Source organism: Sarcina sp. DSM 11001 (genome assembly GCF_900101015.1).
Classification (GTDB): domain Bacteria; phylum Bacillota; class Clostridia; order Lachnospirales; family Lachnospiraceae; genus CAG-791.
In genome coordinates, this window is sequence record NZ_FNFZ01000017.1 from 5254 (window position 1) to 105477 (window position 100224).

The 100224-nt window shown below is 51.5% G+C and carries 73 protein-coding genes and 1 tRNA gene; 68 read left to right on the forward strand and 6 right to left on the reverse strand.

The genetic code is table 11. The features are described from left to right. The coding region (locus tag BLT02_RS17180; RefSeq protein ID WP_175453774.1) for a hypothetical protein at nt 1-208 on the reverse strand (208 nt) is incomplete at its 3' end. Nucleotides 209-613: 405 nt separating this feature from the next. Here BLT02_RS17180 and treR point away from each other — a divergent pair. The 24 genes from treR to BLT02_RS10170 all read left to right on the forward strand — a co-directional run bounded on the left by treR (nt 614) and on the right by BLT02_RS10170 (nt 33655). After that, nucleotides 614-1339, forward strand: a complete 726-nt coding sequence (treR, locus tag BLT02_RS10050; protein WP_092994640.1) for a trehalose operon repressor — start codon at nt 614-616, stop codon at nt 1337-1339. Between the two features lie 684 nt (nt 1340-2023). After that, entirely contained in the window at nt 2024-3979 is a 1956-nt protein-coding gene (treP, locus tag BLT02_RS10055) for a PTS system trehalose-specific EIIBC component (protein ID WP_092994643.1), read from the forward strand. A 239-nt stretch (nt 3980-4218) separates the two neighbouring features. Continuing rightward, on the forward strand, nt 4219-5871 hold the full coding sequence (gene treC, locus BLT02_RS10060; RefSeq protein ID WP_092994646.1) for an alpha,alpha-phosphotrehalase: 1653 nt from the start codon (nt 4219-4221) through the stop codon (nt 5869-5871). Nucleotides 5872-6463: 592 nt separating this feature from the next. Next, the gene (locus BLT02_RS10065; protein WP_092994649.1) at nt 6464-8023 is read left to right on the forward strand and encodes a glycosyltransferase; all 1560 of its coding nucleotides are present in this window, start codon (nt 6464-6466) and stop codon (nt 8021-8023) included. Between the two features lie 189 nt (nt 8024-8212). After that, nucleotides 8213-9544, forward strand: a complete 1332-nt coding sequence (locus BLT02_RS10070; protein ID WP_139187543.1) for a glycosyltransferase — start codon at nt 8213-8215, stop codon at nt 9542-9544. A gap of 158 nt (nt 9545-9702) precedes the next feature. Beyond that, entirely contained in the window at nt 9703-11022 is a 1320-nt protein-coding gene (locus tag BLT02_RS10075; protein WP_092994654.1) for a glycosyltransferase family 2 protein, read from the forward strand. A gap of 246 nt (nt 11023-11268) precedes the next feature. Next, the gene (locus tag BLT02_RS10080) at nt 11269-11910 is read left to right on the forward strand and encodes a hypothetical protein (protein ID WP_092994657.1); all 642 of its coding nucleotides are present in this window, start codon (nt 11269-11271) and stop codon (nt 11908-11910) included. A gap of 209 nt (nt 11911-12119) precedes the next feature. Continuing rightward, nucleotides 12120-12965 carry a flavin reductase family protein gene (locus tag BLT02_RS10085; protein WP_092994660.1) on the forward strand — a complete coding sequence of 282 codons (846 nt, stop codon included), beginning with the start codon at nt 12120-12122 and terminating at the stop codon, nt 12963-12965. After that, on the forward strand, nt 12966-14264 hold the full coding sequence (locus BLT02_RS10090; protein ID WP_092994663.1) for a UDP-N-acetylglucosamine 1-carboxyvinyltransferase: 1299 nt from the start codon (nt 12966-12968) through the stop codon (nt 14262-14264). Between the two features lie 142 nt (nt 14265-14406). Further along, the gene (locus BLT02_RS10095; RefSeq protein WP_092994666.1) at nt 14407-15168 is read left to right on the forward strand and encodes an ECF transporter S component; all 762 of its coding nucleotides are present in this window, start codon (nt 14407-14409) and stop codon (nt 15166-15168) included. A gap of 91 nt (nt 15169-15259) precedes the next feature. Then, nucleotides 15260-15688 carry a ribose 5-phosphate isomerase B gene (gene rpiB / locus BLT02_RS10100; protein WP_092994669.1) on the forward strand — a complete coding sequence of 143 codons (429 nt, stop codon included), beginning with the start codon at nt 15260-15262 and terminating at the stop codon, nt 15686-15688. Between the two features lie 173 nt (nt 15689-15861). Continuing rightward, the gene (tsaE, locus tag BLT02_RS10105; protein ID WP_092994672.1) at nt 15862-16290 is read left to right on the forward strand and encodes a tRNA (adenosine(37)-N6)-threonylcarbamoyltransferase complex ATPase subunit type 1 TsaE; all 429 of its coding nucleotides are present in this window, start codon (nt 15862-15864) and stop codon (nt 16288-16290) included. Nucleotides 16291-16760: 470 nt separating this feature from the next. Beyond that, on the forward strand, nt 16761-17561 hold the full coding sequence (locus BLT02_RS10115) for a hypothetical protein (protein WP_092994678.1): 801 nt from the start codon (nt 16761-16763) through the stop codon (nt 17559-17561). Between the two features lie 323 nt (nt 17562-17884). Then, nucleotides 17885-18679 carry a tRNA (adenosine(37)-N6)-threonylcarbamoyltransferase complex dimerization subunit type 1 TsaB gene (gene tsaB, locus BLT02_RS10120; protein ID WP_092994681.1) on the forward strand — a complete coding sequence of 265 codons (795 nt, stop codon included), beginning with the start codon at nt 17885-17887 and terminating at the stop codon, nt 18677-18679. A gap of 35 nt (nt 18680-18714) precedes the next feature. Further along, nucleotides 18715-19299, forward strand: a complete 585-nt coding sequence (rimI, locus tag BLT02_RS10125; RefSeq protein WP_092994684.1) for a ribosomal protein S18-alanine N-acetyltransferase — start codon at nt 18715-18717, stop codon at nt 19297-19299. A 528-nt stretch (nt 19300-19827) separates the two neighbouring features. Further along, nucleotides 19828-20319 (forward strand): NADH-quinone oxidoreductase subunit NuoE family protein, encoded by a 492-nt coding sequence (locus BLT02_RS10130; protein WP_092994687.1) that lies wholly within the window; start codon nt 19828-19830, stop codon nt 20317-20319. A gap of 96 nt (nt 20320-20415) precedes the next feature. Continuing rightward, complete coding sequence (gene nuoF, locus BLT02_RS10135) at nt 20416-22218, forward strand: NADH-quinone oxidoreductase subunit NuoF (RefSeq protein ID WP_242869770.1); 1803 nt, start codon at nt 20416-20418, stop codon at nt 22216-22218. A gap of 14 nt (nt 22219-22232) precedes the next feature. Then, on the forward strand, nt 22233-23975 hold the full coding sequence (locus BLT02_RS10140) for an NADH-dependent [FeFe] hydrogenase, group A6 (RefSeq protein WP_092994690.1): 1743 nt from the start codon (nt 22233-22235) through the stop codon (nt 23973-23975). Nucleotides 23976-24447: 472 nt separating this feature from the next. Then, on the forward strand, nt 24448-25368 hold the full coding sequence (locus BLT02_RS10145; RefSeq protein ID WP_092994693.1) for a ribonuclease Z: 921 nt from the start codon (nt 24448-24450) through the stop codon (nt 25366-25368). An 87-nt stretch (nt 25369-25455) separates the two neighbouring features. Beyond that, nucleotides 25456-26481, forward strand: coding sequence for a tRNA (adenosine(37)-N6)-threonylcarbamoyltransferase complex transferase subunit TsaD (gene tsaD, locus BLT02_RS10150; RefSeq protein WP_092994832.1), 1026 nt, complete (start codon nt 25456-25458; stop codon nt 26479-26481). An 86-nt stretch (nt 26482-26567) separates the two neighbouring features. Further along, a complete protein-coding gene (ispD, locus tag BLT02_RS10155; protein WP_242869768.1) occupies nt 26568-27302 on the forward strand; it encodes a 2-C-methyl-D-erythritol 4-phosphate cytidylyltransferase in 735 nt (244 codons plus the stop codon). Nucleotides 27303-27547: 245 nt separating this feature from the next. Then, nucleotides 27548-31225 (forward strand): DNA polymerase III subunit alpha, encoded by a 3678-nt coding sequence (locus tag BLT02_RS10160; RefSeq protein WP_092994696.1) that lies wholly within the window; start codon nt 27548-27550, stop codon nt 31223-31225. Nucleotides 31226-31579: 354 nt separating this feature from the next. Beyond that, complete coding sequence (gene pfkA / locus BLT02_RS10165; protein WP_092994699.1) at nt 31580-32554, forward strand: 6-phosphofructokinase; 975 nt, start codon at nt 31580-31582, stop codon at nt 32552-32554. A gap of 306 nt (nt 32555-32860) precedes the next feature. Continuing rightward, a complete protein-coding gene (locus tag BLT02_RS10170) occupies nt 32861-33655 on the forward strand; it encodes a TrmH family RNA methyltransferase (protein WP_092994838.1) in 795 nt (264 codons plus the stop codon). Between the two features lie 31 nt (nt 33656-33686). Here BLT02_RS10170 and BLT02_RS10175 read toward each other — a convergent pair whose 3' ends face one another. Continuing rightward, nucleotides 33687-34670, reverse strand: a complete 984-nt coding sequence (locus BLT02_RS10175; protein WP_092994702.1) for a C40 family peptidase — start codon at nt 34668-34670, stop codon at nt 33687-33689. 443 nt (nt 34671-35113) lie between these two features. On the opposite strand from BLT02_RS10175, the gene BLT02_RS10185 reads away from it, so the two are divergent. From BLT02_RS10185 to BLT02_RS10260, 15 genes are all read left to right on the forward strand, one after another. Beyond that, a complete protein-coding gene (locus BLT02_RS10185; RefSeq protein WP_242869771.1) occupies nt 35114-35557 on the forward strand; it encodes an NfeD family protein in 444 nt (147 codons plus the stop codon). A 183-nt stretch (nt 35558-35740) separates the two neighbouring features. Then, nucleotides 35741-36787 (forward strand): SPFH domain-containing protein, encoded by a 1047-nt coding sequence (locus BLT02_RS10190; protein ID WP_092994708.1) that lies wholly within the window; start codon nt 35741-35743, stop codon nt 36785-36787. A gap of 451 nt (nt 36788-37238) precedes the next feature. Next, nucleotides 37239-38726 (forward strand): glycoside hydrolase family 32 protein, encoded by a 1488-nt coding sequence (locus BLT02_RS10195; protein WP_092994711.1) that lies wholly within the window; start codon nt 37239-37241, stop codon nt 38724-38726. A 290-nt stretch (nt 38727-39016) separates the two neighbouring features. Continuing rightward, nucleotides 39017-39700, forward strand: coding sequence for a dTMP kinase (locus BLT02_RS10205; RefSeq protein ID WP_092994717.1), 684 nt, complete (start codon nt 39017-39019; stop codon nt 39698-39700). Between the two features lie 224 nt (nt 39701-39924). Beyond that, nucleotides 39925-40797 carry an amino acid ABC transporter substrate-binding protein gene (locus tag BLT02_RS10210; RefSeq protein ID WP_092994720.1) on the forward strand — a complete coding sequence of 291 codons (873 nt, stop codon included), beginning with the start codon at nt 39925-39927 and terminating at the stop codon, nt 40795-40797. A gap of 179 nt (nt 40798-40976) precedes the next feature. Then, a complete protein-coding gene (locus BLT02_RS10215; protein WP_175453775.1) occupies nt 40977-41627 on the forward strand; it encodes an amino acid ABC transporter permease in 651 nt (216 codons plus the stop codon). A gap of 15 nt (nt 41628-41642) precedes the next feature. Beyond that, nucleotides 41643-42422 (forward strand): amino acid ABC transporter ATP-binding protein, encoded by a 780-nt coding sequence (locus tag BLT02_RS10220; RefSeq protein ID WP_092994726.1) that lies wholly within the window; start codon nt 41643-41645, stop codon nt 42420-42422. Nucleotides 42423-42605: 183 nt separating this feature from the next. Continuing rightward, nucleotides 42606-43382, forward strand: coding sequence for a hypothetical protein (locus tag BLT02_RS10225; protein WP_092994729.1), 777 nt, complete (start codon nt 42606-42608; stop codon nt 43380-43382). 625 nt (nt 43383-44007) lie between these two features. Further along, nucleotides 44008-44586, forward strand: coding sequence for a glycerol-3-phosphate responsive antiterminator (locus BLT02_RS10230; RefSeq protein ID WP_092994844.1), 579 nt, complete (start codon nt 44008-44010; stop codon nt 44584-44586). A gap of 222 nt (nt 44587-44808) precedes the next feature. After that, entirely contained in the window at nt 44809-46308 is a 1500-nt protein-coding gene (glpK, locus tag BLT02_RS10235) for a glycerol kinase GlpK (RefSeq protein WP_092994732.1), read from the forward strand. A gap of 99 nt (nt 46309-46407) precedes the next feature. Further along, nucleotides 46408-47118 (forward strand): MIP/aquaporin family protein, encoded by a 711-nt coding sequence (locus BLT02_RS10240; protein ID WP_092994735.1) that lies wholly within the window; start codon nt 46408-46410, stop codon nt 47116-47118. 302 nt (nt 47119-47420) lie between these two features. After that, on the forward strand, nt 47421-48878 hold the full coding sequence (locus tag BLT02_RS10245; protein ID WP_092994738.1) for an NAD(P)/FAD-dependent oxidoreductase: 1458 nt from the start codon (nt 47421-47423) through the stop codon (nt 48876-48878). 5 nt (nt 48879-48883) lie between these two features. Next, a complete protein-coding gene (locus BLT02_RS10250; RefSeq protein ID WP_092994847.1) occupies nt 48884-50152 on the forward strand; it encodes an NAD(P)/FAD-dependent oxidoreductase in 1269 nt (422 codons plus the stop codon). Nucleotides 50153-50170: 18 nt separating this feature from the next. Beyond that, nucleotides 50171-50536 (forward strand): DUF1667 domain-containing protein, encoded by a 366-nt coding sequence (locus tag BLT02_RS10255; RefSeq protein ID WP_092994740.1) that lies wholly within the window; start codon nt 50171-50173, stop codon nt 50534-50536. Nucleotides 50537-50657: 121 nt separating this feature from the next. Further along, nucleotides 50658-50939, forward strand: coding sequence for a hypothetical protein (locus BLT02_RS10260; protein WP_092994743.1), 282 nt, complete (start codon nt 50658-50660; stop codon nt 50937-50939). 167 nt (nt 50940-51106) lie between these two features. Here the strand turns inward: BLT02_RS10260 and BLT02_RS10265 are convergent, their stop codons facing one another. Next, a complete protein-coding gene (locus tag BLT02_RS10265) occupies nt 51107-51991 on the reverse strand; it encodes a diacylglycerol/lipid kinase family protein (protein ID WP_092994746.1) in 885 nt (294 codons plus the stop codon). A gap of 366 nt (nt 51992-52357) precedes the next feature. Here BLT02_RS10265 and BLT02_RS10270 point away from each other — a divergent pair, with 366 nt between their 5' ends. Beyond that, nucleotides 52358-52603 carry an AbrB/MazE/SpoVT family DNA-binding domain-containing protein gene (locus tag BLT02_RS10270; RefSeq protein WP_092994850.1) on the forward strand — a complete coding sequence of 82 codons (246 nt, stop codon included), beginning with the start codon at nt 52358-52360 and terminating at the stop codon, nt 52601-52603. A gap of 454 nt (nt 52604-53057) precedes the next feature. On the opposite strand, the gene BLT02_RS17885 is transcribed toward BLT02_RS10270, so the two are convergent. The 3 genes from BLT02_RS17885 to BLT02_RS10290 all read right to left on the reverse strand — a co-directional run bounded on the left by BLT02_RS17885 (nt 53058) and on the right by BLT02_RS10290 (nt 60206). Beyond that, nucleotides 53058-54452, reverse strand: coding sequence for a class I SAM-dependent rRNA methyltransferase (locus tag BLT02_RS17885; RefSeq protein ID WP_242869769.1), 1395 nt, complete (start codon nt 54450-54452; stop codon nt 53058-53060). Nucleotides 54453-54633: 181 nt separating this feature from the next. Continuing rightward, nucleotides 54634-55920 (reverse strand): 4Fe-4S dicluster domain-containing protein, encoded by a 1287-nt coding sequence (locus tag BLT02_RS10285; RefSeq protein ID WP_092994752.1) that lies wholly within the window; start codon nt 55918-55920, stop codon nt 54634-54636. A 65-nt stretch (nt 55921-55985) separates the two neighbouring features. Continuing rightward, nucleotides 55986-60206: an SNF2-related protein gene (locus BLT02_RS10290; RefSeq protein ID WP_092994755.1), complete on the reverse strand. Its 4221-nt coding sequence runs from the start codon at nt 60204-60206 to the stop codon at nt 55986-55988. A 546-nt stretch (nt 60207-60752) separates the two neighbouring features. Here BLT02_RS10290 and BLT02_RS10295 point away from each other — a divergent pair. The 28 genes from BLT02_RS10295 to BLT02_RS10425 form a co-directional block, all read left to right on the forward strand. Further along, the gene (locus BLT02_RS10295) at nt 60753-61610 is read left to right on the forward strand and encodes a DegV family protein (protein ID WP_175453777.1); all 858 of its coding nucleotides are present in this window, start codon (nt 60753-60755) and stop codon (nt 61608-61610) included. Between the two features lie 437 nt (nt 61611-62047). Then, nucleotides 62048-63079 carry a branched-chain amino acid aminotransferase gene (locus BLT02_RS10300; RefSeq protein WP_092994762.1) on the forward strand — a complete coding sequence of 344 codons (1032 nt, stop codon included), beginning with the start codon at nt 62048-62050 and terminating at the stop codon, nt 63077-63079. Between the two features lie 328 nt (nt 63080-63407). Continuing rightward, nucleotides 63408-65162, forward strand: a complete 1755-nt coding sequence (iorA, locus tag BLT02_RS10305) for an indolepyruvate ferredoxin oxidoreductase subunit alpha (RefSeq protein ID WP_092994765.1) — start codon at nt 63408-63410, stop codon at nt 65160-65162. A gap of 159 nt (nt 65163-65321) precedes the next feature. After that, complete coding sequence (locus BLT02_RS10310; RefSeq protein WP_092994853.1) at nt 65322-65891, forward strand: indolepyruvate oxidoreductase subunit beta; 570 nt, start codon at nt 65322-65324, stop codon at nt 65889-65891. A 292-nt stretch (nt 65892-66183) separates the two neighbouring features. Beyond that, the gene (locus BLT02_RS10315) at nt 66184-68001 is read left to right on the forward strand and encodes an MATE family efflux transporter (RefSeq protein ID WP_092994768.1); all 1818 of its coding nucleotides are present in this window, start codon (nt 66184-66186) and stop codon (nt 67999-68001) included. A gap of 135 nt (nt 68002-68136) precedes the next feature. After that, nucleotides 68137-69114, forward strand: coding sequence for a LicD family protein (locus BLT02_RS10320; RefSeq protein WP_175453778.1), 978 nt, complete (start codon nt 68137-68139; stop codon nt 69112-69114). Then, entirely contained in the window at nt 69111-69815 is a 705-nt protein-coding gene (locus tag BLT02_RS10325) for an aspartate/glutamate racemase family protein (protein ID WP_092994774.1), read from the forward strand. The genes BLT02_RS10320 and BLT02_RS10325 overlap by 4 nt, the downstream gene beginning before the upstream one ends. Before the next feature lie 20 nt (nt 69816-69835). Continuing rightward, nucleotides 69836-70567, forward strand: coding sequence for a phosphocholine cytidylyltransferase family protein (locus BLT02_RS10330; protein WP_175453779.1), 732 nt, complete (start codon nt 69836-69838; stop codon nt 70565-70567). A gap of 202 nt (nt 70568-70769) precedes the next feature. Next, on the forward strand, nt 70770-73304 hold the full coding sequence (locus tag BLT02_RS10335; RefSeq protein WP_175453780.1) for a CotH kinase family protein: 2535 nt from the start codon (nt 70770-70772) through the stop codon (nt 73302-73304). A 27-nt stretch (nt 73305-73331) separates the two neighbouring features. Further along, complete coding sequence (locus tag BLT02_RS17185) at nt 73332-73490, forward strand: hypothetical protein (protein ID WP_175453781.1); 159 nt, start codon at nt 73332-73334, stop codon at nt 73488-73490. A 210-nt stretch (nt 73491-73700) separates the two neighbouring features. Beyond that, nucleotides 73701-73991, forward strand: a complete 291-nt coding sequence (rpsF, locus tag BLT02_RS10340) for a 30S ribosomal protein S6 (protein ID WP_092994784.1) — start codon at nt 73701-73703, stop codon at nt 73989-73991. Between the two features lie 19 nt (nt 73992-74010). After that, complete coding sequence (locus BLT02_RS10345) at nt 74011-74625, forward strand: single-stranded DNA-binding protein (RefSeq protein ID WP_092994787.1); 615 nt, start codon at nt 74011-74013, stop codon at nt 74623-74625. A 57-nt stretch (nt 74626-74682) separates the two neighbouring features. Then, nucleotides 74683-74946, forward strand: coding sequence for a 30S ribosomal protein S18 (rpsR, locus tag BLT02_RS10350; protein ID WP_092994790.1), 264 nt, complete (start codon nt 74683-74685; stop codon nt 74944-74946). A 186-nt stretch (nt 74947-75132) separates the two neighbouring features. Beyond that, nucleotides 75133-75215 (forward strand) — tRNA-Leu (locus BLT02_RS10355). 351 nt (nt 75216-75566) lie between these two features. Continuing rightward, nucleotides 75567-76664, forward strand: coding sequence for an MBG domain-containing protein (locus BLT02_RS10360; protein ID WP_175453782.1), 1098 nt, complete (start codon nt 75567-75569; stop codon nt 76662-76664). A 157-nt stretch (nt 76665-76821) separates the two neighbouring features. Continuing rightward, nucleotides 76822-77931 carry a hypothetical protein gene (locus BLT02_RS10365; RefSeq protein ID WP_092994793.1) on the forward strand — a complete coding sequence of 370 codons (1110 nt, stop codon included), beginning with the start codon at nt 76822-76824 and terminating at the stop codon, nt 77929-77931. Nucleotides 77932-78806: 875 nt separating this feature from the next. Next, the gene (locus tag BLT02_RS10370; protein ID WP_092994795.1) at nt 78807-82952 is read left to right on the forward strand and encodes an MBG domain-containing protein; all 4146 of its coding nucleotides are present in this window, start codon (nt 78807-78809) and stop codon (nt 82950-82952) included. A gap of 90 nt (nt 82953-83042) precedes the next feature. Further along, complete coding sequence (locus BLT02_RS10375; protein WP_092994798.1) at nt 83043-84152, forward strand: hypothetical protein; 1110 nt, start codon at nt 83043-83045, stop codon at nt 84150-84152. A 528-nt stretch (nt 84153-84680) separates the two neighbouring features. After that, nucleotides 84681-85004 (forward strand): hypothetical protein, encoded by a 324-nt coding sequence (locus BLT02_RS10380; RefSeq protein WP_175453783.1) that lies wholly within the window; start codon nt 84681-84683, stop codon nt 85002-85004. A gap of 383 nt (nt 85005-85387) precedes the next feature. Then, the gene (locus tag BLT02_RS10385; RefSeq protein WP_092994803.1) at nt 85388-85774 is read left to right on the forward strand and encodes a hypothetical protein; all 387 of its coding nucleotides are present in this window, start codon (nt 85388-85390) and stop codon (nt 85772-85774) included. Nucleotides 85775-85795: 21 nt separating this feature from the next. Then, nucleotides 85796-86806 carry a Panacea domain-containing protein gene (locus tag BLT02_RS10390; RefSeq protein ID WP_092994806.1) on the forward strand — a complete coding sequence of 337 codons (1011 nt, stop codon included), beginning with the start codon at nt 85796-85798 and terminating at the stop codon, nt 86804-86806. A gap of 423 nt (nt 86807-87229) precedes the next feature. Then, complete coding sequence (locus BLT02_RS10395) at nt 87230-87577, forward strand: hypothetical protein (protein ID WP_092994809.1); 348 nt, start codon at nt 87230-87232, stop codon at nt 87575-87577. Nucleotides 87578-87928: 351 nt separating this feature from the next. After that, nucleotides 87929-89365 (forward strand): competence protein CoiA family protein, encoded by a 1437-nt coding sequence (locus BLT02_RS10400; protein WP_139187551.1) that lies wholly within the window; start codon nt 87929-87931, stop codon nt 89363-89365. Further along, nucleotides 89362-90975, forward strand: a complete 1614-nt coding sequence (locus BLT02_RS10405) for a coiled-coil domain-containing protein (protein WP_092994816.1) — start codon at nt 89362-89364, stop codon at nt 90973-90975. Before BLT02_RS10400 ends, BLT02_RS10405 begins: the two co-directional genes overlap by 4 nt. Next, nucleotides 90975-91994: a hypothetical protein gene (locus BLT02_RS10410; RefSeq protein WP_092994819.1), complete on the forward strand. Its 1020-nt coding sequence runs from the start codon at nt 90975-90977 to the stop codon at nt 91992-91994. The genes BLT02_RS10405 and BLT02_RS10410 overlap by 1 nt, the downstream gene beginning before the upstream one ends. Further along, nucleotides 91987-97179: a DEAD/DEAH box helicase gene (locus BLT02_RS10415; protein ID WP_092994823.1), complete on the forward strand. Its 5193-nt coding sequence runs from the start codon at nt 91987-91989 to the stop codon at nt 97177-97179. The genes BLT02_RS10410 and BLT02_RS10415 overlap by 8 nt, the downstream gene beginning before the upstream one ends. Nucleotides 97180-97310: 131 nt before the next feature. Next, nucleotides 97311-98183 carry a DNA adenine methylase gene (locus BLT02_RS10420; protein WP_092994826.1) on the forward strand — a complete coding sequence of 291 codons (873 nt, stop codon included), beginning with the start codon at nt 97311-97313 and terminating at the stop codon, nt 98181-98183. Nucleotides 98184-98914: 731 nt separating this feature from the next. After that, nucleotides 98915-100224, forward strand: a 1310-nt coding sequence (locus BLT02_RS10425; protein ID WP_175453784.1) for a leucine-rich repeat domain-containing protein, incomplete at its 3' end; no start/stop codon positions are given.

The following is a 100224-nucleotide window of genomic DNA, read 5'->3' on the forward strand; positions in this document are numbered from 1 at the left end:
CAAGGCCGTCCACCCCGGAAGTCTGCTCCTCTGCAAGGCCGTCCTCTCCGGAAGCCTGCTCTTCTGCAAGGCCGTCCTCCCCGGAAGTCTGCACCGGAACATCCTTCGGCTCTGCAGCTGTGGGTGTCATCGGCATAGAGCCCGTCAGGACCATTAGACACAGAAGCACTGCAAACGTATGGATCCATTTACTTGTTTTCCTTCTCATACCTGTCTCCTCCTGTTACCTGTTTTGTTAAACCCGGGAGATCCCCCAGGTTTTGAGATGGTCTGTAACATAGACTTTAGCATAAAGATTCTTTATCAAAAAGGCTATAAATGACTGAAAAAAGAGATAAAGTTTCTTTATTACAAAAAGTAATAAATGAGTAAAAAAAGAGATGAAGTTTCTTTATCACGAATGTGATAAATGAGTAAAAAAGAATGGTATGAAGGATCTTATCACAAAAGTATTTGACTTATTTGTTTGAACAATTTATGATAAATTTGTAAATAATAGACATTTTATACAATCACATAATACAATAGCTACCAGGAAACGAAGCATGCTTTTCAGAGTACCCATCTAAACATCAGGGTCTTAACTTGAACATAATCAACCGGAGGTATACAGGTGCCCGCAAAGAAATACAGTACGATTTATGAAGACTTGAAGAATAAAATTGAAAAGGGCGTCTATAAAATGCAGTCCTGTCTTCCGACAGAGTACGCGCTTGTAGAAATGTACGGATGCTCCAGAAATACCATCCGCAGGGCGGTTCAGGAACTGTCCGGGATCGGTTATGTTCAAAGTATTCACGGCAAGGGGGTTGTGGTCATTTATCAAAACACTGCCCGGTCGGATTTTTCTATCGGGGTGATCGAAAGCCTCAAAGAAGCTGCCGGCCGCAACGGTGTGGAATATCACACGAAGGTGCTTGTTTTTTCCGAATTCGTTGTTGATGAACATCTTCACCGGCGCCTGGGGTTTGCAGTTGGGGAAGAGGTCTTTTATCTTCAGCGAGTCAGGTACTTCGATAACATCCCTGTGATCCTCGATAACAACTGGTTTTTAAAATCAGTTGTCCCGGGACTCACAGAGGAGATCGCCGCGGATTCCGTTTACGCCTATATGGAAGATGAACTCGGTCAGACGATCGTCACAGCCAGACGCACCATTTCAATAGAAAAAGCGTCAGAGATCGATCATCAACATCTTGATCTGGGGGATTATGACTGTCTGGCTGTTGTCAGTTCCCAGACCTTTAATGCAGACGGCATCATGTTTGAGTATACAGAATCCCGGCATCGGCCGGATCGTTTTAAATTCTCGACCATAGCAGTCCGGCAGAAAAGCTGATGACCACAGCTGTCAGTGCAGACATCAGGGTGTTCTGTAAAGCCCCTGGCAGGAAACTTACAGGTTTATTCCACAAAATTAATGCATATCAGACCATACTACTTATCAGACATAATACTCATCAGATCATAATACATATAAGACCATAGCACATATCAGACCATAATATTCATCAGACCATAATACATATCAGACCGTTACTCCCGCAGGTTGGACGCAAGGCATGTCCGCCCGCGGGAGTTTTTGGATCCTTACGCATTGAATAGTGCCTGCTCCGGGACTATATGCTTCAGGATTGCAGTTCACTGATCAGGGTGGAAGAACCTGTTTTTGTTTGTAAGCGCAAAACCCTGCGTGTCTTTTTGTTCAAACAAATAGAAAATAGCTGTTGACAAATTTGTTTAAACAAGATATTCTGTGAGTACAGTAAATATGTTCAAACAACTGACCTGCATGCATCGGAAAAGGTGCGGGAACAAGAACACCGGCAACAACAAAGCAACAGCTCCATCAGCACCAATGACATCCAAAGTCAGAACATCCCGGGAAGCAATTGTCAAAAGCAACTGTCAAAAGTAACTGTCAAAAGTAACTGTCAAAAGCAATTGTCAAAAGCAACTGTCAATAGGAGTAACTATCAATAATGTAAAGGAAGGTAAAGGGGTTTAAGTACGGAGGTAGAAAATGGGAAAATATGCAGAAGATTGTAAAGAACTTCTGGAATATGTGGGCGGAAAGGAAAATGTAGCTGCTGTCGCCCACTGTATGACCAGAATGCGTTTTGTCCTGAATGATCCCGGCAAGGCGGACATCAAAAAGATTGAGGGCATGAAGGTCGTCAAGGGTACCTTCACACAGTCCGGCCAGTTCCAGGTCATCATTGGCAACACGGTATCCGATTTTTATAATGATTTCACAGAGGTCTCAGGGATCTCCGGTGTCTCCAAGGACGCCGTCAAGCAGGCATCAAAACAGAATCAGAATCCGCTGCAGCGTCTGGCGACGGTACTTGCGGAGATCTTTACACCACTCCTGCCCGCGATCATCACCGGAGGTCTGATCCTGGGCTTCAGAAACTGTATCGACAGTCTCTATGTTTTCCAGGGCGGCCACACCCTGGTCGAGCTCTCCCAGTTCTGGGCAGGCATTGACCATTTCCTCTGGCTGATCGGTGAAGCTGTCTTCCACGTCGGTATCCCGGTCGGTATCTGCTGGTCCATCACCAAAAAGATGGGCACCACGGAAATGCTGGGCCTGGTCCTTGGTATGACCCTGGTCTCCGGCCAGCTCCTGAACGCCTACGCAGTGGCGACAACAGCGGCTGCGGATATCCCCAAGTGGAACTTCGGTTTTGCCCAGGTCAATATGATCGGCTATCAGGCGCAGGTCATTCCCGCCATGCTGGCGGCCTTCACCCTGGTTTATCTGGAAAAGTTTTTCCGGAAAATCATTCCCCCTGTGGTATCGATGATCTTTGTGCCCTTCTTCAGCCTGACCCTCGCTGTCATGGCGGCGCACTTCATCCTCGGTCCCATCGGCTGGAAGATCGGTTCTGTTATTTCCTCTGTCGTGTACGCAGGCATCACCGGACCTCTGAAGGTCCTCTTCGCCGCGATCTTCGGCTTTGTGTATGCCCCTTTGGTCATCACTGGTCTCCACCACATGACCAATGCCATTGACCTGCAGCTGATCGCTGACTTCGGCGGCACAATGCTCTGGCCCATGATCGCCCTTTCCAATATCGCGCAGGGTTCCGCCGTTCTGGGTATGATCTTCCTGCAGAAAAAGAACGCGGAAGCACAGGAAGTCAACGTCCCTTCCTGCATCTCCTGCTACCTGGGCGTCACAGAGCCCGCTATCTTCGGTATCAACCTCAAGTACATGTTCCCCTTCGTCTGCGGTATGACAGGCTCCGCGATCGCGGGCATGTTCTCCGTCCTGACCGGCTGCATGGCCTCCAGTATCGGTGTCGGCGGCCTGCCCGGCATTCTCTCCATGAAACCGCAGTTCTGGGGCTTCTACGCGATCGCCATGCTGATCGCGGTCTGTGTTCCCTTTATCCTGACTACAGTCCTCGGCAAGGCGCGCGGCATTGACAAAGAGGTCGTTCTTTCGGATGATGATATTATTGCCGCTAAAGAGAGCGGCAGTGACTCCGCAGCGGAACTTGAGACAGTCAGCGGCCCCGTCGAGATGGGCGCTTTCCTTTCCGGAAAAACTGTTGACATCCATGATGTGCCGGATCAGGTCTTTGCTTCCGGCGCCCTCGGCGAAGGAATCGCCATTGATCCCGTGGACAATGTCCTTGTTTCTCCTGCAGACGCAGTCGTGACTACCACCATGCCCGGCTCCAACCATGCAGTCGGACTTCGCATCGCGAACGGCGCCGAGATCCTCCTCCACATCGGTCTGGATACAGTCGCCATGGACGGGGACGGCTTCACCTGCCATGTAAAAGAGGGCCAGATCGTCCGCAGAGGCGACAGGCTGATCAGCTTTGATGTGGACAAGATCAAAAAAGCCGGCCATCCTCTCGTCACCATGATGGTCGTGACCGATGACAACGGCAACGAAAAACTCTCCCTTGAAAACGGAAAAGAAGTCAAAGCCGGTGTAGACAGCATTGCAGTGATCGGGTAATTGACGGCAACTGTGATCGGGTAATTGACGGCAAGATCTGGTTCTTCCGTAAACGTCAGCAGCTTTTCTTTTGGGATCACTGATCCCGGGAAAGATAACTGCAAAATACTGCTGTTTGCGAAAGATTCCGGGATTTCCACAGAGATTTTGTCAAAGAACTATGCCAAAGTGATGTGTGGATCCCCGGCCGGCGCGTGGCGCTGACCCCGGATCCACATCACATACATCAGGAGGTGAAAATGAGCGATTTCAGAAACAGTACTGTTTATCAGATTTACATTAAATCCTTCTGTGATTCGAACGGAGACGGGATCGGCGATATCAACGGAATCCGCTCAAAGCTTGATTATCTGCAGGATCTGGGGGTCGATTATCTCTGGATCACACCCTTTTTCCTGTCGCCCATGAATGACAACGGCTATGACATAGCGGATTACCTGGCCATCAATCCGATGTTCGGAACGATGGAGGATGCGGAAGCCCTGATCCGGGAGGCGGGCGAGCACGGGATCCAGCTGATGTTCGATATGGTTTTCAATCATACCTCGACAAGCCATGAATGGTTTCAGAAGGCTCTCGCCGGCGATCCGGCCTATATGGATTACTATATTTTCAGGGATCCCGTGGACGGACATGCGCCCACAAACTGGGTCTCCAAATTCGGAGGCAATGCCTGGGAATATGTCCCCTCTCTCGGTAAATATTATCTCCACCTGTTTGATGTCTCCCAGGCCGATCTCAACTGGGAAAACCCGGCTGTCCGGGAGGAGCTCAAAAACGTGATCCGCTTCTGGAAGAAAAAGGGCGTGTCCGGATTCCGCTTTGACGTGGTCAATCTGATCTCCAAGCCGGATGTCTTTGAAGACGACTACGAGGGAGACGGCAGACGGTTTTATACGGACGGTCCCAGGATCCACCAGTACCTCAAGGAACTGGCGGGCGACACCGGGATTGCCGGCTGCATGACGGTCGGTGAGATGTCCTCTACATCCCTGGACAACTGTGTCCGCTATGCAAACCCTGAGGAAAAAGAACTCAAAATGGTCTTCAGCTTCCATCATCTGAAGGTCGATTACAAAAACGGCGAGAAATGGGCCCTGATGGAGCCTGATTTCAACGCCCTTCGGAACCTTTTTGTCAAATGGCAGGAGGGAATGCAGGAGGGCCATGCCTGGAACGCCGTCTTCTGGTGCAACCATGACCAGCCCCGCGCGGTCTCCCGGTTCGGGGATGACGGCAGGTACTGGAAAGAATCGGCCAAAATGCTGGCAGCCCTGATCCATCTGATGCGCGGGACACCCTATATTTATCAGGGCGAGGAAATCGGCATGACCAATGCCGGTTACACAGACATCTCCCAGTACCGGGACGTCGAGAGCACAAACTATTACCGCATCCTCATGGAGGAGGGCAAGAGCAGCGAGGAGGCCCTCCGGATCATCGGAGAGCGCAGCCGCGACAACGGCCGCACCCCCATGCAGTGGGACGGGACTGAGAACGCCGGCTTCGGCACCGGGACTCCCTGGCTCGGGATCCCCGCAAACCACACCACCATCAATGTCGAAACGGAGAAAAAAGATCCCGATTCCATTTACGCTTTCTATAAAAAGCTCGTCGCCCTCAGAAAGCAGTACGAGATCATCGCCGACGGCACCATCCGCTTTACAGATGCAGGCAACGACAATATCATCTCTTACGAGCGTGTCCTGAACGGACAGAAGCTCACCGTCCTGTGCAATCTGCGCGGTACAGAACAGGCTCCGGGCACTCCCTTTGAGGCTCCCGGAGGCAGGCTCCTGATCGGCAATTACGCAGACCGCGATGCTTCATCCGCCGTGGAAAAAATAACCGCCCTCCGGCCCTATGAGACCGTGGCGGTCCTGCAGGGGTGATCTGCAGCTATAATCAGTGAGCGGGGGATTTATTCTTCATCGCGCAATACTCGCGAGCGAGTCTTGAATTTTCATTAAACAGTCAAAACAGGCAGGCGCTGGACACGTCTGCCTGTTTGCGATTTATTGGCCTGATGTCACAAGTCACACCTGCACCAGCCTCGAGGTGTTTTCGCGCGCTCTTTGCGTGAAAACCCGAGTTAAACGGCATTAACACACTCGAAGAGTGTGCTGCGTGCAGCGAAAGCGCATTGGAATCGCCGAACGCAACGTTTCATGGTCCCACCCTGGTCAGGGTGTGACCAGAAACGCCTGATTTAGTGTACTTGGTATCAAACCGTTGTGGATTGTAAGAAAAAATGCTACTCTATTATAGGGGAAAAATACAGGGAAAACCCCGGCAGTTCAAGACTCGCCCGCGAGTCTTGTGCGTATCCCACGACTGAAGTCACGGGTATTGCGCGATGAAGAATAAAAAAATATAAAAAAATGAGACTGCCGCTTCCGGAGTCACCGGATTCGGTACAGGCGGACAAAAATCATAAGGCGGCCGGCAGCGGGTCCTTTCGCACCGGCAGGGAGTTGTTATTTCATGAAGGCAAAAACGTATCACGAGTGGTTTCTCTTTCATCAGAAGGAGCTTACGGCGGAGCTGTCCGCACAGAAACAGGAACCGGGGGCGGAGCTTACGACCGGGGTCGTGCGCTATTCGCATTTGAAGAATTATATACTCTCCGGAGAGGAAAAGCCGGATATTCTGGTTGCCTGCGATGACGACGGGGAGCTCTCGGAATATGCGCTGAGGATGATCCGTGATTTCTTTGCCCTGCACCCCAGGGTCAATATGGTGTATGGGGACGAGGACCAGATCTCCGGCGGCGCCCATGTCAGTCCCTGGTTTAAAGCGGACTGGTCCCCGGATACTTTTTTGTCGACCTTCTATTTCGGGAGCATTTTTGCGATCCGTTCCTCTGTCCTGGCTCTGCTCAACCCCGGCGAGAGGACTGCGCCGGAGTTCGAATCGGAATCTTCGATCCTGGAGGATGCAGTGGAGGAGCAGGAAGCGAGGCGGTCTGAGCCGGACACGGCTCTGCGCACATGGATCTATGGCAAGCTCTGCCTCAAGCTGGCCCAGGCTGACGGCGGTTTTTCCAGGCGCCGCGGCGAGGAGATGCCGATCGGACATATTCCGGAGATCCTGTTCCATGCGACGCACAAACCGGAGGCCTGGGACGCGAACCTGCTCAGGGAATCCCTGACCGGGCGGTTCAGTCAGGAGTCCGCGACGACCAGACTGATCAGCATCATCATCCCCAGCAAGGACAATCCGGAGATCCTCGAGCAGTGCGTCCGTTCTGTCATCGAGTACGCGCGCGTCCCCTATGAGATCATCATTGTGGACAACGGAAGCAATGCGGAGAACCGGGAGCGTATCCAGAGGTTTGTTGACGAGATCAATGAGGGGGATCTGACAGCGATCTATCTTTATAAGGAGATGCCGTTCAACATGGCCAGGCTCAACAATATCGGCGCGGCCTGCGCCAACGGCGAGATGCTCCTGTTCCTGCATGACGATGTCATGATCCGCAAGTCCGGATGGCTGTCCCACCTCTCCGAGAAAGCCAAGCTTCCCTATGTCGGAGCGGTCGGTATGAAGCTTTTGTATCCCAGCTCCAACATCATCCAGCATGCCGGAATCTTTTCCGTCGGGGGGGAACCGGTCTACAAGCTCCAGTACAGGAGCAACGAAGAGGTCTGGTATTACGGCTTTAACAAGGGCGTGCGCAATGTCCTTGCCATCTCGGGAGCCTGCGTGATGATCCGCAGGGAAGTGTTCCTCGAGGTCGGCGGATTCGATGAAGCAAATTTCCCCAACTGCTTTACCAACGTGGATTTCTGCTACCGCGTCTATGAAAAAGGCTATTACAATGTTGTCCGCAACAACATGTACCTGTATTACTATGACCCTGTCTCCAAGGAAAATCTGGAAACCCTGGAGGAGAGAGAAAAGCTCAGGCCGGTGGAACTGGAGAGCCTGAAAAAACTCCATCCTCTGCGGACCCAGACAGATCCGTTTTATCACCCTTATCTGACACAGGATGTGAAGGAAACGAAGTTCGTCCCTTCCCAGGAAACGGGTGAAGAGGAATGACCTGGTGAAGCGTTTTCCGGCACTGGCCGTGGAGGAAACGAAGTTTGTCCCTTCCCTGGAAACAGGCGGGGAAGAATAACCTGACGAGAATGACTTGATGAAGTGTTATCTGACGCAGGACGGAAAGGAAACGACAGTTATTCCTTTTCTGGAGCTGCGCGGCCTGAAATGACTTGACGAGGTGCAGCCGTGTCTCCGATTGGAATGATTCGAAATAAAATTACGTCAGCGGGAGCAAAGGGCGCGGAACAGATCCGTGCTGCTGCCGTACGCGCGACTGCCAGAAACGGAAAAGAGCCTTATGCCTATGAGGAGCCTTCGGAGGATGTCCTTTTGATGCAGGAAAATATCTCCGAGCGCCTGCGGGAGGGGGAGATCCCCTCCTCTGTTCTCGGGTCTTCTCTTTATTTGAAAAAAGACGCAAGACCGCCTCTCTTTTCTGTTTTTGTCGATGTGAAGGAACCGGACCTTCGACTGTTCAGAAGTACGCTGACTTCGGTGCTGGAGCAGACCTACGGTGAATATGAACTGTATATCATTGACAGGGGCATCTCCGACCAGGTGAGGGATGTGGTCGCCTGGTACCGGGAAAAAAGGATCCACTATCTGGATATTTCGGATGGATCCGGTTTTGCGGGCATATTTAACAGGGCGGCTTCCGAGGCGGCCGGGGATTATATCCTGCATCTGGAATGCGGCGATCTCCTGACGAAGGACGCTCTGTTTGAGACGGCCCTCGCGATCATGCAGACGGATGCGGAAATCCTCTACGCGGATGAAGACCGGCGCGACGCAAAGGGCAGACGGTTTTCAGATCCCTATTTTAAACCGGATTTCAGCCTGGACTATCTGTATGCGGCTGATTATATGTCCCGGATCATGGTCGTGCGCCGCTCCCTGTTTCTGGCGCTGCGCTTCCGCGAAGAATATGAGGATGCGCCGGAATATGATTTTGTCCTGCGCGCGCCCAAATCGGGTATCCACCATATTTCCCGGATCCTCTGTCATGTGTGGCAGAAGGGCGGACCCTTGCCGGAGTCATTGGACGCAAGAAAGAGGGCGCTGGAGGATTATTTCCGCCTGCGCGGTGTCAAGGCAAGTGTGCGGTCCACCAGAGGCAGGGATATCCTGGAGATTGAATATATTCCGGATATATTCACCTCCCGCAGGATGGTCGGCATTGTGGGCGGAAAGGTTCTCGACGAGAAACACAGGATCATAGGCGGCCTGCAGGATGAGCGGGGCAATGTCATGTTCGAAGGATGGGACGAAGCCGAAGAGGGCGCCCGTATGATGGCGCAGACCGCCCGGAACGCGTGGGCCGTGGATGTGCGCTGCATGAAGATCCGCCCGGAGCTGCAGGGACTGTACGAAGAGGTCTTTGGCTGTTCCTATGAAGGACATATCATGCACAGCTCGGAAAACCTCAATGCCCTGAGCCGGCAGTTCTGCGCCCGCGTGAGGGAGATGGGCTATTCCATCGTCTGGAGCCCTGTGCTCAAGCGGGTGGTCCGGTCCTGAAGGCTCCGATGAAGAACCTGGAAATAAGAATCTGAAAACGAAGAACTTGGGACTAAAAGAACCTGGGAATAAAGAACCTGGAAAAGAAGAGCCTGGAAATGAATGGCCTGAAAAAGAAGAACTGAAATAAAGCCCCGCAGAAGTGACGAAGGAAAACAATGTGTAAAAAAACTGTGACTGCAGTCCTTCCTGCAAGAAACTGCAGGCAGGACCTGAATAAATGCCTGAAGGCGCTGACAGCGGGAGAATATGTTCCTGAGATCATTGTGGTGGACGACGGCTCAAAGGACGGGACAGGGGAGATGGTCCGCAGAGACTGGCCCTCCGCTGTAGTTCTGACCCTGGGGGCGCACACGGGATACGCGCACGCCGCCAATTCCGGGCTGAGGCTTGTACGGACGGAATACGCCCTCTTGCTGCGGCCTGACCTGCAGCCCTCCCGCCGGTGTGTGAAACGCCTCCTGGATGCAGTGAGCGGTGAACCGGCCGGAGTGGATGGCCCCGGTATTTTCTGCGCGGTGCCTCAGGTGATCACAGATCCTGAAACTTATTGTAATCATCAAAAAACGATCCAAAAAGATATCCCCAAAACTATATCGAAAACTATATCGAAAACCAGCTCAAAAACTATCCCAAAAACCAGCCGTGAAACGATCCATGGAAATAATCGAAAAGGCACTGGCTGTAAAACTGCTGTCCGGAACAGACGGATCGGGAGTCCTCCTTTTATAAAACCGGCTTCCAGTCTGCCGTCAGCATGCGGCCGGCCGGCAGGCTGTCCCTCCCGTCCGGAGCCGACACTCGCTGTGCCGGACGGCTGTGCCCTGTATCGGATGGCGGTCCTGGAGCGGATCGGCTGGCTGGATGAGCGCCACTATGACGGTCTGGAAGCCTTTGACCTGAGTATGCGGGCGGCGCTGTACGGCTTTGACACTGTCCGGGTGCAGGGGGCTTATGTACGGCCTGCAGACGGAAGGGGACAGGATCAGGCGCGGGAAACTCTCCGCAGCAGGCTCGCCGCGGGCAACAGCCTGTTCACGTTTTATAAAAATATGCCCCGTCTGCAGCGGATCCTCGCCTTCCCTCTGGTAGCTTCCGTGCGGAGGACCCAGGAGGCTGCCTTATTGCACAGGAGCGGGAAAGACGGTTGGAAAGAAGGCCGGGGAAAAGGCGGGAACGAAGACTGGAAAGAAAACTGGAAAGAAGAGCACCGGATGGACATTGAGAGGGGCAGGATGCTCTGTACTCTGGAGAAGGAGCGCCGCGAAGCCTTTGAACAAGGCGCAGGCAGCTGGCCGGAAAACCTCTCCGAGGCTTCCTATCTCGCGATGGGAAAAGAGGCCGGGCGGATTTATCCGCTGTTTCTGGCGTATCGGGAACCGGCTTCTCCGGACAGGATCCCCCGGTATTTGCGGATCAGCCGGCTGCTTTTTCGCGATTATGTAAGGGATTATCTGTTATTTGATAATAAAGTCTGAAAATGGTCTGCACGTATGTTCTCAATTGATTAAGAGGACGGATGATGATATTATATGTGTATTCCCAGACTGAGGTACAACATATAGAGATATGGAGCAGCGCTGCTACAATTTTTGCTGTTTAAGTACAGCCTGTACATTGTAAGGCCGGCGCCGGGATAAATAAAATCACGTAAAAGCCCCGTATCCTGCGCCCTTGAAAGGGGCGCGTCAGTTTATGCATCAGTTTATAATGGAGGTCTGCAGATGCGCAACACAGTCCCTATCATGGATCTGAATAATCCCGATGAGCTGATCAGGGCAAACGGGGCCGCAGAGGCGGCTCACACGAACCGGCTCCGGGAGGAGGTAAGCGATTATACACAGATGATCGAGCAGCTCCGCGACCTGTATGACCGGAACAGTGAGCTGGTACAGAAGCTTCAGTTCATGAACAGGAGCCAGGCGGATGAGATGCGCCTCCTCCTGCAGGAAAACAACGACAGGATTTCGGAAAAGCTGGCTTCCCTGCAGGGACTGGATACGCAGGCCCTCCAGGACAGCGTGACCGCAGCCGTGAATTCCTCTGGGGATTCTGTCCGGGATGCGCTCGCCGAAGGCCTGCGCCAGACACAGGACCACGCTGCGCAGCTCAGTCAGCAGTCCGATGATTTTAACCATAAAGAGAACGTCAGGGTGTATAGGAACATTCAGGCATCGATGATCTCCGAGCTCGGGAAACAGACTGTTGAGCTCAAGGAACAGATCGATGCGCTGCAGACCCTTGTCAAGCCGGATCCCGCAGAGACACTGATGCGGAAGGTCACTTTTGGGCTCCTTGCCGCTGTGCTTGCGATCCAGCTTTTGGAGGGTGTCGGGCTTCTCAGCCTGTTCCTGAGCATGCGCTGAGGTTCTTTTTCATTTTTCTGTTTTCAGGCAGACTCAAAGTGATTTCAGTCCGCTTATAAATGCTGCTTAGTTTACAAGTGTTGCTTATAAGTGATTTCAGTCAGCTTATAAGTGGTTTCAGTCCGCTTTTTCAACTGTTTCAGCGCATTCTTGAAAAAGCAGTCCGGTTTTAAAAGCTGCGGGCAGAGCCCCGCTGAAATGAGAAAGGCATGGCAAGACAGTACTGGAGGCCCTCCAATCTGCTCTATCCGGTGCCGGCTGTTATGATCAGCTGCGCGGATGAAGAGGGGAGGAGCAACATCATGACAGCAGCCTGGGCCGGCACGATCTGCAGTGATCCGGTCATGGTTTCTGTCTCCATACGGCCCGAGAGATATTCCCACGGGATCATCTCCCGGACAAGGGAATTTGTCATCAATCTCACAACGGAGCAGCTCGCCTGCGCCGCGGATTTCTGCGGAGTCCGTTCCGGCAGGGATATTGATAAGTTTTCGCATCTGAAACTGACGAAAGTGCCGTCGCGCGCCGTGAGCGCGCCGTCCATCGGGGAGAGCCCGGTGTGTCTGGAGTGCGTTGTCACACAGATCGAAAATCTGGGGACCCATGATCTGTTTATCGCAAAGGTCGTGCAGGTCTCCGTGGATGAACAGTATCTCGATGAGAACGGCCGGCTGCGTCTCGATCAGGCAGGTCTGATCGCCTATGTGCACGGTGCCTACCTTTCCCTCGGGGATAAGCTCGGTACTTTCGGCTTCTCAGTTCGAAAACGCGCTCAGAGCAGGCTGGCGGAGATCAAGCAGACCGGAGAAAGACAAACCGCAGGAAAACAGACCTGGACAAAACGTATCGGGACAAAACGTATCGGGGCAAAGCGTGTCGGGGAAAAACAAACCGGGAATAAGCTTATCGGGGAAAAGCATCCCGGAGAGAAACAAACCCGGACAAAACGTACCGGAAAAAAATCATCTGCCGCGGGGCGGCAGACCACAAAAAAGAATACATCAGCGCACGGACGGAGCCGGAGGGCGCGCGGTGCGAAGATTGAAGGGGCTTAAATGGCACATTATATAGTTAAAGGGGGAAACTCCCTGAGCGGCGAAGTGGAGATCGCAGGAGCAAAGAATGCTGCGCTCGGTATACTGGCTGCTTCTGTCATGAGCAACGAAACGGTTACAATAGAAAACATTCCGGATGTGAGCGATATCCGCGCCATCCTCAGGGCGATCCAGACGATCGGCGCTCACGTGGAGCGGATCGACAGGCATACCTGCAGGATCAACGGATCCATGATCAGCAGAGACGCTGTCGTGGACAACGATTATGTCCGCAAGATCAGGGGGTCCTATTATCTGATCGGATCTCTTTTGGGCAAGCACAGGCGCGCTTCCGTGGCTCTGCCGGGAGGCTGCAATATCGGCCTGCGCCCGATCGACCAGCATATCAAGGGCTTCAGGGCCCTAGGGGCGGATGTCCGCCTGGCACCTCCCGGAATGGTGATCGCTGAGGCGGAGGTCCTGAGCGGAGCCCACATCTATATGGATGTCGTCTCCGTCGGTGCCACGATCAACATCATGATGGCTTCCGTCATGGCGGAGGGCACCACCATCATCGAGAATGCGGCCAAGGAGCCTCACGTTGTCGATACGGCGAACTTCCTCAACAGCATGGGCGCCAAGATCAAGGGAGCCGGAACGGATGTGATCCGCATCAAGGGCGTTCAGAATCTGCACGGAACCACTTATTCGATCATTCCCGACCAGATCGAAGCGGGCACCTTTATGTTTGCGGCAGCGGCGACCAAGGGGGATGTCGTGATCAAAAATGTCATTCCCAAGCATCTGGAGTCTCTCTCGGCCAAGCTCCTTGAGATCGGATGTCAGATCCACGAATCCGACGATGAGGTGCGCGTCGTCGCCACGAGACGGCTGGGGCCGACCAATGCCAAGACTCTCCCCTATCCGGGCTTTCCCACGGATATGCAGCCCCAGATCACTGTTCTTTTGGGCCTTTCCCGCGGGATCAGTATCGTCACGGAGAGCATTTTTGAGAACCGCTTTAAATATGTGGACGAGCTCACCAAGATGGGCGCTCACATCCAGGTGGAAAAAAACACTGCCATCATCGACGGCGTGGAAAAATATACCGGCGCGAACCTGAGCTCTCCCGACCTGCGCGCAGGCGCGGCCCTGGTGATCGCGGCGCTGTCCGCCGAGGGAATCTCGGAGATTTACGATATCAAGTATATTGAGCGCGGATACGAGGATTTCCCGGAAAAGCTCCGGAAGCTCGGCGCGGAGATAGAAGTAATCGATACGGAGCAGGAAAAGAGAAGGTTTCAGTTCAGAGTAGGATGACATTCAGCCCCGTGCTTTTGCAGGTACGGGGCTTTATGTTTATAAAAACAGCTCAGAGAGCTGGCTCCGCGGGAGCGTCTTGCAGAAAACAAGATTCTCCACGCGGGTCTTGAAAAAACAGTAAACGGTAAAGGAGTGTGAAATGGGAAACGGATTGATGAAAGCGGTAACAGAAAACGGCAGCTTCGTCGTGGTATGCCTGCTCGCGGTCGTAGGACTGATCCTGGTGGCGTATCTGTTTGAGAGGGCGGCCCGCGCCCGCAGCGGAGGCACCGAGAGGATCCTGGCAACGCGCAAGATCGTTATGATCGGTATGTTCTCTGCCCTGTCCGGCATCCTCTACTGCTTTGATTTTTCTCTCCCCGTGATCGCCCCTGAGTTTTACAAGCTGGACTTCTCTGAGCTCCCTGCCATGATCGCAGGTTTTGCCTTCGGACCTGTCGCGGGCGTACTGGTGGAATTCATCAAAGAACTGGTCAAGCTGGTGATTAAGGGCACCTCGACCGCCTTTGTCGGCGACCTGGCCAACTTCCTCATCGGCTGCATGCTGGTCCTGCCCGCCTCCATTATTTATCAGTTCAAAAAATCCAGAAAGACAGCGGTCATCGGCTGCGTGGCCGGAACCCTGGTCATGACCGTCTTTGGCACCTGGTTCAACGCGGTCTATCTGCTTCCGGCCTTCTCCAAGCTGTTCGGCCTGCCGCTCGACACGATCCTGGGCATGGGCAGTGCCATCAATCCTGCTGTCAAGGACCTGACGAGTTTTGTGGTCCTCATGGTAGCGCCCATCAATATCATCAAGGGCGTCGGCATTTCTGTCCTGACCATGCTGATCTATAAGAAAGTCAGCCCCATTATCAAATACGGACGCACCATGTCGGAAGGCGGCAGTGCCCGCGTCTGATCCGGGCTTGAGCAGAAGAAACGAAAGAACCATCGCGGGACGGCAGAGAAAACAGAAATAGGAACAAAGAAGGAAAAAGGAGGGAACGAACATGATCGCAATCGGATCCGACCACGGCGGCTTTGAATTGAAACAGAAAGTGATCGCTCACCTGAAGGAACAGGGAAAGGAAGTAAAGGATTTCGGGACCTACAGTCTGGATTCCTGTGACTATCCCGATTACGGCCGGGCTGTGGGAGAGGCAGTGGCCTCCGGCCAATGTGAGAAGGGGATCGTCATCTGCACGACCGGCATCGGCATTTCCATCACAGCCAACAAGGTCCCCGGCATTCGGTGCGCCCTCTGTCATAACACGACCACAGCCCGTCTGACCCGCGAACATAACGATGCCAACGTTCTTGCCATAGGCGCGGCCATGGTAGGTGAAATTGTCGCCATGGATATCGTGGACACTTTCTTTGCGACTGATTTTTCGTATGGAGAACGTCATCAGAGAAGGATCGACAAGATTGAGTGCTGAAGACCCGGGTCGGGATAAACAGTGATCACATGTCCCTGTGTGGCTGTACAGGCAGCTGCGCAGGGGCTTATTTATTCTTCATCGCGCAATACCCGTGACTTCAATAGTGGGATACGCGCGCAAAATAGGAAACTCGCTTTCAACTATAAAAATATAATTGTGGAGAAAAAGTATTGGAAAAAGTATTTGAGACCTATAGTCCAGAAGAGACCCTGGAGATTGGAAAACTCCTCGGGGAGAACGCCGCGCCGGGGGAGGTCTATGCCCTGATCGGCGACCTCGGCGCAGGAAAGACTGTCTTTACAAAGGGGTTCGCGCAGGGACTCGGTATCGAAGAGCCGGTGAACAGCCCTACCTTCACGATCCTGCAGATCTACGAGGAGGGACGGATCCCCCTCTACCATTTTGATGTATACAGGATCGAAGAGCCGGAAGAGATGGAGGAAGTCGGGTTCGATGAGTACATCGACGGGGACGGCGTCTGCCTGATCGAATGGGCGGGGCGGATCGGTGACCTGCTTCCGCCGGAGGTGATCGTGGTCCGCATAGAAAAGAATCTGGACAGAGGGCCTGACTACAGGAGGATCACGGTGAGGCGCTGAAGCCCGGGAGATACAAAAGACAGGGGACAGCTTCCCGGCAGTGAAGGCAGGGATCTGTCTCCTTTTTTATGTTACCCTTTTCAAAAAAATGCCTGCTTAAGAACGCAAAGCAGAATTCTTGTAAGGAAAACATATAAAACATATAAACTGTAAGGAAAACAGAAAAATTGTGGAAAATGTTAAAAATCTGCAGGAAATGACGGAAAAACCTGTGCAATAAGTACATTTTCTACAAAATTAATTGTTCCTTTATATCGGCCTTGATGTATAATAGTAGCAGAGCGTTTACAGTGGCAGGTAATTCATAAAAGCTTTGTATATGTTTTTGGAAGACTGTTGATGATTCCGGATTCTGCCAGAGCGATTTATGTGATTACTATTAGTAATGCCTGTGCGGCATTACGGTCGAAAGATCTGGATCGATCAGAGTACCGGAAACAAGTCAAAATAAAGTGAAAGGGGAAAACATCATGAAAAAAATCTGCCGAAGACTATTGAGCATTGTGCTTGTCCTGTGTATGTTGTCCTGCTTTGCTCCTTTGACAGCGGAAGCAAAGGATAAATATCATACCACGGTCCATACTCTCAAACAGAAAACGTGGGTAACGGTTAAGGGCGTACAGTTTCCCGACAACTACGAAGCAGAGTACCACGTTTATAAAATGTCTGTTCCCGCAGGCGGATATGTCAGGCTTTATATTAACGTTAATAAGGCCGTTAAAGCACACTTGAGGCCTGCCCTTTACAAGAAGGTTGTCCAAAATAAGATTTTCTTTAATACAGATAGGCTTATTGAGTTTAGCCAGGTAACCACTACTCATTATGTATCACTGGAAAAAGGAGATTATTATTTCTATGCTGCTGAAGGTACAAAAGTGAAGTGGGATTTCCAGAAGATGCCTCATCCGAATAATTACTGTAAGGCAAAAGCCGCTGTTCAGCCCTCCGGTAAAAACAAGGTCCTTTACTTTGACTATGGATATGAACATGCGCAGTGGTTTAAAGTGACGCTTAGTAAGGAGCAGAGGATATCCGCATTTATCAATGCTCTGGACAATGCTTACGAACCGGGAATGTTGATTCTTAACAACAAGCTCAGGATGGTAAAAACGTCAAGAATAGAAAATTATGGCGCCATTACTCTTCGAACAGGGCTTCTTCCCAAAGGAACCTATTATATCAGGGTCTCCCGCAGCGATAATTATTTCGAAGACGAGTCGGACACTCTTGACGATGGAAGGATTTATTCATTTACCTGGAAGAAATACTGATCAGGAATCTGACGGCTTTGGAGAAACAGCAGCTATGCACAGCAAAGCTGCTTTCAACCGCTGTGATCGAAAGAAATGAACTGCATATTTCGGGAAGTTATTAAGTGACACTGCCTGAGCGCTCGAAAGACAATACGGCCGGCTGCAAAAATGTGCAGCCGGCCGTTTTCTGTGTCCGGACGGCTCTTTGCAGGAGGGATCCGGACGGCTCTTTACAGGCAGATGATTGACATTGTAACAGGATGATGGTAGTTTGTATTGGCAGCTGTTCAGGTTAAACAGGAAGGAGACAGAGAGTTGTCCCTGTCTCCCGGGAGGATGCGTTGAAAATACTGGCCATAGAGGCATCGGGCCCCGTCGCAGGATGTGCAGTCCTGGAGGACGGTGTGCTGATCGCCGATTATAATGTACAATATAAAAAGAAGCATGCGCAGAGTCTGGTCCCCATGATGGACGAAGTGAAACGTATGCTGGAACTGGATCTGCAAAGTGTGGATGCCATTGCTGTCACAAAAGGACCGGGCTCTTTTACCGGTCTGCGGATCGGGGCGGCGACGGCAAAGGGAGCGGCCCTTGCCATGGACAGACCCATCATTCCGGTGCCCACGGTGGATTCCATCGCCTTTAATCTCTATGGGACAAAGGGACTGATCTGTCCCCTGATGGATGCCCGCAGGCAGCAGGTCTACACAGGGATCTATGAATGGGAAAATCTGAATATGAGGGCTTTTGAAAAAACGGAAATGCAGGAAGACCAGGCAGACAGATCGTCCGCGGAGAATCTGAAGCTGGCTGTCCTCCGTCCCCAGTGCGTTATCCCCGTATCCGAGGTCATTGAGGACCTGAACGCCCGGGGCAGAGAAGTGGTATTTCTGGGAGATGGTGTGCCTGTGAGCCGCGAAGCTCTCGCGGACAACATGAAGGTCCCGTATTCTTTTGCTCCTGCCCACCTCTCCCGCCAGAGGGCGGCGGCGGTCGCGGCCCTGGCATTTTCTTACTATGAAGACCAGGGGGCAGCCTGTATGGTTTCCGCGGATGACTTCCGGCCGGAGTATCTGCGCCTGGCCCAGGCGGAGCAGGAACACAGCGAGCGCAGGAATTTTTCCCTGCTGCTGTGAAAACGATAGTCAGAGAAAAATGGCGGGAGGAAAAAATGTCTGTCATTGTCCGCCGGATGCGGGAAGAGGATATCCCGCAGGCAGTCGAAATAGAAAAAGCCGCATTTACGAGACCCTGGTCAAAAAGTATCTTCAAGGCGACGCTCCTGCTGCCCTATGCCGCTTATTATGTCGCCGTGGAACAGGGAACTGTGGAACGGAAGACCGCGGAACAGAGGGCTATGGAAGAGGAGACCGAGGAACAGGGGGCTCTGAAAGAGGAGACCGCGGAGCAGAGGACGTTGGAACAGGGGGCTCTTGAACAGGGAGAAAACCAGGAACCCGATCAGGACAGGATCGTCGGGATCTGCGGCGTCAAGAAGATCTTTGAAGAAGGGGAGATCAGCAATGTCGCTGTACATCCGGACTGCCGCGGCAGAGGGATCAGCCGCCGGATGCTGGAAATGCTGATCCGGGAAGCCCGGGAGGACGGCGTGGAGAGCTTTACCCTGGAGGTTCGTGCGGGCAACCGCACTGCCATCCGGCTCTATGAGAGCTTTGGCTTTCGAACCGAAGGGGTCCGTCCCCGTTTTTATGATCATCCTGTAGAGGACGGGCTGATCATGTGGCTGAGGAAATAAAAACACAAACAGTTGTCAGAAAAACAGCCGGTGCAGCCGGACCCTGTCTGAGGTCCGCCGCGCCGGCTGTTTTTTTATTCTTCATCGTGTAATACCCGTGACTTTAGTTGTGGGATACGCGCGTAAAAAAGGAAAACCCGGTTCATCGCGTAATACCCGTGATTTCAGTCGTGGGATGCACGAGCAAAAAAGGAAACCCGCACGCGGAGTGCAAGACTCGCGGGCGAGTCTTGAATTCTATGCCGCGATGCGGTTGACTTACCGGCTTTTGGGGAAAAATGCCGGAAATGATGCAGTATATATCTGGTTTCTTGGATATGTATAAATATTAGATAGATATGCATAAAATGAATTGAGTTAAGGTGACGATATCTTTAATAAATTTTCGTCAATGTTGAATAATTAAATACGGCTAACAGGACTTTATAGGTTATAATTGACATATATACATTTTTTTCACTATGTGAATAAATGACCTGGAAGACAGAGTAACGGTTCACAAAGCAGTCGGAAAGGAGATGGTAATCGATGGCTACTATGGCTTTTCGGGGAACACCAAAACAGGAGAGGGAACTTCGGAAATTCATCCAGGCACACAAGGATCAGCCGGGCGCGATGATGCCCGTCCTCCAGGAGGCGCAGGGAGTCTATGGCTATCTGCCCATTGAGGTGCAGCAGATCATATCCGAGGAGATGGGCGTCCCGCTCTCACAGGTGTTCGGTGTCGCGACATTCTATTCCCAGTTTTCTTTGACGCCCAAGGGGGAGCACACGGTCAGTGTGTGCCTTGGAACGGCATGTTATGTCAAGGGAGCGGACAAGATCCTCTCCGCGATCGAAGACCGCCTGGGGATCAAGGCAGGAGAATGCACGCCGGACGGCTTCTTCTCCATTGAAAGCTGCCGCTGTCTGGGGGCCTGCGGGCTCGCGCCCGTTATGACTGTGGACGGAGAGGTGTACGGCAAGTGCACTCCTGAGTCGGCGGTGGAAATCATTAATTCCTATTATAAGGAGGTGTAAGCCATGACGATGACATTGGACAGGCTCACTGAGATCAAACAGAAAAACGAAGAGCTGGTCTTGGTCCGCAAGCTGGTCGCCGCCAAAGCGGAAGAGATGGCAAAGCACACGGCTTACCGCAAACAGATCCTGGTATGCGGCGGCACGGGCTGCACCTCTTCAGGCAGTAAGAAGGTTATCGACGCGCTCGAGAGCGAAATAAAGGAGAAGAACCTGACCGACGTCCTCGTGGTGAGGACCGGCTGTTTCGGTCTCTGCGCGCTGGGCCCGATCGTGATCGTGTATCCTGAGGGAGCATTCTACTCCCAGGCTACGCCGGAAGGCGCCAAGAGGATCATTGACGAGCACATCATCAAGGGCATGATCTGCAAGGATCTGCTGTATCCGGAGACGGTGCACACAGACGGCGAGATCCTTCCTCTTTCCAAGACCAATTTCTATGCAAAACAGATGCGTATCGCGCTCAAAAACTGCGGCGTCATCGACCCGGAGAACATCGAGGAGTACATCGCTCTGAACGGGTATCTCGCGCTGCATAAAGTCCTGACATCAATGAATCAGGACCAGGTCATCGATACAGTTCTTGCCTCCGGCCTGCGCGGCCGCGGCGGCGCGGGGTTCCCGACCGGCCGCAAATGGGCCTTCTGTAAATCGACCAAGGGCGATATCAAGTATGTCTGCTGCAATGCTGACGAGGGCGACCCCGGCGCATTCATGGACCGGTCCATCCTCGAGGGCGACCCCCATGCCGTCATCGAGGCCATGGCCATCGCCGGCTTCGCGATCGGCGCCAGCCAGGGCTATGTGTATGTCCGCGCCGAGTATCCGATCGCCGTACAGCGTCTGGAGATCGCCATCAAACAGGCGAGAGAGTACGGGTTCCTGGGCGAGAACATCTTTGGAACCGGATTTAATTTTGACATCGAGATCCGTCTCGGCGCGGGCGCCTTCGTCTGCGGCGAGGAAACGGCGCTGATGACATCCATCGAGGGCAAGCGCGGTGAGCCCCGCCCGAGGCCTCCGTTCCCGGCTGTTGAAGGCCTCTTCAAAAAGCCGACCGTCCTCAACAACGTCGAGACCTATGCCAACATTGCCCAGATCATCCTCAAGGGAGCGGACTGGTATTCTTCGATCGGTACCGAGACCTCCAAGGGCACCAAGGTGTTCGCCCTCGGCGGCAAGATCACGAACGTCGGCCTGGTGGAAGTCCCCATGGGCACAACGCTCCGCGAGATCATCGAAGAGATCGGCGGAGGCATTCCCAATGGCAAGAGGTTCAAGGCGGCGCAGACCGGCGGTCCTTCCGGCGGCTGTATTCCGTCTGTCCATATTGACACTCCGATCGACTATGAGAGCCTCTCAAAGATCGGCTCCATGATGGGGTCCGGCGGTCTGATCATCATGGATGAGGACACCTGCATGGTGGATATCGCGAAGTTCTATCTGGAGTTCACCTGTGAGGAATCCTGCGGCAAGTGCGTGCCCTGCCGGATCGGGACACACCGCCTCCTGCAGATGCTCGACGACATCACCAAGGGCAAAGCGACTCTGGAGGAACTCGACAGGATCGAGGAACTGGCAGAACACATGAAGGTATCCTGCCTCTGCGCGCTCGGCCAGACGGCTTCGAACCCTGTTGTATCCACTCTCCGCTATTTCCGTGAGGAATATATCGACCACATCGTCAATAAGAGATGTACGGCCAAGAAGTGCAAAGACCTGCTGCATTACAGGATCGATCCGGACAAGTGCAAGGGCTGCACGCTCTGCGCCCGGAACTGCCCGGTCAACGCGATCAGCGGCAAGGTCAAGGAGCCTCACCATATTGATGTCAACACCTGCATCAAGTGCGGCCTCTGCATGCAGAACTGTAAGTTCGGCGCTGTCTTTATGGAATAAGGAGGGATCAGAACATGAAAAAAATGATCAATCTCAAAATCAACGATGTTCCGGTCACTGTTCCGGAAGGCACCAGCGTCCTGCAGGCCGCCAGGTATGCAAACGTCGATATCCCTTCCCTCTGTTATCTGAAGGATATCAACTGCATCGGCGCCTGCCGTGTCTGCGTCGTTGAGATCAAAGGCAGGAAAGGCCTGACGGCAGCCTGCACATACCCGGTGGAGGAAGGCCTGGAGGTCCTGACAAACACGGCGATGGTCCGCAATTCCAGAAGGACTACCCTCGAACTCCTCATTTCCGCACACCGGAGAAAATGCCTCTCCTGCGGACGCAGTGATTCCTGCGAGCTGCAGGCTCTGGGCTTTGAATACGGCGCTAACGAAGACCACTTCAAGGGAGAGGATCCCAATTATCCTATCGACGATTCAACGGACTGCGTCATCCGTGACAACAACAAGTGCATCCAGTGCCTGCGCTGCGTTGCTGCCTGCAACGCCATTCAGCAGATCGGCGCGATCGGCCAGATCCGCCGCGGCTTTGATGTCCGTGTAGGCTCCCCCTTCGATCAGGGCCTGGCTACCACCAAGTGCGTGGGCTGCGGCCAGTGTATCGTCGTATGTCCCGTCGGTGCGCTGTATACCAAAAACAACACACAGGATGTCTGGAAAGCCATCAACGATCCCAGCAAACAGGTCGTCTTCTTCACGGCGCCGTCCGTCGCGGCGACCCTGGGCGAGAGCTTCGGCAATCCTCCGGGAACACACGTGGAGAGCAAGATGGTCCAGGCCATCCGTATGCTGGGCGACGTGAAGGTCTTCAACATGAACGTCACAGCGGACCTCACCATCATGGAGGAGGCAAACGAGCTCATCGAGCGTCTCACCTCCAAAAGGATGGACAAGCCTCCGCTCCCCATGTTCACCTCCTGCTGCCCCGCCTGGATCAGGTTCATGGAGTACAATTATCCTGAACTACTGCCCAACATTTCCTCCTGCAAATCTCCGCAGGGTATGTTCGGAGCGATCCTCAAGAGTTATTACTGCCAGAAAAACCACATCGATCCCAAGGATCTCTACGTGGTCAGCGTGATCCCCTGCACGGCGAAAAAATTCGAGGCCGGGCGCCCCGAGCTCGCCGTCAATGATATTCCGGATGTGGATATGGCCCTCACGACCAGAGAGCTCGCCCTTATGATCAAGGAAGCGGGCATCGCCTTTAACCGTCTTCCCGGAGAGGAATTTGACGATCCCTTCGGAATCGCCACCGGCGCAGGCAAGATCTTTGGCGCTACCGGCGGTGTCATGGAGGCGGCGCTCCGCACCGCGGCCCATATGCTCGACGGAACCAACGAGAAGATCGACTTCATGGATGTCCGCGGCGTGCCCGGCATCAAGGAAGCTACCTACCGCATCGCCGGAAAGGAAGTTGACGTCTGTGTCGCCAGCGGCCTCGGCAACGCCCGCAAGGTCGTGGAGATGGTCAAGAGCGGAGAGAAGAACTATCTCTTCATCGAGATCATGTCCTGCCCCGGCGGCTGCGTAAACGGCGGCGGCGCGCCTATCCAGAGAGACAGTGTGCGCAACAGCATCGACCTCAGAGCTGTCCGCGCTTCCGTCCTGTACAACTCCGACAGAGAGAACGAGCTGCGCTGCTCGCACGACAGCCCCGTCTGCCAGATGCTCTACGACGAGTTCCTGCATGAGCCCGGCAAGGGCAAAGCCCACAGCCTGCTCCACACCACCTACACAGCCAGGTAAGAGGAGTACGCCCCGCAGGGGCAGAGCCAGCAGCCCTTCTGTGCTGCTGATATGCCAGGGCACTGCTTTGCCCTGGTGTAAGGAGTACCCCCACATGGGGCGGAGTCAGCAACCCTTTCTGTGCTGCTGGTATGCCAGGGCACGGACTGTTTTGCCCTGATGTGAGGAGTACGCCTCTCTGGGGGCAGCTCCCTGCAGATTGAAAACTAACTACAGAATAAAAAAAGAACATCATAAAAAAAGAACGTCTTCGGCCCCTCTCCGGAGACGTTCTTTTTTCGGCCTGCCATTGATTGACAATCCTGGAGTATGATGATAGTTTAGGATTGCCATAATTCCCTGATCCGTGAACCATATGGAACATGGAGTCTGAACGCGGAGTCTGAACATGGACCCAAACATGGACCCGGACATGGACCCGGACATGGAGTTCCTCACGGATTCAGGACAGTAGTGAACGGAGTATGCTATAATGATAGATGTATGCCTTCTCGGAACAGGGGGGATGATGCCGCTTCCTTACCGGTACCTGACCTCCCTGATGTTAAGATATAATGGAAAGGGGATCCTAGTCGACTGCGGCGAAGGGACGCAGGTCGCGCTTCGCAAAAAAGGATGGAGCCCCAAGCCCGTCGATGTGATCCTGTTTACCCATTATCATGCCGACCATATCTCCGGACTTCCCGGTATGCTGCTGACGATGGGAAACGCGGAGCGCACGGAGCCGGTGCTGATGGCCGGGCCGAAAGGCCTCTCGCGCATTGTCAACAGCCTTCGTGTGATCGCCCCGGAGCTGCCCTTCGAGATTCAGTTTCTGGAGCTGTCAGAGCGGGAGCAGACCTTTGATCTGCCGGGGGAAAAGGATTTCCATATTCACGCCTTCCGCGTCAGCCATAATGTCCCCTGCTACGGCTTTGCCTTTGAACTGGACCGGGCAGGGCGCTTTGATGCCGCCCGCGCACAGGCTCAGGGAATCCCCCTGAAGCTGTGGAGCCGCCTGCAGAAAGGGGAGACCATAGAGACAGAAGAGGGCACCTATACACCGGATATGGTCCTGGGACCGCCCCGGAAAGGATTAAAACTCGTCTACTCCACGGACACCCGTCCCTGTGAGAGCATTGTCAAATATGCTTCCGGCGCGGACCTTCTGATCTGCGAGGGCATGTACGGAGAGCCGGATAAGGCGGAAAAAGCCCGCGAACATAAACATATGACCTTTACGGAAGCGGCCCGGATCGCCCGGAAGGCGGCTCCGAAGCAGATGTGGCTCACCCACTATAGCCCTTCGCTCATCCGACCTGAAGAATACATGGATCCAGTGAGGAGTATTTTTCCTGAGAGCATAGCCGCCAGAGACGGAAGGACGACGACCCTGGCCTTCGAGGAAAAATGATATTTCCCGCACAAAAAACCAGATTGCACAAAATACGATAATTCACAAAAAAGATAATACAGAAGAAGCTTTTAATACCATAAAATGATGAAGAAAAAAGACATTACAATTCTGGCTATAGAATCCAGCTGCGATGAGACTGCAGCCTCCGTCGTCGTGAACGGCAGGCAGGTCCTCTCCAATGTGATCTCCTCGCAGATCGATATCCATACCCTCTACGGAGGCGTCGTACCGGAGATCGCTTCGCGCAAGCATACTGAGCGCATCACGCAGGTTATCCGGCAGGGACTGGAGGAAGCGGGAAAGACGCTCCAGGACCTGGATGCCATCGCGGTCACCTACGGTCCGGGCCTGGTCGGCCCTCTCCTCATCGGCGTCTCCGCCGCCAAAGGACTGGCATTCGCGACCGGAACCCCGCTGATCGGAGTGCACCACATCGAGGGCCACATCTGCGCCAATTATATAGCGGATCCCGAACTGGAACCGCCCTTCGCCTGCCTGGTCGTTTCCGGCGGCCACACCCATCTGGTCCTGGTCCGTGATTACGGCGTGTATGAGATCCTGGGACGGACCCAGGATGACGCGGCGGGTGAAGCCTTTGACAAGGTTGCCCGCGAGATAGGCCTCGGATATCCCGGCGGACCCAAGATCGACAAGGCGTCGAGAGAAGGAGATCCTCACGCGATCACCTTCCCCCGCGGAAAGGTCACCGGATCCCGCTATGATTTCAGTTTCAGCGGCATGAAATCCGCGGTCCTCAATTATCTCAATACAAGCCGCATGAAGGGGATCCAGGTCAATGTCCCCGATGTTGCCGCCTCTTTCCAGCAGGCAGTCGTTGACGTTCTGGTCTCCCGCGCGGCAGACGCGGTCGAACAGTACGGCCTGCGCAAGCTTGCCCTGGCCGGCGGCGTCGCGGCCAATACAGCCTTGCGCGCCGGCATGAGACAGATGTGCGAAGAGAAGGGGGCAGCCTTTTTCTGCCCGCCCCCGATCCTGTGCACGGACAATGCCGCTATGATCGGAAGCGCGGCATACTTTGAGTATCTGAAGGGAAATATTTCCGGGCTTGACCTCAATGCTGTTCCCGGCCTGAGACTGGGGCAGAGGTAAGATAAGCTGAAGATAAGGTGAAAATAAGGAAAGCATCGGAAACCGAACGGTCATAACAGAAAGAAAACAGGCAGGAGGTCAGCGGTTTGAATTCAGAGATCAGATGTACCGCAGTCATGCTCGCGGCAGGCGTGGGACTGCGTATGGGAGGAGATGTCAGGAAACAGTTCATCATGCTGGGCGGAATGCCCATGTTCCTGCATTCGATCAGGACCATGCAGGAGAGCCCATTGATCAGCGACATTATTGTCATGGCGCACGGGGACGATGTGGAGACTGTCCGCAGCTATCTGAAGGAATACGGGTTTACAGAGAAGCTGCGCAAGATCGCCGTCGGAGGAAAGGAGAGAGTCCACTCTGTGGCGAACGGGCTGGAGACCATCGACTGGCCCTGCGACTATGTCTTTATCCATGACTGCGCCAGGCCTTTTCTGGATCAGGAGACCATCTACAGACTCTATGAGACGGTCCGGAAGACAGACGCCTGCGTCGCGGGCGTGCCGACCAAGGACACGGTCAAGATCGTGGACAGGGACTGCTGCGTCTCAAACACCCCCAGCAGGGACAGCGTCTGGATCGTGCAGACCCCGCAGGTGTTTTCTTATGAACTGATCCGGGATGCCCACCGCAAGGCACTGAGCAACGAGAGTTACCTGAAATCCAGGGGCATTATCCTGACCGATGACGCCATGGTGGCGGAGTACGCCGCGGACTGCCGCGCCCGGATGGTCATGTCGTCCTACCGCAATATCAAGATCACGACTCCTGAGGATCTCATCATCGGGGAAGCCTTCCTCAGAGAAAAAGAGGGCTGCCTTTGACGCGGCTCATGATTTTTACAGCAGATTTTTATGAAACTGTAGTTTTCATGAATTCAAGACTTGCGCGGAATTTTGCATTCCGCGTGCGGGTTTTCCCTTCGCGTGAGTATCCCATGACTGAAATCACGGGTATTGCGTGATGAAGAATAAAAACACATGAAATAAAGATACGTGGGCTGCCTGTCTTTTTTACAGGTTTTTTACAGATGAGTCTGCCCGCGTCTGTCCGTTTCAGAGAGGTGCCTATGTCTTTTGCACATCTTCACGTCCACACGGAGTATTCCCTTCTGGACGGTTCCAATAAAATCACGGAGTACGTCAGACGGGTGAAGGAGCTCGGAATGACGGCGGCTGCAATAACCGATCACGGCGTCATGTACGGCGTGATCGATTTTTATAAGGCGGCAAAAAAAGAGGGCATCAATCCGGTCATCGGATGCGAGGTCTATGTCGCCCCCGGCTCGCGCCATGACCGGGAGGCGAGCCATGGGGACGACCGGTATTATCATCTGATCCTGCTGGCGGAAAACAATACCGGCTACGCCAACCTGATGAAGATCGTCAGCCGGTCTTTCACAGAGGGCTTCTATTACAAGCCCCGTGTGGACCTGGACCTGCTGCGTGAGTTCCACGAGGGCATCATCGCCTCCTCCGCCTGTCTGGCGGGCGAGGTCGCGCGTGAGATCCTGCGGCAGAATCCGGAGGGGGCCCGCGAAGCGGCAAAGCGCTATCTGGAGATCTTTGGCGAAGGCAATTTTTTCCTGGAGCTGCAGGACCACGGCTATCCGGACCAGCAGACCGTCAATGCGGAACTGCTGCGCATGAGCAGGGAGCTGGGTATTCCCCTGATCGCCACTAATGACTGCCACTATACCTTTGCGGAGGACGCGGAAGCCCATGACATCCTCCTGTGTGTGCAGACGGGCAAAAAGCTTGCCGACGAGAACCGCATGCGGTACCCTGGCGGCCAGTTTTATGTCAAGAGCGAGGAGGAGATGCGCAGTCTCTTTTCCTATGCACCGGAAGCCCTGGAAAACACACAGCGCATCGCGGACCGCTGTCACGTGGAGATCGAGTTCGGAGTGACGAAGCTCCCGCATTTTGATGTGCCGGAAGGATATGACTCCTGGACCTATCTGAACAAGCTCTGCCGGGAAGGGATGGAAAAGCGCTATCCCGGTGTTTTTGACGAAGAGAAAAGAGAAGAAAACAGACACGAAAAAGAAAAAATAAATCCGGAAGAAGAAAAGACAAAAAAAGAAAACCTGGAAGATGGAGAAACGGGCAAGGATATAGAAAGCGTTCAGAAAATGCCCTCTGGTGCAGAAAATGATTCTGCCGCCCTCCGAGCCCGCCTGGAGTATGAGCTGAACACCATCCGCCAGATGGGCTACGTGGACTATTTTTTGATTGTCTGGGATTATATCAATTTTTCCCGTGAAAACGGGATCATGGTCGGTCCGGGCAGAGGGAGCGCGGCGGGCTCTATCGTGGCCTATTCTCTGGGGATCACCGACATCGATCCCATCCGCTACAACCTCCTGTTCGAGCGTTTTCTGAATCCCGAGCGCGTGTCCATGCCCGATATCGACGTGGACTTCGGCTTCGAGCGCCGCGGCGAGGTCATCGACTATGTCACCCGCAAATACGGCAAAGACCGCGTGATGCAGATCATCACCTTCGGAACCATGGCCGCCCGGGGTGTCATCCGGGACGTGGGCCGCGTTATGGACCTGCCCTACGGCTTTGTGGATTCTATAGCCAAGATGGTCCCTCAGGAGCTGAACATCACCCTGGAAAAGGCCCTGAAACAGAGCCCCGACCTGCGCGGTTCCTATGAAAAAGACGAGCGGGTCAAGAAGCTAATCGATATGAGCCTGCGCCTCGAGGGTCTTCCCAGACACGCCTCCGTCCACGCGGCGGGCGTCGTGATCTGCTCGGAGCCCGCGGAGGACCTGGTGCCCCTGGCCCGGGCCCAGGACGGGTCGACGACCACCCAGTTTCCCATGACGACCATCGAGGAGCTGGGCCTGCTCAAGATGGATTTCCTGGGGCTCAGGACCCTGACGGTCATTCAGAACGCCGTCGAAATGGCAAACCGGTCCATCGAGCAGGCCGGAGGGGCCTATCCTGCCTTCGAGCCCGCCCTCGGTCCCGGTCGTCCCCCCGTCAATCCCGTAGGCCCGGTGGTCTCCATGGACCTTCTCGACTACTCCGACCCTGCTGTCTACAGATACATCTCCACCGGCAGGACGGACGGCATCTTCCAGCTTGAATCCGGCGGTATGCAGAACTTCATGAAGGAACTGCGGCCGGGAAATTTTGAGGACGTCATCGCCGGGATCTCCCTCTACAGGCCGGGTCCCATGGACTTCATCCCCCAGTATATTGCCGGCAAGAACAACCGGAACTCGGTCCACTATGCCTGTCCGGAGCTGGAACCCATCCTGGAGCCGACCTACGGCTGTATCGTGTACCAGGAGCAGGTCATGCAGATCGTCCGGGACCTGGGCGGCTACACCCTGGGCCGGAGCGACCTGGTCCGCCGGGCCATGAGTAAAAAGAAACAGTCCGTCATGGAACAGGAGCGCAGGAACTTCGTCTACGGCAACCCCGAGGAGCACGTTCCCGGCTGCACGGCCCGCGGGATCGATGAAAAAGTCGCCTCCGGCATCTACGACACCATGATGGATTTTGCCAAATACGCCTTCAACAAGTCCCACGCCGCCTGCTACGCCGTCGTCGCCTACCAGACCGCCTGGCTCAAATATTATTATCCCATGGAATTTATGGCGGCTCTCATGACCTCTGTGATCGACCACCCCTCCAAGGTGGCCTCCTATATTCTTGCCTGCCGGTCCATGAAGATCCGGATCCTTCCGCCCGACATCAACGAGGGCGAGGCGGGCTTCTCCGTCTCTCCGGCCGGCATCCACTATGCCCTGACTGCCATCAAGGGCGTCGGCCGACCTGTCATTGAAGCCGTCCTGAAGGAGCGCCGCCTGCGCGGCCCCTTCCGCGACCTCAGGGACTTTCTCACCCGGATGGCCGGCCAGGAAAAGGATGTCAACCGCCGGACCGTGGAGAGCTTTATCAAGGCGGGCGCCCTGGACTGCCTGGGCGCCACCAGAAAGCAGATGATGAGCATCTACATGCGCATTCTGGACGACCTGCAGGCCTCCCGCAAACATGACATGGCAGGTCAGATGAGCCTTTTTGACATCGCCGACGAGGAGGACAAAAAGGACTTTGAGATCCGCATGCCCGATGTGGGCGAGTTCCCCGACGAGCTCAAATATTCTTTTGAAAAAGAGGTCCTGGGCATCTATGTCAGCGGCCACCCTCTCGAGTCCTTTGAGGGGCTGTGGAAAAGCCGGGTCACAGCCACCGCGGCGGATTTTGTCCTCGACGAAGAGACCGGCGAGACGAAGCTCACCGACCGGCAGAACGCCGTGATCGGAGGCATCCTCACGGAAAAGAAGATCAGGTATACCAAAAATGACCAGGTCATGGCCATTCTGACCCTCGAGGATCTGACAGGAACCGTGGAGGTCGTCGTCTTCCCCCGCGCCTACGAAGAGAGCGCCTCCGACCTGGACGAGGACCGGAAGATCTTTATCCGGGGGCGGGTCTCTCTCGAGGACGAAAAGGACGGGAAGCTGATCGCCGAAAAGGTCGTCGCCTTTGAAAACGTTCCCCGCAGACTCTGGCTGAGATTCCCCTCCTTTACAGACTGGAAGCAGCAGGAAAAAGATGTCCTCCGCATCGTCGCCGGCCATGGAGGCCGCGACCAGGTCGTCATCTACATTGAGGACCGCAAGGCAAGGAAAACCCTGCCGCCCGGCCAGGGCATCCGGGCTGACGAGACCACCGTCGGCCTCCTCCGCCGGACCTGCGGTGAACAGAATGTGGTGCTGCAGTAAGCGCGTGAAAACACCCCGAGGCTGGCGCAAGCGTTACATGTCCACGCCCTTCGAGGGGGCGTGGACAGTAACGTCACCCCGCACCGGGAGCGTGGATTATAATCTTTCTATTGCAATCATTTTGCTGATGTTCTAAAATCGAAATAGTACTGTTTGTATTTTAATACACACTATTTTTGATTCAAAAAAACGGCATGTGATCTCATTGACTCAGGATCTGCAGATGACTGATCCGGACATATTGCCTGCCTGGTCTTCCGATTACTGCGCAATCTGCCCGGTTAATATATCCACAGTTCCTTAGTTGAAGACTGATTTGAGAGTAGTCCCCATGTTTCAGCCAGGAGGGTATTTATGGAAGAAAAAAAAGAATTCAATGCAATCGGCGTGCTGACAAGCGGCGGCGACGCTCCGGGAATGAATGCAGCAATCCGTGCGGTTGTACGTGAAGCGCTGGCGAACAAGGTCAAGGTCAAGGGTATTATGAGGGGCTACAAGGGCCTGCTCAACGAAGAGATTTTTGAAATGAAATCCGTGGATGTGGCGAACATCATCCAGCGCGGAGGGACGATCCTGGGTACAGCCAGATGCCTTGAGTTCAAGGAGCTCGAGGTGCAGAAGCATGCCGCAGAGATCTGCCGCAAGCACGGAATCGACGGGATCGTCGTGATAGGCGGTGACGGGTCCTACCGCGGCGCGCAGGCTCTGGCCCGTCAGGGGATCAACACGATCGGCATCCCCGGTACGATCGACCTGGACATCACATGTACCGAATACACTATCGGATTCGACACGGCCGTCAACACAGCCATGGACGCGATCGACAAGGTCAAGGACACTTCCTCCTCCCATGAGCGCTGCTCCATCATCGAGGTCATGGGCCGTCACGCGGGCTATATCGCGCTCTGGTGCGGCATTGCCAACGGCGCGGAGGATATTCTGATCCCTGAGAAATATGACTATAATGAGCAGAAGATCGTCGACCATATCATCATGAACCGCCGGACAGGCAAAAAGCACCACCTGATCATCAATGCAGAGGGCATCGGCCACTCCACATCGATGGCGAAGCGCATCGAAGCCGCGACCGGTATTGAGACCCGCGCGACGATCCTGGGCTACATGCAGCGCGGCGGCGCCCCGACCTGCAAAGACCGGTATTACGCCTCCATCATGGGAGCCTATGCGACAGACATTCTCCTTCAGGGCAAGACCAACCGCGTCGTCTGCTACCGCGACGGCAAGTTTGTGGATCTGGACATCGAAGAAGCCCTGGCGATGACGAAGGAGTTCCCGGAGTACGAGTACAAGATCAGTTTGAATCTGTAAAATGCCATTCAATGACTGTTGCGCAGGAATATGCTTTTGCGCCGGAATACAGCCGGAATACATGGGAGAAATAATATTGAGAAATACTGTTTTCCATGGGCTTTACAGGAATCGATGAAGAAAAGAGCAGGGACGGGCGGAGGAGCCCGTCCCTGTTTTTTCGCGGGATCTGTGTTATGGCGACAGTATCATATGGTGACGGAGAAAGCCTGTCCCTGTTTTTGCACGGGATCTGCAGAAGCTGTAGAAGTAAGCTGTTGAAATAAGCTGTAGAAGCTATAAAGGAAAGGACGGTTGAGTCTTTATATGCCTGATAAAATTACATCTGTGTCAAACCCGCGGATCCGCCGGCTGGTCGAACTGCGGAAAAAGGCGAAATTGAGAAGGGAGACCGGGCTGTTCGTGATCGAAGGCGGCAGGCTGTGCTCGGACACGCCGGAAGAGTTTATTTCTGAGGTCTATGTGACTGAGGAATGGATGAAGAACGCCCCGGAGAAAGAGACGGCAGGCTTCCGGAACCGTCCGTATACAGTCGTGACGGAGGAAGTCATGGCAAAAGCCGCGGACACAGCGACACCGCAGGGGATCCTGTGTGCCGCCAGGATGCCTTCCTACAGTTTTGAAGAAATGATCAAGAAAAAGAACCCGCTGCTCCTGGTCCTGGAGGATCTTCAGGATCCCGGAAATCTGGGAACGATCTTCAGGACTGCCGAGGCCGCCGGGGCTGCGGGGATCCTGATGAGCCGCGCGACCGTGGACCTGTTCAATCCCAAAGTCGTGCGTGCGACAATGAGCGCTGTCTTCCGGATGCCCTTTGTGGTCAGGGATGACCTGTGCGCAGACCTGGCTGTCCTCCGCCGGGCGGGGATCCGGAGCTATGCGGCGCATCTGGGCGGGAAACGCGCCTATGACGAGGTTCCCTTGACCAGCGGTTGCGCTCTCCTGATCGGGAATGAGGGGAACGGCTTGTCGGAGAAACTCACGGAGGCGGCGGATGAAAAGATCATCATTCCCATGAAGGGCGGTGCGGAATCCCTCAATGCCGCCATGGCGGCAGGGATCCTTCTCTTTGAAGCCGCCAGACAGCGTCGGCATGCATAATCCCGGCTGTGTTTTTCGGATTTTCAGATTTTCAGAAGATCCTGCGGATGCAGGCGATGGGGCTGAACTCTGCATTAGAAATGATGGTGCCATCGTCAGGATTTGCCGCATGTACGACCTTGCCATTGCCAATATAGATACCCACATGCCCCTTGTAGAACACCAGGTCGCCGGGGAGCGCCTCATCGATGGAGTCCACGGCATAGCCCTCCTCCCGCTGGGACAGGTCATAGTGGTACAGGTCCACTCCGAACTGCTGATAGATGGCCCGTGTGAAACCGGAGCAGTCCGCGCCCTTGGACAGACTTTCGCTGCCCCAGATATAAGGCAGGCCGACGTACTGTACGGCGAGATCCGCCACCGCCTGGCCGGTATTCCAGGTCTGGGTATCGGAGCCGTCCGCACTCTGTCCGGCCTCTCCGCTGTCAGACCCTGGAGTCCAGTTGACCCAGTTGCCGTACTGGTCATAGTAGCCGCCCGCATAGCTGGTGACATCATAAGCGATCCAGTTGCCGTAATCGTCATAATAGCCCGGTGTGGAACTGCCGTAAGAAGCGCTGTCGTCCGTGTTTCCTTCTGAGCCGTAATCAGAGGAAGAATAATCAGAGGAGCCATAATCAGAATTGGAATAATCGGAATTGGAATAATCGGAGGAAGAATAATCGGAGGAGCCGTAATCAGAGGAAGTATAATCTGAGGAGGAATAATCAACGGCTGTATAGTCAGAAGAGACATACTCACCGCTGACATATCCGGTATAGCCGTCATAATTTACCAGGAGCCAGCCGGAACCATCGTCGGAGACGACGCAGACATTGTAGCCGCAGGGGATGCTTGTTAAGATATCGCCGTAAGGGGCGGTTCTCAGGTTGAGGCCGTCACTGCATATGACCGTGAGTGTTTCACCCGGCTGGGCGGCGAAGGCGGGTATTGATGAAAGAAATACCATAGCAGCTGTCAGACAGGCGGTGACAATGATCCGTAACGTGTTCTTTTCCGTAAAAATGGTTCCCATAAAAAACTCCTTTTTTTTCGACAACAGATCACAGATCCCGTCCGATATTCATCTTGGACAGCAGATCATATGTCTGTTCCGATATTATAATAGATTTTGCTTTAAAAGACTGTTTTTGTCAAACAGAAGTTCCATTTTTCTGACATTTATTCAGCTTTATCCAGCTCTGAGAAGGTCTGAAACTGCCTGACCGATAGATGTAAAGAAGAGCAGGCAAATATACGGATGGGAAAATCGGGCAGGGTCATCGCAGGAGAGCCTGGGATCAGGCTGTCAGAGGAGGCTTTGTGAAGCAGTAAATCACGCTGAACATAAAATTGCATAAAAATCATATTAACGAATTCTTAACGATTTTCGTGACGCTTGACTGCCTGTTTTGGGGGTGCTACTATCTAAAGAACCGTAAACCTTAGAAACTGTAAACTGCAGAGAAATGTGAGGTGATGGTATTGAATGCTGTATACACATGGCTGCTGCTGACAGCAGTACTTCTCGGGATCGAAGCTCTCACTGCAGGGCTCACGACGATCTGGTTTGCAGGCGGGGCGGCCGCGGCGCTGATCTGCACGTTTCTGGGCGGTCCGGTATGGCTGCAGACAGGTGTTTTTGCCGCCGTTTCTCTGGTCCTGTTGCTGCTGACGAGGCCGCTTGCCCTCAAATATATGAAAAAGGGAAGCGGACAGACAAGCCTGGACCGTATGATCGGTCAGGAAGTCCTCGTGACAGAGCAGATCGACAATATCCGGGGAACCGGCGAGGTCCAGGTGGACGGCCAGTTCTGGATGGCGAGATCGGTAGACAATGACCAGATCATTGAAAAGGGCGAGATCGCCATGATCCGTTCGATCCAGGGAGTCAAACTGATCGTCGGGAAAAGGATTTCGTAGAAAACAGAAATTTGTAAAAAACAGAAATCTGTAAAAAACAGAGATTTGTAAAAAACGGAATTCGCGGAAGCGGAATTCGTGAAAAGAAGATTTTGTATAATTTGTAATGTATAATCTGTATAAGAAGATCTCATAAAAAGGATCTCGTAAAATGTAGTTGTTTGCAAAAAGGAGAAAGAAAAAATGATACAGTTTGTCTTATTGTTGTTTCTGATCATTATTCTTCTGATGATCGTGGTTTCCTGCATCAAGATCGTGCCGCAGGAGCATGCCTATGTCCTTGAGAGACTGGGCACTTATATGGACACCTGGCAGGCAGGCCTCCATTTCAAGACCCCCTTTATCGACCGGGTGGCCCGCAGGGTCAACCTCAAGGAGCAGGTCGTGGACTTCCCTCCTCAGCCTGTTATCACCAAGGATAACGTCACGATGCAGATCGATTCTATCGTGTTTTTCCGCATAACAGATGCAAAGCTTTACACTTACGGCGTAGAGAGTCCGATCATGGCGATCGAGAACCTGACTGCCACCACACTCCGAAACATCATCGGTGATATGGAACTGGATGAGACCCTGACCTCCCGTGAGACCATCAACACCAGGATGCGCGCGTCTCTCGATGTCGCGACCGATCCCTGGGGCATCAAGGTCACCCGTGTCGAGCTCAAGAACATCACTCCGCCGGCAGCGATCCGCGAAGCGATGGAGAAGCAGATGAAGGCAGAGCGTGAGAGACGTGAGTCCATCCTGAAGGCAGAAGGTGAAAAGAAGTCTGCTGTCCTTGTCGCGGAAGGTAAGAAGGAATCCATGATCCTTCAGGCAGAGGCCGACAAGCAGGCGACCATCCTCGCTGCAGAGGCGCAGAAGGAGCGCATGCTCAAGGAGGCAGAAGGCCGCGCTGAGGCGATCCGCAAGGTCCAGGAGGCGAATGCCGACGGTATCCGCATGGTCCGTGAGGCGGGCGCGGATGAGGCTGTCCTGACCCTCAAGAGCCTCGAAGCCTTCGCTCAGGCTGCGGACGGCAGGGCGACCAAGATCATCATCCCTTCGGATATCCAGGGGATCGCGGGACTTGCAGCCTCGCTCAAGGGAATCGCGTCAAGCGCTGATCCCGGCGAAGCGAAGCAGGCCGGTTCTGCTCCGGCAAAGAATATCCCCGCAGGCAGCGGGATCAAACGCGAACCCGGGCAGGGGGGCATTAAGGTAGGCACGCCCACTACACTGGCATAAAACCAGTAAAGAAACCGGCATAAAACCGGCATAGAAGCTGGTATAAAAAGCTGGTATAAAAACCGGCATGGAAACTGGCATAAAAACCGGCACAGAAGCATGGAAACCGGTATAGAAAGAAGATCCCACGTGTCTTTCGGAAAATATTTGCCAACAGATCGATAAACTGAGATCATTGCGTCCAGTTTGAAAACGCAGCGCCGGAGCAGTCCGGCGCTGCGTCTGTAAAACCGGCAATTTAAAACCGGCAATTTAAAACCGGCAATTTAAAACCGGCAGTTTAAAACCGGCAGTTTAAAACCGGCAGTTTAAAAGCGGCAATTTAAAAGCCGCAGTTTAAAAGCGGCAGTTTAAAACCGGCAATTTAAAAGCGGTAATTTAAAACGGCAATTTGTAAAATTTATTATCAGGACAGAAGAATACCTTTAACAGAGGAGGAGAGAAAACAGGGATGGATTCAAAACTGCAGCAGGCAAGGAAATACGAGGAGGTTTATGGAGACCGGATTCCGGATGGGGAACGGCCTCTTTTTCATGTTGTGCCCAGGATCGGATGGATGAACGATCCCAATGGTTTCTCCGTGTATAAGGGGGAGTATCATCTGTTTTACCAGTATTATCCCTACAGCACGTCCTGGGGCCCCATGCACTGGGGGCATGTGAAGACCACGGATTTTATCAAGTGGGAGTGGCTGCCGGCGGCGCTGGCCCCGGATGAGAGCTTCGACAACGGAGGATGTTTTTCCGGCAGCGCGGTCGAGATGGAAGACGGCCGTCAGCTCCTGATGTACACAGGCGTTAAGGAGTGGCAGCGGCCGGACGGCCTTATCGAAAACCGCCAGATGCAGTGTGTGGCCTTCGGAGACGGCCGGGATTATGTGAAATACGGACATAACCCCGTGTTGACGGACGCAGATGTGCCCGAGGACGGGAGCGTCCTGGATTTCCGCGATCCCAAGATCTGGTGGGATGATGAAAAAAAGATGTACTTTGCCGTCGTAGCTAACCGCACCGCGGACGGGAGCGGAGCGATCCTCCTCTTCGGCAGCGCGGACGCCCTCTCCTGGAAGAGGCTCTCCGTCCTTGACCGCAGCAGGAACGAGTACGGCAGGATGTGGGAGTGCCCGGATTTCTTTACAATGGACGGCACGGCAGTACTGATCACCTCCCCGCAGGAGATGCTCTCCCGCGGGCGCGCCTTCCACAACGGCTTCGGCAATATCTACCTGACCGGCAGCTTTGATCAGGAGACCTACCGCTTTACGAGAAAAGCCGTGCACGCCATTGATTTCGGCCTCGATTTTTACGCGCCGCAGACCCTGCTGGCTCCGGACGGACGCAGGATCATGATCGCCTGGATGCAGTCCTGGGAGAGCAGCCACGACCACGCCACTGCCAGTAAATGGTTCGGCATGATGACACTGCCCCGCGAACTCTCCCTCAAAGAGGGGAGGCTGATCCAGAAGCCTGTCCGGGAACTGGAAAAATACAGGCAGAACGGCGTCTTTTACACCGATGTGGACGTGCAGCAGAGGCTCCAGCTGCCCTCTGTCCAGGGGCGCTGTGTGGACATGACCGTCAACATCCATCCTTCCGGCGGCCGGCTTTATGACAAATTTATCATCAAAGTGGCCAAGGACACCCGTTTCTATACGTCGATCATCTACGAACCCGGAGAGAGCATCCTGACCTTTGACCGCGGCAGGTCCGGCCTGCGCAGGGATATCGTCTCGACCAGGGAGGCCGTGACGAGGTTCAGGGACGGCAGGATCACACTCAGGATCATTCTGGACCGCTTTTCCGTCGAGATCTTCGTCAACGACGGGGAACAGGCCCTCTCGTCAACCCTCTATACCGACCTGTCAGCGGAGGGAATCTCCTTTGAGGCGGAAGGCGTCGCGATCATCGATGTGGAAAAATATGATATCGTTATGCCCTGAATGCCGGAAGACCTGCCGCCTCCGACATAGATCCGGCTGGAATCCCCGACATAGATTCGGCTGGAATCCCCGATATTGATCCGGCTGGAATCCCCGATATTGATTCGGCTGGAATCCCCGATATTGATTCGGCTGGAATCTCCGATATTGATCCGGTCGGAATGACTGACAGCCAGAGATACAAAAGATCCTGATTTAAATCTGATAGTAAAAATAAAATAGAAAAAATAAAACAGTAAAAATAAACCTGACAGTAAAATATTCATAACCGGAATACGGATGAGATAGCCATGAAAAAAGGAAAACTGTATGTGATCGAGGGGCTGGACGGCTCCGGCAAGGCAACCCAGGCGCAGGCCCTGTATGAAAAACTGCGGGAGCGCGGAATATTAGTCCGCAAGGTCTCCTTCCCGAACTATGCGTCGGACTCCTCCGCGCCTGTCCGGATGTATCTGAGAGGAGACTTCGGCAGGGACCCTTCCTCCGTGAACGCCTACGCCGCCTCCAGCTTTTACGCCATTGACCGCTTCGCGGGATTTAAATCGGACTGGGGCTCTTTTTATGAGAACGGCGGTGTGATCATTGCGGACCGCTATACGACCTCCAATGCCATCCATCAGTGCGCCAAGCTCCCCAGGGACCAGTGGGACATTTTTCTGCAGTGGCTTTTTCACTATGAATATGACCTCCTGGGGATTCCCGCCCCGGACGCCGTGATCTATCTGCTGGTGGATCCTGAAGTCTCCCAGAAGCTGATGACCGGCCGCTATGAGGGGGATGAAAGCAAAAAGGATATCCACGAGCAGGATCTGGAATACCAGAAAAAGTCGGCTGCGGCAGCGGCCTACTGTGCAGGCCATCTCGGCTGGCATACGGTCCGCTGCGCCGCGGGAGGCAGGCTCCGGTCTGTGGAGGAGATCGGGAAGGAGATCTCCGACATCCTTGCCGGGATCGACCCTTCTGCGGCGGACTGAAGGAATTTACAGACCGCGAAAAGGAGATACTCCGACATCCTTGCCGTGATCGATCCGTATCTGCCCTGAAAAAGCCCCGGATAAAGGAATCTGTGTCGAAAACAGGGGTTGTTTTGTTTTCAAGAGTTCAGTATAATAGCACTGCGCAGTGATAAACAGATAAAAGAGCAGTACGAAAAAATAAAAAAGTGTGAGACGGAAACACAGACAGGAGGAATCGTTTTATGAAAAAGACATTAGCTGTTTTACTTGCGGGAATACTCTGTGCCGGCATGCTCGCCGCCTGCGGAAGCTCCGCGTCAACATCGAGTGAGCCCAGTCCTGCAGAGGCCGGGACTGCGGCAGAAGCAGGAGCCGGAGAGGGCAGAACCTTTACTGTCGGCTTTGACGCGGAATATCCGCCCTACGGCTTCAAGGATGAGGGAAGCGGAGATTATACGGGATTTGACCTGGAGATGGCTGAGGAGCTCTGCAAGCGCAGAGGCTGGACGCTGGTCAAGCAGCCCATCGACTGGGATTCCAAGGATATGGAACTTGGCTCCGGCGCTATCGACTGCATCTGGAACGGCATGACTTTTACCGGCCGTGAAGAGGAATATACATGGAGCGATCCTTATGTGGACAATTCCATCGTGATTGCGGTCAATGCGGATTCTGACATTCAGACACCGGCGGACCTGGCGGGCAAGATCGTAGTCGCCCAGTCCGGTTCCTCCGCGCTCACAGCCCTGACTGATGACCCCGGCGACGGAAGCAACGACGAGAATCTTGCCCTCGCGGCTTCTTTCGGCAATCTGGAGGAGATCGCTGATTATAACTCCGCTTTTATGCAGATGAACGCAGGCGTCTATGATGCCATCGCCGTAGATATTGGTGTCGCTCAGTACCAGCTGGCCGCCAACGAAGGAAAATACAGGCTTCTCGAGCAGCCCATCTCCACAGAACAGTATGCGATCGCGTTTCTCAAAGGCAACACGGAACTGCGCGACCAGGTCCAGGAGACCTTCAATGAGATGGCAGCGGACGGTACAGTTTTGAAGATCGCGCAGAACTATACGGATTTTAACCTTCCTGATATGCTGATCGTCGGAAAGTAAGAAACTGTGACAGAATTAACTGCGCAGAATGAATCGGCAGATTATTTTCGTTACAGGTCTTAAGAGGGGATGGTCCCCTGGAAACCGGTCATTGGAACAGATGGCCGGAGACATACGTTGATCTGGAGGCAGCCCGGTCCGGGCGCCTCCTTTTTCACAATAGGGAGGCAATGGGCAATATGATGTTTTTGTCTATCGTGCGGCAGATTATCGGCGGTTTCGGCACTACACTGCTGCTTTTCTTTTTCACTCTGCTGTTTTCCATGCCGCTGGGGATCCTTTTTGCAGTGGCCAGAATGAGTAAATTCAAACCGCTGCAGATGTTCATGCAGGTCTTCATTTCGATTCTGCGGGGAACCCCGCTCATGCTGCAGCTGATCGTCGTCTTTTTCATGCCCTTTTATGTGTTCGGGCTGAAGCTGTCGACCGGATGGAGACTCTATGCGGCCCTGATCGGTTTTTCCATCAACTATGCGGCATATTTCGGCGAGATCTTCAGGGCGGGCATCCAGGCAGTCCCCACGGGACAGAGGGAAGCGGCCGAAGTGCTGGGATTCACCCGCATGCAGACTTTCTGGAGGATCGTTTTCCCGCAGATGGTCAAGCGGGTCGTTCCTCCCGTCACCAATGAGGTCATTACCCTGGTCAAGGATACCTCCATGGCTTTCGCCATTGCCTATGCGGAAATGTTTACCATGGCAAAGCAGGTCGCTGCACAGATGTCCAATATCCTGCCGCTTTTTGTCGCAGGCATCTTTTATTATGTTTTTAATATTGTGGTCGCAGGCATCATGGGCATGATTGAAAAGAAGCTGGACTATTTTGAATAAGCGAGGGAGGATAGAATGAGTCTGTTTGAAATCAATAATGTCGGAAAATCCTTTGGCGATCTGAAGGTCCTCCACGATATTTCCGTCAAGGTGGAAGAAGGGGAGGTCGTGGCGATCATAGGCCCGTCCGGAAGCGGAAAGTCGACCCTGCTGCGCTGCGCGACAATGCTGGAGACGATGGACAGCGGCTCGCTTATTTATCTGGGAGAGAAGGCGGCGCAGAACGATGCCCAGGGCAGGACAGTCTATGCTTCGCCGGCAGAACTCAGGAGGATCAAAGGTTATTTCGGCCTCGTCTTCCAGAACTTCAATCTCTTTCCGCATTTCTCCGTGCTCAGAAATCTGACGGAGGCACCGGTCCATGTGCAGAAGCGCGACAGAAAAGAGGTGGAAAAAGAGGCTTTGGAGCTCCTGGCCAAGATCGGTCTGAGCGGCAAGGAGAATTATTATCCGCAGCAGCTCTCCGGCGGCCAGCAGCAGCGTGTGGCGATCGCCAGAGCTCTGGCCATGAAGCCCAAAATGCTGTTTTTTGATGAGCCGACATCCGCGCTGGATCCGGAGCTGACAGGAGAGATCCTCAAGGTCATCCGCCAGTTGGCGGCGATCAAAATGACCATGGTCATCGTCACCCATGAGATGGGGTTCGCAAGAGATGTTGCGGACCGGGTCATCTTTATGGACGGCGGATATATCATCGAGGAAGGAGATCCTCATGACGTGATCAGCAATCCCCGGGAAGGGCGGACGAAGCAGTTCCTGGCCAGATTTTCGGATCAGGGGATGGACATTGACTGAGAACGTCGATACATCAGGTTTACGGGCAAAAAACGCAGTATTTCGTTTTACGAAACCCTGCTTCACAGCATTTCTTTTTACGAAATCTGAAAATGCAGTATTTCGCTTTACGAAACCTCGAATGCACCTTGGGACTGGTCACACTCGTAACAGTATGTCATCATGGAAAGAGGAGACGGACAGATGGAACTGAAAATCGTTATGGCGGATCCTGCCGGAAACAGGACAGCGATCGTTCGGACTCCCGTTCCACAGGAGCTGCGTGCAGAAACAGGGGCAAAGATTCTGGGGATCAGGGAGCTGAGGGCGGAACAGGCAGGGTTTGAAACTTCTCCTGTAGGAGCAGGCGCCGGCCGTCTTGAAATGATGGGAGGAGAGTTCTGCGGAAATGCCGCCAGGAGCTACGGATACCTTCTGGCCTCGGAGAGAGAGCCGGCCGGAGGGGAGATCCTGGTCGAGATCTCAGGGCATACGGGATTTCTGCATGTACAGTGTGATCTGGCCGGCGGGACGGCTTTTTCCGAAATGCCTATGCCGCTGTCTCTGGAATATACACAGGAAGGCCTTCCCATGGTCATCAGTGAGGGGATAGCCCATATCATCCTGCAGGACCGTGAGCCGGATCAGGAGGTGATCCGGTTCATGACAGAGCGCTTCGGCCGCAGATTTGACGCGATCGGTGTCATGTTTCTGAACGGAGACAGGCTGACTCCTGTTGTCTATGTCCCTTCGGCGGGCACTCTGGTCTATGAATCCTCCTGCGGGAGCGGTACTCTGGCGGCCGCCTGGTTCCTGGAGCAGGAACGCACCGGGGGAAGCACGCAGATAGAGAAGCAGTATATCTTCAAGGAACCCGGCGGGGATATCACTGTCCGGCTTCGCAGACAGGAGGACGGATCCCTGAGCGGAGTGATGGGAGGAGACGTGCGGCTGGAAAAGGAGATCACAATCTGCATCTGAAAGCAGACAGGAGCGCGAATACTGGACCGACAGGTGCCTGTTCAAGGCCGCAGGAGGAGATCGCGGTCTGCATCTGAAAGCAGACAGGAGCACGAATACTGGCCCGTCAGGTGCCTGCCCCTGTCCGCAAGTGCGGATATTCGGACAGCAATAAACAGATATTCGGACAGCAATTAACATAGGAACAAGTAGACAGACGGCCCGGCAGTCCTGTACCGGTCCGTCTGTTTTTTTGGTTATTCAGACAATTATGTGAAAATTCTGAATAGGCCGGTCTGTCTGTACATTTCTGTTTTTAACAAAATTTTTATGCATTTTCTGCCTGTAAACGACATTTTGACCAAAATGTTTACCATTTTTTTATAAAATAGATTGCATTTTTAACAAAGAAGTGTTATTCTGTAAACAAGTAAATGATCTTGCCTGGAGAAAAGAGAGTATGGCTGCTGGGGGATAATGCATCCCCTGCTTTGTGGCGTGTATTCTTTTTTTTGTGCCGGATTTTACTGACGGCGGGATCAACTGAGGGCTATAGCAGAACAGGAGGTACGGGGAACCGGCCGGTTTTTTGTTTCCCTTCGTTTATTCCCGTTCCGCGGGAGTGAGAACGGCGGACAGGAGATTTATGGAAAGAAAATTTGTAGACAAGATCGAAGCAGCGCCCATCATAGCGGCGGTCAAGGATGACAGAGACCTGGAGCTCTGTCTCAAAACAGAGGTGGATGTCGTATTCATTCTCTACGGCGATGTATGTTCGATCCAGGAAATCATCGACAAGATCAAGGACTCGGACAGGACTGCTATGGTGCACATGGATCTTATCGCAGGTCTTGCCCCCAGAGAGGAAGCGGTCGATTTTATCCGGAAAAAGACCAGGGCGGACGGGATCATAACGACCCGGGCCAACCTGGTGCGGCATGCCAGAGAGCTGGGGCTGGCGACAGTCCTGAGGTTCTTTATCCTCGACGCTATGGCTCTCTCCAATATTGAAAAGCAGGCGCAGCTCCCCTATTCCGCCCAGCCGGATGTCATCGAGGTCCTGCCCGGCATCATCGAACCGAAGGTGATCAAACGCATCTGCAAAATGAGCCGGGTCCCGGTCATTGCCGGCGGCCTCATCCGTGACAAGGAAGCTGTCATGAACATGCTCCGGAGCGGCGCTGTGGCGATCTCAACCAGCAGCCCGGAGGTCTGGCTTCTCTGACCCCCTGACCGGTCTCTTCTTTTTCATCACTTAATATCCTATACCGTGACCTTCCCGGCTGCGGATCAGATGCGCAGTCAGGAAACCGGTCTCATTGCGTAAATAACTGTATATATTACATTACAGTCTATATACAGAATGACATAACGGACGGAAAAACATGTGAACTATTCATTTTGGGGCGGGATCTCGATCCCGCTCCGGATAAAGGAGGGTATTTTTATGGCAAAGTACGTAATGGCACTTGATGCAGGTACGACCAGCAACCGCTGCATCCTCTTCAATGAAAAGGGCGAGATCTGCAGCATGGCGCAGAAGGAATTCACACAGTATTTCCCGCAGCCGGGCTGGGTCGAGCATGACGCAAACGAGATCTGGCAGACACAGCTTTCCGTCGCGCGCCAGGCAATGCAGAATGTCGGAGCCACCTATCAGGATATTGCTGCCATCGGCATCACAAACCAGAGAGAAACAGTTATCGTATGGGACCGTGCGACGGGCCAGCCTGTCTATCACGCAATTGTCTGGCAGTGCCGCAGAACAGCCGATATGAAGGCTGAACTCATGGAGAAATATCCGACCATCGCGGATGACGCTTATCACAAAACCGGCCTGGTCTTTGACCCTTATTTCTCCGGCACAAAGCTCCGCTGGATCCTGAACAACGTCGAAGGCCTTCGCGAGAAAGCTGAGGCCGGCGAGCTCGCGTTCGGTACTGTTGACTCCTGGCTTGTCTATAAGCTGACCAAGGGTAAAGTACATGTGACGGATTATTCCAACGCATCCAGGACCCTGCTTTTCAATATCAATACTCTCGAGTGGGACGACGAGCTCTGCAGACAGCTCGAGGTTCCCAAGAGCATGCTTCCCGAGGCGAAGCCTTCGAGCTGTGTTTACGGCGAAGCAGATCCCGAGTTCTTCGGCGGCCCGATTCCGATCGCGGGTATCGCGGGCGACCAGCAGGCAGCTCTGTTCGGACAGACCTGCTACACACCCGGTGAGGCCAAGAACACCTACGGAACAGGCTGCTTCCTGCTCATGAACATCGGTGAGAAGCCCATGTATCCCAACAACGGCCTGCTGACCACTATTGCCTGGGGTCTTGACGGCAAGGTCGAGTACGCTCTGGAAGGTTCTGTCTTCGTAGCAGGCGCTGCGATCCAGTGGCTGCGCGACGAGCTCAAGATCGTGGACCAGTCCCCGGATTCCGAGTACTTCGCGACCCGCGTGGATGACACCAACGGCTGCTATGTCGTTCCTGCCTTCACCGGCCTGGGTGCTCCCTATTGGGATCCCTATGCACGCGGTGCCATCACCGGCCTGACCCGCGGCGTCAACAAGTATCATCTCATCCGCGCCACTCTGGAGTCCCTGGCATTCCAGTCGAATGATGTCCTGGCAGCCATGGAAGAAGGCTCCGGCGTCAAGCTGAGCGCGCTGAAGGTCGACGGCGGCGCCTGCAAGAACAACTTCCTCATGCAGTTCCAGTCTGACCTGATCGACAAGAAGGTCGACCGCCCCGCATGCGTCGAGACCACCGCAATGGGCGCTTCCTATCTGGCAGGTCTGGCAGTCGGTTTCTGGACCAGCAAGGAAGACGTCATCAAAAACTGGGCGCTCGACAGGGAGTTCGAACCTGCCATGGATGCAGCCAAGAGGGCTGAGGAGCTCAAGGGCTGGAAGAAAGCCGTCAACTGCACGCTCGGCTGGGCCAAGGACTGATCATTATTTATGATTAATCGGTAACACTTATCAACACAGCGCCGGGCTCTCCGGCCCGGTGCGCCAAAAGATATTATTATATTTTAACAGGGGGTCACTATGAATATTCTGATTTGTGAACTTGTCGGTACAATGCTTCTGGTTCTGCTTGGCGACGGCGCCTGCATGAACATCAGTCTGAACAAATCCGGCCAGAAGGGCGGCGGCGCCTGCCTCTGCGGCCTTGCATGGGGCTTCGCGGTCATGGTTCCCGCGTTTATTTTCGGCAAGGCGACAGGTGCTCACTTCAATCCCGCTGTCACGATCGCGCTTTTAGTCAACGGATCGATCAGCGCGGGTTCTGTTCCTTTCTACATTATCGGCGAGATGCTCGGCGGCTTCCTGGGCGCCTGCATCCTGACCATCATGTATCATGACCATCTGGCTGCAACACCTGAGAACGATGTCAAGCGCGGCTGCTACTGCACAGCTCCTTCCATCCGCAACATGCCTCTGAACTTCTTCTCTGAGTTTGTGGATTCCTTCGTTCTGATGTTCGCCATCCTCGGCATCGGCCAGACCGTGGCAGGCGACTCCGGCCTCAACTTCGTCTTTGTATGGGCGATCATCACATCCATCGGTATGTCCTTCGGCGGCGTGACCGGTTATGCCATGAACGCGGCCAGAGATCTGAGCCCCCGTATTGCATTCGCCCTGTTCTGCCCCGGCGACAACAAGGATCCCGACTGGGGTTATTCCTGGATTCCTGTAGTCGCTCCGATCTGCGGTACAGTCGTGGCAGCGCTTGTCTATGGCGCTATGCCTTTCTGATCTGAGTGAAATAATATTTTGTGAAATATTATTGTAAATAGTATTGTAAATATTATTAGCAGAGGCTGTTCATATTTTCAGTTACTGAACATGTCTGACGGCTTACGTATTGGAAATGATACGTACTGGAACTAAATAGTCAGGAATTATAACAGAATGAACTGCGCAGTTTGCGCAGAATGAATGTGCAGATTATTTCGTTACAGTTCCGTAGTCATTGCGGAGAACAGAGTCAGGCAATCAGGGCGCTCCCGCGTCTGGTTCCTGACTCTTTTTTTAAAAATCAACTGGAGGACAATGCTATGTATGATGTAATTATCATCGGTGCAGGCGTCACGGGAAGCGCGGTCGCGCGCGAACTGTCCCGTTATAAACTGAACGTCTGTGTACTGGATAAGGAGGAGGATGTCTGCTGCGGCACGTCCAAGGCCAACAGCGCCATCGTCCATGCGGGCTTTGACGCGGAGACCGGGTCCCTCATGGCCCGCTTCAATGTGCGCGGCAATGAGATGATGGATCAGGTATCAAAAGACCTCGACATTCCTTTCAAGAGGAACGGGGCTCTGGTCGTCTGTATTCACGAATCCGAGAAGGACGGACTTAAAGACCTGTATGACAGAGGTGTTGCCAACGGAGTCAAAGGCCTGCAGATCCTGAGCCGCGAAGAGGCACTGGAGAAAGAGCCCAACCTCTCTGAGAACGTAGTGGCCGCCCTGTATGCCCCCACGAGCGGGATCGTTTGTCCCTTTATCCTCAATATCGCCATGGCAGAAAATGCCTGCGTGAACGGGGTCGACTTCTTCTTCAACACCGAGGTGGAGTCCCTCACACCCGGCACCTGCAAAAAGCACGGCAATCCGATCTGGACGATCCGGACCAACAACGGTGTGTACAAGGCAAGGTATGTCGTCAACGCGGCCGGTGTCTATGCGGACAAGTTCCACAACATGGTCAGTGAGAAAAAGATCCACATCACTCCCAGGCGGGGCGACTACTGCCTGTTGGATAAGACCGTCGGAAACCATGTCAGCCACACGATCTTCCCTCAGCCCACAAAGCTCGGCAAGGGCGTCCTGGTCTCCCCGACTGTCCACGGCAACCTCATCGTCGGCCCGACGGCAGTGGATATCGAGAACAAGGAAGGCAACAACACGACAGCGGCAGGCATCAATGACCTGATCGAGAAGGCCGGCGACCATGTCCGCAACCTCCCGATCCGCCAGGTCATCACCTCCTTTGCCGGCCTGCGCGCCCATGAGGACCACCATGAGTTCATCGTCGGAGAAGTCGAGGATGCCCCTCACTTCATCGACTGCGCCGGCATTGAATCTCCCGGCCTGACCTCCTGCCCTGCGATCGGCGAGTACGTCGGTGCCATGCTGAAGGAGAAGATGGGTCTCGAGGAGAAGGAAGACTGGATCGGCACCCGCAAGGGGATCCTCAATCCCTCCGACCTCTCCATCGAAGAGCGCAACGAGCTTATCAAAAAAGAGCCCGCCTACGGCCGTATCATCTGCCGCTGTGAGTCTGTCACGGAGGGCGAGATCATTGACGCCATCCACAGGCCCCTGGGCGCCCGTTCCCTCGACGGTGTCAAGCGCAGGACCCGCGCCGGCATGGGTAGATGCCAGGCAGGTTTCTGCTCGCCCCGCACGATGGAGATCATCAACAGAGAACTCGGGATCCCGATGGAGAAGATCACTAAACTCGGCGGAGATTCCAAAATGGTGCTTGAGAGGACGAAAGGAGGTGCGCAGTAATGGCTATGCTTTCCTATGATATCGTAATCGTCGGCGGTGGTCCCGCCGGCCTGGCTGCTGCAGTGGCCGCCAAGAAGGCAGGCACGGACAGTATCCTCATCATTGAGCGTGACAAGGAACTGGGCGGCATTCTGAACCAGTGCATCCACAACGGTTTCGGCCTTCATACCTTCAAGGAAGAGCTGACCGGTCCCGAGTACGCAAACCGCTTTATCGATCAGGCCCTTGACCTGAAGATTGAATACAAGCTGGACACCATGGTCATGGACATCTCCCATGAAAAGGTCGTCACAGCGATGAACCGCTCCGAGGGTATGTTCCAGATCCAGGCGGGCGCAGTCATCCTGGCCATGGGCTGCCGCGAGCGTCCCAGAGGCGCCCTGAACATCCCCGGCTACCGTCCGGCAGGCATCTACAGCGCCGGCACTGCCCAGCGTCTTGTCAACATGGAGGGTTATATGCCCGGCCGTGAAGTCGTCATCCTGGGTTCCGGCGATATCGGACTCATCATGGCCCGCCGCATGACCTTTGAAGGCGCGATCGTCAAGGTCGTGGCAGAGCTCATGCCCTTCTCCGGCGGCTTAAAGCGTAACATCGTCCAGTGTCTGGATGACTACGGAATCCCGCTCAAGCTCTCCCACACGATCGTGGACATCGAGGGCAAGGAGCGCGTCAGCGCCGTCACCATCGCGGAAGTCGGTCCCGACATGAAGCCCATCCCCGGTACAGAGGAGCGCTACACCTGCGATACCCTGCTGCTCTCCACAGGACTCATCCCTGAGAATGAGCTCTCCCGCGGCGCAGGCGTCGAAATGAACCCCGTCACCAGCGGTCCTGTCGTCAACGAGATCCTTGAGACCAACATCCCCGGCGTCTTTGCCTGCGGCAATGTTCTCCATGTCCATGACCTCGTGGACTATGTCTCCGAAGAGGCGACCCGTGCCGGCGAGAATGCGGCAAAGTATGTTCAGAACGGCTGCAAAGACGAAAAGGTTGGCACAGATATCAGGCTGGTCGCCACCGACGGCGCCCGCTACACCGTGCCCAGCACCGTCAACGTCGCCCGTATGGACGACAACCTCACAGTCCGTTTCCGTGTCGGCGCTGTCTTCAAAGACAGCTTTGTCAGCGTCTATTTCGATGACGAGCGCGTCCAGCACAGGAAAAAGAGGATCATGGCTCCCGGCGAGATGGAACAGATCGTCCTTCAGAAAAAGAAACTCCAGGAGTATCCTGACCTGAAGACCATCACCATCAAGATCGAGGCAGAGTAAGGAAGGGGGACAGATACAATGGAAAAAAGAAATCTGACATGTATCGGCTGCCCGATGGGCTGCCAGATTACCGTGGAATTTGAAGGAGAGGAAGTTTTCAGCGTGACCGGTAATTCCTGTGCGATCGGCGACAAGTACGCCCGCCAGGAAGTCACTCATCCCGAGCGCACTGTCACCTCCACCGTTATCGTGACAGGCGGCGGCAAGGAGCGCTGCAGCGTGAAGACCAAAGGCAACATCCCCAAGGAAAAGATCTTTGAGTGCATGGATGCCATCAACCACGTGAAGGTGGCCGCTCCGATCCGCATCGGCGATGTCGTGATCTCCAATGTGTGCGGCACCGGTGTGGACGTCGTCGCTACCTCAAATGTCGGCGCTGCCTGAAAAAGACTTTGACTGTGACGTTTCTGTGACAAATCCTGTGATACAATGTGCATGTACAAAACAAAGAGACAACCGTATTTATACGGAAAAAAAGGCATCACAGATAATGGAGGTTATAGAAATGTCAGAATTTGAAAAGAACGAAAACATCATCAATGACGAGGAACTCGATGAGGTCGCAGGCGGAAGAGGCAGCAGCCATCATTGGAAAACCGTAACATGCCATGTGCAGAGAGGTTATCTGGCTCTTCGTTCCGCTCCCGCTTACAAGAGAGAGAACGAGCTCGACCAGATCTACAACGGACATCAGTTCAAGATCAGGCCCGACAAGAGGAGCGGAGCATATGTCTGGTCCAAATACCACGGCATTGAAGGCTGGACAAACTCCAACTACAGCAGATAATCATCCAGTTTTAATTTTAAAATTTAATTGAAAACACAGGCGCCCGCTGCCGGGGGAGGCAGCAGGGCGCCTGTGTTTTTTGATTCTCAGATAGAATAGCCTGAGATATCCGTGACTTTTCTTGAGGGAATCGCATGAAAGTTTTCATCCTGCGGAAGTCCTGCTTTTCAGGTGGGAGAGAATTCCCTGACCCGCTCTAGGAACCTGTGATCGAAGTCGAGTCTGACGGCCCGGGGGATCAGTTCCAGTTCAAAATGATCAGCCTGCAGCGGCTCGCCGTCCACATTTACCCGGATGGGAACAGGAGAGGAGACTGTCGCTTTTTTTGTGCGGACCATCCTGAGCGCCGGATCCTTCAGATGTCCGGCATTTTTCATGGAAAGGATCAGGCGGGCCATTTTTATTTTTCCCACGCTGTCGATGAGATAGATTTCCATCCTTCCGTCATTCAGAAGGCTGCCGGGGGACACCTTATAACCGCTGCCGTAATACCGGCCGTTGGCGGCCACGATCGTTGTAAAATGCCGCGAAATCTTCTTTTTTCCCCATTCGACAGTGAGATACCGCTTTTTTCCATAGGTCAGGAAATGATAGAGGACACCGGCATTGAAACGCATGGAACGGGGAATGAACCGGTTATGGATGAAGCTCTCGTCATTGGCAATATCGGCATCGATCCCGAAACAGACAGTGTTGATACAATAGCGGTCGTTGACCCGGATGAGGTCGACTTCATGGACCCCGTCTTCCAGCGTCTCCAGGCAGGTGCGGCTGAAATCATTTCCCGTGCCGCAGGGGACAAAGGACAGGAGGTTATTTGTGCCTGCGATTTCGTTGAGGAGATGATGGATCGACCCGTCGCCGCCGACTGCGGTGAGGACAGCCCCGGCATCATGATATTTTCGAATGGCGAGGACAGCCTCTTCTGCGGATCCACTGACCTCTACGATATAGTCGCGATGGAATTCCTCTGACACGCTTTTTATTCTATTAATGACTGCGTCGGTTTCATCCCGGAGAGAAAACCTGTTGACAAAATAAATGTATTTCATTGCTGTTTCCACTATCCTTCCTCTACTACCTGGAAGATGTTGACTTTATGCGTACCCTTTCTCCGTATACTAATACAGCAGGTATGCATAAAAATCAATAGAAGCGTTTTTAAAACCAAATAATCCCATCAGCATACGTTGCTGGTCACAACCTGGCCAGGCTGTGACCAGTAACACCTAATGAGGTTTTGGAGGTTTTCAGAAAAAAAGACCTGCCCCTGAAACAATTGACACCGAACAGAGTCAAAGGTAATATGTATATACTGTATTACCATATATACTGTATTGCCTGTTACCTGCATGAAAAGACAAGAAACAGCGTGTGACTAATTATGACTAATTATGATCAGAAAGGGGGACTGCAGCATGACTGAACAGACAGTCGTCAGGGCCTGGGGCAATAGCCAGGGAATCCGTTTAAGTAAAAAAATACTGGAAAAAGCGAAAATCGGGCTGGATGATCTTTTACAGGTTGAAGTCTCTGAAAACACAATTATTCTTAAAAAGGCTTTTCGTCATAAAAGCTTCGAGGAACGTCTCGCTGATTACGATGGTAAAATCGATGTTCTTGATTTTGACTGGGGAGAGCCTCTCGGAAAGGAGCTTGTCTGATGAACATGTTTTCTCAGGGGGATCTGATCCGTATTCATGGATTTCAAAATCTGTTTTTGATCGTCAGTAAAAACGCTTACATTGCCGCAACGAACACATTCCATGTATGCCCTGTTTTAAAAAATATCCAGGAAGGGCCGCTGCATATCAAGATTACCGGAAAAAACGGAGAAGAGGGCACCGTCATATGTGAGCAGATTAAGTTCATAGACCCCGGAGTACGAAGGTGTTCAAAAAAAGACTATCTGACTTACAGCAGTATAATAAACATCTCTGACGCAATACAGGGTATTTTTGAATACGACTAAAGACTGCTTATGGCCGAAAACATAAAGCACTGTTTCAGAATTCCGGTTCTGAAGCAGTGCTTTATCAGCGCTTCCGGCGATGTAATGATTTTCGTCTTGCGGAGAATGGGGGTCGATTGGAGGGTAGAGGAAGGCGGCATGGCTGCTTATCCTTCCTCTACCACCTGGAAGATGTAGAATTTCAGATAATAGGATTCCTCCGAAGCCCACAGGATGGGGTGGTCGGGCGCCTGGGTGCCGAAATAGACCTGGCGGAGGCGCTTGTGGGCATCCCTGGCCGCCCGGGCAATGGTGTCCCGGAACAGGTCAGGATCCATAAAATGAGAGCAGGAGCAGGTGGCGAGGAAACCTCCATCCTTCACCAGTCTGAGTCCCCTCTGGTTGATCTCCCGGTATCCCCGGACGGCGGCCTTGATGGAATTACGCGATTTTGTGAAGGCTGGCGGGTCCAGGATAACCACGTCAAACTGCTCTTCCTTTCTGTGGAGCTCAGGGAGCAGTTCGAAAATATCGGCGCAGAGGTATCTCAGACGGGTTCCCTCGCTGCTGATCAGCCAACCGCTTTCCTCCGATGATTCTTTTTCAGAGGGATCAGATTCAGAGGAAACAGATTCAGAGGAAACAGATCCAGTGGAAACGGATCCTGATGGGACAGATTCCGGGGCAAAGCCGTTGAGCTTCGCGTTTTCCGCGGCCTGCTCAATGGCGAGTTCCGAAGCGTCGACGCTTGTCACCTCGGCAGCCCCCGCCAGCGCCGCGTTCAGTCCGAAGGAGCCGGTATGTGTAAAACAGTCCAGGACCCTGGCGCCGGGGCAGAGCCGTGCCACTGCGCGCCGGTTTTCTTTCTGGTCGAGAAAGAAGCCGGTCTTCTGCCCGTTTTCTACATCCACAATATAACGGACTCCGTTTTCCGTGATCTGCACCATGGTATCAAAGGAACCGCCGATGAATCCCTTGAAGCGGGGAAGCCCCTCTTTCTCTCGGACCTTTGCGTCGCTCCGCTCATAGATACCCCGGATCCGGATCCCGTCCTCTGCCAGAATATCTGTGAGCGCCTTAAGGATCAGGGGCTTTAACCGGTCAATTCCAAGCGCAAGGGATTCCACGACCAGGACATCCTCGTATTTGTCGACTGTCAGACCGGGCAGAAAGTCCGCCTCTCCAAAGATGACCCGGCAGGAAGAAGTGTCGATGACTTTTTTGCGATATTCCCAGGCGGCCCGCACCCTCTTTTTCAGGAAGGAGGGCGTGACCTCCGGTTCTTCTCTGCGGCTGAGCATCCGGATACAGATCCGGGACTTGCGGTTGACAAAACCCCATCCCAGAAAATACCCGTCAAAATCCCTTACGGCAAGAATATCGCCATCCTCGAAGTCTCCTTCGAAGCGGTCGATCTCATTGTCGTAGATCCAGAGACCGCCGGCCTTCAGGCTGCGCGCACCGCCCTTTTTTACATCGGCGGCTGCGCCGCTGCACAGGCTGTGATCCAGTAAAAAAGCTTCCTCAATTGCTTCCTCAGTTAATATATTATCTGTTTTCATTTCGCAGTCTTATGTCCCTTCTTCATTCTGTTTTTATTCTTCATCGCGTAATACCCGTGTGTTCAGATATGGGATACACGCGCAAAAAAGGAAACCCGCGCGCGGCGCAAGACTCGTGAGCGAGTCTTGAATCTGTTGATAATATACCGCATTGATTTTCCCTGTGACAAATCCTCGGGGATTACGCTTTTTTCTGCGCGGCCAGGAGGTGGTCCAGATACACGGATTTAAACTGTCTGCTGGCCATGGCCTGTTTCAGGGGCGGGAGCCTGAGTATGGTGCCGAATACAGCTGCCATAGCCCTGTGATTGGCGAAGGCCTGATTGTCAAAGACCAGGTTCTGCAGGGTGCCCTTTTCGATGGCCTGCAGGACAAAACGGTGGGTGCTGTTGACGGGGGTGATGACCTCTACGGGGCGGCGCTGCAGGGTGATGGCTTTCTTCGGGCAGTTTCGGGCGCAGACACCACAGCCCAGGCAGATGGATTCGTCAATCACCGGTTTTTTCTTATCCACGGAAGCCTCCCTTTCCTGCATGGAGATGGCCAGGATCGGGCAGACCTTTTCGCACTTTCCGCAGGAGACGCATTCGTCCGGGTTTATCTTTGGCAGGTAGTTGGTGGTCGCGATCGGCTGCATGGGGGCAAATCTCCGCACAGCCTCAAGGGCTTCGCAGCAGCATCCGCAGCAGTTGCACATGAAGGCGGGGCGCTCGCGCACGTTTTCCCCCATCTGGACGAGGTTATAGCCGTAGGACATCTCCAGGATCTCCAGGGCCTCCGATTTGTCGATCGGCCGTGTGTATCCGCCGTGTTCGGCCAGGGAGCGTGCCACGTTGCCGAAGGTCAGGCAGGTCTCCATGGGGGCATTGAGCTTGCAGGGAATGCCCAGATGATAGTTCTTGTGCCGGCAGAAGCAGGTCCCGACCCCGATGAAATCCGCGTCTTCTATGATGTGGGTGGCCCGCTCGTAGTCCAGGATGTGGTTGGTCTTTTCCGTCATGAGGACCGGTTCGTTGACGAAGACCCGGCCCAGTTTAGTATCCATCCCGAGGAAGAGCTCCTTGATAAAATCCTCTTCAACATTGATGTACTGGTAAAAAAGCTCGCTCAGGTATTTCTGGTCGATATCTCCCCGGGTGCGCATGAGAGAGAATTCAAAAAAGCCGATCATGGGGGGAGGCAGGACAAATTTGCGGATCCCCCGGTCATAGGAGTCGACCAGCAGACCTTTTTCGCAGAGATGATCCAGCAGCTTTTCCGCCTTTGCCTCCGTCGTGCCCCACAGCCGGGCTGCCTTTTTCAGGGTAAAAGGACGGATGGGGAGCTTTGCCACCCATTTTGCCTCTTTTTCGGTAAAAAGCACGCGCAGTATTTTTGTGAGTGTTTCCGAAGGAGCCGCGCCCTGGGTAAACCAGTTGATCCTGTCTTCCAGATTCCGGTAAGCGTCTCTTGATGTCAGATGTCCCATTTTTTCGTTATTTTCCCTCTGTGTTCATGATGAAAATCTGTGCTTGTAATGAAAAGCAGTGCTCATTACCCGGGCAGCATGGGCTGGTCCGCCAGGAGCTCAAGCAGCTCTTCCCGGCTGAGGGAAGAAGCCGTCACGCTCTCCGAAGACAGGATGTCTTCGGCCAGAGCGCGTTTCTGCCTCTGCAGTTCCATGATCCTTTCTTCGATGGAACCCTTGAGGATGAGTTGGTAGACAGTCACTACTTTTGTCTGGCCGATGCGGTGGGCACGGTCTGTCGCCTGGTTCTGCACGGCCACGTTCCACCAGGGATCGTAATGGATGACGACGTCCGCGCCGGTCAGGTTGAGACCGGTGCCGCCGGCCTTGAGTGAGATCAGGAATACCGGGGTCCTGTCCGCGTTGAAAGCCCGGACCCTCTCGATCCTGGCTTCTTTGGGTGTGGAGCCCGTGATCTCATAATAGGGGATCTTCTCTTTGTCCAGTTCGACCTTGAGAAGGTCAAGCATCTTTGTGAACTGGGAGAAGATCAGTGCCTTGTGCTCACCGCTCACGACGCTTCGCACAAGCTCCATGCACATCTCTTTCTTGACGGAATCCCCCCTGTAATTTTCATACAGGAGCGCGGGGTCGCAGCAGATCTGCCGGATCCTGGTGAGCTCCGCGAGGATCTCGATCCTGCTGTGACGAAGCTCTTCCTCGGATTTTCTGCGGAGGTCTTCGCGCATTTTGACCACCTGGGCGTCGTAGAGCTTCTGCTGCTCGCTTTTTTTGCCGAATCCCGCGTAGTGGACCTCTTCGAGCTTGTCCGGAAGATCTTTGAGAACTTCCGATTTGGATCTTCTCAGGACAAAGGGACCGACCATTCTGCGGAGTCTCTCCATCCTTTCTTCATCCTGATTTTTGACGATAGCAGTCTCAAATTCCTCGCGGAAGGTGCTGTAGTCGTACAGAAATCCCGGCATGATGAAGTCAAATATACTCCAGAGCTCGCTCAGACGGTTCTCGATCGGTGTGCCGGTCAGTGCGAACCGCGTCTTTGCCTGGATGAGCTTGACGCACTTTGCGGCATCCGTCCGGTGGTTCTTGATGTACTGGGCTTCGTCGATAAATTCGTAGCGGAAGGACCGCCCCTCGTACTCGGCAATGTCCCTCTTTAAGAGATCATAGGAGGTCACCAGGACGTCATATTGACTGTACTGTCCGATCAATTCCTGCCGCTCCGTCTGGGTTCCGGCGACCACCAGAACCTGCAGCGCAGGGGCAAACCTGTGAAGTTCTTCCTCCCAGTTGTAGATCAGCGACGCCGGGCACACGACCAGCGATGTCCCGGGTTTTTCCTCCGGGTCGATCTCATCGTGGTCGGACAAAAGGACTGCTATGGCCTGCAGGGTTTTGCCCAGTCCCATGTCGTCTGCCAGGATGCCTCCGAATCCGTAGGCGTCGAGTACGCGCATCCACCGGTATCCGACGACCTGGTATTTGCGCAGGACATCCCGGAGTTTTGCGGGCACATCGAAATCAGCGTCGGAGATCGTTTTGAATTCCTTGATCAGCTTCTTAAAACGGCTGTCGCGCTCCGCGTAGACGTCCTCCATGGACTCCATCATCTTGTCGATATAGAGCGACCGGAAAGCCGGGATGTGCATCCGGCCGGAGAGCAGTTCCTTTGGTGACACCTGCAGCGTGTCCATGAGCTCGATCAGCCGGCGCAGTTCCTCATTCTCCTCCAGGCGCAGGAAATCCCCGTTCTTTAAACGGATGTAGCGCTGAGAGAGTCTGTAGCCGCTGACGGCAGCCAGGATCTCGTCCGGGCTCAGATCATTGGAGGTCAGCTCCACGCTGAGCAGGCCCTCCGAGAGGGAGATCCCCGCGTGGAAGGGAATGCGGCGCCGGACCTTGAGGCGCATGAAACGATCCGTCGCCCTGACCTCGCTCATGGCCATGAGTCTGGAGAGGCCGGTGTCAAGAAACTCAAACAGGGCTTCATCCCCGCGCGGTGTCAAAAAGATCTTCGCTGCGGCGTCTTTTTCCGGCATACAGATGGAGAGAAAATCCATCAGGGCGGTTTCCGCCTCGGTATCGCGGTAATGTTCCGCTTCCGCCGTCCGGTGTTTCCACCTGTCGCTGTCAAAGGGACTGTGGCATTTTTCTCCATAGTAGACAAAAGGTTCGCACAGTACGGCCTCCTGGTCGACATCCAGGAAGCAGATGAATTCCGGCTCTACCGGAATGTATTTCTGGATCAGCTCCGGCCGGATCTCTAGGATTTCCGCCGCTTCCCTGAGCTGCGGCAGAGCTTTCCGGTAGAAATCCGCAAGGGATGATCTCCCGATGTAGAGATCGATCCTTCCATCGCGCGAGGAGGCGTCGATCAGGGGACGAAGTTTCAGAATGCCTTCCCTGTGCGTACGCAGAAGCAGGGCGTTGCTTTCATGTATTTCAAGACAATAATAGTTTTCCGCGCCGGGGATCATCCCGGGGATTTCTCCATAGAGCCTGACGCCGTCAAAGATATCCCCATTCCCTGCAAGGACTGGCTCCAGCGTAAGACGGGGAGAAACGACTCCTTCAGGAGACACTTCCACCATATATTTTTTACTGCTGCTTCTTCCTCCCGATGAAAAGTCGATCGACTTTTGTGTCATTTCTATTTTGGCATTTTGTTCCAGCGCGGTATCAAAAAAGGAATCCAGGATACTGCCGAACAGAGGGATCTGATCCATCAGCTGCACCCATCCGGTGTTTTTTTCATAATAATAAATAGTCGAATCGTGACTGTCGGTATCGCCTGTGAAAGCCCGCAGTACGTCGGCCGCCCGCTCCATGAACTGCATCCAGGAGAGCCCCCGGGCATCCAGGAGTTCCCGGCCGAACTGGAAGACCGTGTTTTTGCCGTACTGTCTGCTCTGGTGATCCCTGACATCGTTGAGGAACTGGAGGATATCCTTGATCTTGTAAAGACGGGAGGAACCTACCTGAAACTGGACCGACCAGTTTCCTGTTCTGCCTTCGACCAGTTTTGGCTGTACCGTCAGGATCTCTCCCCGGGTGCCGGCAGTTGCCGGCGCATAGCCGCGGCAGGCCTCCAGCAGCTTCTTGGCCCTTTGGTCAGTGATATCGCCGACCGAGTGCTCACGCATATAATCCGCTGCGATGATGAAGGCGGCTGTCTCGTGTGTGCTCAGAATATGTCCGGCAGTATTGTTTTTGGTGTACTTACGTGAAAAACTGCATTCCCAGCACGAACAGTCGGACTGCAGAAGGCTTTTGCGGTCAAAGATCTGTTCCACCCGCCAGCGCCTGCTCCTGCTGTTCTGCACAAACATGGCCTGCAGGCTCCTCTGCTCCGCGTCAGAGCCACCGTTCTTTTTTATCCTCCCGATGTCGGCAGGACGGACAAACATACTCCCGAAAGAAATCTCCGTATTTGCGATATCCCCGCCTGAAAGGAATCGTCTGGCTTCTTCGATCTGTTTCCTGCTCAGCCTGAGCCCTTTCTCAATGGCATCTACGTCAAAATAGTGGTATTCCTCCAGTGCGGCGCCTGAAGAATCCTCGCCGTTCTCACCGCTTCTTTCCCGCTGATCCTGAAGCCGCAGCGCAGTCAGTCGGGTGAGAGCTTCCCTGCGGCTGGAAGCAGGGGACAGACTGTCCCCGTCCTTTTTTGCGTTTTTGCCCGCACTGCTCTTTTTTCTGCCGTCACTGCCTGTAGTTCCGGCATTCCCGCTGCCGGAGGCTGCAGTTCCGGCTTTCGTGCCGGCGCTGCCGGCGGATGCGGCATTCCCGCTGCCGGAGGCCGCAGTTCCGTTTTTCCCGCTGTCGCGGCCTGCAGTTCCGGCATTCCCGCCTCCGCTGCCTGCGGCTTTGGACTCGATATTTCTGTTGTTATCGGCGCCGCTTCCGCTCTGCTTTCCGGAGCCTCCCTTTCCCTTTTTGCGGGCAGGTGCTTTGATTTCGCTTTCCTGCCCGATTCCCAGAAAGTCCTCATATTCAGGAGAGATGACAGGGGAACAGAGGTACGTATCCTCCAGCAGCAGTAAAGCCGCAGCCATGTGTTTACAGGGCTTCCCTGCAGCGGACTGATCACAGTTGCACTCCATATAACTGATTACAAACGGATCGTCATTCTCATAGATTCTGACTCTGTAATTGCGGCTCCCGCGTACGACCACGGAGAAACCGTAATCTTCTTCTGACAGCTTCTTGGCCTTTCCCTGCTTAAAATACTGTGTTCCTTCGCTGATCAATTCATCTGAAAATATTGTTTTCCAGGCTCTTGGCATTTTCTATGTCCTTCTTAAATTCTATGCCCTTCTTAAATTCTATGTCCTTCTTAAATTCTATGTCCTTTTTAAAAATGGCGGTTCTTATGGTTAAACCTTCATTCGGGCAGTTTTGATTGCATGCCTGATTATCATAACACAAACAGGCGGTACTGCATAATCATTCTCATGATGAAAATCATGATGAAAAACCTGAAAAAACCTTGATGAAAAACTTGATGAAATCCTTTGTGAAAATATGCAGGATACCGGGTCATCTGTTAATTTTCCGATGAGGGAACATGGCAGCTTCAAGGGATGTATATACCTGAAGAATGCGGGTATCCCCCTCTCTCTGTCTGATGATACTATTGGACTGAAAAACGAACAAAGACAATCTATATTTAGTGAAGGAGAATTCTTTTTTCAAAATGATATGTTATAATATCAAAAACTATGTAATGTGATTCGGACGGAACAGAAATGGACAGACCAGATTCGGACGGAACAGAATCGGAAAGAACAGATTTGGACAAAAAAGAATCGGAAAGAACGGAAAAGGAAAAAATGAGTACAGAAAAAATAGCGGTTATGGTGGATTCCGGCTGCGACATTGCTCCGGAATGTATAGAAAAGTATGGTCTGTGGCTTCTGCCGCTGCATATCGACTATCCGGAGAAGGCCTATCTGGATGGAGTTGACATTGACCCGCAGATGGTTTACGACCGGTATCCAAAGGACTATCCAAAGACTTCAACGCCCTCTCTTCAGGAGGTGATCGACAAACTCGGCGAGATCGCGGACGCGGGCTTCGACAAGGTCATTGCGGTCTGCATTTCGAGCGGCCTGAGCGGGACCTGGAACGCGGTCAGGCTCGCCTCTCTCCAGCAGGACAGGGTGGAGGTCTTTGCCTATGACACCAGGAACATCTCGGTGGCTTCCGGCCTTCTGGGAATCTGGGCTTCCCATAAGGTGTCGCAGGGACTGTCCTTTTCGGAGATCTGCAGGGTGCTTGAAGAAAAGACCTATGCCTCCAAGGTCATGTTTTACATGGATTCTCTGGAATACTTAAAGCGGGGGGGACGGATCGGGACGGTCACCTCTATGATCGGACAGGCACTTAAGATCAGACCGATCATTTCCTGCAACAAACAGGGCATTTACTATACGGTCTCCCTCATCCGCGGCCTCAAAAAAGGCAAACAGAAGCTGCTCAGTGAAATGGTCAAGTTCTGCAAAGGGCACAAAGTCTGGCTCGGCCTGGGACACGGCGCGGCGGCAGAGGAACTGCAGGTGATGGCAGAAATGGTCATAGAGGAACTTGGCAGCAGCGCCGAGATCCTCTACGGCAAACAGATTGCGGCGACCCTGGCGCTCAATACCGGGCCCGGTCTGATTGGGGTGGCGGCGCTTCTGGATCCGTAAAAACAATATAAGTGCATGGCTCTGCTTCTGCCATGCCGCAATTCGCCATGCCGACAGGTTCGCGAACGCATGGCGTTCGCTCACTGTCGCGGCATTCGCCGTATACATCCGCGAAAACATCGTTCTGCCTGCATGCGAGCATGCAGGCAGTCCTCTGTTTTCACGTCCGTGCATGGCTCATTGCTTCGCACATTGTATACATGTATATTTTTAATCGCTTTTTTGCAGTAAAGAATTGAAAAAATAGAATACGGGTCTTATAATAGGAATTCGTAGTATTAATTGGCTGAAGAGCTGACAGCAGGCCGGCAGGACTGTGGCGGCTGCAGGACCGGAGAAGAGTATCAGCAAGTAAAAGAATGGGAAGTCCTTTTCGGAACCGGCTCCGGCCATGTGGACAGATGCCCCGGAATGTTTGAGCGGGAGGAAGAATTAAGATGGAAAAAAAGAACATCGATTGGAGTAACCTGGGATTTGGGTATATTGTTACAGACAAGCGATATGTATCCATGTATAAGAATGGCGCATGGGATGATGGCGCTCTGATCACTGATGACAAGATCGTCATGAGCGAGGATGCAGGTGTACTGCATTATTCCCAGTCTGTTTTTGAAGGACTTAAGGCATACACGACAGAGGACGGCCGCATTGTCTGCTTCCGTCCCGACCTGAATGCAGAGCGCATGGTCAATTCCGCGCTTCGTATGGAGATGCCCCCCTTCCCTCAGGAGCGCTTCATCGATTCCGTCGTACAGACAGTCAGAGCCAATGCGGCATGGGTTCCGCCTTATGGCACCGGCGCGACTCTGTATGTCCGTCCCCTGATGTTCGGAATCAGCCCTGTCATCGGCGTCAAGCCTGCTGAGGAATATATGTACCGCGTCTTCGTGACTCCTGTCGGCCCTTACTTCAAAGGCGGCGCAACTCCGATCGCGATCAAGGTCAGTGACTATGACCGCGCTGCTCCCCGGGGAACCGGCCACATCAAGGCAGGCCTGAACTACGCGATGAGCCTGCTGCCTGTTATGGAAGCCCACAGGGAAGGATTCGCGGAGAACCTCTATCTCGATCCCGCCACCCGCACCAAGATCGAGGAGACCGGCGGCGCCAACATCATCTTCGTCGATGAGGACGGCAACCTGGTCATCCCTACATCCGACAGCATCCTGCCCTCCATCACACGCCGCAGCATCCACTATGTCGCGGAGCACTATCTGGGCCTCAAGGTCACAGAGCGCGTGGTCACTCTCGCTGAAGTCGAATCCGGAATCTTCAAAGAAGCGGGTCTGTGCGGCACCGCAGCCGTCATTTCCCCTCTTGGATGCATTAACGACCACGGCAAGGAGATCTTCTTCTCCAACGGCATGGAGAAGGTCGGCCCCGTTATCCAGAAGCTGTACGATACCCTGACCGGTATTCAGGCAGGCCGCATCGAGGCGCCGGAAGGCTGGATCGTCGAGATCTGCTGATGATCTTTGATTTTTGATCATTCGGGCCTGTGCCTGTTTATCAACTTATGTACGGACTGCAGTCCGGGGCGCCCGCTGACCCTTCAGCCCGCTCCCCGGACTGGTTTTATTCATATATCTATTGGACCATTTATTTATTGGCTTATATTTTATTGGACCGTATTCATTGGATCACGTATTCATTGGATCATATATTCATCGATTTAAACATTCATTAAAAAATGGATATATTCGGTAAATTAATATATTCATTAAAAACGTGTAAAGTATAACCAACAGGTTTTAGCACATATACAGACACATACACAGAGCAGAAGAGAGGTTTCATATGAGTGAAAAAAAGATGATGCTGGGTAACGCCGCGATCGCGCGCGGCGCATGGGAAGCCGGCGTGAAGGTCTCCTCGGCCTATCCCGGGACTCCCAGCACGGAGATCAGTGAGGAATTCGTAAAATACCCCGGAGTGTATGCCGAGTGGGCACCTAATGAGAAGGTTGCCGCGGAAGTCGCGATCGGCGCTTCCTTTGCCGGCGTTCGTTCCCTGGCCTGCATGAAGATGGTCGGCCTGAACGTGGCGGCTGATCCGCTTTATTCCGTGTCCTATATCGGTGCGGACGGCGGCCTTGTCTTTGTCGTCGCCGATGACCCCGGCCTGTACAGCTCCCAGAACGAGCAGGATACCAGGCGCGTCTGCCGCGCAGCCGTCGTGCCCTGCCTGGAGCCCGCGGATTCCCAGGAAGCCAAGGACTTTGTGAAATACGCCTATGAGATCAGCGAGAAGTTCGACACGCCTGTCATCATCCGCACGACGACCCGTCTCGCTCATTCCCAGTGTGAAGTCGAACTCTGTGACCGCGTAGAGCCTGCGGACAAGGAGTACAAGAGAGACCCCGCCAAGCGCGTCATGATGCCCGGCATGGCCAAAAAGCGCCACCTCGTTGTCGAGCAGCGTATGAAGGACATGGAAGAGTGGGCCTGCAGCCAGCCTTTCAATAAGGTCGAGATGGGCGATATGACCATCGACGGCAAAAAAGTCGGCTTCATTACCGGCGGCATCCCTTATCAGTATGTCAAGGAAGTATGTCCCGATGCCTCCATCCTCAAGCTCGGCATGTGCAATCCCCTGCCTAAGAAGCTGATCCAGGACTTCGCGAAGCAGGTCGATGTCCTTTATATCTTTGAAGAACTTGAGCCCGTGATCGAGGAGCAGGTCCGCTCCTGGGGCATCGACTGCATCGGTAAAGAGCTCTTCACCATCCAGGGTGAATACAGCGCCAATATGATCCGCGAGCGCGTCCTCGGTCAGGACCTGGGCATCGAACCGACTCCCGAGATCCCGCCCCGCCCTCCGATCCTCTGCCCCGGATGTCCCCACAGGGCGACCTACACCGTCCTCAAAAAACTCAAGATCCACGCCGCCGGCGACATCGGCTGCTACACCCTCGGCGCCCTTCCGCCCCTTGCGGTCGTCGACACCACTGTCTGCATGGGCTCCAGCATCTCCTCCCTTCACGGCATGGAGAAGGCCAAGGGCCACGATTACATCAAGAACTGGGTCGCTGTCATCGGAGATTCAACCTTCATGCACACCGGCCTGAACTCCCTGGTCAACATGTACTACAACCAGTCCCACGGCACCGTCATCATCCTTGACAACCGCACGACCGGCATGACCGGGCACCAGGATCACCCCGGCACGGGCAAGACCCTCACCGGCGAGACTGTTCCGGCCGTCCACTTCCCGACCCTCATCAAGGGCATCGGCATCCAGAATGTGCATGTCGTCAATCCTTTTGATATTGACGAATTCACCAAAGTCGTCAAGGAAGAGACCCAGAAGGACGAGCTTTCCGTCATCATCGCCCAGGCTCCCTGCGCCCTCCTCAAGAGCGAAGTGCACCCCTACAAGGTAGAGCCCGTTCCGGATAAATGTGTCCATTGCGGCGCCTGCCTGCAGCCCGGCTGCCCCGCTCTCACAAAGAATGAAGACGGCAGCATCCGCATTGACGCCACCATGTGCAACGGCTGCGGCCTGTGCATGAAGATGTGCAAATTTGAAGCACTTAAGCAGGTCAAGGCGTAAAGAAAAAACACAGATTGGCAGACAGGAGGACAGACTGATCCTGTCGGGCTGTCACAGATCCTTTGTGTTTTCTTTATACTGCAAAAATGCCGGAATACTATTTAATACCGGATTCCGGCATCAGTCAAAAGCCAAAAGCACTCAGTGGGAATGGAGAGTATTATGACAAAAAATATTATGATCGTCGGCGTCGGCGGACAGGGCACCCTGCTCACCAGCCGCATTCTGGGCGGCGTCATGGAGAACGCCGGATATGAAGTGAAGGTATCTGAGGTCCACGGCATGGCACAGCGGGGCGGCAGCGTCGTCACCTTTGTGCGCTACGGCGAGGATGTCGCTGAACCCATCGTGGAAGAAGGACAGGCAGACGTCCTCATCGCCTTTGAGCGCCTCGAAGCCCTGCGCTACGCGAATTTCCTTAAAAAAGACGGTGTCCTCATCGTCAATGACTGGCGCATCGACCCTATCAGCGTCGTCATGGGAGCCGCGAAATATCCCGAGAACATCATCGAGAACCTGGAAAAGACCCACACCGTCTTCCGCATCAACGCCATGGAGGAAGCCCTGAAGCTGGGCAGCTCCCGTGTCTTTAACAACATTGTCCTCGGCATGGCCGCAAAGCACATGGAATTTGCCCGTGAAGACTGGCTCAAGGTCATCGAGGCCAAGGTTCCGCCCAAGACTGTGGAGATCAATACGAAGGCCTTCCTCGTGGGGTATGAAAAATAAACTTCTGAGCTCTCTGAGCTGACCGTCAGAATCTATAAAGCCTTTAAAATGCATCAGGCGCCGCTTTTCGCGGCGCCTGCTTTTTGTCTATAGCTCTCAGGGGACCCGGTCTGAACTTTTAATTCCGGTAAAAAACAGCTTCCGGAAAGCGCTGTAAAAAGCATTGTATATCGCAATGTCAATTTATATAATGTGGGAAAGACATCCAGACAATATCACAGGCGGTGCGGCTTGATTTTGTCATATAACTTCATATATTTTTATCTTTTCACTGCCCAGTAAGGGGAAAATAATGTCTGTTTTAAGAAATGATCAATCTGCGGGACGCAGAAAAAGTAATATAGATGAGATGCTTCTGGCGACAGCATTTCCTCTGATCTTCACAGAACTGACAAGTATCGTCGCCGTATTCATAGACGGGATCACTGCCAGCCGGTTTCTGGGGACGGAAGTTTATTCCGGAATTTCTCTTTTGAAGCCGTATACCAGTATGTACATGATCCTGGCGGGCTTTCTCTCTACCGGATGCTCGATCACCTGCTCCCGTCTGGTCGGCACCGGCCAAAAAGAAGACGCCAATGGAGCCTTTAACATCACTTCTCTGCTGGCATTGCTCTCCGGCATTGTAGTCATACTGCTCAGTATCTTTTTCCCCTCTGTGATTTTCCGCATTTGCGGAGTCTCCTCCTCGAAATATCCGAACCTGATCCCCTACATGCGCGATTATATGCACGGGCTCATGATCGGTATCCCTGCGACAATGCTTGTCCATGTCATGGGACCTCTGTTCGTGATGGATAATGGAAAAAGACTGTTCACTGTTTCCTCTTTGTGCCTGTGCGCCGTTGATATTACAGGTGATCTGCTGAACGTTTTTGTATTCCGGGGCGGCGCTTTTGGCATGGGCCTTACCACAAGTATCAGTCATCTCGTGCAGCTCCTGATTTTGTTCAGGCATTTTCTGAGACCGGAACACTATTTCCGCCTATCTCCGAAATTAATGAGATCCTTTCAACCGTATCAGGTCTTCCGGAACGGTACACCATCGCTCATAAAGGAGATCTGCACCACTCTTCGGGACATTCTTACTAACAATATCAATGTGTTGACAGCATTGAGCGCAGCCGCGATCGCGGCAAGAGGCATTCAGCTCGATATTTATACCTTCCTTTTGTGCATTCCGTTAGGCCTGGGCAAGAGTATGGTCTCCATGACCGGGATCTTTCACAGTGCCAATGACCGCAGGGCTCTGGACCGGCTTTACTGTTATACACTCAGAGTCGGTTTCATTCTGTCCGCGATCACAGCCGGTATTGTTTTTATCGGAGCCCCTTTGATCACAAATGTCTATACCAGGGATCCGGAAGTCGTGTCAATGGCTGTTTTCAGTATCCGTTGTGTCGCGGTTTCCATTGTTTTTGATACAAGCATGAGGATCCATCAGAATTATCTGCAGGGCATCGGTAATCTGAAGATGGTAAATCTTATGAATTTTGGGGAGAAGCTCAGTCTGCCGGTTATCAGCGCAGCAGTTCTTGGACGTCTGTACGGTTCCAGGGGAGTTCTGGCATCGATCGCTTTCAGCCGCATAGTTCTGTTGCTTTTCACATTTATAACAAACTGCATACGCTCCAGGGGGATTCCGAAACGACTTAAAGACGTTATGTTTCTGCCGGAAGATTTCGGCGGTGCCGAAACAGACAATATTTACGCCGAGATCCGCACAACGGAAGATGCCATACAGAACAGTGAAAAGACAAAAGAGTTCTGTCTGCAGCACGGAACCGGAACGAAAACAGCGACTCTGATGGCTCTGTTCGTTGAAGAGATGTCGGCTGACTTTCTGGCAGATCTGAAAGATGCAAAAAATGCCGCCAGTAAAACAGCCTGTCTGGATTACCGTATTTTTACGAATGGAGAAGATATCTGCTTTTCAATGATGGACCGGATCGATCATCTGAATGCCAGTACTTTTTACGATCTGCAGAATGATGAAAACCCGGAGGCGCACCTTGGAATTAAGATACTTTTAAAACAGGCCGATGATGTCCGTTACTTCACTGCTTACGGCAGCAATAACCTGATCGTACATATGAAGCGCAAGGATTAGAAGGAAACGGTCAACGGGACGATCGCAGGTTCTGCCGCGCTTGTCCCGTTGTTTTTTCTTAAAGAATATGAGATGATAATAAGGTTAAGAAACAGGCGCGTGAAGAATATAAAAACAGGCGTGATGAGGTGTGATATGGCAAAACTTGAGATTGAACTCCCGGAAGGATTTTTTGACGAGGAGATCCGCCAGGGTTATACGGTTACAAAGAAAGCGAAGAGGACCTGGGCGGTGCAGCTTGACCTGCTCCATAAACTGGATGAAGTGTGCAAAAAACACGGCCTCCGTTATTTCGCTGATTCGGGGACCCTGCTCGGGGCGGTCAGGGAACATGGTTTTATCCCCTGGGACGACGATATTGACATCACGATGCTCCGGGAGGACTATGAGAAGCTCAAGGAGGTCGCGGACCAGGAATTCGCATTTCCCTATTTTTATCAGGACATGTACAGGGACGAGGGACTGATCCGGCCCCATGCCCAGCTGCGCAACTGCGAGACCACAGGCTACCTTCCCCAGGAGGAGGACCGGCCCTACAACAAGGGGATCTTTCTCGATATTTTCCCTCTGGACGTCCTGCCCGACAACGATCTGGAATTCAAGATCCATATTGCCAGGGTGAAAACACTCTGGAGGACGATCGAATACGGAGGCTATACCAAGGACGCCCCGCACAAACTCAAGGGCAAGGTCTTCCGTCTCCTGACCGGCGGACTCTATAAGTTCACCGATGTAAAAAAAATGTTTGCCAGATATGAAAAGCTCTGCTCCAAATACAACGGCACCGACAACCACAGGATGAGTTATGTCGTTCATTCCCGGGGCAAAGAGAAGAATATGTTTCAGAAGGAATGGTGGGATGAGACAGTCATGCTGCCGTTTGAATTTGTGATGGTCCCGGCTCCTGCGGGCTATGACGCCCGCCTGAGGCAGGAATTCAAGGATTATATGACCCCCCGCAATGTGGAAGCCGGTCATCCCGGAGCTATCCTGGATCCTGATCTGCCCTATGAGGAGTTCATCCGCAGAAGAAAAGAAAAAAGAGCCGCCGCCCGCGCGAAAAAGAAGGCGGAACGCGCAAAAAAAGCAGACCGGAAGGAAAACAGCTTATGAAAAAAGACTTTGTCATCGGAGTCCTCGGAGGAATGGGGACCTATGCGACGATCCACCTTTTTAAACAATATGCGGAACTTTTTCCCGCCGAAAAAGAATGGGACAGGCCGCGCATCCTCATCGATAACAGATGCACCATGCCCAGCCGCGTCAGAGCTTTTTTGTACAATGAAAACGTCGAAGGTCTGGTCAGCCAGATGGGGGACTCGCTCCGCCACCTGATGGATGCCGGGGCGACCAGGATCGTCCTTGCCTGCAATACATCCCATCTCTTCCTGCCCAGGGTCTATGAGACCGTTCCGGAAGCGGAGGAAAAGGTGGTCCATATCATCCGCAGCTGTGCCGATGCGCTGGAGCGCGACGGGATCAGGAGCACCTACCTGCTGGGTACCGAAGGTACCATAGACTCACATATTTATCAGGACTATCTTGCAGAAAAGGGTATCGAATGCCTGGCTCCGTCGCAGGACGAATACTCCAGCCTCCGGGAATGCATAGAGGCGGTCAAACAGGACAAATATACAGATGAAGTAAAGAAAACCTTCCTGGGCCTGGTCAACCGTTACGACACCTGCATCCTGGGCTGCACGGAGCTCCCGATCATCTACGAAAAATATGCAGCTGACGTGACCTGCAAAAAGATCTACGATCCCTTGAAAATAGCTCTGGAGATTCTAAAAGAAGAATATGACAGAGCATGACATACCTTCAGGAGGTAAGGATGAAAGCACTTATACTTGCGGCCGGATTCGGCAAGCGTCTCCAGCCCATCACGAATACGATCCCGAAATCCATGGTCGAGGTGAACGGTACACCGCTGCTGGTCAATGCCCTGAACAACCTGACCGCCCTGGGGATCACTGAGATCGGCATTGTCGTCGGCCACATGGCGGATTACATCAAAGACCATATCGGCACGGAATTCAAGGGCGCCAGGATCTCCTATTATGAGAATCCCCGTTATCTGGAGACCAATAACATCGTCTCCCTGTACAAGGCGGTCGATTTCTGTGATGATGACATGCTCATGCTCGAATGTGACATCTACTATCACAAAGAAATGCTGGAAGCCCTCCTGAAGGGAGAAGGCGAGTGCAGCATCCTGGTCAGCCCCTTTAATCCTGAAACCATGGACGGCTCTGTCATCCGGGTGGAAGAGGACCGGGCGCTGGAACTCATCCTTGGAAAATGGCAGGGGGAGGGTTTTGACTATTCCGATACCAGAAAGACCGTCAACATGTACCGTTTCACTAAGGCTTTTGCGGCAAAATACATGCCTCTGATCAAGTGGTATGTCGAGAACATGGGAGAGCAGAGCTATTACGAGAAGGTGCTCGGGAGCCTGCTCTATCTGAGGGAGTGCGATATCCGTATCGTGGAAGTGCCGGAGTCAATGTGGTGTGAGGTCGATGATGCCGATGACCTCGCCAGAGCGAGGAAAAAATTTGGCTAATAGACATAATGGACTTAACAGACTTAACAGACATAGGAAAAACAGTAATAGCAAGAGATATACAAGATCCGGACGGGCTGCGGTGATCCTCCGGTTTCTGCTTTTCACCGCCGTCACGGGGTTCCTGCTGCTTCTGCTTGCCCGTCCAAAGCGACCCAAAAATCTGGAGGAATACATAGAGCGGCAGGGAAAAACGCCTCTTATGTTTTCCGACAGAAGCGGCTTTTACAGTGAAGATGTCCTGCTGGAGCTGGATGCTCCGGGCATCCTGCCTGAAGGAGCAGTCATCTGCTATACCCTGGACGGCACAGAACCGGACATCAATTCAGAAAAGTACGAAGATCCGATCCTGCTGAGGGCGGGGGAAAATCCCCATGAAGGCGAGAGCGGGAGATTTATGAATACCGGCGGCCCCGATGCTGACGCGTCTTCCGGGAACGGCGTACAGGAGGGCGCTGACGACGCGGATGACGACGATCTCGATGTGAGCGTGAGCGCTTCTTCCGGGATCGATGCGCAGGCATCCCCCGGAGGCGCGGATTACGATCCGGACAATCCGGCCTCGGAAACGACCGTCTTTACGGTCAGGGCAAGGATCTGCTGGGGAGAAGACTCCACGGATGTCCAGTACGGGATCTACTGTGTGGGGAACAGCCTGCTCCCCTATGAGAATGGATTTATTGTCTGCGTCGATACAGATCCCGAGGGCCTCTACGATTACGAAAAAGGGATCCTCGTGGGCGGCAAAGACCTGGTGGAGAACGATTTCAACAAATACCACGGGAACTATATGAAAAAGGGCGACGAGTGGGTCCGCCCCTGTCATATGGCGGTTTTCGACGAAGACGGCCGGGTGCTGCAGGATAAAAACGCCGGCCTTTCCATATCGGGCGGTATGTCCCGCCGCCTTGACCAGAAATCCTTCAATCTCTCTGCAGGGGAACCCTATGGGGAAGAGAACGACCACTTCTATCTGGATATTTTTCCGGATTCCGAAGAGTCTGAGTTTGCTCATGTGGGAAGCTATACCCATCTGCGCCTGCGCGCCCGGAGCCAGGTGCCGCGCACCTTCCGCGAGACTCTCATAGGACAGCTCGCGGAGGAGAGCAATATCCGCGCATCCGCAGAACCGAGAAAAGGGATCGTCTTCCTGAACGGTTCTTTTTATATGCTGGCGGAACTGGAGCCCACCTTCAGCGACTCCCTGCTGGCCCACCGTTTTGATCTCCCGGATACGGATCATATTAAAAAGAAAAAGGGCAAGGAGAGCAGCGTATTCAGAAAGCTGGACGTCACCGACATCTTTTCCGCGGATATGACACAAAAGGAGAACCGGGCTCTGCTGGAACAGACAGCGGATATGGATGACTACCTCCTGGAGTATGCCTTTAATATCCTGACCAACAATCTGGACTGGCCTTACAACAACGTGGAAGCCTGGCACTGGACCGGGGACTACGATCCACAAAGGCCCTTTACGGACGGAAGGCTCCGTTTTGTGATCTTCGATTCGGACAAGGCCTTCAACGCGGATCCGGAACTGGAGGGCGGCTTCGGTACAGACAATCTTACCAACATCATGGAGAACATCCATATAGGCAGGGACTCCGCTTTCCCGAATATTATGAAGGCAAAGACCTATTCGGATAAGTTTTTCACGATTCTCAGTGACCTGATGAACACCTCCTTCCAGACTGACCATGTGGTCGACCTGATCCGCGAGAGCTATGCCCAGGTGCAGGAGGATGTCAAGTCTTACTATACAGAAGAGTACAGACAGCAGATCGAATCGGATTTGGAAGGAGCCCTGAACCTGGCCTCATCCAGAAACGAAACTGTCCGCGCCGACTTGCAGACCTGGTTCGGCCTGAGCCCGGAGAACCGCTATCAGCTGGAAGTGAGCGCAGGAGACGGAGTCAGCGTCTCCTGGGATTTCATGAGCGTGCCCCGGAAAACCACCTATACCGGCTCCTACTATACCGACATTCCAATCACCCTGACTGCCTCTGTCGCGCCCGGCTGGCGCTTTGACCACTGGGAGGTCAACGGAAAAAACTACTTGCCGAAGAAAGATACAGACAAAGCAGATGAATCCGTGGCAGAAGGGACAGACGCTTCCGCACCGGGCGGGAAAGATAACTCCATGACGGGAGGAACAGATAAATCTATACCGGGAGGGACAGATAAATCTATACCGGGAGGGACATACGGAGAGGAGAAGGCCGGCAGTAAGGATCCGACCAGAGTAACCCTGACGATAACCGGAAACATACAGCCGGGAGATACCTGCACCGTCCGCGCAGTGGCCGCCCGGGAAAAGGGCGAGCGCCTCATCATCTCCGAGGTTTCCGCTGCCGGAAAGAGTGACTGGATCCAGCTCTATAATGCAGGGACCACTGACCTGGACCTCGGAAGATACTGCCTCTCCGACGACCCTGAGGACCTCCGGAAATTCCGCCTTCCCGCAGAGAACCTGGAGCCGGGCGAGACCTGCCGGATCAACGGCCACAGGAATGAAAGCGGAATGGCCCTGTGCCTCTGCAATTTCAACCTTACTGCCGATGAAACCCTGTTCCTGACCCCCGACGAGGGATCCGGCCTGGCAGGCGACTCCGTCAGGATCCCCAGGATGAGCAGAGGCAACGCCTACGGCCGCAAGGACAACGGAAGCACCTGGCTCTGGTTTGACCGCGCCAGGGAGGTCGTAGAATTGTGGACAGAGGACGAGATGCAGTGAGCGGGACACGTTCCTGTACAAATCCCGATGATCCATCAGACACCTTTAAAAACCAAAGCTGTTCTTGACAAGGGGATGCCATATAAAGGGGTTAATAAGAGAAAAATAAAGGGGATAAAAAGAGAAAAAACGCTGATAAAAGCGGCTGCAAAAATGGCTGAAAAGGTGGCTGAAAAAATGCGTTGAAATATTGAAAAAACTATTGCAGGGATTTTTTTATTATGATATTATAGTCATCCGTGGGATTAATCCCGGATATTTTTCCTTGCTCCTGTTTTTGAAAAACAGACCGATGCTTATGGTACTTGGGAACTTAATATTCTCAGTGATCTCTCGTACAGAAAGATTGGTTCATTTTGAGGAGGCAGGGGCCAGAGACCAAAAGGAGGTAGAAGAATGGGTAAATATGAGTTAGCCGTTGTTGTGAATGCGCAGATCGATGATGAAGCGAGGACAGCGGTTGTCGACAGATGCAAAGAGCTGATCACCCGTTTCGGCGGTACAGTCGGCGAAGTCGATGACTGGGGCAAGAAGAAACTTGCTTATGAGATCCAGAAGATGAACGAAGGTTACTACTACTTCATCAAGTTCGAAGCTGAAGGCTCCGCGATCGCCGAGATCGAGAGCTTCATGCGCATCATGGATAACGTCCTCAGATATCTGTGCGTAAAACAGGAAGCGGCCTGAATACAGAAAAGAGGTCATCATGAATAAAGTCATACTTATGGGTCGCCTGACCAGGGATCCTGAAGTCAGATATACGCAGGGAGATAATTCCCTGTGCATCGCCAATTTCACGGTTGCAGTCGACAGACGCATGGGTCGCAATAACCAGGACGGTGGTCCCACAGCGGACTTCATTCCCTGCGTGGTTTTCGGCAAGCAGGCCGAACATGTCGAGAAATACTACAGGAAAGGCCTGAAGACCTGCCTGAGCGGCCGGATCCAGACCCGTAATTACACCAATCGCGAAGGTGTCAAGGTCTATGTCACGGAAGTCGTGGTCGAGGACCTTGAGTTCGCCGAGAGCAAGAGCGCTTCCCAGGCTGGCAGCGGAAACTACGGCGGCGGTTACAGCGGAAACAACAGTAACTACGGCGGTGGAAACAGCGGTAATTACGGCGGTGGAAACTACGGTGGAAACAACAGCAATTACAGCGGTGGAAACTATGGCGGAAACAGCGGAAGCTACGGCGCTTCCGACAGCGGTTACAGCGCTCCCTCCCAGGGACAGAATCAGAATACCGCTCCCGCATCTGACGCTTTGGATGGATTTATGAATATCCCTGACGGCATCGACGAGGAGCTTCCGTTCAGCTGAACAGGCAGAACGCAGGTGAGCGATGCGCACCCATAGGGAGTTTACAGGAGGTTAAAAATGGCTTTTAACAGAGAGAATCGTTCGGATGCACCTTTCCGCAAGAGAGGCGGCTTCCACAGGAAAAGAAAAGTCTGCGTGTTCTGCGGCAAGGACAACGCGATCGATTATAAGGATGTCGCAAAGCTCCGCAAGTATGTCTCCGAGAGCGGCAAGATCCTGCCCCGCAGGATCACCGGCACCTGCGCGACACACCAGAGAGCACTGACCAGTGCCATCAAGAGAGCCCGCCACATGGCTCTGATGCCTTACTCCGAGCGTTGATCGCTCCGGACTTCCGCCCCTCAACAGAGATTGATCCTTAGCTGTTGAAGACGGACCGGCAGACTGCCTGATGAGGCAATTCAATTAAAAAAGTACCTGCCGGCAGAGAATTTCTCTATTTCTCTGCCGGCGGATGCAGCAAAAACAAATTAAAATCATATCAAATTAATAATCATATCAAATCATGCCGGCGTGTCGGAATGGCAGACGAGGCAGACTCAAAATCTGCTGTCCGAGAGGGCGTGTGGGTTCGAGTCCCACCGCCGGCATTTTTTTTGTGAAGATCTGCATGAATATAGATTCGGATTTTCGGACACTTAAGGAAAAATCCGTTGCTTTCAGGCTGGGGGTCTGATAAAATTTACGTATATTTATGTGCCTTTATACGGATATGCAGGCCTTTAATTTCCATTCTGGCAAGCTTATACAAGCATGATCAGAAAGGGGTTTGACAGCTATGCGGAACAGCCCTACTCTCTTCGCAGCCATGCGGAACAGATCTTCGCTCTTAACAGCACAGCAGAACTGTGCCCTTTTTTGGTGTAAAACCGGATATTTTATTCATGATAGATAACCGTCGTACTTGACCGGGCAGCATACCCTGTCAGATTCGGCGGTTTTTGTCGTTTAACGGGCTTGCGGCGGCCATAACAGCTGTAAAGAGCCAGAAACTCCTTTCTGCTCCGGCAAAGCTCCCTGACGGCTGCGCGAAAATGCAGTACAGGATGAGCGGCGAGACCTCCTGGTCAAATTCCATCCCCGCTGCCGCCAAGGCCGGCAACTATACGGTGGAGTACAGATATGCGGGGGATAAAAACCATAAGACTTCCGCAGTTTTCCGGATCAAAGCATCCATCGCCAGGGCGAAGATCACGATCACCGCGCAGGACAAGACCAGCCCGCGCGAAGCATCCATCAAGAAGCTCACCTGGAAGGTGACCGGCGCCTATGTCTCCGGGGACAACCTGGGCATCAAGGCCTCCACCACTGCAAAAAAGACCTCCAAACCGGGAAAATACAAGATCTCCGTGTCCTGGAACAAGGATCCCGACTACACAGCCACGCTGAAAAACGGCACCTACACCATCACCGACAGAGTGACCGGCCCTGAGAAAGCCAGGACAGGGATCAGCCTGAACTCCGGATTCAGAGCATGGTGGGAAGGCTCAGGACTGATGGTCTCATGGGGAAAAGCGGAAGATGCTGAACGTTACGACATTCTCGCCGCCTATTGCGGTAAGGACGCGCCCAAGTTAGTCAGGGCGGTCAGCGGGAAAAGCGAGCCGGTCATCAAGATCACGAGTCTGGACGGAAAGAAGATCGACCGCACGAAAAATATCAAAGTCAGGGTCATCGCCTACCGGAAGGTGGACGGCCAGTATACGAGGATGGGCGCGACCATTATTGCCCATGTGACCGGCGGACAGGGCAGGAACAGCGGTTTTACGAATGCCAGAAGGGTGACCGTCCAGAAGGACAGTTACACACTGGGTGCCGGAAAGACCGCCATGATCAAAGCTGAGACCGTTCTCGAAATCCAGGGAAAGAAGCTGCTCGGAAACGACCACGACGCCAGATACCGTTACTCTTCTGACAACAACAAGGTCGCCACAGTAGATGAAAACGGGAAGATCACTGCAGTCGGAAAAGGAACCTGCCATATTTACATTTACGCGCAGAACGGGACTTCCAAAAAAGTCAGCGTAACGGTGAAGTAAACAGACCGGCCCTGCGAGTTGGCCGGTATGTCGATTAAAACGCGATAAAACCGTTTTTGTGAGGTGATGAGCATGAGATGTGAGTTGGCCGGTATGTCGATTAATACGCGATAAAACGTGAATGTAACGTGCATGTAAGTAGAGGAGGTTAAATAACATGAAAAGAAATAAGAGTATACTGCAGGTCCTGCTGGGCGTCCTGCTGTGCGCCGCGCTCGTTTTTCCGGGCATGAAAGCGACCGTGTTCGCGGTGGACAGGATCGACGAGACAGACACCGCCATGACGGAAAACGGCGCAATCCCGGAGAATGAGGGCATTAAAGAGAATGATCCGCTTCCGGGATCCGGAGAGCTTTTATACGAAGATGCAGCTTTCGCTTCTACGGACGGGGATGCCCTTACGGAAGGATCAGAGAGCGCAGCGGCAGAAGGATCCTATAAAGAATCCTATGAAGAAGACCTTCTCCCGGAAGGAGAAGAGTCCGAAGAGGATGGAAATGGGACCTCCGGAGACGGTGTTCTCCCTGAAGAAGACGATCCGGAGGAAGTGGAAAACAATGCCCCCGCGGACAATGACTTACCGGAGGAAGTGGAAAACAGTGTCCCCGCGGACAATGACTTACCGGAGGAAGCAGAAAACAGTGCCTCCGCGGACAATGACTTTCTGCAGGAGGAGGGAAACGGCGATCCGTCTGAGGATGCCTACGCACCAGCCGAAGATGGCACATCCTCTGAGATGACGGCACAGCCGGAGGAGCCTGCCCAGGATGAACTGCAGGAAACTCCTGCCGAAGATGGCGCATCTTCTGAGATGACGGTGCAGCCGGAGGAGCCTGCCCAGGATGAACTGCAGGAAACTCCTGCCGAAGATGGCGCATCTTCTGAGATGACGGTTCAGCCGGAGGAGCCTGCACAGGATGAATTACAGGAAACTCCTGCCGAAGAGCCGTCCGTGGAGGCAGATGCGGAGGAACTTGCCGATGCTGCCTCGTATGACTCTGCTGCCGGCCTTTGTCCCCTCGCCAGGGAGCTGACCTTCAACGGGAAGGCACAGGAACTGATCGATGTCGAAGATATCCCGGAGGGCACCCTGTGCTACTCGCTGGACGGCGAAGCCTTCAGCCCGGAGATCCCGACCGGAACAAACGCGGGAGATTACATTGTCTACTACAGAGCGGCGGGAGAGGAAACCGCGCAGGTTTCTTCCCTGACTGTGACCATCTCCAAAGCCGACGTCATATTCACCGCCCCGTCCGCGGTCGAATGAGGCAGAACAGAAAAAAGCAACAGAATGAATGAAAAAGAACTATATGAAAAAGAACTGAATAAAAAAAGAGGGGACGGCTCCCGATCCGGCTCCTGAAGGATTGACATCTTTATTTGCCGCCCGGCCTGTTGTCGCAATAGGCCGGGCGAGTTTTTTCTTCATCGCGCAATACCCATGACTTCAGCCATGGGACAAACGTGTAAAAAGGAAAGCTGACGGCTGACGCGCACATGGGCTTTTGTAAGGAGAACAGCATCATACCCATCGCCCGGAATGAGTTTTACACCGGGGACAGCCTCTACCAGAAGACTTTCATGGAAAACTACAAAAAGTGCGTGAACACGGGCCAGCATATCACTGTGAAAATGGTGATGTGGCTGCCCGTTTTTTTGCGTTTATGAAGGTGATCACATGCGTAAATCCGCTCTTGCGCTCATACTACACCTGTGCCACACTTCTATCAGGCGAGGCGGTGGTTCTCGCCTGTTTCTCGTTCAGGTAAAATTGCTTCAGGTGATTTTCTGAAAAGTCCGTTGAAATCAGTCTCGGGTTCTGCTATATTTTTCTTATATCTTTGTGCTCAAATGCAGGGGTTAATGATCCGCGCTGGCAGGCCATTATTTGAGAAGAGAACTTCGGCTCTTTTCAGATTTTTGACAGAAAGGAGCTTGACAGCCATGCTGAATAGAATACGCGCCTTGGAGCACAGCACAGCATTAGCTAACTGTGCACTTTTTGCGTCTTGCGGCTGCGAGGCGTATGAAACTGAATACAACATTCGTGATGGATAACCGTCGGACTTGATGGGGTTACTATACCCTATCAGGTTCGGCGGTTTCTTTATATCTAAGATAAATCTCAAGGAGGAAGTTTAAATGAAAAAAAATCGAAAGGAATCAGGGGGGAAGCTGCTGGGCGTTTTGCTCGCGCTGGCGATGATCGTCGGGCTGTTCCCCGGCATGAGCCTGACGGCATATGCGGCAGATGATCCCTATGCAAGCCTCAAGTACACCACAACAGTAATAACCTTTGACGGCAAGCCCTGGTACCTGATCGATTACGATGCCACTACTGTAACACTGCTTTCGGAGGAATGTGTTACGGCATCAAAGTTTGGCACAGACAGCACATACAGCGGTTCTACTGTAGAAACTGCTGTAAATAATTACTATAAGAACAATATTTCAACAGCCGCAAAAGCAGCACTCATCGGAGGAATGTTCCTTCTGACACCTGAACAGGCAAATGCAATCCGTGATGTAAATTATTTGGTGCTGAAGTGCCCTTGGCCAAGTGACGCTGAAGCAAACTTATGGTGGCTCAATGGACCCGGCCGCTATGCCGACACTGTGCAGTGCGCGGACGGCGACGTCAGCTACGTTTGGACCAATGGTTTCAACGTGGACTACACGCTTGGTGTCCGCCCCGCTTTAAAGCTCAATCTGCCATCTGTAATCTTCGAATCTGAATCAAAAACATTTTCGCTGAAGCCGTCCCACCCGCACAGCTTCACCTCTTACACAGCAAACAGCGCTGCCATAACGGCGGCCTGCACGGCGGACGGCTGCACGCTGCCCCCGAGCACTGCAGGTGGCACCGACCATGTTGTCACGCTGACCCTGAGTGCCGCTGATGAGGTCTATACCGGCAGCGCTTATACGGGAGCAAGTCTTTCCGATACAACAGTATGGACGTGGGTTGGACTGACCGAACCGACGATTGAATATGAAGGACGCGGTGATACAAGCTATACAAAGAGCGGGACAGCGCCGACAGCTGCGGGCACTTATACCGCCAGCATCACGGTGGATACGAACAAGACCGCAACGGCAGATTTCACGATCAGCCCCATGGCGCTGACCATTGACACCGCGACGGCGACGAACCGCACTTATGATAAGGACAGCACAGCGGTCACAATCAGTGCCGTTACGTTCAAGGACAGCAGCGGTGCCAGTGTTGAGCTGACTCAGGGCACCGACTACACTGTTACCGGCACAATGACCGATGCGAATGCGGGCGACGGCAAGAGCGTCAATGTCACTGTAACGCTCAAAAACGCCAATTACAGCCTTGCGACGAATAACACGACTACCACAGTCAACATCAACAAGGCGGACGCAGTCCCGGCCGCCGTCACCGCAGGCAACCGTACATATGATGGTACTGAGAAACCGCTGGTGACTGTTACAGGTCAGGCGTCTGGCGGCGAGATGCGATATGCCCTCGGTACCGTAACCGAAGCCACACAATCTTATACCACATCCATTCCGTCAAAGACCGACGCCGGAACCTATTACGTCTGGTACAGGGTCGCGGGCGACGGGAACCACTTTGACAGCGATCCCGCCTGCGTCACAGCAGAGATCAAAAAAGCGGAGGCGACTGTCACAGCCAAAGAACAGACGATCAAAGAGGGCACCGGCATCGGGACCGGGACAGACAAGGCTGAACTGTCCGGCCAGGTCTCAGGCCACAGCCTCAGCGCGGTCACCCTGGCGGCAGAGGATGGAAAGATCGTACCGTCCGGTGCCGTGATCCGGGATGCCGGCAATAAAGATGTGACGGGCAATTACAATATCTCCTACCAGCCGGGCGCCCTGACCGTTATCCCCAGGACCAGTTACCTGGTCACCTTCAGGGTGGTAAACGGCGCATGGGATGACGGCGAGGGAGATGCCGCGACAGCGGACAGGACCGTGACCCTCGAAGGCCACGAGGGCGACAAGCTGAAGCTGGAAAAGACACAGATCCCCTCCGCCGGCAGCAGGCCCAAAGACAGCACGTTCATGGCCGGATCCTGGGACGTGGAGCCTGACGAGAAGACCGTAATCGAACAGGACACGGTCTATACCTACATCTACGCGAAGAAGGAACCGGCAGCCGTCACGAAGGCACCGTCTGCCAATAACCTGACCTACAACGAACAGGCCCAGGATCTCGTAACCGCCGGTGAAGCCACGGGCGGCCAGCTGCGGTACGCCCCCGGCAAAGACCTCAATACCCCTCCTTCCGCGGACGAATATTCCGCGGAGGTCCCTGCCGGGACCGACGCCGGGACCTATTATGTATGGTATAAGGTCTTTGGGGACGACACCCACCTTGACTCGCCGGAAGCCTGCTTTGCCGTGACGATCGATCCCGGCAATTCCTCGGGCAGTCCGACAGGGCATGAGGACGGCCTCACCTACACAGGCGAAGCCCAGGAACTGGTCCTGGCGGGCACCGTCCAGGGCGGGACGATGCTGTACGCCCTCGGTGAGGACGCCTCGACGCCTCCTGAGGACAGCCTTTTCACCCGGGAGATCCCCAAGGGGACCGACGCGGGGGACTATTACGTCTGGTACAGGGTCGCCGGCGACGCCAACCACAATGACGTCCCGCCCGCCTGCCTCACAGCCGTGATCAAGAAGGCGCAGATCACACCCACGGTTTCCATCACCGGATGGACCTACGGTGAGGCTGCCAACGATCCGCAGGTAGACGCGGCAGACAATCCCGGGAACGGTACTGTGCGGTATGAATACAGCATGGAAGAGAGCACCGGCTACACAGACCAGGTCCCCGCGGAAGCCGGCCCCTATTATGTACGGGCCCTGGTCGCGGAGACGAAGAACTACAGGGAGGCCGTCTCGAAGCCGCTGGGCTTCGCCATCGCCCGCGCCTCCATCACCATCACGGCTGACAATCAGTCCGGCACCTACGGGGAGGACGTACAGGCCCTCACCTATACGGCGGGCGGCGCCTATGTGGAGGGAGACGACCTGGGCGTCAGTGTAAAGTGCAGTGTGAAAAAAGGCTCCGATGTGGGGACCTATCCCATCACCGTGAGCTGGAATGAGAACAAAAACTACGACGCCCAGCTCGTTGACGGCACCTATACCGTCCGGAAAGCCGCCATCGACACGGCGTCCGCCGGGAACAGCGGAAAGCCCGCTGCCAGAACTGTTACTTATAACGGAAAGAACCAGAAGCTCCTTTCCGCTCCGGCAAAGCTCCCGGACGGCTGCGCGAAAATGCAGTACAGGATGAGCGGCGCCGCCTCCTGGTCAAATTCCATCCCCGCTGCCGTGAAGGCCGGGAACTATACGATGGAATACAGATATGCGGGGGATAAAAACCATAAGACTTCCGCAGTTTTCCGGATCAAAGCATCCATCGCCAAGGCGAAGATCACGATCACCGCGCAGGACAAGACCGGCCCGCGCGAGACAGCCATCCAAAAGCTCACCTGGAAAGTGACCGGCGCTTATGTCTCCGGGGACAACCTGGGCATCAAGGCCTCCACCACTGCCAAAAAGACCTCCAAACCGGGAAAATACAAGATCTCCGTGTCCTGGAACAAGAATCCCAATTACACAGCCACGCTGAAAAATGGCACCTACACCATCACCGACAGAGTGACCGGCCCTGAGAAGGCCAGGACAGGGATCCTCCTGAACTCCGGATTCAGAGCATGGTGGGAAGGCTCAGGACTCATGGTCTCATGGGGTAAGGCAGAAAATGCCGACCGTTACGACGTCCTGGCCGCCTACTGCGGCAAGGACGCGCCCAAACCGGTCAGGACGGTCAGTGCTAAAAGCGAGCCGGTCATCAAGATCACGAGCCTTGACGGAAAGAAGATCGACCGCACGAAAAATATCAAGGTCAGGGTCATCGCCTATCGGAAGGTGGACGGCCAGTATACCAGGATGGGCGCGACCATTATTGCCCATGTGACCGGCGGCCAGGGCAGGACCAGCGGTTTTACGAATGCCAGAAGGGTGACCGTCCAGAAGGACAGTTACACACTGAAGACCGGGAAGACCGCAGTGGTCAGAGCAACGACCATTCCCGAAGTCCAGGGAAAAAAGCTCCTCGGAGAGAACCACGCCGCCAGATACCGCTACACCTCTGACAACAAGGCAGTCGCCACAGTAGATGAAAACGGAAAGATCACAGCAGTCGGAAAGGGAACCTGTCACATTTACGTTCACGCGCAGAACGGGACTTCCCAAAAAGTCAGCGTAACGGTGAAGTAAACAGACCGGCTCTGCGAGCTGGCCGGTATGTCAATTAATACGCGAAAAAACGTGAATGTAACGTGCATGTAAGTAGAGGAGGTTAATGACATGAAAAGAAATAAGAGCATTCTGCAGGTCCTGCTGGGCATCCTGCTGTGCGTCGCGCTCGCTTTTCCTGGTATGAAAGCGACCGTGTTCGCAGTGGACAGGATCGACGAGACAGACGCCGCCATGACGGAAAACGGCGCAATCCCGGAGAATGAGGGCATTAAGGAGAATGATCCGCTTCCGGGGTCCGGAGAGCTTTTATACGAAGATGCAGCCTTCGCTTCTACGGACGGGGATGCCCTTGCGGAAGGATCAGAGAGCGCAGCGGCAGAAGGATCCTATAAAGAATCCTATGAAGAAGACCTTCTCCCGGAAGGAGAAGAGCCCGAAGAGGATGGAAATGGAACCTCCGGTGACGGTGTTCTCCCTGAAGAGGACGATACGGAGGAAGTGGAAAACAGTGCCCCCGCGGACAATGACTTACCGGAGGAAGCAGAAAACAGTGCCTCCGCGGACAATGAATCTCCGGAGGAAGCAGGAAACGGTGCCTTCGCGGACAATGACTTTCTGCAGGAGGAAGGAAACGGCGATCCGTCTGAGGATGCCTACGTACCAGCCGAAGATGGCACATCCTCTGAGATGACGGCGCAGCCGGATGAGTCTGCACAAGATGAATTACAGGAAATTCCTGCCGAAGATGGCGCATCCTCTGAGATGACAGCGCAGCCGGAGGAGCCTGCCCAGAATGAATTGCAGGAAACTCCTGCCGAAGATGGCGCATCCTCTGAGATGACGGCGCAGCCGGAGGAGCCTGCCCGGGATGAACTGCAGGAAATTCCTGCCGAAGACCCGTCCGTGGAGGCGGATGCGGAGGAACTGACCGATACCGCCTCTTATGACTCCGCTGCCGGCCTTTGTCCTCTGGCCAGGGAGCTGACCTACAACGGGAAGGCGCAGGAACTGGTCGATGTCGAAGATATCCCGGAGGGTGCCCTGTGCTACTCGCTGGACGGCGAAGCCTTCAGCCCGGAGATCCCGACCGGAACCGACGCGGGAGATTACATTGTCTACTACAGAGCGGCGGGAGAGGGAGACGCGCAGGTTTCTTCCCTGACTGTGACCATCTCCAAAGCCGACGTCATATTTACCGCCCCGTCCGCAGTCGAATGAGGCAAAACAGGAAAAAGAAACAGAACGAAAGAAATAGGAGGGGGCGGCTCCCAAACCGGCTCCTGAAGGACTGACATCTACATTCGCCGCCCGGCCTGCTGCAGCAATAGGCCGGGCGGATTTTATTACTTTATAGAATATTCTGATTACTAAGGCAGCAAAACAGGCGTATGTTCATCGAATATATGTTGGATAATTACGTATTCAGGCATAAAAAGCAGATGATGATACTGGTGATGCTGACGAAGTTCGGATATGAAGGTATAATAAAAATGGATTGCGGAATATCGCTGAAATACACTTTTCTTGGATTAAAGATTATGACGCGAAAAAGATTCTTTATTTAATGTTTTTGGGAGAATAAAAATGTCCTGTTGGCACTTAACTGTAGCATTGAGGATTCCTGCTTCAGCACTTGGATTCAAATATCTGCGTGATTGGAAGGAATTCCTGAAAAAGCATGAAGATGATTTTTGCTGGGAAGAGGGATGCTTCTGCGAATCAATGTGTGATGACTATCCAGGTGGTTTGGGGTGGGGAACACTAGAATTTACTGATCCGGATTGGCAGCTGGACCAGCGGAATCCAAAGCACCCGGAAATCGTCCCGGGCCCCTTTCTGGACTATTATCTCAGGGATGATTACCCGCTCTTACCCGAATACAACAGTTACGGAGCGAATGACGAAATCAGGATCCTGGATGAGGACGAAAAGGAAAAATATCTGCCAGAATATCAGGCACTGTTCCCACAGTTTACACTAAAAGATATGGACGCAGTGCGCCGGTGTTCTTTTGAGTGGTATGACGGAAGCGGAGCATCCTATTTTTACTCTTGTTGGGATGACGACTGAAAGATGCCATATCTTTCACATGATATCTGTATTGATTGCGGATATCATTTGAGAATGCCGGATGTCACAACATTTACAACAGTGATCAAGATACATTAACCAATCATCATACATAACACAATAGCAAAAGCCGTCAGAACTGATCTGGCGGCCTTTTTCTACCTGATTTAAAGAGGATTTTTTACCATAAGGAATTTTGGGGGATACTTGTCAGGGATTATTTACACTATTCAGCGATTGGACCGGGTATTTCCTTGCAGGGGCGGCGAGTTATTCACCTACCTTCATTTTCATGATTGGATATTGACAAAATCCAATCATGAATACATAATAATGATAGAAAAATAAAAAAAACACATCACCACTGCTTGAAGGATGAAATATTGAGTATAAATAAAAAAGATATAGAGCAGTATCTTTCCGAAGTAAAAGATGCTGTTGGAAACGATAGATACCGGCTTGACAGGAATAGCAAGCGGAAAGATAATATCAATCTTTTCCTGGACTATGTGATCGATGAAGCTAAAGCAAAGGATATCATATTGAGTTTAACAATAATGGATTTTTCAGAAATCCTTCAGAATGAACACAGAGGTTTTGAGCATGAGAGACTGTATGTATTTGGCAAGGATGTCGTTCTTTTGGAGAGAAATGGTACAGAAGAGAAAACAGTATCTCTTTATATCAAATTTAACAAGCTGGAGAACTGTTACGTGATTGTGATTTCGTTCCATGAGCAGAAGTATCCGCTTACATATTTTTTTAAATAATCAGGAAAAGAGGAGACCATTATGACAGATAAGGGAAGAAGAGATTTCTGCATGGAATGCAGAAAAGAGACGGAGTACCTTTTAAAGAAAAAGGACATCGTAAAGACGATAAGGGATAAGGATTACACGTTTGGAATCACTGTAGCAGTATGTGCAGAGTGTGGCGAGGAAATGAGCATTCCTGGTCTTATTGATAAGAATGTTCAGGAAATCGATTCACAGTACCGGGCGGCGGAAGGTCTTGTGTCGATTGATGATATTGAAAAGCTTATGAAGATCTATAACATAGGTAAGGCTCCGCTGTCTCTTGCCTTAGGATTTGGAGAAGTGACCATACCGAGATATCTGGAGGGGCAGGTGCCTTCCAAAGAATATTCGGATGTTGTGAGGGCGGCGCTGGTCTCTCCGGCATATATGAAGCAGAAACTCATGGAAAACAGGGGAAAGCTGACGGATGCGGCATATAAGAAAGCGATGGCTGCGGCAGACAGCATAGAGAGTTTGTTTTCGGTGTCGGAAAAGATGCTCAGGGTGATCGCATACGTTTTTGAAAAGCTGGAAGAAGTAACGCCGCTGATGCTGCAGAAGATTCTCTATTTCATTCAGGGAGTGTATTCTGCACTGTATGGAAAGCCGGTTTTTGAAGAGGATTGCAGAGCCTGGGTACACGGTCCGGTCTATCCGGAAGTCTATGAGCTGTTCCGGGATTTTAAATATAATCCAATCGATGACGCACGGTTCGCATTGCTTCATGGAAACGCAGAAGCTTTGACTGAAGAAGAAAAGAAGGTGATTGATCTCGTAGTAAATACATTCGGAATATACGGAGGAAAGATATTGGAGAGAATTACGCATAATGAGGATCCGTGGATGGAAGCCAGAAAGGGTTATTGTGACAGTATCCCGTCTGGCAAGATTCTGCCGAAAGACCGCATCATGATGTATTATGTGATTATAAACCAAAAGTACGGGATTGACACCGAGGAAGGACTAAGAACCTATATTCATGACATGCTGGCTAAAGCATCATAAAGCAGGGCAGCGACTGCGGTCATCGCAACTTCTGACGGAGAAGCCTTTGATCGTGGGTATAGCCGGCTTGATGAATTGAAGGATGCTGTGAGGGCAGAAATACTTCTTCGTAAGTGTTTTTGTTGATTACTCAGAATCTGATACCCCCAAAACCATCCGGCATGCCTCCTCGGAGTGAGTTATGCATTCCGGGATAGGCGGATATTCGTTTTTTAAGTTTATAGTGTCTGGTATCAATAGTTAAAACCGATGATTGGGTGCTTACTTTACATCGGTGATTAGTCTTTCGAAACTATCTTATGATCAAAAGTCACATAGGCGCTTATAACGCTGGTCAAAACTGAAAACTGCCATTGAAGGAGGCTTTTAAAACCAATATAATGGTAATAGCGCATTACGGAATCACACTAGGAGGTCAACCCAATGATCCTCAACAAAAAACAGATGACCGAAGAGGCCATCAAGCTCAATTATATCACTCCTGCCATTAATGCCAGCGGTTGGCAGAATGGCATTAATATCACGATGGAGACTAAAATCACGGATGGGAAGATCAATATCCGTGGCAACATGGTCTATCGTGAGAAGGAGGAAAGAGCGAATTATCTTCATTATTTGAATAAATATCGTCCAATTGCCATTGTAGAGGCAAAGGACAAAAAGAAAACCATCTCTCACGGTTTTAGCAGGCATTGGAGTATGCCCAGATACTGGATCTCCCGTTTGCTTGCAGTTCCAACGGAGATGGTTTTTGTGAACATGATTTTCTGACAGGTACAGAGCGTCAGATGGGAATGAATGAGTTCTCGGCGATGGATGAGCTGATGAGCCCAGTATAAGCGGGAATGTTGTCTTAATGAGTAGGAACGCACTTGATTGATCAACAATATTACGCTAGTCAGGTGGACCGGAAAACTGTCCAGCCTAGTTCAATTACTCTGACTGAGTCATAGCGAAAGCAGATTAGGCAAAGACATAGGCTACACTTAATATGAAAGTGTCCAGGAAAAGTTTGATATTCTGCACCTAAGACACCCCTGATGATGGTGGTAGAAGAACCTGTGACATATGGTTCAGAAATAATAGTCGCAAAGAAATCGTATTTACAGAGGAGGGTAAATTTTGGAAAAAGCGTTTGATACAATTTTACAATCAGATGTATTTGCGACTATGGCTGCAAGAACAGGCGGGTTTGAACCTTATCGATATGAATGTTTATGTTGCGGAGAAGAGGTATATATTGCTGCAGCGTATAGTAGAGAGATGACGCCTCATTTCAGACACCGTCGGGGAAATAATGATAAGGAATGTGAGCAGTATCTTGGACAGCCGGGAGCTATTGCACGATATATCCAAATACGGAGAAAGAAACAGGACCAGGTCGATTTTTATTTTAATAGAGATCAAATGACATTCGAGGTTGGGATTCTGTTGGCTGTGGATGAAATAATAGAGTGTGAAAGCAGAAATGAGAAAATCCTTTTAAAGGATAAATATTATAGTGTCCCATTTTATTCTGTTTCAGTTAATCGAAGAAATTTTGTTGGTGGGGAACGATTCTTTGCGCCTTTAAAAGTGTTTTCACCTAATTATGCTGTTGCACTATCTGAAAAGAATTATATTCGGATGTATGAGGAGGTCTTTGCTTCTGGTAACAGGTTGAATTTTTATAAGGTGTCAGGACAGTCAGATCGGTATAGAGCCAGAAGGATAGGAACGAAGATTGTATATACAGAAACGCGATATTTTGTTGTGTCTGAAGATGAGCGTTGTATAAATGCGCTATGTAATCTTATCAACTGTGTTGACATTGAGGAAAAATTCGATTTTCAAACAATGAATCGCAGATTTTATGCATTAACTATGCGGTTTACAACCAAGGATTATAATGTGTCACGAGTACTTTTAGATTCTGAGTATCAGTTGGAATATGCAGAAAAGGCGGTAGTCCTTTGGCCACCGATGATTACATGTGATGATCAAATACTGTGTGAAACAGATAAGCTATATGTACATACCAGCTTTGAATTGTTATCTCATGGCAATATAAATTGCGATGCTTGTCTTATAGACGATATGGGAAATGGTCTATATCAACTTCAAGTGGATGATGATATAAAAATTTTTAGAAAGAATGCAGAACTGATTATAAATAGAACAACGCCTATGCATCAGGATGACGAATCAATTGATGTGTATGAAATTCATACAGATAAATATGAAGTTCCAGAGGAAGGCGATTTTTTTCTTTTCAATGCGGATGGATGTATGAAATTATTACCGCACCAGCATATATATCTGAGCGGGAAAGATTATATAACGCATTATCAAAATCATTGTATATGTGGTCGCATCTGTGCCAATAAAGCGGAAGCATTGTCTACAGAGGCCAAGATTCGGGAAATAAAAATGTACTGGAAGCTGACGGAACCATATACAGAAGCCACTTTTGAAGAGGGAGATTATAGCAAAGAAGTTTTGAACTATTTGGAGGAGTGCAGGAATCAGGGAACAATAAACTCTATGATTAAACGATATATTGAGGAGGGGAGACTGTGAACTATCTTCAAGAGTTGGATGAAAAAGAAATAAAGTATATTTGTTCTGTGATTCCTCACCAGGAAATTATATTTTATTTTAAAAATTTCCCAAAAGAATTTAGCAAAATCAGACCTGGATTTCGTCCGACATCTATATCGCAAGAATATGGAAGCAGAATTCTGTTCGACTATCGTAGAAAAAATTTTATAGCGTCTTTTATTGTGAAACACATTGATTTGTGGATGGAGCAGATTGGCGAAGAAATCGACGCAAGAATTGAAAAGGATATGGATTTTGAGAGCGCCTGCATAGAGGTGTTGCCATACAGCTACTTTAGCGACAATGTTGCCCTTTACTTCAAAATCAAAGGTGAAAAGAAATCGGAAGATTATATTTCGGTTATGTCTGCAGCCGTTAGGGCATTTAAACATAGCAATGCTCTTGAAGCCACCAAGGAGCAGATGAAGCAGGAATTTGAAATCGAGAAAGGTAAACTGCTTCAGGAAACCGAAAAAAAGCAGGTTATGATAGATGAACTAAAGAAGTCTGTAAAAGACAGAGATGCAAAGTCTCGTAAAATTCAAGCCCAACTAAAAGAAAAAGATTCTACTATAGAGAAGTTGGAATCTGAGTTGGAAAAGAAAGAAGAAGAGCGACTTCAAATAGAAGATGCAAGAAAAGCTGCTATTAAATTGCATAAGGCTGACACTAAAAAGTTGGGAATATTAGAACAGCAAATAAAAAGCCTGCGCTCGGAAAAGGAGAATGAGTGGAAAAGAAAGACCTCTGAAAAAAGACAGAGGGAACTAAGAGCTAGTCAGAGGCAGGAACGACCGCTGCGACCGGAATCGATGGATGAATTCGAAGAGTATTTTGAGTATAATCTGAATTCCATAGGATTTAAACCGGAAGCAAACCTGAAGAGGGCATTCTTGTGCTATTGTGAAAACATATTGTTTGATGGTACACCAATACTAATGAAGCAGAGTGCTGCAAAGAACCTATCCGCTTGTCTGTTAAATACAATACAGGGTAAACGTATGGTTAGCACGTTGCTGTATACCACCGGCATTACGACCGAAAGAATTTCTGATTTCTTGATACAGTCTAAAGATCGGGTGGTGTGTCTGGATGGTTTCGTAGGAAATTTTAATGAGATTGAACTGTTGGCTCTACTATCAGAGTTTAGAGATAAGATTATTTTTGTGACTTATATTTATGATGGAACCTTGCAGTATATGCCAACATCAGTGATGGCCAATTTTAATTACATAAGCTTGGATAGAATAGAGTCTTTTTCTAAAATCATGGATTTATCTGAAGATCCCTCAATTTTGAAAGAGGTCATGTACAAAGTTTCTGAAGAGAGCTTTTCAAACAATCGATATAAAAGAATCTGCAGAGAAATTGTTACAGAATGTGGTTTGTCTATTAGAGATTGTGGACGATATATGCTGTGTATTTGCGATGACAATACTCTTAGTGCTGTGCTTATGTTTACAATTTTACCGTATGTAAGGGATATTACATTAAATAACCCTTATGGCATGTCAAGCCGACTGCGTAAATATGCAGGCGAATCTGGAAGATGCCAGAATAAAGATATACTTATGGAGTGGTTTGGATAATGCAAGAATTATTAGATGCTATGAGCTCAGATATGAATATCAGCCCATATTGGAATGAACCAATGGAGACCTATGCATATAGGGTGATCTATTCAGCGCTTGGCTTATGGTGCCTAAAAATGGCTCAAAGTAATAAGTATAGCGGGGACGGCGTGAGTAAAAAAGTTCAAACAGCAATATTGCATGATTTGATTGAAAAATATACCGACATGTATACGGGAGTACGAGAGTTTTTCATGAAAAGGAGATCAGCAGACGCGGCTGTCTTTATAAGAACGACATATGAGCAGACGGGTTATCTTCGCTCCATGGAAAATAACTATAGTTTACTGGTGAAGAAGGGAAGGTCGATTATACTTTCAGACAATCAGAGGCTGTATTTCGGACTCCCCCAAGGTCACATATCAATGAATGGATTGGGTGTATTTACCGATTTTGAAATTACGAACATAGATTCACTTCAGGATTTTCTGATTAGGGATTCATTGTCTACGGATGAATATGTAAGAGTGAATTATAATTCACTTGATTTTGAATCGAGAGAGATAGATGAGACAATGTTGGAATTCTTTGATCCAAGAATGCGAACACCGCCTTCAAGAGCGTGGAAAAACTATATGGATGTGGATTTCACAATGGCTCGTCAAGGAATTACAGGGCCGTATTACCGAGTAATAAAGAGTGATGAAGGAAAGCTGCTTTTTGCAGATGAATACGAGGCCAATAAAGAAGGTTCTTTTACAGGTTATGAGTATCGTCGGCTATATATGGCTTTGAACGAATATTATGGAAGTCCTATGGTGGCATATTTATGCCCGATTGATGAGACGTACTCACATATTCGTTTCCTTGGACATCTGCCGAACAGGGAATACTATTTGATGTTAATGTGCGGATGGCCGAAATACGGTATTAATGATAAAACAAACTTTATTATAAAAAAAGAATTTCTACCTGCATTGTTGCCGGTTTTAAGGAATATAGGAGTAAAAATAAAGGAGGGGAAGTTCCGTGGCTAAGGATACAAATGGTGTTCAGCAGTATTATAAAACAATCAGGGACAGACTTGTGAATTATATTAAGTCTGATTATTTAGCAAACAGTGAAACGCTTCTTCTGTATGCGGATGAAATTCTGGGTGAGATGTGTCCAGATGAATTGAATATAGCAAAGGAACCTTATATAGAGACTTCTGCTTCTTACAAGAAAGTTCAAGACGGCATAAAAGATGCTGATATTAAAGAAAATGTTAAGGCTGTTTTACTGCAACTGATTGATGCAAGATTGGGCTTTTTTTCGACTCCGTTTGAACATCAGGTAACGGCATTGACTAAAGCATTGCAAGGGCGTGACCTTTTTGTTTCAACAGGAACTGGATCTGGAAAAACGGAGTGCTTTTTATGGCCTATTGTGGCAAGAAGCATAGATGAGGCTGCAAATCGTCCTGATTCATTTAAGAAGGCGGCTGTCAGAACTCTGATTATATATCCAATGAATGCTTTGGTTTCTGATCAGTTGGCGAGATTTCGAAAAATCATGGGTGCTCCTGGATTTTTAGAAATTTTTACAAAATCTACCGGGGCAAACAGAATTCCTCATTTTGGAATGTATACAGGTAGAACTCCATATGCAGGATTATCGAAAAAACAGAGTAATCTTCAGTTGGCAGAAACATATCGTAAGCAATATTTAATTGAAGATTCATGGAGTGATGCCGAAAAGGAAAAACAACAAAAGAAAATTGAAGGACTAAAGAGCATAAATAAGTTTCCAGCAAGATACCGCGGGGATGCAGGGGTTAGAATATTTGTTGAGAACCTTGAAAATAACATTCACAAGCCAGGAGCTTATGATGCTGAATATATTACACGCTTTGAAATGCAGGAGTATACTCCCGACATTCTCATAACAAACTATTCTATGCTGGAATACATGCTTATGCGCCAAAGGGAATCCGGTATTTGGGATAATACAAAAGAATGGCTTGAGAAAGATGCTGAAAATCGGCTTTTAATTGTTCTGGATGAGGCGCACATGTATAGAGGCTCCTCTGGAGGAGAGATTGCACTTCTGTTGGATCGACTGTTTTCGAGACTTGGAATAGGCTTGGATAAGGTGCAGTTTATTCTTACTACTGCCAGTATGCCATTAGATGATAGAGGTGCTATTGATGATTTTTATACCGGATTGACGGGAAAAAATGCTGACGGCTGTGAATTCCTCTTTGGCTCAAAGGAGGATGTTACAGATCATTTTGAAGTACTTACAAATGTACAAAAGTTAGCCTCAGTTGGAACGAGCCAGGTGACAGAAGCTGAAATTCCAAAAAGAGTAGCATCTTTTGCTAATCTGCTGTTTGGAGTAGAACTAAAAAAGAATTTGACTGTAGCTGAGGCGCAGGAATGGCTTTTTGATAATCTTCCTAAATACCAGGCCTTTGTCGAATTGCATAAATTGTGTCGTGATGGCGCTAAATCATATAGTGAACTAAAGGATAAAATATTTCATAACGACATCCAGGCAGATGAAGCATTAGACGCGCTCTTAGTTATTGTATCTCTCGCAAAGAAAAATGATGAAATACTATTTCCAGTACGACTCCATATGTTTGTGAGAGGAATACAGGGCCTATACGCTTGCTCAAATCCTAAATGTACGTGCGGAGCAAAGTATTCTCCAAAGGAGAAACTTCCTTTAGGAAAAGTTGTTTCTGTACCGAGGGAAAGATGTGAATGCGGTGGACGAGTTTATGAACTGGTTAATCACATTAAGTGCGGAGCATTATATTTCAAAGTATATGTCCAAAAGACTATGGGAACAGGGTATTGGTATGTATTCCCGAATAAAGGTCTCAATGGAGGAAGCAATGAGCTAACGGAGATGCTTTTGTATATTGCACCGGACAATTATGTGAAAGAAACTCGCGATAAAGTAGGTTATTTGGATCCAGTGACAGGAAAACTATATCTTTCCGCAAAGGACGATGAAAACTTATTGACAGTTTTATATGAGGATAAGCTTGATGAGAAGAAACAGGTTTATACCTTTGGCTCCTGCCCTAAATGCCGGAAAGTTATGCCGTTAAAGAAGCCAACAGATTTAGCAACCAAAGGAAATATACCTTTTTACAATTTAACGAAAGCGCAATTTGAGTTGCAGCCAGCCAGATCAAAGATGATTAACGAAGGTAAGAAAGTATTGCTTTTTTCAGATTCCCGTCAAAATGCTGCAAAGTTAGCGCTAGATTTGTCAAAATCATCAGATGCGGATGCTTTCAGACAAGCTGTTATGCTGGCATCATTAAAATTGCGTAAAGAGGGAGGAGAGCATTCTTTATATGAATTGTATCCGGCTTTTCTCGAGGTATGTGATGATCAGCGGTTATCATTTTTTTCTGGTAAGAGTGCAAACAAGTTTAGAGATGATCTGAAAAATTTTAAAAGGAAGAGACGAAGGGGGAATAGTTTCAGGGATTTAGCGGCAGACTTACAACCTCTTCCGGAAAACTATTATGAGCAATTGCTTACATTCTTTACAGAAAGTCCACGTTCATTTAAAGATATTGGGTTGGGATATTTGGGACCTATTGATAAGGCAGTGGAAGAATGCCTGGATATTATGGAGGATGACTTCGATATCGTTTTGAAAAAAGACCAACTGATACAAATGTTGGTTCTTATATTCTGGGATGTCATGGACGATAGTGCAGCACTTGGAGAAACTATACATGATGATGTTCGTCAGGGATTGCCGGGAAGAAGTAAAATTCAGACATTTGGATTAGATGCTAATTTTGGAAAAGCTCTTGATCGTAAACTTGTAATAAGATTGCAAGAAGTCCTTAGTATGGACGAAAACAGACTGAACAAAGTTCTGGATACGATAAAGGAGATTTTCTTTAAACAAGGCGAGAACAACCGTTTTTATATTGCCTTGGATGCTGTAAAAATTGTTATAGCTGATGAAAAATTCACCTGGTATCGTTGCGCAAAGTGTGGCAAGATTTCTCCATTCAAATTAGGGGAATACTGTGGTGCATGTTTTGACACCAAAGATGTGAATCCAATTACCAATGCAGATCTTTCCCGCTTTGATTTTTGGCGTAAACCTGTACTTGCTGCATTAAAAGAAGAAGAGCGAATACACACGATTGATACGGAAGAACATACTGCTCAGTTGTCTCATAAAGAGACAAGGAGTGATATTCTGAGCCGAACTGAAGACTATGAGATTCGTTTTCAGGATATTGACGCCGGAGAACAAGGGGAAAATGCTATTGACGTTCTAAGTTGCACTACCACAATGGAAGTGGGTATTGACATAGGTTCTCTGACGGCTGTTGGCTTAAGAAACATCCCTCCTATGCGAGAGAACTATCAGCAGCGTGCCGGTCGAGCAGGCCGAAAGAATGCCGGAATATCCACAATTGTAACATATGCTTTTGGTGGAATTCATGACAGCTACTATTTTCGGCATCCGGAGGAAATGATATCCGGAGCGCCAAGAAAACCGTGGATTGACCGAAATAATCCGAAAATTGAACAGCGTCACTACAATATGAAAGCTTTGAATAGCTTTATGTCTACAGATGACATGAAGAATCGGTTCGATAGTATTGTTGATGTGGGGATTGTTACGTTCTGTGAAAAATATGGCAAAAATTTCATTGAATTTCTTCAGTCACTCGATTATTCGACAGAAGAAACGGAAAATCAGTTCCGTGAAATTCAGGAAATGGTATTAACTGAAGGGAAGAGAAATGAATACTTCAATGGAGATAAAGAAACATCTGCATTTGACGTGTTTTACTCAGAAGGATTTATTCCATCATATTCATTTCCCAAAAATGTGGTTCGCTTCTTTGTTGAAAAGGAATCTCAGTATGGCAGAAATGCTCCGAGAGACGTTCAGTATGCACCTGAGCGTGATATTGCTGTTGCAATAAGTGAGTATGCGCCCGGGCGCTTTGTAACTATTGATAAGAAGATATTTAAAAGTGGCGGATTATATGCTAATCCAAAGCCGAGAGGATATGAGCGGAATCCGGCGGAATATTACTTTGAAAGCAAGGACTACAAGAAACAGATATATGTTTGCACAGAGTGTAACTGGTTTGGGGATAGTTCAGATCATTATGCGGATTGCCCGTATTGCCATTCAAAGATAGAGTATCATACCATGCTGAAGCCATGGGGATTTGCCCCGGTTAAGGGTGATCCTGTTAAATACGAGGATGAGGAAGAAGAGAAAACATATGCTGAGGCACCGTACTATTCCTATGTGCCGAAGGATACAGAAATGCAATCTTTCAAATTCAGCAAAATTCGTTATGCTAACCTGGAGAACAGGAAAGTTCTTACAGTAAACATGGGAAAAAATAAACATGGCTTCAATATCTGTAGAAAATGTGGAGGCGCTGAAGTAGCAGAAGCTGTTCAGACCGGAGAGTTTAGGTTTTCTCAGCCTTATCATGATCGCTATTTATGTCGTCACGAGGGAACAGTAGAAACAAATCTGTTCTTGGGATATGAGTTCTTAACAGATATGTTTATGTTGGATATTAGTTATGATTCCGACAAGTTAGTTTCTAATAAGACTGTTGAGGAGAAGAATATTCTTAGGTCTGCAGCGACTACTTTGCATGAGGCAATTAAGAAAGCAGTATCACTTGTTTTGGACATAGACTATAACGAGATAAATGGTGGATGGCGTACGAGATTTGATGGCTCTGGGGAATCACATATTGAGATGTTCTTCTATGACAATCTGACAAGTGGAGCTGGTTATTCTTCGCTGATTGGAGAAATCCTAGATGACGTTTTAGCACAGGCGAGAGAAATACTTAGTTCTTGCACATGTGGAAGATCTTGCAGAAATTGTCTGGATAACTTCTATAACCAAAGAAGCCATGAATTGTTTGACCGTAAGCTAGGCTTACAATTGCTGGAATATGCGGTTGATGGAAAGTTTCCATCAGCATATTCAAAGCGAGAACAAGAGTATATGATTGCTCCGTTGAAAAAGTTAATTGCAGAGGAACGAGACATGGAAAAGTTGCCGGAATATTTTATTGAAGTGATTCCGGCATTAGTGAAACGCCCGGAGGCAGACGGAAAAACAATCTATTTCAATTCATATAATTTGGAAGACTGGTTGCCAAATGCTTTTATGGAGTTTTGCAATTATATCGCAAGGGCAAAGTAATTGGTAAGAAGAATCATCTGGGCCGAAGAAAAAGGAAAAGAAGGATCTTAGGCCCAGAATGCATCTATCTACAGACAGATAGAAATGCTATAATATAATTTTTAAGCAGGATGGAAAAGAGGTGAGATCATATGTTTTACTCCCCATTAAGATATCCCGGTGGAAAAGGAAAGTTGGCCCCCTTTATGGAGCTCATGATTGATGAACTGGGTCATAGAGGAGGAACATATATTGAGCCTTTCGCCGGCGGTGCAGGCATTGCGATTGAGCTTTTGGAACGTAATGTTGTTGGCCAAATTGTAATTAATGACTATGATAAAGGAGTATGGTCATTCTGGAAGGCGATATTATCTGAGACAGACAGATTTGTGGAATGTTTGAATAATGTTCCGCTTACGGTAGAAGAGTGGAACCGTCAGAGAAAAATCTGTCTTACACAGAATAAAAAATATAGTTTTCAGCTGGGGTTTGCAACCTTTTATATGAACAGAACAAATCGTTCTGGGATTATAAAAGGTGGCATTATTGGAGGATTAAATCAGACAGGTAATTGGAAAATGGATGCCAGGTTTAATCAGGAAGAATTATCACAACGTATTACTAATATTGCTGCTCGAAAAGGAGATATAAAACTTTACAATAAAGAGATTGGAAGCTTTATAAAAACCTATATTCCGAAATACGAAGAAAATGCGTTAATCTATTTTGATCCACCGTATTTTGGCAAAGGCAAACAGTTGTATATGAACTTCTTTAATTTGAAAGATCATGAGCGTATTGAGGCAGCAATTCGCAATTCTGTTAATGGAGATTGGATTATCACATATGATGATGCACCGGAGATAGCACATATTTATGATGGGTACTCAGTAAGAAAATTCGATTTGAATTACAGTGTGGCTAATAAAAGGCGGGCTAGTGAATTGATGTTTTTTAAAAATGGTATTGCTATACCATCTAACATGCTTCTGGAGGAAAATAGGATAGCGATAAACCTTAGGTAGTAGAAATTTGATAATTTGCCGAAAAGCGGGGATAACGAGATGATAATTCAGAGCATTGAGCGAGAAATTAAAAGATTAACTGCTATTTCGGAAAGAAATGCAACAAAAAAACAACTTTATTAGGTATGTTGGGGCAGCCGTCTACAATACCCAGTAAAGAACATCCGATGTACGGATGTAAGACAATCGATGGATATAATTTCAAGTCGCAATTCAAGGAGTAATTTAAGACATCTCCGGAGCATGATATTATAGACGATCACAGATGGAAATTTATTTTAGAAGACTATTAGATGATAAGGCATATTTCTCTGTTGCCAGTATAGCCAGAAAGCAAACTGGTAAAACGCCGACACTGCGATTTTGGAATTTTGAAAGCCGTGCAAGTGGAGCTGGTTATGTTCAGTTGCCGGTATAGTATGATGTTGGTTTAGAGTACCTGACACCAAGGTGTTTCCACACGGATAACGGACTGTGGATTTATTCGCAGAATCGAGAACGCCATTTGGCGAGTGCAAGTGGAAACGATATTGGAACTGCTTGTGCTTTCTTGGGAGCAGATCATGAAAATCCGCAATATCGTCGAGGTTGGAGCTGATGAGATTGAGAGGTGGATTAAGGATGAGAGACGGCGGGCGAAAGGGCTGATTAAGGAGACATTACAAACGGAACCACATTGAGATTTATACACACGTAGCCAATACACAATACACTCAGCGGAGGACAAAGAGATGAGTAAGCTTCCGAAACGGTTAACAGCACTGCTCCTGTCAGGCATGCTGGTCATTGGTTTAGCGCCTGTGGGGGTTTTTGCAGAAGATTTCGGGCAGACTTCTGAGGCAGCAGTGGAAGAGGCTGCTTCGGAGGAGGCAGTGGCAGCAGAGACTGAGGGAGAAGTAGCTGCCGGAGACATAGCAGCGCCTGAGGAAGAGGATCAGGCTCTGACTGGTACAACGGAAGCGCCTGAAGAAGTGGTAGGGGATCAGGAAGCGACTGGTACAACAGACGCACCTGCAGAAGAAGTTGCGCAATATTATACCGTTACTCTCAATGCCAATGGCGGATACTTCGAAAATGAGTGGGATGATGCACTTGGCGAATATGTTGAGCAGGTGGAAACCATTAGCAAAGCGGTTCCTATTGGTGATGCGATAGTGACATTTCCGGTATTCGGAGAGGATGATCAGGAATCACAAAGCATGATTTTTGCCGGATGGAGCCTCGAACCTGACGGGCAATTGATCTCTGAAGGATTTGAAGAGTATTTGCCGGAAGATAACTGCACGATTTATGCCCTTTGGGAGATTAATCCGTCTGCAGTATCAGAGACTGCTGAAGAAGATGATGATATAGATTCCGCAGATAATCCCGGTCAGGATGAGGATCTGGAAGAGATTGCTGAAACAGATCCTGCCCAGATTCCCGATGATACGGAAAAAGCAGAGGAAAAAGAGCAGTCTTCAAATGAAGATGAAAAGGAAGCTTTTGATTACAATGAGGCAGGCAATGAAACCTCTGCAGCGGGCGGTACAGAAGAGGCAGAAGCCGCCAATACGGACGATACTTATAAGAGAGAGCCCGATTCCGAAAATGAAAGCTTAAACGATTCGGAAGAGGGAGGATCTCATGACAGTTTTGATCTGGCTCGTTTTGAACAGGCACCTGAAGAAGCACAGAGCTCTCCGGATGCAGAAGATACTACACTTGTAGATGATCCGACGGAAGAAGAGATAACAGAAACTGCAAAAGAAGCTTCAGGGGATCTGACGTATGAAAACTTTACCTATACTGTTTCCGGGAGCAATGCGACGATCACAGGGTATACGAGTTCCGCAGCAAGCCTGACTATACCATCAAAGATTGGGGAGTACACTGTCACTGCCATCAAAGATTATGCATTTTCCGACTGTTCATTCCTGACCTCTTTGACCCTGCCGGAAAGCATAACTGTGATAGGTTCATATTTCATCGAAGGAACCGGGATTAAGTCGATTACGATCCCGAAGAACGTCACAAGCTGCGCCTATTGCCTGACAGGATC

Bases quoted from the DNA above. Each gene is read 5' to 3' on its own strand.
- treP (WP_092994643.1), top strand. From the start codon at position 2,024: ATGGGAAAATATGCAGAAGATTGTAAAGAACTTCTGGAATATGTGGGC.
- treC (WP_092994646.1), top strand. From the start codon at position 4,219: ATGAGCGATTTCAGAAACAGTACTGTTTATCAGATTTACATTAAATCC.
- BLT02_RS10065 (WP_092994649.1), top strand. From the start codon at position 6,464: ATGAAGGCAAAAACGTATCACGAGTGGTTTCTCTTTCATCAGAAGGAG.
- BLT02_RS10075 (WP_092994654.1), top strand. From the start codon at position 9,703: ATGTGTAAAAAAACTGTGACTGCAGTCCTTCCTGCAAGAAACTGCAGG.
- BLT02_RS10080 (WP_092994657.1), top strand. From the start codon at position 11,269: ATGCGCAACACAGTCCCTATCATGGATCTGAATAATCCCGATGAGCTG.
- BLT02_RS10085 (WP_092994660.1), top strand. From the start codon at position 12,120: ATGGCAAGACAGTACTGGAGGCCCTCCAATCTGCTCTATCCGGTGCCG.
- BLT02_RS10090 (WP_092994663.1), top strand. From the start codon at position 12,966: ATGGCACATTATATAGTTAAAGGGGGAAACTCCCTGAGCGGCGAAGTG.
- BLT02_RS10095 (WP_092994666.1), top strand. From the start codon at position 14,407: ATGGGAAACGGATTGATGAAAGCGGTAACAGAAAACGGCAGCTTCGTC.
- rpiB (WP_092994669.1), top strand. From the start codon at position 15,260: ATGATCGCAATCGGATCCGACCACGGCGGCTTTGAATTGAAACAGAAA.
- BLT02_RS10115 (WP_092994678.1), top strand. From the start codon at position 16,761: ATGAAAAAAATCTGCCGAAGACTATTGAGCATTGTGCTTGTCCTGTGT.
- rimI (WP_092994684.1), top strand. From the start codon at position 18,715: ATGTCTGTCATTGTCCGCCGGATGCGGGAAGAGGATATCCCGCAGGCA.
- BLT02_RS10130 (WP_092994687.1), top strand. From the start codon at position 19,828: ATGGCTACTATGGCTTTTCGGGGAACACCAAAACAGGAGAGGGAACTT.
- nuoF (WP_242869770.1), top strand. From the start codon at position 20,416: ATGGCAAAGCACACGGCTTACCGCAAACAGATCCTGGTATGCGGCGGC.
- BLT02_RS10140 (WP_092994690.1), top strand. From the start codon at position 22,233: ATGAAAAAAATGATCAATCTCAAAATCAACGATGTTCCGGTCACTGTT.
- BLT02_RS10145 (WP_092994693.1), top strand. From the start codon at position 24,448: ATGATAGATGTATGCCTTCTCGGAACAGGGGGGATGATGCCGCTTCCT.
- tsaD (WP_092994832.1), top strand. From the start codon at position 25,456: ATGAAGAAAAAAGACATTACAATTCTGGCTATAGAATCCAGCTGCGAT.
- BLT02_RS10160 (WP_092994696.1), top strand. From the start codon at position 27,548: ATGTCTTTTGCACATCTTCACGTCCACACGGAGTATTCCCTTCTGGAC.
- pfkA (WP_092994699.1), top strand. From the start codon at position 31,580: ATGGAAGAAAAAAAAGAATTCAATGCAATCGGCGTGCTGACAAGCGGC.
- BLT02_RS10170 (WP_092994838.1), top strand. From the start codon at position 32,861: ATGCCTGATAAAATTACATCTGTGTCAAACCCGCGGATCCGCCGGCTG.
- BLT02_RS10175 (WP_092994702.1), bottom strand. From the start codon at position 34,670: ATGGGAACCATTTTTACGGAAAAGAACACGTTACGGATCATTGTCACC.
- BLT02_RS10185 (WP_242869771.1), top strand. From the start codon at position 35,114: ATGGTATTGAATGCTGTATACACATGGCTGCTGCTGACAGCAGTACTT.
- BLT02_RS10190 (WP_092994708.1), top strand. From the start codon at position 35,741: ATGATACAGTTTGTCTTATTGTTGTTTCTGATCATTATTCTTCTGATG.
- BLT02_RS10195 (WP_092994711.1), top strand. From the start codon at position 37,239: ATGGATTCAAAACTGCAGCAGGCAAGGAAATACGAGGAGGTTTATGGA.
- BLT02_RS10205 (WP_092994717.1), top strand. From the start codon at position 39,017: ATGAAAAAAGGAAAACTGTATGTGATCGAGGGGCTGGACGGCTCCGGC.
- BLT02_RS10210 (WP_092994720.1), top strand. From the start codon at position 39,925: ATGAAAAAGACATTAGCTGTTTTACTTGCGGGAATACTCTGTGCCGGC.
- BLT02_RS10215 (WP_175453775.1), top strand. From the start codon at position 40,977: ATGATGTTTTTGTCTATCGTGCGGCAGATTATCGGCGGTTTCGGCACT.
- BLT02_RS10220 (WP_092994726.1), top strand. From the start codon at position 41,643: ATGAGTCTGTTTGAAATCAATAATGTCGGAAAATCCTTTGGCGATCTG.
- BLT02_RS10225 (WP_092994729.1), top strand. From the start codon at position 42,606: ATGGAACTGAAAATCGTTATGGCGGATCCTGCCGGAAACAGGACAGCG.
- BLT02_RS10230 (WP_092994844.1), top strand. From the start codon at position 44,008: ATGGAAAGAAAATTTGTAGACAAGATCGAAGCAGCGCCCATCATAGCG.
- glpK (WP_092994732.1), top strand. From the start codon at position 44,809: ATGGCAAAGTACGTAATGGCACTTGATGCAGGTACGACCAGCAACCGC.
- BLT02_RS10240 (WP_092994735.1), top strand. From the start codon at position 46,408: ATGAATATTCTGATTTGTGAACTTGTCGGTACAATGCTTCTGGTTCTG.
- BLT02_RS10245 (WP_092994738.1), top strand. From the start codon at position 47,421: ATGTATGATGTAATTATCATCGGTGCAGGCGTCACGGGAAGCGCGGTC.
- BLT02_RS10250 (WP_092994847.1), top strand. From the start codon at position 48,884: ATGCTTTCCTATGATATCGTAATCGTCGGCGGTGGTCCCGCCGGCCTG.
- BLT02_RS10255 (WP_092994740.1), top strand. From the start codon at position 50,171: ATGGAAAAAAGAAATCTGACATGTATCGGCTGCCCGATGGGCTGCCAG.
- BLT02_RS10260 (WP_092994743.1), top strand. From the start codon at position 50,658: ATGTCAGAATTTGAAAAGAACGAAAACATCATCAATGACGAGGAACTC.
- BLT02_RS10265 (WP_092994746.1), bottom strand. From the start codon at position 51,991: ATGAAATACATTTATTTTGTCAACAGGTTTTCTCTCCGGGATGAAACC.
- BLT02_RS10270 (WP_092994850.1), top strand. From the start codon at position 52,358: ATGACTGAACAGACAGTCGTCAGGGCCTGGGGCAATAGCCAGGGAATC.
- BLT02_RS17885 (WP_242869769.1), bottom strand. From the start codon at position 54,452: ATGAAAACAGATAATATATTAACTGAGGAAGCAATTGAGGAAGCTTTT.
- BLT02_RS10285 (WP_092994752.1), bottom strand. From the start codon at position 55,920: ATGGGACATCTGACATCAAGAGACGCTTACCGGAATCTGGAAGACAGG.
- BLT02_RS10290 (WP_092994755.1), bottom strand. From the start codon at position 60,206: ATGCCAAGAGCCTGGAAAACAATATTTTCAGATGAATTGATCAGCGAA.
- BLT02_RS10295 (WP_175453777.1), top strand. From the start codon at position 60,753: ATGAGTACAGAAAAAATAGCGGTTATGGTGGATTCCGGCTGCGACATT.
- BLT02_RS10300 (WP_092994762.1), top strand. From the start codon at position 62,048: ATGGAAAAAAAGAACATCGATTGGAGTAACCTGGGATTTGGGTATATT.
- iorA (WP_092994765.1), top strand. From the start codon at position 63,408: ATGAGTGAAAAAAAGATGATGCTGGGTAACGCCGCGATCGCGCGCGGC.
- BLT02_RS10315 (WP_092994768.1), top strand. From the start codon at position 66,184: ATGTCTGTTTTAAGAAATGATCAATCTGCGGGACGCAGAAAAAGTAAT.
- BLT02_RS10320 (WP_175453778.1), top strand. From the start codon at position 68,137: ATGGCAAAACTTGAGATTGAACTCCCGGAAGGATTTTTTGACGAGGAG.
- BLT02_RS10325 (WP_092994774.1), top strand. From the start codon at position 69,111: ATGAAAAAAGACTTTGTCATCGGAGTCCTCGGAGGAATGGGGACCTAT.
- BLT02_RS10330 (WP_175453779.1), top strand. From the start codon at position 69,836: ATGAAAGCACTTATACTTGCGGCCGGATTCGGCAAGCGTCTCCAGCCC.
- BLT02_RS10335 (WP_175453780.1), top strand. From the start codon at position 70,770: ATGTTTTCCGACAGAAGCGGCTTTTACAGTGAAGATGTCCTGCTGGAG.
- BLT02_RS17185 (WP_175453781.1), top strand. From the start codon at position 73,332: ATGATCCATCAGACACCTTTAAAAACCAAAGCTGTTCTTGACAAGGGG.
- rpsF (WP_092994784.1), top strand. From the start codon at position 73,701: ATGGGTAAATATGAGTTAGCCGTTGTTGTGAATGCGCAGATCGATGAT.
- BLT02_RS10345 (WP_092994787.1), top strand. From the start codon at position 74,011: ATGAATAAAGTCATACTTATGGGTCGCCTGACCAGGGATCCTGAAGTC.
- rpsR (WP_092994790.1), top strand. From the start codon at position 74,683: ATGGCTTTTAACAGAGAGAATCGTTCGGATGCACCTTTCCGCAAGAGA.
- BLT02_RS10365 (WP_092994793.1), top strand. From the start codon at position 76,822: ATGAAAAGAAATAAGAGTATACTGCAGGTCCTGCTGGGCGTCCTGCTG.
- BLT02_RS10370 (WP_092994795.1), top strand. From the start codon at position 78,807: ATGAAAAAAAATCGAAAGGAATCAGGGGGGAAGCTGCTGGGCGTTTTG.
- BLT02_RS10375 (WP_092994798.1), top strand. From the start codon at position 83,043: ATGAAAAGAAATAAGAGCATTCTGCAGGTCCTGCTGGGCATCCTGCTG.
- BLT02_RS10390 (WP_092994806.1), top strand. From the start codon at position 85,796: ATGACAGATAAGGGAAGAAGAGATTTCTGCATGGAATGCAGAAAAGAG.
- BLT02_RS10395 (WP_092994809.1), top strand. From the start codon at position 87,230: ATGATCCTCAACAAAAAACAGATGACCGAAGAGGCCATCAAGCTCAAT.
- BLT02_RS10410 (WP_092994819.1), top strand. From the start codon at position 90,975: ATGCAAGAATTATTAGATGCTATGAGCTCAGATATGAATATCAGCCCA.
- BLT02_RS10420 (WP_092994826.1), top strand. From the start codon at position 97,311: ATGTTTTACTCCCCATTAAGATATCCCGGTGGAAAAGGAAAGTTGGCC.